We start from the raw sequence: 115,343 nt of genomic DNA, 5'->3' as shown, positions 1-115,343 counted from the left end.
CCTAATACAGCAACTTTCATTTGAATTCTCCATAATTTGAAGGTGGAATTGAGTGTGCAGTAAAGATAATGAAAAGCGCTGTTAAACACAAATTAATCATGGTTATTTTCGAGATTTTTTGACTAATGTCTTAAATAAAAGTGTAAAGATCGCGACACTTTGTACACTTATGCTTTACGACTGCCATTTTGGTCGCGCAAATTTGGGAATCTCGGCGGTTTTGTGTAGAATTTAAAGATTAGCCGTAAAAGAAGACAGACTATGCAGCCGCAAGAAAAACAAGAAGCACTGATCAAAGCATTTAAAGCCATTTTAAAAGAAGAAAACTTTGGCTCTCAAGGTGAAATTGTTGATGCTCTAAAACAACAAGGGTTTGACAACGTCAGTCAGAGCAAAGTGTCGCGCATGCTGAGCAAGTTTGGTGCTGTGCGTACACGTAATGCCAAGCAAGAAATGGTTTACTGCTTACCCGCTGAAATGAGCGTACCAACAGCAAAAAGCCCTTTACGTCAGTTAGTCGTTGATATTATGCACAACGAAATGATGATTATTATTCGAACCAGTCCCGGTGCTGCACAGTTAATTGCGAGACTACTTGACTCATTAGGCACCGCAGACGGCGTATTAGGTACCATCGCTGGCGATGACACGATTTTTATTGCCCCTGCCAAAGTATCTGAAATCGACGTTACTTTGGATAAAGTAAAAACCCTGTTCGATAACGTTTAGTCTATTATTTTTATCGGTGCTAACTCACAGGTTAGCACATACTCTGATACTCTAGCTTCTACGAACACGCTTCCCCACTATCACGATAAACAGAATAAATTGCTTATCTTTACAGCAAAAAACGTTTGACATAATATGTCTAATTGTGGCAACTTTAGAAACGCATGTGAGGTTTTCTCACCACGCATGGATGGTTTTTAAGCTGATTGATTAGCTTCTCGGATTTGTTTCCTACAGTGTCTCCGTCTTACCGGACACGAACGCTATTCGCTTCACTCAATCATCTCACATTCTATGATGCGGAACTCACCGCTTGATAAACACAAAGACACCTTGCGGCGCTGAGTGGACAATTCACTGACTTAACCGCTTAAAAGGAAATACAAGGAACTAGGATCAGCAATGGAATTTTTAAATACTGCATTTACGTTTCCCACTGTTATTTTTTCAACACTATTACTCATAGTGCTGTTGTTCTGGTTAATTGCTTTACTCGGTTTTGCTGATATCGATATCTTAGAAGGCGATGTTGATATTGAAGCCGAAGGCGCAAGCTCTGGTTCTTTTTGGGAAGTCGCTTTTGGCGGCGTCCCTGTGAGTATTTCATTGAGTTTAATCATCGCGCTGGGCTGGATTATCAGTATTTATGTGCAACAGTTTTTTGCTTACCTACTAGGCAATGGCATTTTTTACTACCTGATGGGCACGGTATTTATGCTTGCCAGCCTCATTGCAGCATTACCACTCACAGCCGTCATTGTAAGGCCATTACGGCGCTTTTTCGAAAGCCAAGAAACCACTTCTAAGCAAGCGCTGGTTGGGCTCGAATGCGTTATTGCAACATCAAGGGTTAGCAACACGTTCGGTCAAGCCAGAGTATTTATTCAAGGAACGGAGCAACTTATCGAAGTGCGCTCGGATGAAGATAACACTTTCACACTAGGAGACAGTGCTTTACTTATCGAACATGACACCCTTACACATAGCTACACGATTGTGGCTAAACCTTGGTAATAGTACGAAAAATAACGGAATTTAGGAACGAGTTGGCATAGCTAATACCAACTCAAACAACATAGCGCAACGCAGGAAAAAACATGGAATTTCTAAACAACCTCGGACCGGTGCTCGCAATCGTGGGCATATCCATCGTCATTATTTTTGCCATTCTACTTCTGATTGGAAAGTTCTACCGCAAGGTTGAACAAGGTCAGGCATTGATCATTAACAAGATGAAAAACGAGCCAGATGTCACGACAACGGGCGGCATTGTGCTGCCTGTGATCCATAAAATGGAAGTCATGGATATTTCAACTAACCGCATGGTATTGGAGCGTCGTGAAAATAGCGGCCTGATCTGTAAAGACAATATCCGTGCTGACATCGCCATCACTTTTTACATTCGCGTAAACGAAAACAAAGAAGACATCCTACGCGTTGCAAAACAAGTTGGCTGCGCCCGCGCATCGGCACCAGAAACCTTGCAAGCATTATTTGAGGCAAAATTCTCCGAAGCCTTAAAAACCGTTGGTAAGCGCATGAATTTTGAGGAACTATTTACACATCGTAATGAGTTCCGAGATTCTATTAAAGAAGTGATTGGACAAGATTTATCTGGCTATACGTTAGAGGATGTGGCAATTGATTATCTTGAACAAACCTCTATCGACAAGTTAGATCCAAATAACATTCTTGACGCTGAAGGTATTCGCCGTATTACCGAAAAAACCTCACGCCAAAACGTGGAAACTAACCAGCTTAAATGTGATGAAAAAGCGCAAATCGACAACCAAAACCAAGCTGCCTTTGAAAAAGCCGCAGAAGTCGAGCGCCAACGAGAAGATGCCAGCGCGAGACAACGCCGTGAAATCGAGTCGGTGCGCGCCCGCGAAGCCGCAGAAGCTGAACGTGTTAAGCATGAAGAGCGCTTAAAAGCCGAAGAAGCACGTCTCAAAGCGGACGAAGCGATCGCAATTGCAGAGCACAATAAACAGCGTGAAATCGATGTTGCAGAACAAAATCGCCTTCGCTTACTCGGCATCGAAGAAGAAAAAGTCACACGCTCTCGCCAGATTGAAATTATCGAACGTGAGCGTGAAACCGAAATTTTACGTATCCAAAAAGCCAAAGCGCTGGAAGTCGAGCAAAAAGAAATCGCCGATGTCCAACGCGAACGGGTTGCCGTTGAGAAAACCGTTGCCGAGGAACAAGAGCGCATCAAAGACGTGCAATGTATTGCTGAAGCCGAGCGTGAAAAACAAGCAAAAATTATTCTTGCTCAAGCTGAGGCCGAAGAAGCGTTGGTTAAAGATATTGAAGCGGCTAAAGCTAAAGAGCAAGCTGCCGAATTTAAAGCCCGTGAAATGGAAAAAATGGCCGCAGCAGAATTACGTATTGCGAACCAAACCGCAGAGTCGAAGAAAATTCTTGCCGAGGCAGCCCAAGTTGAAGCAGCAGCGCCTGGTCTTGCAGAAGCCGATATCATCAAGGCAAAAGCAGCAGCTAGTGCGATACAGGGTGAAACAGACGCTAAAGTGCTACAGCAAAAACTAGAGGCCGAAGCACAAGGTAAACGTGATATTGGCCGCGCCGAAGCCGAAGTACAAGCAGCAATGGCTGAGGCGACCAAGAAGCAAAGTGAAGCAGAAGCGCAAGGCAAACGTGAAATTGGTTTGGCAGAAGCTGAGGTTCAATCAGCAATGGCTGAGGCAATTGAAAAACAAGGTGAAGCAGAAGCTATCAACCTTGAACGTAAGATGTCAGCAGAAGCCAAAGGTCTTACAGAGAAGCTAGAAGCACTGAATAAGATGGATAAAGACGCCCGTGAATACGAAGGCTTCACGCTACAGTTAAACCAACAAAAAGAGCTGACGCTTGCGAGTATCGAGGCGAACAAGCAGGTTTCTGCGAGTCAGGCTGAAGTATTAGGTAAAGCACTGAGCGGTGCTGATATCAACTTTATGGGCGGCGACGGCCAGTTCTTTAACCAGTTTATGAATGCCATCACAGTGGGCAAGTCAATTGACGGCTTAGTCGGCGAAAGTAAGACAGTACAAACCGTATTTAAAGATCACCTAAACGGTGAGCGTAATTTGATGGACGACCTAAAAGGGGTACTGGCTGGTGCCAATGCGTCGTCGGAAACGCTAAAAAACATCAACATGAGTAAGTTCTTCCAACAGCTAAGCAATAGCTCAGATGCGGACAAACAGCAGCTACTCAAGTTACTTGGCGGCTCGTTAAATGGCAGTAAACAAAGCGAACCACTAGAGTAATTAACCCTGAGGAGTCAATCTTCTTGGCTCCTCTCCCCCATTTGCGACAGCGCACATAGGAAAGCAAAGAATGACGGAAGCAACGCAACAAGCGCCAGAGCGAACGCTCGAACAAGACTCTTATCAACTGATTAAACGCCGGCTTAGTAACTTTGGCAGTGAACTGAAAAGTCAGATAGATAAACTCAACCAACAGCGTGTTGACACTTTTGGCAGCACCGAGCTTAAAGTGAAAGGTCGAGCAAGAGTTCGTACTGAGCATAACTGCGTACCGCGCGACATCGTGCTGATCGGCGACAAGCTTATCTTTGCTTATAATGTCTTTATGGGGCTTAAACAAAATACCCAAGTCAGCGATGTATTCACCGTACAAAAGCTACACTTGCAAGAAGACCATTACGAAATAGAACCTTACCCGCAAGAAACCAAATTCCTCACAGACCAACGTTTCTTACGCGACTTTGACGAGCTATACACGTATTACAAAGACACCCGTCTACAACACCTGTTTGTTAAATCAAACAAGCTTTTTGCACTATTTCAGATTGGCGAAAAGCTCTCTGATGTCCGCGTGTTTCGCTGGCAAATCGCCAAAGACGAAACCTTAGATTATATTGATAACCGAGGAGAGCGTGATCTAGGCGAAGTGGAAAACTTTGACTTTGAATGGCAAAAAACCGATCGCGCCGATCACGTCGAAGGCCGTCACCCACACATTAATGTAAACGACAAAGTGTTTATTGAAGTATCGGGTGGCAAACTCACCGTAAAAATAGAAAACAATACCCAAAGCGGTGAAGGTATTTATCAAGAAGCCGTTGATGACACCAGTCAATCACTCGCAGATTGCGATTTACGTTTTGCCGAAGTTGGCGAAATGGTGTTGGTAAAGTTACTTCCCTACCGAGAAAAACAGTGGCGTTATTTTATTTATAATTGCCGTACCCAGCAGGTATTGCGCCAAGATGCTTTGGGTGGTGCCTGTGTTCAATTACCTGAGAACCAAGGAATTATTTTTCCTGGTGGCTATTATTTACAATCTGGGCAAACACGCTATTTTGACGACCAATTGGACGATTTAATATTCCATCGCCAGATAAAATCACCCAATGGTGAAGATGTACTGTATATCTTCTACGAACCAAACGAGGGTCGTTACGCACTTTTCTCTTACAATATTATTGAGAAAAACCTGCAAAATCCCATTTATTGTCATGGCTATGGTATTTATGACGATGGCTTAACGCTAACCTTTAAAGCAGAGCCTGAGCCTGAGCGCGTGCACCCTATTCAGCTCTGGCAGAGCCCATTTTGTGGCAGCGAGTTTGCCGCACAAGCCCCTCGCGCAACCGGCTTATTTGGCCGGATCGGCAACCCGGATTTAGTACGCGCAATCTCTGATTTATACAGTGTGTTCAAGGCCATTAACGAACAAAGCCCCACGGTCTTTCATTATGAAGATTTAATTGCCCTCACCCGCAGTATTTTAGACCGCTATCATTGGCTTGCTGAAGCGGACTTTGCGGATGTCACAGCAAAACTACATGAAATTTTTGAAACCTCAGAGCAGGTACTAGACGAATTTGAAAAGGTAAGCCAAATTGAGGCCGACGCTCGGCGCGCAGAAACCGAAATAGAGCAAGCCATGCAAGATGTGCTTCGCGAGGTGAGACCAGATAGCTTTAAAACAGCGGAGCAGTTTGTCCAGAGCTTAGAATCTCTCAAACGCTTAAAAGGCAAAGTGATAAGCCTTGAAGAAGTGAAGTATATCAATCTTGACGCGCTATCTTCCATGCAGCAGCAGATTGATGAGCAAACCCTGAGCTTAAGCCATAAAACCGCGGAGTTTTTGCAGCAAGATAGTGCTTTGGCGCCCTACTACGAGCAGCTAGACTCCTTAGAGCAAGCCAGAGCACAAACAGAGAGTGTCACCGAGCTTAACGGCTTTTTAGCGACCTTGGAAACCTTGAGCGCTGAACTTGATCTGCTCAACCATACCATGCTGGATCTCGACATTGACGATAGCCGCATTCGCACTAAAATTTTGGAAGATGTCAGCGCCATTTATGGTCAAGTAAACCGCGCCAAAGCAGCGTTAGAAATCCAGAAAAAGAGCGTGGGCAGTGTTGAAGCAAAAGCCGAATTCGCGGCTCGTTTTAAGCTTTTCAGCCAAAGTATTACCAGCGGTCTGAGCGCGGCCAAAACCCCTGAGCAATGTGACGACCAACTCTCTCGCTTACTCATTCAATTAGAAGAGCTCGAGTCTCAATTTAGTCAGTATGATGAGTTTTTAACGGAGATCTTGGCTAAACGTGATGACGTTTATGAAAGCTTTGAAGCGCACAAACAGCAGCTCATTGACGAAAGACAGCGCCGCGCACTGAGCCTAGCAAACGCAGCCGAGCGGATTTTACAGGGGGTGACGCGACGCTCGCAAAGTTTTAAAACCTTAGACGACATCAATAGCTATTTTGCCTCCGACCCTATGATTGGCAAGCTTCGCGATTTAACACAAGAGCTAAAAAGCCTAAGCGATGAAGTGAAGGCGGATGATATTCAAGCCAAACTCAAGGCCTGCAAAGATCAAGCGATCCGTGCTTTGCGAGACAAGCAAGATATTTACATTGATGGTGGCAATACCGTTAAAGTCGGCAAACATGCGTTTAGTTTCAATAAACAAATCCTTGATTTGACTTTGCTGCCTCGTGGTGAACAGCTGATGTTACACCTCACTGGCACAGAGTATTTTGATACTATTCCTGACGCTAAGGTCAATCAACAGCTCAATGACGCAAGCACATACTGGCAGCAAAGCCTGATCTCAGAAAATCGTCACTTGTATCGAGGCGAGTACCTTGCAGCTCAAGTATTAGCAGCTGCGGAGCAAGATGGCAACGACTTTAGCCAAGCGGATTTGGAACTTGCCGTTGATGAGGGAAGTTTACTGCCTATCGTACAAAAATTTGCAGAACCCAGATATCAAGAAGGCTATGAAAAAGGCATTCATGATCAAGATGCCAGCCTGATCTTAGCAAATTTACTAAAACAAAAACGACAGCTTGAGTTACTCGTCTACCCTGCCAGCTGTCGAATTGCGGCACAGCTATTTTATACTCAACAAAGCAAGGCTGAGCTAGCTGAATTGGCGTTTCAGGCCACACAAGCAGAGCTGATGGCAACGAAGTTAGATGACCATAGTTTTAGCCAACAGCTAAGCAAAGAATTAAGTGAAAAAATCGCAGCATTTTGCCAACAAAATTTATCGAGCTATTTAACCGAGCTACACCGCTTTTCAGGCGAGTTAAGCGCAACTTACTTAATTAAAGCCCTTGCCAAGCAAGTTAAGCCGAGACAATTTGACTTGGCTTCACCTGCAAAACACACCAGCGAGCAGTTTATCTCCATGGCAAAGGCCAAAGGCGTTTGGCAACAACTTGAGGACTCATTAACGCATTTGACCAAACTTGAGGACAAATGCCGCCTGTTAAGCAGCTGGCTGCGCGCCTATGGCAGTAAGCAAAATGAAAGTGCTGAAACCTTGCTTGAGGCCGCTAACTGCATTTTGCTTTCCACCCAGTTAGATATCACCTACCAAGTCAAAGAAGCCGAAATAAAAACCGAAATTTCAGGTTTGATGGGCCAACACCCACGTATCGAGAACCAAGTGCTACACCTAGATTACGCAGATTTTTTTGCCCGTAGTAACGAGTATCTCACGGTTCATGTTCCGGCCTACAAACAGTACCAACAGTTAAAAGCACAAGTGCTTGAGGCACAAAAGCAGCGCTTGCAATTGGATGAGTTTAAACCCAGACCGCTAAGCTCATTTGTACGTAACCAGCTGATTGACAAAGTCTACTTCCCTATTATTGGCGATAACTTAGCAAAACAAATAGGGGCTGCAGGAAACAATAAACGCACCGACTTAATGGGCATGTTGCTGCTTATCTCCCCACCGGGCTATGGTAAAACCACGTTAATAGAGTATGTGGCCAACCGCTTAGGACTCACCTTTGTTAAGGTCAACTGTCCATCCATTGGTCACGACCAAGTCTCTTTAGATCCTGCTCAAGCCGTCAACGCGACCGCCGCAAAAGAAATTGAGAAGATCAACCAAAGCTTTGAGATGGGCAATAATGTGATGCTCTACCTTGACGATATTCAGCATACCAACCCCGAGTTTTTACAAAAGTTCATCTCTTTATGTGACGGTTCAAGACGCATAGACGGGGTGTGGAATGGCCGCAGTAAGACCTATGATCTGAGAGGCAAAAAGTTTGCCGTTGTGATGGCAGGAAACCCATATACCGAATCCGGTGAATCTTTTAAGATCCCAGATATGCTTGCCAACCGTGCGGATATTTACAACCTCGGTGACACCCTCAGTGGCTGCGAACAAGAATTTGCCATGAGCTTTATTGAAAATACGCTCACTTCCAATGCTGTGCTTGCGCCACTTGCCAATCGTGGTATGGAAGACTTATACAAGCTAGTACGCATTGCCGACGGAGAAGACATCTCCATCAATGAATTGGAATTTAATTACTCTCAAGCGCAAGTGAATGAAATTGTCAGCGTACTGAAAAAGCTGCTCACCATTCGCAACACTGTGCTCAAAGTAAATGCCCAATATATAGCCTCCGCAGCGCAAGATGATAACTATCGAACCGAGCCGCCGTTTAAGCTACAAGGCAGTTACCGTAACATGAATAAGATGGCTGAAAAGGTGGTTGCTGCCATGAATGACAGTGAACTTGAAAATCTAATTCAAGATCACTATCGCGGTGAAGCACAAACGCTTAGCAAAGGCAGCGAAGAAAACTTACTGAAACTGGCTGAATTACGCGGTACCTTAACGGCTGAAGAAGCAACGCGCTGGCATGACATCAAGGCCGAATATGCCCGCCTGCACCGCAATAGCGATGAGGGAAGCCCAGCGCAGCTGGCAGTTGAACAACTAAGCTTTGTCAATAAATCCCTTTCGCAAATCGCCGCTAAACTCGATAAGGAGCAGCTTAGTTTTGATTACAGTGCGCTGTTGCAACAATTGGCTCAGGTGCTTAACGAGCAAGAGTTTGCCACGCAGTTAACTGAGCTACGTGAGGCCTTAACGCAGCAACCTTACGCAACACCGCTAAAGCAATTGATAGCTTCACAGCAACAAGTCGCAGAGGAAATTGCGGGGCTGCAAAACGCTATCAAACACGCGGCGAACAATGAGCAGCTACTCACTAACCTTGGCAAACTCAATGACTTGCTCAGCACCCAAGCGCAAATACAACAAGCATTAGGTCAACAAGGTCAGCAGCAAAATACGCTATTTGAAAACCTGTCTGAGCGCTTAGAAGCGGTGGCACAACCGCATATTCAAGTCGACAATCACATTGATGATAGCAGTGCAAAAGCGCTTGAAGCCGTCACCACTTTGCTGAAAAATACCCTAGCAAACTCAAGCGCTGAACAAGTCCAGCAGCAACAACTAAAAGACATTTTACAAAAGCTAGAGGATATTCAATCAAGACCTGTAGTTAGTAACGGTTCACCAGCGAAAAATCCGTATATGTTGTAACGGCAAAAAACGCTTGCGAAACAAGTCAAAGCCCATGCATGGATGGGCTTTGGAGATGTAAAGTGGCAGATAACTTACTCTGGCATTTTTGCCATCACTGCCAAAAACTCTAGTGAGGGTGCAAAAAACGCGGAACCCATATCGGCACTGGAATAATCCAATATGGGGTCGTATTCATCCCCTTCACCCAATCGGCTTCTAAGTACCTGCTCAAAAGCATCGCCCTTGGCACTGCAACTTAGCGACAAGCTTCCTTGTTCAAATACATCACCAAATGGCATGCTTTGGTTAAGCAGTAGCGCATTACCATTTAGGTCTTTCAATTCGGTTAATGCCGCATGATTACAGGGGTCGCAATCTTCAATTAGGTCATTGTCTAGACGTGTACGCCCCATCAATTGCTCTTGCTCAGCGAGCGGCAACGCCTGCCAGCGCAGTAAATCAAACTTCACCCGCTGTACGTGAATATAACTACCAAGGTGGTCGGCTGCATTCGGGTTGTGCACAAGTGCAACTTCCCGTTTGTTGCGCCCTCTAGGGGTGTCTGCGCCATAAATAAAGCCATTAAAATCACGACCATCTAAGAAACGAAATGCGCGTACATGTGCCACCATTTCGACTAGGCCATTTAGCATATGTAGCACACTTTGAGCAAAGATATGATTAACGTCTTCTCGGTCGGAGCGGATCACGTAAAGCAAGTCAAAAGGCTGAGTATGCACGGTGTGCTCAGCCTCAACAATATGTGGAAAGCTTTTCAGCTCTTTAGGAATAAACTCAGGATAAATGTGCGGCCAGTATTGCGCACCTACCGCGACAAAGCTCGATAACATAGACTCGGAGAATCTATCTTCTAACTCCTCTTGCAAGCGCCCACAATTGGCGAGCGCCGCTCTTAGCGCCTCGTCTTGTCCTTCAAGCACATTGAAGAACAAGTGTAAGCCGTGCAAATTGGCTTCAGCACACACACCTGATTGGGCAAGCGCCATGCTCTACTCCCTGCGTTTATTCATTTGCTATTAAGAAAAGAAATTTACAGCATGTGCCTTAATTTTTAAAGAGATTGGTTGATTTAAGTCGAGCGGTTCATGCGCTGGATGCGGTATTTCGAGCTCTTGTCCCTCTAATGCAACACGATAAATGTACTCTGTTCCCATAAAGCGTTGATTGAGTACTTTAACGCTGCCAAGCTCAGCGTTTTCTAACGTAATGTGCTGTGGCCTCACATACATTACACCTTTCGCGTCGATATTACCGAGCTCAACGAGAGACTTTACGGCACCAAATTGGGTTTCTACCGACGCGCCATTCACTCGCTGTGCAGGAATATAAATACCCTGACCCAAAAACTCGGCAACCATTTTGCTCTTTGGTCGTTGGAATAATGTTCTCGGCTCGCCCACTTGTGCGATTTTCCCTTTATCCATAATTGCCAACCGATCGGCAAAAGCAAAAGCTTCTTCTTTCGAGTGACTAACAAAAATCGCGGAAACTTGCTGATCTTTGATTATACGGCGAATATCGTTAATTAACTGAAACCGCACTTGAGCATCTATATTTGAAAATGGCTCATCAAGCAGCAACAAATTTGGCTTGTACGCCAGTGCTCGCGCAATTGCGACACGTTGTTGCTGGCCACCTGAAAGCTCGTGTGGAAAGCGGTCGCTATAGTCTTGCAGCTGCACCAAATGGAGCATTTCAGCTACTCGGTCTTGACGTTCACGCTTGCTTTTTGAGGTTAATCCAAACGCGACATTTTGCGCCACAGTGAGGTGTGGGAATAGCGCATAGTCTTGAAACATCATGCCAATATTGCGTTTCTGTGGAGGTACGAAAGTGCCATTACCATTCATGGCTTTGCCTAAAATACTCACAGAGCCTTGAAATGGTTCAATCAAGCCCGCTATCGCCTTCAGCGTGGTAGTTTTACCGCAGCCACTGGCACCAAGCAAACAAACAATCTCGTTTTGTTCTACGGTCAGATTTAGGCTATCCACAACGGCTTCACCGTCATAGCGATAAGAGAGATTTTCAAGCACTAAACTATGCATTAACTTCGCTGCTCCATAGAACGGTTTACAACATAAAGCGGAATTAAACCAACCAACACAATAAATAACGCAGAGACAGAAGCCAACTCCAGCTGCTCATCACTCACATATTGGAAAACGTGTGTTGCCAGTGTTTCATAATTAAAGGGTCGTAATAACAATGCCGCTGGAAGTTCTTTCATACACTCAATAAAAACCAGCAGCGCTGCGGTTAAAATGCCGCGACGCAGCAATGGCAAATGTATTGATAACATGGTTTTGAAACGATTGCGACCCAACGAAAAACTTGCCATATCTAGACTTGGGCTGATCCGCTGATAACTCGATTCGACCGCGCCTTGCGCAATCGCATAAAATCGTACAACGTAAGCGAAAACCAGCGCAAAAATCGTCCCGCTGAACAGCAAGCCAGGCTCAAATGAAGTACCTTCAAGCCAAGTATTTAGCTTGTCGTCTAATAAAGTGAGTGGAATAAGTACTGCAATTGCCAGTACGGTGCCCGGTAGCGCATATCCGGTACTTGCAAGCTTGCCCGGTAGCGTGACGCGTTTACCACTGCTAACTCGCTGGTTAAACACCACCAGCATGCTCATGATAATTAATACCACGCTCACCCAAAGCGCTATTTTTAAACTTTGCCACGCATACAAGAAAAAGTCGTCATTCCAAGCTTGTTCAAAATAGTCGATGGCGTAATCTGCAAGCACCCATGTAGGCACGATAAAAGCCGCAATAAGAATAAGCCAACAAAAAGCGCTAGCGAGCCAAGCCTGCGCGCCTTTAAGATGATAAAGCGTGGTACTGTTAACACTCGACTGGCGCTCATGCACCACCTGAGTTGGGCGGCTCACTCGCTCCAGTGTTAGGGCTAAAAATAAAAACAGTAACATGATGCCTGAAATTTTAGCCGCAGCAGTAAGTGAATAATAACCCAACCAAGTATCGTAAACGGCGGTGGTTAGTGTACTCACAGCAAAGTAATGTACGGTTGCAAAATCTGCCATGCTTTCCATGGCGATCAGTGCCAGCCCCGCCACAATCGCCCCTCGCGACAAGGGTAAACTTACCTTAAAGAAGCTCTGTGAAGGCGACTTGCCCATCAATTGGCTGGCTTGCACCAGCTTAAACGACTGCTCTCTTAGCGCCGTTCTAAAAATCAAAAACAAATAAGGATAAAGCACCAGTGCAATCATCACGATAGCACCTGACAAAGTGCGAATATCAAAAAACCAATAATCATCTGGAGATTGCCAACCAAACCACTCTCGCAGTGCTATTTGTACAGGCCCTGCATAATCTAGCAAATCGGTATACACGTATGCAATCAAATAGGTTGGCATCGCAAGCGGTAGCATCAACGACCATTCGAAAAAGCGCCGTCCAGGAAATTCACAATACGCGGTTAGCCAGCCAAGTGGTAGCGCGATTAAAGCGCAAAGGGTGCATACCCCCACAATCAGCAAAATCGTATTGCGGACATAATCCCACAGAACGGTATCCCAAAGGTGAGCAAAGACTTCGGAGTCAGGTTGTAGCGACTCAAAGATTAAAAACATCAGCGGGACTGATAGGCTAAGCCCTATCAGCCACGCAAAACTCTGCCATTTAGACAGTGAAAATGATAATTGCATTAAAGGTCAAATTTTACCTCATCGATTAGCTTAAGCGCTAACGGACGGTATTTACTGATCTCTGACAATGGTAGGCTGTCTTCCTTAAACTCACCCCAAGATGCCACAAGTTTCGATAACTCGACGCCAGGTTTAACCGGGTATTCCATATTCATCGACGCATACATATTTTGCGCCTTATTGTCGGTCATAAACTCAATGAGTTTCAAGGCATTTTCTGTATTTTTAGCGTGCTTGGTCAAGACAACACCAGAAACGTTAATATGTGAACCACGATCTTGTTGATTTGGGAAGTTGATATACACCGCTTCGGCCCAGGCTTTTTGTTTCTCATCTTCCATCATCTTACCGAAGTAATAGCTGTTTCCAATGGCCAAATCACACAGTCCTTCTTTTACTGCTTTGACTTGTGCGCGGTCGTTACCTTGAGGCTTACGAGCTAAATTTTTCTTCACGCCTTCAAGCCATTCTTTGGTTTTTGCTTCGCCATGATGGGCAATCATAGACGCCACTAAACCGAGGTTATAGGGGTGTTTACCTGAGCGCGTACATATTTTACCGCGGTATTGTTCATCCGCTAGCGCTTCATAAGTAAGCGCATCTAACTTGCCTACACGGTCTTTTGCAGAATATACATTGCGCACACGCTTAGTAAGCGCAACCCACTGACCTTCAGGATCTCTGAAGTTCGCTGGGATATTCTTAGTGACGGTTTCGCTGTTAATTGCTTGTGTTAGGTTTTCGTCTTCAAGTTGAATTAGCGCACTGAAGTTTGAAGTGAGTACAAGATCGGCACGGCTATGCTTGCCTTCACGCTTAACACGCTCGATTAAGCCTTTTTTTGCAAAAACCACATTGGTCTTGATACCGGTTTGCTTGGTGAAGTCATCCAAAATAGGTTGGATCAGAAAAGGTTGTCTAAACGAGTAGATATTAACTTCCTCTGCAGCCATTGCTGGTAGGCAAGTAAGCGTTGCCAGTATAGTAACAAGTGCTTTTTTCATAAAGACTCCATTAGGTAAACAATAATTATTATCAACTAATTCTACCTGTAATTGTGCCGTTTTACACCCTGAATATTTGAAACTACGCTCAAGATAAAATTAGCGTTGTAGAAAACGGGAGAATTACCTGTGAGATATATCTCACTTAGCTACCAGAAATTGAGTAAAGACGTGTTGAAATAACACTCGGAATTAAAGTAACCAATTAAAAAATATAAAGTTATTTATTATTACTAGAAAAAGACGAAAAAAAGATTGAATTTCACTGCTCCCGATTTTTTTTAGTCTGCTTATACTTAACAACATCTCAGGAAGAGAGATAAAGGATACACAGGATACGCTCAGGGCAGGACTTGCTAATGGATAAGCACCCACTTAAAGGAATATAGGGAAAAGCGAGCGAGATTGTATGTCACATGGTGTGATTACATTAAAGGACAGGGATTTAAGATTCATGATGAATCTAAGGATTGCTTCAGGGGAGAGGCTAAACGTTGAGGGATAACGTTACTGCATTGGATATGCAGGTGGTTAAGGATGAGGAAGGAAGGTACATCGGATGTACTGGTAAAATGTGGCTTAGGAGATGCCAATTGTTGCAATTAACAGCGCAACACCTAGCTTGAAGCAACACGTTCAGGCTACCAAGTGCCAAGGTAAAACAAGGTGATGATTGGCACTGCTATTTTGGAAAGTAGCAAATAGGGACAATTAGAACAAGGGCTTGTTCTTGGCAAGTGGATGGCAATGGATAAGACAGCGGACGTGTAAAAGGAAAATGGACACAGGGCTAGATGCCTTTATTCGCAAAACGAGAACACCAAGCGATGCCATGGAAGAGGAAAGATTCAGGACGTTGAACTACTCAACTTTGCAGGATGCATTTAGAAGATTCCGTAAGCGCGACTCAGCAATGGGTCGCGCGCTTCTTATTTTGTTCCTATCTATCGCGTGAGATTGCGTTTGTGTTGTCGAGATGTTTGTATTGTCGAGATAAATCTCGACCTACCAACATCTTGCTTGCTGTGCTGCGTAAACAATGGTTTTTTATCGAGATAAATCTCGACCTACCGGCATCTTGCTTGCCGTATTTCGTAAACAACTCAGTTTTTTGTCGAAATAAATTTCAACCTACCATCATCTTGTTGGCCGTACAGCGTAAACAATTCAGCTTTTTGTCGAGATAAATTTCGACCTACCAACATCTTGCTCGCTGTACCGCGTGAACAATACTGTTTTTGTCGAGGTACACCTCGACCTACAGTTAAGGCTCGGCCTACAGTTTGCTGCGCTTACCCTTTAGGTAAGCGTCTCTGAAGTCGATAAAATGCGCGGTTAATTTATCTGCCGCATCCTGCTCGCCGCATTCGGCAAACAATACACACGCAACTTCTGCCGTACCAAGCTGATGTTCATGCGGCGCGACTCGTAGCTTGTAATCCGAGAGCTTTTCAGGGGCGATGGATAATACAGGTAAATTATCTAGGTAGGGGCTCTTTCTGAACATTTTCTTAGCTTCACGCCATGTGCCATCCAAAAAGATAAATAGTGGTGTTTTATTTTCAGTGCGGGTCACCTTAGTAATTACCCGTTCAGGCTCCACGCCCAGCTCTGGGAAAACAACTATTGGTGCATACTGCTCATCCGAAAGAAGCGCTAATAACGCAGCGTCAGGCTCAGTTCTGTCCCAACGAAAGGCATGATTATCTGGGATCACATCGGCAATCAAGCGTCCGGTGTTAGAGGGCTTAAAGCTTTCATTATGATACATAAGCAAACACACAGCACAGTCTGCTTTGGCCACTTCGACTTTATCACAAATACATAGAGTCGTGGCTAATAAGCAGCATTCACAACGCGCAAGCTTTGATCCCCTTGCCTTATATTCGCGTTGAGCCGCAGCGATTTGACGCTGTCTAAGCGCTAGTACTGAATTATTCACTCTGTTCCCCCTCTAAAAATGCCGGCGTATTTTAGTAAAGCGCTCGGCTGGCGTCTACGCAAACTTATGCAACATATTTACTCATGACATAAGCTTTTGTACTCTAAAGTTTTATTGGGCTTCATTAGGAGTAAAAAATGCAAGTAAAGGATTCTGCAAGACTGAGTTATCGCCTACTCACCCCACAAGATGCACAGCTGCTCGCCGATCTTGATAGCGACCCTGAAGTAATGAAATACATCACAGGCGGTCAGACTAACTCACTTGAAGAAGTAAAAGCCGTATATATTCCACGTTTAACCGAGTATACGGACGAGATCAAAGGTTGGGGGCTTTGGGGCTGTTTCGAGCTGCAAAACAAGGCATTTATTGGTTGGATTTTGGTTCGCCCTGCTAACTTTTTTTCAGAACAAAGAAACGATCAGGATTTAGAACTCGGTTGGCGTTTTAAACAAGCTTCTTGGGGCAAAGGGTTTGCAACAGAGGCCGCACAACATCTTATTCCAGACCTAATAGCAGCAAATCCTACCTTGACGCACTTGAGCGCTATCGCTGAAGAAGAGAACCTTGGCTCCATCAATATTATGAAAAAACTTGGGATGAGTTATGTGAAAAAAGGGCTTCACAAAGATATTTTAGGAGATATGGAAGTCGTTTATTATCATAAAGTTCTTAATTAATCGAACAAAAGCGCAACCACTTAACACCACGGTTGCGCATGCTCACTACTATTAAATGCCTTTGCGACGCAGTGGTTCGGCATACATGCTCAACACCAATTGCTTCAGCTCTTCCGGTACAGACTCTAGTTTAGAGATAAAGTCCTCTTTATCTTCTGGACTCACTTGCGCATCATCGCCTGCTGCTAGATGATTGGTTGAATGCAGATAGTATAAATCTAAAATCTGTTTATCAATGACATTCGCCAGCTCATCTGGGTTTTCAACATCCGCAGTGATAGGGTCGCCAAATGCGATATGCACATGGCCTTTATCTGAACTAAAGCCCTCGACAATGCTAGCAATGTCTTCGCCTTGTGCTTTCACATATTGGCCAAACTGCTTTTTATGGTATAGCTCTTTAGCCTTAGCAACCGCACATGGCTCATATTGATAGGAGATAGCAACGGGCACAATTCTGAGCTGCTTTACATAATCTGAAAAATCTAGCTTCTGTTTGCGACCATTGAGCTGTAGCATTTTTAACAGTGCCGGATCGGTTTGATCCACCCCATCCTTCGCACGCCCCTCTTTTTGCGCAATCCAAATGGAGTTACCTTCACTTAATGAGTCAGAAATATAGGCTGAAAGCTGGGTTAATGCTTTTAGCATTTCTTTCGGCGCCTTTGCCGAACGTTTTACAATAAAACTCTTATTAAGACGCATAAGCTCAGTGATATAAGGTACTTGCAGTAAGTTATCACCAATAGCGATACGTACCGTACGCATATCTTGCTGATGCAAACCCCAGTTAACAAGTGCAGGGTCTAATACGATGTCACGGTGGTTTGAAATAAATAAATACGAGGTATTCGAGTCTAATGTTTCAAGGCCAGAATAAGTCACTTTAGACGTCGTTTTATTGATTAAAATTTGCAGATAGTACGCCACTTCATCTTGTACTTGTTCAATCGTACAAAAATCTCCCCACTTCTTTTTTAGTTTCATTCTTACGAGTGGGCGTGCAATTGCTGGCCAAGCATTCAACCAAGCTGGCAGGTTATATTTGGCGATCACATCAATAAATTGATCATCACCTAGTAGACGTGCCAGTGCTGGCACTACTTCATCATCATTATACGGTCTAATGTCAGCGTATTTATCCACTCTACTTCTCAAATTGTCGGATTAACGAATACTGGAACGCATTCTATCGTGTCAAATAAACAGACGCTAAGCATTTCATGTCTGACCACCAAGGCGATATACCAAGTTGGAACAATACATGCTTAAGCGTCATGCAATTGTAATACGGTAAAAAGTACCACAATAGTTTATCTTCTAACAACTTTACCTAATTTGAGTATAGCTAATCTTAGTAACAGTGCTGCTAATAATGCGCCCATCGATACTGTTAACCAATGTGGTAGCACTTCGTGCTCTTCACCTATCATTGGCGTTACCACAAAACCGTAAGTATTGACCAAGTAATCAGTTAAATAGCCAAAGATAAGTGCAACCCCAATGACGCCGCCCAAGTAGGCAAACACGGCACGACGCCCTAATTCTTTACCAACCACCCCAATTGTGGCGATGTTAGTTGCAGGGCCTGCGAGCATAAATACCAATACAGCACCGGGTGACACACCAGCCAGTAATAAACCCGCAGCGATTGGAGTTGAAGCGGTGGCACAAATATACATTGGGATACTAATAAGGATAACCACTAGCATGGCGATAATACCGTCGCCCCACTGAGATAAGAAAGACTCAGGCACAAAGGTTTGCACTAACGCTGCAAAGAATAAACCGATAAGAAGCCAAACTGCAGTGTCAGACAGTAATTGATTACAGCTGAACTTAACAGCTTCTACAATTTTACCAAAAACCCCTTGGTTTTCAGGTACAGGGGCAGGCTCACAACAACTTGTCGTGGCTGATGCGGAATCGCAACAACTGGTTACGGCAGGCTTCGTAGTATCACAACAAGACATATTCGCCCCTGCCATTGATAATTGCGGGCCTGCAGGCGCACAGCAGCTTGAGCTTACTTTTACGGTTTCCACTTTAGTACTGGCGCAACAGCTATCATGGCTGTGATGCTTTTCAGCAGGCTTTGGCTCTGGGTGATGATTAGCGTCACAACAACCGCTAGTCGCGTTTGTATCCCCTGAGATATTAAGGTGCTTTAGCGGCACAGGCTTATCATCTTTCTCACTGCCAACGAGCAACCCTGCCGCAATTGCGCTAACCACAGCTGCAATTGGCCTAATTATCGCCATAAAAGGACCAAGTAGCACATAAGAAACCGAGATAGAATCCACTCCAGTTTCAGGCGTTGAGACTAAAAATGCGGTTGTCGCACTTTTCGAGCCCCCCGCTCTTCTCAGTCCCACCGCAGCAGGAATAACGCCGCAAGAGCAAAGCGGCATAGGCGCCCCAATCAGCGCTGCCTTTATCGTCGTCCAAAACCCTTCTTTCCCTAAATGCTTTTGCAACAAATCTTTTGGAATAAATACATTAAGTAACCCGGCCAATATGAGGCCAAGCAGTAACCACGGGGCAGATACTAAAAATAGCTGCCAAAAATTTACTATCAGTTCATTCATCGATAGCCTCCAAGGCCGTTAAAATCGAGCAGCTCACTGCCGCTTCCTTACCGCCGCAGCATTGCTCTGCTAGCGTCGATAACGATTGTTCAAATTTTTGTAACTCAGCGATCCGCGCTCTCACTAAATCCCGTTTAGTGATAGTCAGCGTTTTCACTTCTTCACAACTGTGCTGATGCTTTTCAAACTTTATCTTCAGCAAGTCTTGCACTTCTTTGAGGCTGAACCCCACTTCCTTCGCGCGAAGAATAAAGCGCATTTGCTTTTCACTTTGCTCATCAAACAACCGATACCCGCCCTCGCTCCTTGTGCAAGGGTGTAGGAGATCGTTTGCTTCATAATACCTTAACGTGTCAGTTGATACGTTAAGCCGCTTTGCCAGCTCACCAATCTTTACCACTTTACACTCCCAAGTCCTGAAGATTATCCTAGTCGACATCACAAGTATAAACCTTAGAGTTAACTCCAAAGTCAAGAAAAGGATAAAAATAATGCAAATCGTGGTATTAGACGCTAAAACCCTTGCAGGAACCGATCTTTCTCCCATTGCCAAACTAGGCACATTAACGTCTTACGACACCACGCTCAGTGATGACATCATCACACGCTGTAAAGATGCAGCAGTCATCATCACCAATAAAGTACAGTTAACTGAACAAGCAATCGCGGCGTTACCACAATTACGCCTGATTTGTGTTGCGGCCACAGGCGTCAACAACATCGATTTGGCAGCCGCAAAAGCCCATCAAATTGCGGTGGCTAATGTGGCTGGTTATTCGACCCCTTCTGTAGTGCAGCACACCTTTACTATGCTTGGTAACTTAATGACAAATATTCATCGTTATCAGCAAGACTGCTATGCAGGGCTTTGGCAACAAAGTGACATGTTTTGTCGTTTGGATTACAGCATCAACGAAATTGCAGGCAAAAACTTTGTGATCGTAGGCCATGGAACGTTAGGAGAAGCCGTTGCAAAAGTCGCACAAGCATTTGGAGCTCAGGTAATTGTTGCCGAACGTAGGGGCGTAACTGAGGTTAGAGCAGGACGAATGGCTTTTGAAGAAGCACTGCAGATTGCGGATATTGTATCGATTCACTGCCCGCTTACCGCTGAAACAGAAAACCTGATTTCAAGTGCTGAATTCGCTCTACTTCCAAATCATGCCTATATTATCAACACCGCAAGAGGCGGAATAGTCAATGAGCAGGCGCTGGTGGATGCACTAACTAACAAACAAATAGCTGGTGCTGCTGTGGATGTCCTCACTCAAGAGCCGGCACAAGCAAGCAACCCTCTCGTTCAATACCAAGGGGAAAACTTGCTTTTGACACCGCATACGGCATGGGCAAGTAAAGAGGCCATCGAACGTTTAGTCGGCGAAATTGCCATTAATATTGAAAGTTTTGTGGCTGGGACAACGAGAAACCGAGTGGTCTAGATTATTGTTTTAGTGAGTGATATCGCTAAATGTTAGTGAAAACCATCAACTATAAACTGATTAAAAACCAACAACAAACTGATATTTATAAACTTTATTAATTGGCAAAGAGTTTGCAACTCTTGTGATAATTCAAGCAAAAACAAATGGCTGTTTGCATTATTTGCTCAGCAACAAAATTAAAAAGGAAAACAACAATGAAAAAATTAATGTTAGTGGCTGCGCTTAGCTCTACTCTATTATCAGGCTGTATCGTTGCTGTATCCGACGGTGAAGTAGAGCACGGTTGGGCTTCTGAATACAACTCGTCTAACTGGGAACATAAACAGCGTAAAAATCGTGAAAAGATTGCCAACCTTGAAATGGGCGCGTCTTACTCATCAGTAAAAGACATGTTTACAACCCCTGATTTTAGCGAGTTGGTGTCAAAAGACGGCGATAACTATCAAGTACTGTACTATGCAACCAACAGTAAACACTCAGACGGCAAAGTAACAAAAGATGAGTGCACGCCATTGGTATTCAAAAACAACCAACTGGTTGGCTTTGGCGACAACGCATTAAAGCAAATTCAGTAAGACTTTATCTCACCAAGGATGGTGAATAATCTGAGTAAACTGACGCACAGTTGTGTGTGTCCAACTCCTTATTTTCTTGTCATCTTAATAAGTTAAAAACAAAACAGAGCCAAACTTTAATAACCCAGCCTATTAAGCTGAACTGTCCTCTGATACCAGCTCATACCTATACTTCCATTCGAAATAGGCAAGCATGATGACAAACATAGCTTCACAAACAATAAAAGCAATACCAATTAGACTTGCAACGTTAAAATACTGAACAACCACTCCAGCGCAGACTAGCGCCCAAAAAAGATTGCCGAACACTAAAAGCTGCAAATGTTTTATGTTCTTCGCTTTTTGAATGGCAAGGCTAAAAGAGTACGCGCCATACAACAGATTTGATAATGCGATAAAGATAATGGTTTGTTCAGGTATATGATAGATCGCACCAATCATTGAGTGGAAAAGCAATACGATTAATCCCACGGATATAGCCGCAATACAATCCACCCAAATTATTTTACGCCGTATATCCATAGAATAAACCTAACACCACACCAAAAGGCACAACATACTCAGTTAAAGATCTATAAAGCATGAGCATAGCCAAGCTTTATGCGGTGCACTTATGGTCTGAATGCGAATATGCTTTCGCTCCTGCATATGGCTTTAGATATTTATAGTGCTTTAATAAATACCGTACTTTGCTGCTTTTGGGCAACTGCAAGGGCACTATCTGCCATTTTTATCAGCTCACTAAGCTCACTACTGCAGTGATTTTCAATATGAACTGCACCAATGCTAACGCTCACATGCGCACATATCGGTGAAGCAATATGGGGGATTTTTAACGCATTAACCGAGTCGTGCAGCGCTTCTGCTATCTCATTAATTACGTCGATATTATGCTGAGTTAGTACCAACGCAAAACGAGTACCATCAAAGCGGCCAATAAATAAAGAACGTCGGGTTGCGCCTTCTTCTAGCGCTTTGGCGACTTTAAATAAACAATCATCACCGTGCATGTAGCCATAATGCTCATTAAACGTTTTAAAATAGTCCACCTCAACCAGCATAACGGTAAAAGCACTGCCATCAGCTTTTGCGCTTTCTAATGCTGATTTCATCGCTTCATCTAGATATCTACGATTGGGCAACTCCGTTAAACCATCGATAGAGGCTAGCTTTTCTAGCAGATCATTTTTCTTTTTTATTGCTAAATGGTTTTTGATTCTGGCTTTTACAATCAAAGGGTTAAAGGGTTTAGTAATATAATCCACTGCCCCTAACTCCAAACCTCGTGCTTCATCTTTAAAGCTCACACTACCGGAGATCACGACAACGGGAATACCGTAAGTGCTCGCATCCTTTTTTAGGCACTCTAAAACAGAAAATCCAGCGCCGTCAGCCATTAACACATCTAAAATAATAAGGTCTGGTTTACTTGCTTTTAGTTCATCAATACATAACTTAGTGTCTGTGCTATGGGATAACCGATGGCCGTCACCTAATGTATTGCTTAGGACCATCTTATTTATTGGGTCATCATCAATAATAAAAATGTGCTCAGCTTGCTGCATCTTATGACGCTACCTTTTTAGCTCGATAAAGCACACCACCTGTGAAAGTGCATTTGTTAACACATCCAAGTCAGTGCGATTTGTTATTGTTGTGATCGTTTTGCTTTGCGTTTCAAGGTCTTTTGCAACTTTCGCTAGTCGCTTAAAGCCCAGACCTGCAGCAGCGCCCTTAATTCCGTGTGCTAACTCGAATAATGCTGAACCTTGCTCTATTTCAGCAACCTGTTCTAGGTAATCATGGCAAAGTTTAGCAAATTTATCTAACATTGTTTGCAAAAACGTTTCATTTTGCATCATTTGTGATAAAGCAAACTCATAATCAAAAAAGGCTTCTTCTGTTTTATCCGACTGGAAAATATTACTTGCCAATGCCTTGCACGCCTGTGTGCTATTAATTGGTTTTACCAAATAATCATTCATGCCAACGGCTGTGGCTTTCGCCCGCTCTTCTTTGCTTGCATTTGCGGTCAAGGCGATAACGGGAAGCTCAGTTTCAGACCACACGGCTCTGATCTGCTTGGTCGCTTGATAGCCATCAATATTTGGCATATGGATATCCATCAGGATGATATCGGGTTGCAGTGAGCGGCAAACTTCCTCAATATGTTCGGCGCTTTGGAGCCCTACGGTAGAAATACCATTCTGCTTCAACATATTTTCAGTAATATCTAAATTTAAGTTGTTATCGTCGACCACCAAGCAAAGTGCACCGGCAACCTGCATACACACGTTGTCGACGGTTTGCGTCATATGGGCAAATTCAGCAAGCCAAGTATAAGCTGATTGGTAAAACACACTTTGATTAAGCGCAATATGGTTACTTTGCTCAGGAAACTCCCCTTCACAATGCAGTAGTAATGCGGTATTTCCAGGTAGCGTATAAGCGGGGTCAAGTGCTGCTTCTGGTGGAATAACAACAATAGACTTGTCGAGCTGAGCATGCATCCCGTGCAATCGCTCAACAGATAAAGGTTCCGCAAGACCTGAAAAATAGCTTGGTAAGCTATGTGCTTCGGTGGTGAGACAGTAAACTTCTTTGTGACTATCCACAACTGGACAAGCGCCTTTATCTAGCACCAATTCGAAGAAAAAGCAGCTTCCTTCGTTCGGGGTTGAGTTAACCGCAATATCGCCACCTAAGAGTGCAACTTCTTGCTTCACAATCGCAAGCCCCAAACCAATGCCTTCGTGACGACGTGTGAAGCTTTCATCACCTTGGGTAAATGCATCAAAAAGGTGTTCAATTTCTTGCGATTTGATCCCAACGCCAGTGTCCCAAACAGCAAACTTGATGGTTTGTTTTGCAGCTCTATCATTAGTTAACGTTACTTTCAGACCCACCTTACCATGGTTGGTATACTTTACGGCGTTACCAAGTAGGTTTACTAAGATTTGCTTTACTTTATCTTCATCACTGTAAAGGTAAGGCCAGACTTGAGGGTCGACCTGTAACTCAAACTCCAAGCCTTTTTGTATACATAAAGGCTTAATCAGTGATTCTATCGTGGTAAATACATGGCAGGTTTGAAATGTCTCGTATTGAATTGTGCCTTGATGACTTTCTACTTTGGCAAACTCTAAAATACTGTTGAGCATGGTAAGCAGCTCGTTTGCAGCCCCAGAAAGCTGCTGCAATTTTTTACTCTGAACTCGAGTCAGCGCCTCACTTTTGATCATATCCGCCAGACCTAATATGGCATTAATTGGCGTTCTAATTTCATGGCTGATATTCGCGATAAAGCGGCTTTTGGCAAGCGTTGCGCGCTCAGCATCTTGCTTCGCTAACAGCAGACCAGTGATATTTTGAATATGGATCACGTAATACTTAGGGCGCTTATTTTTATCCCAAACTAAAGAAATACTCAATTGTAACCAGCGGTGCTTACCCGACTGTGAAATCATGTGCTCAACGACTTTCTTTTGCTCTTTTAATAGCCCAGCCAAGACAGGCTTCAGCTCTTGCCAGTTTTGTTCATCAAACAAGCGTTCCAGCTGCTTTTCTCCGGTATTCTTATCAAGTGATAAGTAACGTTTGGCAGCCTTGTTCATCTCCAAAATTTTACCGCTGATCGCAGCCAAAATAACGCCATTAGGTGCAAACTCAGTCGCTGCCCTAAAGTTTTCTTCAGAGTCTCTTAGGGCATTATATGCCTCTTGTGCGGCAGTAATATCTCTCGCAACCCCCAAACAACCGATGAGCTTTCCAGTTTCCGATTTCAATGGCGTGATAGTCAAAAAGTAGGTATTTGCCCCAAGGACAAAATTAGTTGCCACTTGTTCTTGCGAGCGCTCCATCGCCGCTTCTTGCTCAAGTAAAATGGTTAATCCAGATGTCACTTCAGGTTGTGTTTTCGCAACTAAATCCGACTTATCAACCCCCATAAACTCTTCAAACGCGCGATTACAGCCTATGAATGAACCGTCTATATTTTTGAAATAGATAATATCGGGCACAGAGTCAAGCACTGCATTTAGCAAAGCAGCTTGACGCTCTTTTGCCTCAAAGCTTTGCTTTAATGCCTGTTGTTTACGCTTAATTTCGTCGTCTAGTTCTTGATTATGTTGCTTAAGGGCATGCATTAAGCGCGATTTTTGCTCCACCACCTGTTTGATTTGTATAAACCAAGGTTGCCATTCTGAGGGGATGGGATAGTTTAAAGTGGCTTGTGGTGTATGCTCTTGCAAAGATAGATAATTCACAAAATGCTTTAGAGGTCGGACAAATATTTGTCCGCTTAACCATACAATAGTCACAAAGGTAAAAAGAATAAAAAACAGTAATAGTGCAAGTTCGAGCAAGATCTCCCGCTGTAGCGGAGCGGCAAACTGCTCATAGCTTTCATGATAGTTTAAACTAATAGGCTCTTTGGCGGGTTTTGCAATAAAGTGCAGTCCGTACTGCCAAGGTGCTGATGAGTTTACAAGCCCATCGTGGTCGTTATCATAGCGTTCCCCCGCGATAATCTCATCACTTTGGTTTTTAAATTCCATCGTACCGTCTAAGGAGCCGATGTTTAACAACCATCTATCAATAATATCGCTATCATAGATCATCAATACATGAGCGTTATCCACCGTTGATAGTTTCTTGCCGAGCGCAAACATTTGTCTATCGAAAAACTTCACGGGTGGACCAACGACTATATTGCCCAAGCTAAAGTCGGGTTCGAACTTACCTTGAACTAGCCGCGTGATAAAATGGCTACTTGAGGCTTCTCGACGCTTAACATACGCAAAGCCGTCATCTTCTATGTATGCGACCGCATACAATCCACCTTGCAACGCGAGCGCGGCATCAAAAGCGGTATTAAGCGACAATACGGTTTGCCATCGTTTAGTAGCAAAAAGCGCTTCACTGACTTGCCCACGACCAACAATCTCTCCACCATTGTTTGGTAACGCATGATAATAATGTTCAGGGTGTTGCTCTATATCTTCTAACCACTCTGGTGGCTTTTGAAAAGAAATGGGCTGCGCTAGGTTAACGGCGATACTATCAAGAACGACATGTGCAGCATAAAACTCTTGTTTCAGCTGCTGAGAAACATATTCATACTGACCAAAACGTACTTTGTACTGGCGTTCGAGTTTAATTTGATAGAGATGGTAAGCTAAGACGAGGACAAGTAGGATGGGTATTATTACCGCCACTAAAATTCCCTTTCGGTAACTTTTTAGTGGTAAAAATTCTTTTGTCGCATCCATTTACTGGCTCGTTCCCGTTTGCACACAGTGTTAGCAAAAGAGTAACGAGCCAGTCGGCTCAAGGCAAGTTATAAATTTTCTTCAGCAAAACTTGCCAAGCGGCTTCGTACTACACCGTTTAAGTTAATGGTAGCGCTACCTTCAAAGTCTTTAAAGCGCTCGACAATATAGGTTAACCCTGATGTCACAGGGGTGAGATAATTACTATCAATTTGGGCGAGGTTTCCCGTACAAATCAATTTAGTCCCTTCACCGCAGCGAGTGATGATGGTTTTTAACTGTGATGCCGTTAAGTTTTGGCTCTCATCTAAAATAACGACCGCATTTTGAATACTTCGGCCACGCATAAAATTCACCGATTTGAACTGAATGTTCGCCTTTTCCATAATGTAGTTACGGCTAGTCACGGGGCTTTCATCGTGTTTGTGGAGCACTTCTAAGGTATCTGTGATGGCCGCAAGCCAAGGGGCCATTTTCTCTTCTTCCGTACCCGGTAAAAAGCCGATGCTCTCCGCAATTTCAGGCGTATTTCGCGTCACAATTACCTTATCGTAAATCCCTTTTTCGATGATCATTTCAAGCGCACTGGCAAGCGCCAATAAGGTTTTTCCGCACCCTGCTGGCCCAGTTAGTATCACCAGTTCAATGTCAGTATCAAGTAATGCATCCAGCGCCATACCTTGGTTGATATTTTTCGGTTTCACTCCCCATGCTTGACGGTGCATCAAACGTTCAACGCCTAAGTCTTTTAATCGAATGTGTTCAGAGTCGTAACCCACAACCCGAGCCGCGAAGTGATTAGTATCGTCTATCAGATACTCATTACAGAACACATCAGGTACGAGTGATTTTGGCACATCATGAACCGTGTATCGCCCTTCCTGCTGCGTTTGACACTCACCAACATTTTGCCAAAAATCGCCTTCAACCTTTTTAAAGCCACTGGTTAACAGCGCAATGTCGTCAATCAGCTGATCGGTACGATAATCTTCAACATACTTGAGTCCAGCGCCCTTCGCTTTTAGTCGCATGTTGATGTCTTTGGTAACCAGCACCACTTTTTTGTCACTGTACTGAGTTTGCAAATGTACCGCACAATTAATAATGCGATGGTCATTTTCGTTGCCGGGTAACCCGGAGATGGAATCAGGAAACAGGTGATCGTTTACAATAATCAATTTACCTGAACTGGGCGTTCGGTGACTTTCAATCCTCAATGTTGGTAGCGCTACCCCCTCTAGCATTTGCTCTGGTGTTGCATCGCGAAGCACATCATCTAACCCACGAATGGCAACTCTTGCGTCTCGGCTCACGTCACTCTTTCGATCTTTAATGTGATCAAGTTCTTCAAGGACAGTCATGGGAATAACAACATCGTGTTCTTGGAAGGAAAGGTAAGCGAGTGGTTCATGGAGAAGTACGTTGGTGTCGAGCACGTACACTTTATGGTCTTTGTCTTGTTTTACCATAGCGCATTCCTGTTGTTTACAGATTATTATGCTATACCCAATACACAACGTAGTGACCGATTATGTTTTGGGTATAGTTCAAGTTTAGTCTATTTGTCACAAAAGTCGCTTTTATGACAGTAGAAAATCCAACTTGCATATTGATAAAAAACAACTAGTTGGCCATTGCCATGCCAACTAGATAGAAAAAGCGCCAGCACTTGATAAATAAAGGCCTGAGTCACTGTTGTGTATTGAACAAACCGACATGAATAGGTAACATAGCCGCCTTTTTTCTGCATAGACGAGATAACCATGAATTTTTCCTTAGGTCAGCGCTGGATCAGTGATACGGAATCAGATTTGGGATTGGGTACAATAGTGGCACTTGAGGGGCGTCAAGTGACTATTTTATTTCCCGCTAGCGGAGAAAACCGTGTTTACTCAGTACAGGAAGCACCTGTAACTCGAGTTGTATTCAACCCAGGCGATGTGATCCGCCATGTTGAAGAGTGGGAACTACGTGTTGACAGCGTGGAAGAGCAAAATGGACTATTTTGCTATCATGGTACTCGAGTTGATAATGAAGAAGAGACTTCATTCAAAGAGACCTTTCTTGATCACTTCCTCAAGTTCAATAAACCTCAAGATCGTCTATTTGCAGGCCAAATCGACCGTTTTGATCGCTACACGCTGCGCTATCAAACTTGGCAACACCAGTTTGATAAAGAACAATCTCACCTTAAAGGGTTGATAGGTCAGCGCGCTAGCCTTATTCCGCACCAGCTTTATATTGCCGATGAAGTCGGTAAGCGCTTTGCACCTCGCGTACTTTTGTCTGATGAAGTAGGCCTAGGTAAAACCATTGAAGCGGGCATGATTTTACACCAGCAAATTCTCTCAGGTCGTGCCAACCGTGTGTTGATCGTGGTTCCTGAGAACTTACAACACCAATGGCTTGTAGAAATGCTACGCCGCTTTAACCTGCACTTTTCGATTTTTGACGAAGAGCGTTGTAGCGAAGCTTATGCAGATGCACCGAATGTATTCGAAACAGAGCAACTGGTACTGGTTAGCCTAGAGTTTATTACCAAAAAGCGCCGCTGGTTTGAACAAGCCACACTCGCTGATTGGGATCTACTGATTGTCGATGAAGCGCACCACCTGACGGTCACAAAGGAAAAGCCAAGCACCGAATATCAACGTATTGCTGAGCTTTCTCAAGATATTCCTGGACTTATCTTATTGACTGCAACACCTGACCAACTGGGTCACCGCAGTCACTTTGCGCGTTTACAGCTACTCGATCCAGACCGCTTCTACGACTACGACGTGTTCGTTGAAGAAGAAAGTCATTATAAAGAAGTCGCAGAAGCCGCGAACAACCTACTGCAAGACAAAAAGTTAGACGCAAAAGAAGAGCAAACACTTTGTACACTGCTAAAAGAAACCGATATTTCTGAGCTACTTGCAAAGGCACAAAGTGGCGATAGCGACGCCAAAGCTGAAATCTTGTCTATGTTACTAGACCGTCATGGTACTGGCCGTATTCTATTTAGAAACAGCCGCAGTGGCATTGATGGCTACCCAAGTCGTTTGTTACATCAATACCCAGTACCTTTACCAAAGCAATACAAAACAGCAATGTCGGTAATGGGTAACATTGGTGGTATTCAAAGTCCTGAATTTAACGCGATGCGTGCTTTGTTCCCAGAAAAAATCTTCCAAGAGTTTGAAGGTGAAGGAAGCAGCTGGGCGCAGTTTGACCCGCGCGTTGAGTGGTTGATTGCTAAATTAAAAGAGTTAAAGCACGAAAAAGTACTGCTGATTTGTGCCAAAGCGGAAACCGCAATTAGCCTTGAACAAGTATTACGTGAGCGCGAAGCGATCAAAGCGGCGGTATTCCACGAAGGCATGTCTATCATCGAGCGCGACCGCGCAGCAGCGTTTTTTGCTGATGAATATGATAGCGCGCAAGTCTTGCTCTGCTCTGAAATTGGTTCTGAAGGTCGTAACTTCCAGTTCTCACATCACTTGGTGCTATTTGACCTACCGCTTAACCCTGACTTACTAGAGCAACGTATTGGCCGTCTTGACCGCATTGGTCAAAAGCACGACATTAATATTCACGTGCCTTACTTTGAAAGTACCGCACAAGAAGTATTACTACGTTGGTATCACGAGGGCTTAGATGCATTCGAAACCACCAGCACTACGGGGCAAATGCTGTATAAGTCTTTCTCTGATGATTTGTTAGCGCTGATCGCTGAACACAACTGTGACGAAGACGAATTAGATCCTCTATTGGAGCAAGCCGCAAAAGAAAACGCACAGCTGCGCACAAAGATGGAGCAAGGTCGAGACCGCCTACTTGAGCTTCACTCAAGTGGTCAAGGTAAAACAGATAATATCGTTGCTGAACTTGAAGCACTGGATAACGACGTAATTTTGCCTGCGTTTATGATTAATGTGTTTGATACTTTTGGTGTTAACCAAGAAGACAAAGGCGAGAATACGATTATTCTTAAACCAACCGAGCACATGCTAAATCCTTCTTTCCCTTGTTTGAAAGACGATGGCATCACAGTGACTTTTGACCGTAACACCTCACTGTCACAAGAAGACGCGCATTTCATCAGCTGGGATCACCCTATGGTCAGCGGCGTAATGGATATGATCTGTAACGATGACTTTGGTTGTGCATCAGTGGCACTGCTTAAAAACAACAAGTTACCTGTCGGTACTTTCTTTGTTGAAATGATCTTCGTTGCAGAAGCTTCTGCGCCTAAGTCTCTTCAAGTGGGCCGCTTTTTACCGCCAACGCCAATTCGCGTCCTAATGGATAAAGGTGGCAATGACTTAGCCCAAAACGTGGCGTTTGATGCATTCAATCAACAGCTTTCTGCCGTTGGCAGACAAACCGGCAGTAAGCTAGTTAATGCGCTACAAAGCGCTATTCACCCGCTTATTACTCAAGCTGGCGATATTGCACAAACTCAACTTGAAAGCATTCAAGCCAGCGCGATGGATAAAATGCAAAAGCAATTAGGTGATGAGCAAGGTCGTTTGCAAGCACTTAAGGCTATCAATCCGAACATCCGTGACGAAGAAGTTCAAGTATTTGATAAACAAAGAGCTGAGCTGAGCACACACATTGAAAAAGCGCAGCTTAAGTTGGATGCGATTCGTTTAATTGTGGTTGCCAACCAGTAAACCTCCCATACCGAAAGAGAGCCTCGGCTCTCTTTCTCGCTACCGCTCACTTAGCAACTCATATATAATACCCGGCTTCGTTCTGTTCATGCTGAGGCAGCTGGTGTTACTAAATTACGCTCCCCCCCTTTCTCCCTATCTTGATATTTTGTACCAAGATGAAGATATGTTGGTGATCAACAAACCAAGCGGGTTACTCACCGTACCAGGTAAAGATCCAAAGCATTGGGACAGCGCTATCGCCAGAGTGAATTTTGTCTACCCTACGGCAAGAATTGTGCATCGCCTTGATATGGCAACATCCGGCGTACTGTGCCTTGCGATGAATAAAGCAGCACATCGCCATCTAAGTATTCAATTTCAAGACAGGTTAACCCACAAACACTACATCGCCAGGGTTCATGGCAAATTACAACAGCAAACGGGTTCTGTTGATTTACCGCTGGTGTGTGATTGGCCTAACCGCCCTAAGCAAATGGTTTGTCATGAGACCGGAAAACCTTCATTAACGCATTTTGAAGTTATGGAATATGAAGCACAAGCAACACGCGTAAAGCTAACCCCCATCACAGGACGCTCTCATCAACTCAGAGTACATATGCTTTCGCTTGGACACGTTATCCTAGGTGATAGGCTATACGCTACGGGAGAGGCGTTAGCGGCGGCTTCACGTCTACAGTTGCATGCAGAGATGCTGCAAATTTCACATCCAACAACCACAGAGATGATGGCCTTTACTGCACCCGTTCCTTTCTAAGTAACCTGTTTACTCTGTTAGTTAGGAACGGTTTAGACACTGTGGCCTTCGAAAAATTAAGGAAATTTAGCGTTGCCAGCTAACGCTCAGATTAACGTTTGCTTAGTCACTAAACAAAGCGGGTAAAAAGCACGCGGTTAACACATAAATTGCATTACTATGGTTTCGTGATCGGCAGATGTTTTATATACTGTAATTGTTCCCTAGCTCGTAGGACAGCTGATTAAGTCCCTGAGCCGATAAATTTCGTTTAGGATAGCAGTTTGTTTACTATTGAGCATGCTCGGCATGTACCGAGAAGCCTACGGTAGGCTGTTGCTCTCCGCCTTGAACCTCAGGGTTCAAGGGCTGACATCGGCATCCGCGAAGCCGGGGAACAACCTTTCCCACTTGACGCATGTCATCGCCTCAAAGCTAACTCGCTTTTACGTATACTTAATAAATCACATGTTCAACTCCATACTAAAAACAGCTACACGGTTAACGTCGCAACGCAAAAGAAATTGCGAGATAAATGCTCGAAAAGAGTCGCGAGATAAACTCTAAAAAAGAGTCGCGAGATAAACTCGCTGCTACGAAAGATTATTAGCTACGCTCATATCTCGGTGTTTTTAATTACTATGAGTTAGTACCAACTCACCACAAGACATCTTTATATGAAAGGAAAAACCATTAAAAACTTTCATTTTTATTGATAACCTTTTGTTCTATTCCATAGTCAAAGAATATTTTAGCCCAATCAACAAAACCTCTATAGTAGCGCGTTATTTTCATATATTTCGAAAGGTATTCTGATGTCTTTTGCTGTTATCGCCGCACTGGCGGTTTTTATTGCCATACTTTTCGGTCTTTACCGCTTTCAACAGCGCTCCGAAACCCTGTCACGAACGGTATTATTAGGCTTAGTTGCGGGCAGCCTATTTGGACTCGCGCTGCAGTTTGTTTTCTCAGGTGACTTAACCACCAAACAGACTGTACTAGATTGGGTTGCGATTGTTGGTAGCGGCTATGTTAATCTTCTCAAAATGGTGATTATGCCATTGGTCTTGGTTTCTATGATCGCCGCGGTCGTAAAATTAGATAATCAAGGCTCTCTTGGAAAGATCTCGTTTGTCACTATCGCTATATTAGTGTTTACCACTGCCATTGCGGCACTCATTGGTATATTTATCACTCAAGCATTTGGACTAAGTGCAGCTGGCTTAGTAGAAGGCGCACGTGAGACTGCGAGAATAGCAGTACTAGAAGAACGTGCAACAACCGTTGCCGATTTAACCATTCCGCAAATGCTGCTTAGCTTTGTACCAACCAATCCATTTGCTGACTTAACTGGCGAGCGCTCGACCTCAATTATCGCCGTGGTGATTTTTGGTGTATTAACTGGTATTGCTGCTCGTAGAGCCATCATGGAAGAGTCAGATTTAAGTAACCCGATAAAAAATGCAGTTGAAGGCGCACAGGCTGTTGTGTTGAGATTAGTACGTATGATCATTGCCCTCACGCCTTATGGTGTAGCAGGTTTGATGACCAAAGTGATCGCCACATCAAGCATGGCTGACATTATTAGCTTACTCGGTTTTATTATTGCCTCTTACGTTGCCATTTTACTGATGTTTTTGGTGCATGGTTTGTTAGTTACTTTGGTTGGTGAAAACCCAAAGCATTTCTTCCAAAAAATTTGGCCTGTTTTAACTTTTGCTTTCACCTCAAGAAGCTCTGCGGCAACCATCCCATTGAATGTTGAAGCGCAGATCCACAAGCTTAATGTTCCCCCTGCGATTGCAAATCTTTCTGCATCATTTGGTGCGACAATCGGACAAAATGGCTGCGCTGGCATTTATCCTGCTATGCTTGCTGTAATGGTTGCGCCAACGGTAGGAATTGACCCGTTCGCACTCGACTTTATTGTCTCTTTAGTCGCTATGGTTGCAATTAGCTCGTTTGGTATTGCGGGTGTTGGAGGTGGTGCCACTTTCGCAGCGTTGGTAGTACTGCCTGCGATGGGACTACCAGTGACAATTGCAGCGCTGCTTATTTCTATTGAGCCATTAATTGATATGGCAAGAACGGCACTCAATGTATCGGGCTCAATGACCGCAGGTACAGTGACAAGTCGCTTGTTAAAGCAAAAGCATACTAACGAAGCAATATAGTGCTATGACAGCTTAAGGGCCAGCTAGTTATTCTGGCCCTTCACTTTTAATCAATCACGAGCTTTGCAGTGCCAAGCCAAAAAGTCAGCAAGGACTTCATTGAATCCACCAGCTCATGATATTGAGAAGGTTTGGTCATATAAGAATTTGCCCCAAGCAAGTAACACTGTTTTATATCTAACTCTGAGTCCGATGTGCTGAACATAATAACCGGAATATGCTTAAGGTTTGCAGCCCCACGCATCTCAGCCAATACATCTTTACCGCTTTTTCGTGGCATATTTAAGTCAAGAATAATAAGGCTAGGTAATAGCTCGGTGCTATTAAGTTTTTCAATCAACTCAACGCCGTCACTGACAAATTGTAGCTTAGCCTCCATCACGCCGTTGTCTTCAAATGCATCACGGATTAATTCTTGGTCGTCGAAATCATCATCTGCAACCAAGATATAGTTTACAGAGTGAAGCTGTTTAATTAAATCATGATGATGGACCATACACACTCTCTCCTTAAACTCGCAATAAACCTCGAGTTTGTATGCTGATATCAGAACCGCATCAATGGTTCTACAGCTAAGTTAAATCGCTTGCGCTGAAATCGGCAAGCTAAAATAGAAAGTAGAACCTTGCCCTACTTCCGTTTCGACCCATATGCGACCATGATGTCTTTCGACGATTTTTTTACAAATAGCAAGTCCAAGTCCAGTACCGGCATATGCGCTACGACCATGTAATCTTTCAAAAAGATTGAAGATCTGCTCACTAAATTCGGGATCAAAACCAATCCCGTTATCCTTAACGGCAACAATTAGTTCATTTGCTTTACGTTCGCTGCTAATCGAGACTCGTGGTGCTCTTTCAGGCGCACTAAATTTAATCCCATTATTGATTAAGTTTAGCAGCACGCGTTGCAACTGCCTGCGATCTCCAAATACATCACCAAGCCCTGTGGTATCCACTTGTGCATTTGACTCTTTAATCACTAACTCAAGATCCAGTAGAGTTTCAGCTAACGCATTATCGCCATCAAATGATTTAAATGACTCACCTTTACGATCAATTCGTGAAAAGCTTAGTAATCCTTTGATCAACTTTTGCATTCGCTCAGCAGAATCCATCATGCGCTTAAGATAAGAGGCATGTCTATCATTTAGTCCTTCAGCTGAACACTGGATCCGATCGCCGAACATTTGGATTTTTCTGAGCGGCTCTTGCAGATCATGGGACGCTAAAAAGGCAAAACGCTCCAGCTCTTGATTCGACTCATGTGCTTTCTCAAGTGCTATCGTCAGTAATTGCTCTGCAGTACGACGCGAAGTGATCTCATTTTCCAACGCTTCGGTACGCTTGGTAACTTTTTGCTCTAGAATTGCGTTAAGCTTTTTATATCGCTCAGATTTAGCTAGTACATAATTAACCAAGGTATTACGAAACTTCAATGCACAACTTACTTCGGCTTCCGTCCAAGGGTGAGATTTGCACTTCACATTCTCGACCCACAACTTAAACGAACTGCGCGGCATTAAACGGTGGCTACCATCATCCAAAAACTCAATGGATTTTTCAGGCTTCCCTCCCCAATTTTTGGTTTGAATAACTTCCTTTCTAAACCACATGATGAAGTGATTAGCATCCGCTGAAAGTGGCATCAATAGCACCCCACTCGCGGTTTTCGCAAAGGCTTTAAATGCTTCGTTAAGCTCACCTAAATTATGGCAATAAAAAATGGAGTCATCCCCAAGTTGATGCTCTGCAAGCCAACGGTAAATACTCTCAATATCCGCCTTTGCGGGAGTTTGCCCGTAGCACTCCAAATCATTCTCAACGCGCCACGCGACACCTGTAGCTTTCATCATCTCTTGTAATGCCGCGGACTCGTAACGTAGGCCATCAACAAAAAAGATTTCTTTTGCCATGCGCTCTGTGACGGAAGAGCTCAATGTCAGTGCATTGGCTTCTGCCATTGCTTCTAAGGATGAGGTTTTGAGAGAGATAAGATAAGACAACATCAACCCCATATACTGGGCGACTTCACGAATGTTAAATGGGACTATGTGCTTTTCGTAGTGGTGGCAGGCAATCAATCCCCATAATTTACCAGCAACAATAATACTGATAGACATGGTTGCCTGAACACCCATATTGCGCAAATACTGGCAATGAATAGGTGATACACTACGTAAAATACAGGCGCTTAAATCAATCGCCCTGTCTTGCGGATAAAGCGGTGAATTTTCACCATCAACATCGGCAAGCAAGCGGATCGGATTTCTTAGATAAAGTGCTCTTGCTTGTTTTGGAATATCAGACTCGGGAAAATGCTGATGTAAAAAGGAGTTAAGTCCACTGCGCTTAGCTTCTGCAACCACCTCACCATTATATTCATGGTCAAATTTATACAGCATCACTCTGTCAAACCGTGTTAATTCTCTAATTTCTTCCACGGCCATCTCGTACGAAGCCTGTAATGACTGAGAATCCACCATACTAGACAACGAATGCTTCATAAGGTGTTGCATTGAATGATTGATTTCAACGCCATGCGCCGTGTTTTGCTCAAGCTCTAATATGAGCCCAGCTTCGTTTTGACTAGCGACTACAGAGAATTCAACGCATGTTGAGTCCTTGGTTTTTATGCTGGCTGTCATCGGATTCAAACGATGGATATCAGAGGAGTTACAGTTGCTGGCAAGCAACTCAGAAAATGGAGACGCAAAAATCGTTTCAGCATGAGTATTGACCAAAGCACTAGGCTCAAGTCCTACAAGCGCAGCAAAGTTTTCGCTAAAATAGCGTAGTGTTAATGTGTTGGTGTCGAATAGCAATAAATAGCCATGTGGCTGAATTGAACCTGGAATATGAATTGGCTCTTTATGACAGTTGTCTAACGTTGCTTCGAACTTCTCCACCTTTTGTACACCTTTTTCCTTAGTTTACCTCGCAATCTCATCCTATCATGGATCCCTACCTTGTATGCAAGCTGCTCGAAGTCGATAAGCACTCGGTTCACAAAGCAATTAAATACGATTAGACTTATGCAATTAGGAAGTAAAAAGTAAGTGTATGATGACAACCACAGTAAAGTGTCCAACCTGCCAACAGGCTGTTGAATGGTCTGATAAAAGCCCATTTCGCCCGTTTTGCTCAAAACGCTGTCAATTAATTGATTTAGGTGATTGGTCTGACGAATCCAATACGATTTCAACGCCGATGAAAAGCGGTGAGCTCACGCCTCAAGATGCGGAAAGTTTGATTGAAGATATAGAAGCAATGCTGGCAAAAAACGACGACAGCTTTTTTAAAGAATAAACCTGTGGGCCGATTTCTTCGGCCTTTCCCTCTCATTAGCAACTTGTTTGGCAAGACAAACAATTCAAACTCGGCAGCTTGTGCTAGCACTCTGTTTCCGTTTGATCTTGTTCCTTCTTTTGCTCTGTGTTGCTCACCTCATTTTGATAGGTTTTAGCTATATGCCCCGCCCCTTCCAAAATATCACTTAATTGGATCCGGCAAATTTCCGACAATTTAATCAAGGTACCTAAGCGAAATGAGCTTGTTCCGTTAAGATAGTCGTCTAGTGTGGTGAGACCTATTCCGAGCTTTTGGCTAATGGTTTTTTTAGTATAGCCTTTACGCTTTTTGAGTTCTTTTAGCAGTTCTCGGATCCTAAGTGTCACCTCGTATTCTTCAGGTGTCTGCATGTCTCCCTCAGTGATACCTAGTAACAAACAGCCAACAACAAAGAATACCCTTAGTTACTCTGAAGAAAACAAAAGTTATTGGAAAGTTTGTGCGCGTAAATTAAGAATTTTTCAATTCAACACTATTTCAAAGAGTTGTCCGCAGACTTGCAAGATGTACTCTTAATCGAAAAATATCACAACGCAAACATGTTATCAACATGTAACTTAAACCAGTACAAGCAGTCGTAATATTTTGTACATTAATCGCAATTGGCCAGTACTCTTTGTCAATTTGGAGTACCAGCTCTCATTATTCAAAAGTGATTGGCAAGAAATGATAAAGCCCTTACCAGAAAGGTCAGGGCTAAGTTGGAGAAAAACATTGAGACTTAATCTGCTTTTTTATGACCTTTGTGACTACGACGTGATTTAAGTGCTTGGAGCTTATCGCGCTGCTCTTCATTCAATACATGGAATACTTTGTGGCGAGTTTCCATTGAAAGTAGCGCCCACGCTTGCTTTTTATCTTGGCCTTTTTCCAGTAAAAGTTGCGCTTGAACCTTATCAAAGGTTGGCGCTGCCATAAGTGCTTTCATTTCTTCACGATAAGCTGAATGTGCTTCTTTCCCGCTTTCTTTTAGCGTTTTTTTGGCAGTTTTGTAATCCGCATAAATTGTCTTTAGTTGGCCTTGCTGCGCTTCTGTCAACTCTAATAACTTCTGGCCTTTATCTGATAGTAGCAACCTTGCTGAGTGCTCAAGCTGCCCGCCCATCGGGCCCGCGTTTGCAGTGAAGCTGAAAGTCGATACGCCAAGTGCTGTAACTAATGCTAAAGTAGATAGTAATTTCATGGTATTGGCTCCTTGTTCGCCATTGCTTTGTCACTTCCAAATTTAGCAAGCACAAAGAAAAGGAACGTCAGACAGAGGTAAAGTTTTGTCAGTGCTTTGCAAAAAAAAGCAAAGGCAATTTACATAAGGCGTTGAAGTAAGGTGTAATATGCTAGAGCCGAACTATTCAGGCCAACGCCAATCAACAATGCTGGACTAAGTATGACAATGAAACATTCCATTTTACTTATTGATGACGACCAAGAACTTTGCAGCCTGTTAAAAGAATACTTTACTGCAGAAGGTTTTGAAGTGGCGATGGCCCACACAGGAACAGAAGGTCTACAGCTGGCATTAAAGCAAAATTTCGACCTGATATTATTAGACGTAATGCTTCCCGAAATGGATGGCTTTGAAGTATTAAAAGCGTTACGTGTCCAGAAGATGACACCCGTTATTATGCTAACGGCAAAAGGTGATGACTTTGACCGCATCTTTGGTTTGGAGCTAGGTGCTGACGATTATATTCCAAAACCGTTTAACCACCGCGAGCTACTCGCGCGCGTTAAAGCCATTACGCGTCGCGTCGATCATTATAAACAACACAGCTCGAACGATACCTTTACTATCCACCAGTTGCGTTTAGATGTAGCTTCAAGAAGTGCTACTGTTAATGGCGAGGTGCTGTCACTGACGGGCACCGAATACGAGGTGCTACTCTTGCTGGTCAGAACCGCAGGAGAAGTGGTCGACAAGCAGACTATTTCACGACAAGTACTAGGCCGGCCACTTGTGCCTTATGATCGCTCTATCGATATGCATGTCTCTAACGTTCGCAAGAAAATTGCCGCATTAAGTGAACACACTTATATCAAAACGATCCGCGGCGCCGGCTATATTTTTCTAAAGGCGTAATGAATGAAGCGGTACTTACTTGTTAAAGTTTTTGCGTGGTTTTGGCTTACTATCATTGCCACTATGTTGTTGTTGCTTGGGATCAGTATGCTACAACCTGATGTTGTAGAGACTCACCGCATCTCAAAACCCATGCTGCAAAATCTAAAACAATTAGAACAAGCGTTAATACGCGCAAGCGAGCGCCCCAACTTTGAACTGAATAAGGTCGCCAAACTGCGTAAAAGAAAGGCGCGAAATATCTACTTGAGCCATCGCGATGCCGAAAAAAGTGTTGCCGCCGATCCTAATATAAAAACGCTGAATTTAGAGTTACTCAGCTTTACCGAAGATGCTAAACCAGCCGCTATTTTTACTCCTGAGTACAAGGCTTTTGGCCCCCTAGAGCTCACACTTCAAGGTGAAAGTTATCGTCTTTATTTAATTTTTGAAAACCATACCCCAAGTGCGCTCATCAAATTAAGAACTCTGCCGCTTTGGGTAAAAATCGCGGTCGTGCTAGGCGCAAGCTTATTACTGTGTTTTTGGTTTACTCGAGATCTATTGTCGCCAATTAAAGAGCTACAAAAAGCCGCTGCAAAACTTTCTCGTGGAGAATTGTCGAGCAGAGCCGATATAAACACCAAACGCCAAGACGAGCTCGGCCAACTGGGTCATGATTTTAACTTGATGGCTGATAAGTTAGAGTCTCTGGTCAACAATCAAAAACGCTTACTTGCTGATATATCCCACGAACTACGCTCACCGCTCACCCGCTTGCAAATGGCCACGGGCCTCGCTGCCGGTCATGCCACAGCGCAAAGCCAAAGTTATATCGAGCGCATTGAGCGTGAAGCTCAGTTAGTTGAAAATATGCTCAGCGATATTTTGCATTTATCTAAGCTCGAAGCGGATCAAGTACCAATCGATAAGCAGATAATTAAGCTCAATGAACTGCTCGACCCGATATTGGAAGATGCACTGTTTGAGGCACAGCAATTAGGGAAGAGCCTAGTCGTCACAGCATTACCCGAGGCAACACTTTATGGCGATCCAATGCTACTTAACCGCGCATTCGAAAACATTATACGTAACGCGATCAAGTATGCGACTAGCCGTATTAATGTCGATATTGAGAGTGATGGTGATCTGTTGCTATGCACTATCAGTGATGATGGTAAAGGCGTTAGTGAAGACATGCTCGACAAGCTTTGTATTCCATTTTTCAGAGTGTCGAGCGCACGCACGCCAAGCAAAAATCAAATGGGCGGGTTTGGACTGGGTCTTGCCATTGCGCAGCATGCGTTAAAAGTACATGACGCCCATATCGAATTTAGTAATAATGTTGGTTTGCAAGTCAGTATTCGAATTCCATTACACAGGTAGCCATGTTTTATAGCCAAAGTCAGCAACTTGAATCACATCTTCCTGAAATTGATAAGCACTGGCAAGGCTGCCAAAAAGGCTTTTTTGATACCCCACATGGTAGGCTATTTTATGCCTACCACATTCCAAAAAAGGCAACGTTCAGTCTTATATTGGTTAATGGCCGTATTGAATCTGCTCATAAATACAGAGAGTTGCTGTGGGAGTTTGCGCAAAACAACATAGCGGTATTTACCTATGACCATCCAGGACAAGGCTACTCGCCGCGATTACTTAAAGATAAGCAAATCGGCTATGTTAGGCGCTTTGAAGATTATGCCGCAACGCTGCACTGCTTTATGGAACAAATCGTTGCCAAGCAAAATACCTTGCCACTTTTTGTATTGGCGCATTCAATGGGTGGCGCCATTACCTGCGACTATTTATCGCTTTTTCGGCCTCACAACATAGAGGGAGTCTATTTATCAGCCCCGATGCTTGGGATCAATACGACTCCCTACCCGGCTTGGTTTGCCGAGGGACTGGCGGGCACAGCTTGTTTATTTGGGCTAGGTAAGCATTATGCATTGGGACAGGTGCACTATCATAATAAGCCTTTTCAAGATAATGACCTAACTGATTGTCCAATTAGATATGCGCTATTTAGAGGTTTGTACGATCAATTTCCCGAGCTACAACTCGGTGGTGTCAGCTTTGCTTGGTTATACACAGCGCTACATAAATGCCGATCGTTTCAAGATATTAAGCTAGATCTGCCAATCCGTATCGCGACAGCCAGTGAAGACAGCATTGTTGATAATCAGGCCCAAAGTCAGTTTGCCGCACACAGAGACAATGTGACAGTTACAGAGTTTATCGGGAAACATGAACTACTTTGCGAGCAAGATAATACCCGCAAAGCTGTGCTAGATGATTTTTATGCGTTTACAGCCGGGCTACTTAGCGCTAAAGAAACAGGGTCTTGATGGATAAGCACGTCCATCTCACAATCAAACTCTTCTTTAATGCTAGCAACCACCTCATCCGCAACTTGATGCGCTCGCATTAGCGGCATATCGTCATCAAGCTCTAGATGCAGTTGAATAAATTTGATTTTGCCACCTTGTCTGGTACGCAAATCATGTACTCCGTAAACATCCTCATGACTCGACGCGATAAGTATGATCTGTGCTTTTTCTTCGTCTGGCAGCTCTTTATCCATCAAGTGCGCAGCACTTTCCTTGGCAATATCCCAACTGTTATAAAGTAAATACATCGCCACCAAAATACCAAAAATCGGGTCGGCGTAACCTACACCATAAAAGTTAAGCAATACCGCTAGGAGCACCGCGAGGTTTAATAAAATATCGCCCTTATAATGTAACGAGTCGGCCTTAATGGCGATGGACTGCGTGCGTTTAACGACTTGATACTGCACCGCAACCACCAACAAAGTACACACTATCGCAAATAAACTCACCCACACACCAAACAATGAATGTGGAATGTGGGTTGGATTGATAATGCGCTCTACACCATGAAAAGCCAATAAACTCGCAGAGCCCGCGATAAAGGCTGCTTGTCCAAGCCCAGCTAATGCTTCAGCCTTTCCATGACCAAATCGATGATCATCGTCCGCAGGACGCAGTGCGTAGCTCAGTACAAAGAAATTCATTAAAGAGGCGCTAATATCAAGCAGTGAATCAGTTAAAGAGCCGAGCATAGCGGCACTACCTGAAGACAGCCAAGCCCAACACTTAGCTGCGATCATCAATCCCACCATTATGATGGTAAAGACACTCGAAAACCTAACCCAAAATTCATAGCTGCGATCCACTGGCACCTCATTTTTTCATGTTATTTAATCTGACGTTTGGCTAACTGAAATGATTAGTCGTCAAACCACTCGCAAAATGCCATGGCATCGCGATGCTGTTATATTACAGGGTAATGCTTTGAAATGAAAAACAGATTACGGTTGTATAGTTTTTCACAACAGTCGTACTTTAAAAACTGGGTAATACCTTTCACTCTATCAAGCGCAGCACATATAAATATCGACAAGTATCAGCTATACTGCCGGGCAAAATTTAATTGAGGCCTATCATGTTAGATATCGTTTTATACCAACCCGAGATCCCGCCTAATACAGGCAATATTATTCGTTTGTGTGCCAATACAGGATATTCACTACACCTGATAGAGCCGCTAGGATTTGAATGGGATGATAAACGAGTAAGACGTGCTGGCCTTGATTATCATGAATTTAGCGAAGTAGAGCGCCACCCAAACTTTGAAGCATACTTAGCAAAACGAAACCCAAAGCGAGTATTTGCTTGCACGACAAAAGGTACCAAGTACCATCATGAAGTTGCCTATGAAGCTGGTGACTGTCTACTGTTTGGCCCTGAAACTCGTGGTTTGCCAGAAGACATTATTTTTTCACTGCCTGAGCCGCAACGAGTTCGTATTCCAATGCGCCCAGATAGCCGCAGTATGAACCTCTCTAATGCTGTTTCCGTTTTTGTTTATGAGTCTTGGAGACAACTTGGGTTTGCTGGCGCAAAATAATAATACCAATTAGCCTCAATACTTGCTCAATTTGAAGGAGCAAATCTGACGCTAACTACGTTAAAAATTTCTCATTTAGAACACTAATTGGTATATCTAAAAATAGCTCCTATCCTCTACTGCATAGGAGCGAACTTGAGACACAAAAAAGGCGCCTTACGACGCCTTGCTAACTTTAATTTACATTAACTATAGGGATTCTTTTAAATTTCTGCGTGGTGCAATATCGTACCAACAATGTCACTGAATTTATTTGCCGGTTTCATTGAATTTACTGCACGTCCACAGGCCTTCATCATATCGATCAGGTCAAAATAACCAACTGGATGCTGAGTCACTTCATCAATAACAAGTAAAAACTCAAAGCCACCTTCTTCCATTGTTTTTAGCACATTGCCAACCACTGTTTGGCTAGTTTGTTTTAAGGTGATTTGACGAAGATCTGATAGTGGGATCATGACATCATTGACGTTTAAATCACGTCTTGTACAACCACGTCTTTCTGCAATGCTCAATACGTAGCGACTGCCAATTCTTGCATTAGATATCATACCAACAAGTTTTTCTTTGCTATCAACGACAAAGCTTGCTCTGCGGTGTGTTTTGTCCAGCACTAACGTAGCTTCATCTATGCTACTGTTTTCATCAATATGTTGCATTGGTGCCAAATGTAAATTGTGCATTAGGCAATGTGCTGGTGCTTGCTCTAGGTTGTCAGTGTTACAAGCTGGGAAGTTATTTTCAGCAAGTTCATAATTTGCAACAGGTTGAGTTTTCAATACTGTGTAAGTGTTCATAGATCACCTCTATCTTTAAAATTAATTAAGCACGGAAAAGGACTAAATTAATTTGCGACAGGTGGTGCTCTAATAGACTCGCATACTGAGTTTGAATAAGAATAGGTGGGTTGTGATTGCGCTATGACAAAGCTACTAGCAACCACGAAACGATGAGTTATTGATACAACGCAATCATCTAAGTCAGGGCTGGAGTTAGAATTGTCTAGGTCGACAACGATAGGCGCGATTGAAAGCGTGGTATCACATTTAGCAGCATCGGCCGTTGACACTGTCAACAGACTCAACATACAAAATGTAATCATCCAACGAACTAACCGCATAGTATTCTCACTTCTACTGCCTTACTTTGAGTGTATGGGCAGTTTCTTGCGTTTACAAGTATTATTTCTAATCTATTTACTAAGCATCTAAATATACTAAGGTTAATTTTCATACGCACACTCAGGCACTGTGTGAGCTGAGATGAATTGTTACTAATCTCCTATTTGTAGCGCGTCGTTTAGCGTTATACTAACGCCAACATTTTGGTATGAGCCTTAAATCAAAAGAATTAAAGCATACCAATTTGCTTAATTAAGTGCTCTATTTTGAGGCGAGAAAATCTTGTCGATAACCAGGCGAAGATTTTGCTATTTATTCGTTCTAAATGAGAAATTTTTAACGCAGTTAGCGTCAGATGTGCTCCTTCAAATTGAGCAAGTATTAAGACAAGTTGGTATCACAACACGAGGTGTACAGTGCAACTATCACGCGGTATCGAGTACTTTATTGCTGGTTTTTCTTTAATCACCCAAAAAGGATTAAAACGTTTTGTATTTATTCCTTTAACAATCAATGTACTGTTATTTGGTGCATCACTCTTTTTTCTTTATGACTGGCTGACTCAAGGATTTACTTATCTCAACGGATTATTACCAGATTGGCTCAGTTGGCTGGAATGGCTAATGTGGCCAATTGCTATCTTAGTGATACTTTTCAGTTATAGTATGATTTTCACGGTGATAACCAACTTTATTGCTGCGCCTTTCAATGGCTTACTCTCCGAAAAAGTGGAACTTTACCTAACCAACCAACACATCAATGATGATAAGCTAATTGATACCATAAAAGATGTGCCGCGAATGTTGGGTAGAGAATGGACCAAACTCTGCTATTACCTCCCACGTGCATTTGGCTTTTTCATCTTACTTTGGATACTGCCTATCGTTGGGCAAATTTTATGGATTATGTTTACGTGTTGGATGTACAGCGTACAATATAATGATTATCCGTTTGATAACCATAAAATTCATTTCAAGCAAATGAAAGATGATTTGAAGAGTAAACAAGGGCTGTCTTATGGCTTTGGCTTTGCGGTGTTTGTACTGACCTCAATCCCATTTGTTAACCTCATCGTGATGCCCGTTGCCGTTTGTGGCGCCACTAAATTATGGGTAGAGAACTATCGTCAGCAATATCGCTAAGACGCTCGTATGACTGACATCTAGCTGTCAAAAACTCATGCTTTACTTACTTTTTTGCAAGTATTCAGCGGAGTCGCTATGCGCCTAACATTAGGCCTTATCTGGTTAACGGTATTTTTAACGGGGTGCCAGGCAACAAAACAGTTTGATGTCGGTACACGGCCTCAATTTTTAGTCTCGCAACTTCCAGATGGTGAGCTTAAAGAAAAGCTTGCAAGCTGTTTAGATAAACCAATCAAGCGCACACATTTTTCCATAGGACATCGCGGTGCGCCACTTTTATACCCTGAGCACACCAAAGAATCATATATAGCCGCCGCAAAAATGGGAGCAGGCACGCTCGAATGTGATGTTACTTTTACGAAAGACAAGACTCTCGTTTGCCGCCATGCGCAATGTGACCTTCATGCAACAACCGATATCTTGTTACAGCCTAAGCCTGCTAGGAAGTGTAGACAACCCTTCAGCCCAGCGGATCCAGACTCCGGTAAACTTGCGTCTGCTCAATGCTGCACCTCAGACATTACCTTAGCAGAATTCAAGCAACTAAAAGGAAAAATGGATGGTGTGAATACTCAAGCAACCACAGTAGCGGAGTTTGTCAAAGGCACTCCCAATTGGCGTACAGATCTTTATGCCAGTTCTGGAACCTTAATGACCCACAGCGAAAGCATTACTTTATTTAAGCAGCTGGGTGTAAATATGACACCTGAGTTAAAAGCGCCAGAAGTGCCAATGCCCTTTAATGGGTTAAGCCAAAGTCAGCTCGCGCAAAAAATGTTGGACGAATATACTGAGCACAATGTCCCCCCATCTCAAGTTTTTCCACAATCCTTTTCGTACCAAGATATTCAGTACTGGATAAAACATGCGCCAGAGTTTGCAAACCATGCCGTATTTCTTGATGGTAGAGAAGCTGGCGAACATTTTGATATTAACAAACCAAGTACTTGGCAACCGTCAATGGAAGACTTAGCCAAAAATAAGGTAAAAATTATCGCCCCACCAATTTGGATGCTCATTAGCGAAGATAAAAACGGCGATATCATTTCGTCGCAATACGCCCTCGCCGCTAAACGTGCGGGATTAAAGATAGTTGCTTGGTCTTTAGAGCGCTCAGGCCCTTTAGCGAACGGCGGCGGTTGGTATTATCAATCTGTAAAAAACGCAGTTAAGCATGATGGCGATATACTTAGGGTGTTGGACATATTGGCAAAACAGGTTGGCGTAGTTGCTGTATTTAGTGACTGGCCTGCGACTACCAGCTTTTACGCCAGCTGCATGGGAATTGAGTGATAGGCCAGTAAGAGTTTTAGCTTAGTATGGGTAGAATCCCGTAGTGTAAGTAGAACCCCGCACTAAGTTACGATTTGTAAATGCCATAAAGCAAAAAGCCTCGCGATAGCGAGGCTTTTTAAAGTATGGTGCCCAGAGGCGGAATCGAACCACCGACACGAGGATTTTCAACCCTTAACGCTTGTGCATCTAACATACTGTTTTTACTACACAAACCCACAAAATATTTCCTATAACTTTCGTCTAGTTTAATATTTATGGTTAATTTAGCTAAAATTACTTTGTTTTTAATAGCTTAGAGATTTTAGCTAAACATACAATTCTTAATTTAAAAATAATGCCTTTTTTATGACTACTTTTCAATGCTTTGTTTTTTCTTATCATCTGGCAACTTAGGCGTGACCGGTGTTACTTGTGAGTAACCTCGCCGATAAACACGTTTTGTTGTTGCCACACTTGAGTGGCCCAATAACTCAAATGCCTGAGTGATTGTCTCACACTCACTTGCTGTTTTAGCTCGTAAGTCACGATCCTGAAAGCGCTGCTCTGGTTGTAACCCACCACTTTCGATTGCTGCACGCATCGCTTTGTTCCACGCAGTTCTAAAACCGTCGGGGGTCAATGCTTGTTCCTTTCGTGCATTAGCGCTTGATGCAAAGAAATACCAATGCAATAACGGCGTTCTGTGCTTTCTAGTGGTACGGTAACCATTAATTTGTTTAAGCTCGCTGATGATAAAGCTAAGGTGATCCACCGCTTCGAACTGCAACCGACTACCTGTTTTTGAAGCTTGAACTTTTAGTCCTTTTTCATCATCCCAATCTTTGCTGCTAAGTTTAAGCATATCGGTTTGCCTTAAGCCGGTTGCCAGCTTTAGCGCCACATATAATTGCAGCCATCGAGGGCAATACTTAACAAACACTGCCAATTCATCATCTGTGACTAGCCGATCTCTTGGCTGTTCTGGGTTACGTATAATTCCATGAAATGGTGTGTCGTCAATTACGCCCCAACGCACAGCATGAGACATAATGGTGCTCAGTAACGCAAACTCACGATTGCCTCTTACCGGTGCCCCCTCTCGATTTCTAAGATCGAGATATTGATAGGCATGCCTGGCTCTAAGCACTCTTGGGTTCATATGACCAAAACGCTTCATCAAATGCTTTGACGCACTAATATTACTCTTGTGTGTCGATTCTGCCTTAGTGGGTGAAATCTCTTTGAGATATCGGTCAATCAAGTCATGCATCGTTTGGCACTCAAAATTAATCGATGCGTAAGCGTAGTAATTACGAAAAGCTTCACTCAGCGTTTTACCAAGGCGGATATCTTTCTGACCACTTGCCCTTAAGTAATAGGTATTCCCTTTTTTATTAAAGATCATGCCTCTGGGCAGGTTTGCATTTTCTGCAGAACGTTTTCTTCCCATGACCGCTTACCCCGTGTACAGCTCGTCATCACTAAGCGTAGCCCCATCACGCTTAATTTGACAGCTATCACCAGCGCCAAGCTCTGTTTCAATCGTTTTACGCAAAACTTTAGGCCAGCCAAAGGCATCGAGAGTAAATGGAAGCTGTAATTGGATCAGCTGCTCAACTTGTCTTTTCTTTTGCTTTCGGCCTGTAAGCTCATTCATCTCCTGCTTATTCAAAAATAGTAAGCTATTCATTAAAAAAACCTCAAACTAAGGAAATAATGTAGAACTTATTGTAAGCATTTAAATTTTGTAGGAATAAAAAGCCGCGAATGCGGCCATGGCTTTTTATAGTTGACAATAGGTAAAAAATTTGATCGAATAAGGTATCTAATCCTATTCAGACGTACGAGCTGTACCGTTTAGATAAGAGCTTTGATGTCACTAAAATGGTTCAAATGCTATGCGAAATAAACTACTGACATCAAAGCCCACTCCATAAAGCTTTTACCAAGGAGCACTTGATGCTAAGTGTGTTGAAAAAAACAGTACGAGCTCTTTTCTTGTTTTCAATAACGCTGCTTTCTCTAATTATTCAAGCAGTATTTAAAGCTTTGTTTAACCCAAGTTCAATCGATAAAACTCAACCAATGCGTTCTGACATACATTACGATTATCAAGAAAAAAAAGTATCATCATACGATGATAGCTCAGGGCGTTTCACTAAGTTGTAAGTGCAAAACCTTAGAGTTATATTTTTACATTTGTTTTGGACTTTGAAGAAGCTGCATTTGATATAACCTGATCTTGAACTTGGCTAGCTTGCTTTCCTGAACCCTCAGCAGTACTTCCTCCACTTTTACTCATACCACTACTTCCTATGTCTCCTATCATTGAAGCAACATCGTTTGCCTTTTGTAGCATTAGCCCAATAAGCAATGGAACTGCCAAATAAAGCACTGCAACAATACTGTTCCACAAAAAAATGGTAGTAGATTGCTGTGTTCCCGTCGATATTGGTTGAAAAGCAGCACTCCAAACACCTCCCACCCCCATCAAGTCTAGCACCTTGTTATCTACAAATGAGATAAAAGCCCACCAAACCGTAAGCATCTTAATAAAACAGAGCGCGATGATCGGAACCATAGCTTTGTCTAGCGCGAAACAAGATACCAATCCGTACACTGGCAGCATAATTATTAGGATCATAATAAGTAACGCCTGAATTATAGGGAGGGCTTGTTTTACAACCTGCATTGTAGTTTTTGCTTCGAGCAGCTTTTTACCCGAGCCAAACATACCTAAAATATTGCGAAGTGAGTTCGTCACCCCTTTTTCTGAGTCAAGAAAAGCTGCTGGTGCCGAAACAGAGTCTAACGTGTTCCGCAGGAAATGTCTCAAAGCAGCATCCTCAGCTTCACGGCCTATTTCATCAACACCGAAAATCTTCATCTTGGCCATTATACTGCCCACATGGTCTTTCATTGCACTAAACCAGTCTTCAGCAGTGCAGCTGCCACCATCAAAATCCCTACCTTGCGAGTTTGTTCCATGGCACTTGCGGGTTTCTCTTATGTATTCAATCAGCCTGCTTCTGAGTCCTGTATCAAGATTATCAGTCCCACCTATCCACCATTCATTACAGTAGGGATGACCTTGATTATCCCTAAAGATAGCGTCTCTATTAGGGTTGTATGTAAATTGCTTTACAGGGTGTACAGCTTGAAAGCCGTGGGAGCCATCACCACATGAATTGGCATTTTCGCATTTGGCATACAGGCCCTGAGTCGACAAAAATACTTTTGAGCCTATCCAATTCATATCAGATGGATTCTTTTCTAAAATATTTGTTATAAAACTTGGAACGTCTCCGCTCATACTTTGCTCATATAATCTGCTGTACTTTGATTTTGCAGGCATGAAACATTCATTGGTAAAGCGCCGTACTTCAGCATATAGAGCTGGATCTTGAATAGACGCTGAGTACAAAAGGCTTTCAAACTCTCGGAGATCTTGAACTTCCCTTTTAAGTCCATTTACGCCTTCCACTCCAGCATGCATGATCCCGTTGCTTAGGCTGTAAAAAAAGCTAAAAAGAATAGGTACATCAATGTGGGCTCCTACTATTAACTCTTTGATATCTTTTTGAAAAGCTTCTTCTTTATTGCTTTTCTGGTTTTGCTTTACTTCACTGCTAGGGGCTACAATTTTAAATTGGTTAATACCAACCTTTACAAACGGTGTGTAAAATAAAATCATCACACTAAAGGCTACAATTACCTCTATTGCCGTTCTCCTCCTTGATGCTATAGCAATACTTCCTCCATTTTTTTTGTATTGGTTCAACCAGCTATCCCAAAAAATAACTAAAAATGGTACCGCTATCAATCCAGTACTAACAAGAATGGACCAAAGCATGCTATAAAATTGGAAGCTGATGATGATAAGAAATAACTCTTGTATACTCTGAACGACCATGTACTTACCCCCAAAATGCCAGCAGTACTTCGTTCAAGAAATATATAGAAATTATTTGCTGTCTCAGCGGCTTACATTGTTTTTCGATGGCTTCTTTTGAAATCAGTGGGTTGTGTTGTCTGAGCTGTTCACAAACTTTGTTAGGTAAGTATACAAAGCAATATATCCAAACTAGAAAAGCTCGTAGCACAAAAAATAGTAATGAGTATTCCCTGAAAAAATTTAGCATTGCCGACTGGAGTGAAAGGACATCTGTGTTTAATAATTTGGCGGCTAAGAATAACAAGCACCCAATCATTAGGAATGAAACACCGATAAAAACGACTAAATTTATTGAAAACTTCAAAGAAGTTACTTTGTTTTGCATCTTGTGCACCTTTTGTAGGAATGATGCATTATGCTAACTGTCAAAATTGAGGATAATAAAAAAAGCCGTGGAGGCGTCCAACGGCTTTTCTTTCTAGTTAGGTTTTGAGCTCTATTCAGCAACTCAAACATTTGAAGGTAACTCATCGACCTGGCCAGATCGATTTGCCGACGCCACTTTACGCCATTAGTGACTTGAGTTTTTCGGCTCTGCAGAGATTGAAATGGAGGCCAAGAAACCTTAACCTCCGTAGGCAAGGGTGCGAATCTATGCCTTTAATGACATAGTATCCGAAATGTAATATCGTCTTCAATCTAAATTGATCAAATAAAATAACCAATTACTTCGATTAACCTAACCTAGGCCCCAAAAATGCACATTCCTGCAGAACAAATATACAAAGAAATTAAATCAGAAGATGCTGGCGTTTGGATAGTCCCTGCGAGTAATCAAGAAACCGCTATTCTAATTAAACTTCCAACTAGTGCTGCAAAGTCTTTGATTGCTGGTTCAGAACTAGAATTGTTCGCAGGAATAATCGACAACTATTTGTGTGGTGGGGTAAAGATATTCGATGTGCCCGACGCACCTTTATTCATTTGCAAACCTCAACATCACAAGCAAGCACTTGAAAGTTTAATTAAAATTACAAGTCTAAAAAAATCACCTCTGTTCTTATACAACGAGATGGATATTTGTATAGCTTCGAGTGAAATAAGTTTCCACCATAAAGCCAAGGAGCAGTTAAACGATTATCTAGATTTGAAATACGAATTATCTTTAAGTAAAGATATTCAAAATGCAAATGCTATATCGGATCGGTTTTTAACAAAAATGCAGAACCAAAATGGTAGCATTCTGAGGTTCGAGGTAACTTGTGACCAGTGGGAAAGCTCACCAACCTCTTTTTATGGAGTAAAAAACACATATACTATTTCAATAGATGAACTAAACGAAGGAGAGGTCTTTGAGCGTGCTATATGGGCTTCTCTTGAATCAGTGTTTCCTCTAACATTAACAAAATCACCACAAGTACAAGAAGGTAAAAAAAAACGAGAGTTGACAGATATTGTAGCTTCACATCAATATGGAACATTCCTAATTGAATCCAAAGATCTGTCTGTATTTCAGGCCGGAATGAATAGAACGAGAGAAAGAAGACTAAAAGGAACTCAAAAACAAGCATTGAGAGCGATATCTCAACTTACAGGCGCATCAAAAATGGTTCGAAACGTTAGAAATATAACATCTCTGGATAATTGTAGTGTACCGTTAGTATTGAATCAACCAATGCACTGTATTGCTTTAATAACAGAGATAATGCATGAAGGCGATTGGAGTAAAGTTGTGCAAGCCCTTATTAAAGCGAATAGAGAAACTGGTGAGTTTTTTCACCTGCTGGACTTCAAAGAGTTAATAAACCTGCTCAAATTAAGCAATGGTGATTCGAGATTGTTTGATTATAATTTAATGTTAAGATTTGAAAAGCTAATAAAGCTGAAGTCAATCCACATATCTGCTTGCGCCGATTCAAAAGATCTCACAGAAGATACAATTAAAGCTTGATCACCTACCTCAATTCAAATATTTTATTAGTGTATTTACGCAATTTTGCGTAAACCCTTAACCGACGCAACTAAAGCTCGGTCCCTTGCCTAAGTTACAAGATTTTTCCGGCGTAACTATCTTCAAAATATCACTCTCATGCTTGTAGCATCGAGAGCCAAACTGATTAGCTCAGCCGCCCTTTATTATGTAACAGGGTTTATGAGTCGCCGTCTCTTTTTTCTACTGAAAAAGAGACGGCCGACAAAAACCTGCTACAGCCCTTTATTTATAGGCTATGCCAACTAAATCAGTATTCACGAAATCGCACGAAATTAGCGCTGCGACTCTTTGAAATATGAGCCTGGCTCAAATACCAGCCTTGAATGGGGCTAGGTAAGCGAACGAGTTCCCTTCTCCAAGGCAGTATTTCAAATAACTAACAAACTCCCGTGGGTAACGGTTTATCTACCCTTTGCGCTGGCAAGAACCAGTTCCGATCAAAAGCAAGCAAAGCTTTTAAAAAATTGCGTAACACTTACCAAGTTAAAAAGGGTTGATCGGAGTGAATAAACTGATTGGAGATATATTTTGAGACACGAACGGCAAAACCCAAATTCAAGGAATTTTGGGCTAAGGTCGAGAGACATAAGCAAAGCAGGCCTCAATGCGCTTAAAGAAGATATTAAGTCATTTTCTTCTATATCGACTATGCATGGTCGCTGGAACCGCTTTTGTTCTTGGCTCAAGACTGAACATCAAATAAAAGATATGCGAGATATAACACACGAGCATTTACAGGAATACTCATCTCATCTGAGTGAACGATGCAACCAGCAAAACTTATCAGCTTCAACCGCGCAGAACTACATGAGCGCTGTAAATCGAGTGATGGAAATAGCTCGAGGTGATAGAACAGTCCACGTTGCGCCAGTTGCAGAAGGTAATCTTCCTAAAAGATCGGGGATTGCAAAAACCAATAAAAGCGTTTCTCACGATGTTCATGCAAAGTCGCTGAGTGCTCTAACCCCAAGAACCGCAGCCTTGTTAGAGTTACAACGAGAGCTAGGTTTACGGTTTGAAGAATCTGCGAAGCTAGATGCTCAAAAAGCGCTGCATGAAGCCTTGCAGCTTGGATATATAAACATAAAAGATGGCACTAAAGGCGGAAGGCTGCGAACGGTACCAGTTCAAAATGATGCTCAATTTAAAGCGTTAAGACTTGCTACAACATTTCAAAATGGAAGAAGTATGATCGCACCAGGTCAAAGCTATAAACAATTCAAGCAAGACGCATACAACGAATTAAAATCACTTGATATAACATTCCATGCAGAACGCCATCACTATGCACAAACGCGTTATCATACATTGAGCAATATTGCTTGCCCTGCCGCTAGCGGCATTAAGCACGGCTTTGAACACTACCGCTACATAGCTAACACTCTAAACATTTCTCTCAAAGAAGCCAAAGATTTAGACCATCATGCAAGAATGCAGGTATCGCAAGAGCTTGGCCACGGTCGTATCGATGTAACAAACAGCTACCTAGGTTAAGTTATGAGTCAAATGAAAAAGTGGATAAAAGAAAGAACCCATGTCTACGTTCGACACGGCGGCAAAACCGCACGGCGAGCAATGGTGAAAAGGTTAATCAACATCCTTGAAAATATCGCGCAAAACGAAAAAGGTGTTAAATCTCCGCCTCAAGTCGGCCGAGCACATATTCATCGATATTATGCTAGGCACTCCCATCTAAGCTCAACGACACTGCGCGATCACCGGCTGGCAGTAGAACTGCTTTGGGAGCTGCTGAATAGAACCAACAAACCACCTTTCCCTCTTATCTAGAACGGAATAGTCACCATTGAGCTCGAGCGTAGCTAAAAAGTTGCTTGTTAGACTGGTTGGTTTATCAGGGGGCTAGCAGCATTATCGGTATTACTATCGATATGTGTCAGCCCAAGCTTATTGCGCTATAGCACCATTGTTGAAAGGGCTAACCATCAAGGGGCTCACCCCTTAATAATCCCATTGTTTATTCAATCACACCGTTCCATCTTGATTGCGGAGTCAAAATACTCGTTTTTCTATCTACAAACTCATTTTAAGCTTAACAAATAAAAATATTTATTAAGGCGGAGCCAACTCTCAACCAACTCATATGCAAATATAGCGATTGTGTGGCAACGTGGGGGCAGCTTGCGTCCCCAGTTGTCTACATGAGCGTACTCAAACGTTCAATTACAAGTCACTTTCTTCAGCTCGCTTCTGTGCTAGCTCTAGTACATCATCATATGAGTAAGCTGAGGTATAAAAAGCGTGCTCCCAATGAGGTGGAACTTCATTCATGAAAATCTCGTATCCATGCTCTTCTAACAATGTAAGCAAATGCCCTCTTTGGCTTCTGGAAATTGACCCATTCCAGTAGATCCCATTCTCTTCAATATCGTTAATCGCCGCGTCTAATAGATGTTTTCTCGCATTTTCTTTTAAATTCATAACAGCCTCGCTATAAAGTGATTTGTGTTTAACTTAATTACATGCAGGTACAAACAGCCAAATTCAAGGCATAAAAGTGCCCTAAATCAGATGAACTAATTTGTGAAGTAAAAAGCCCGAAAGCTTGGTTTCTAGTTGTGAGTAGATCTCACTGGCATGACAAAGCCAAAGGTTTTGTTTGATGACGCGATGACCGATGTCTCGCTTTTGCTGGAATCGTTTTTAGAGTGTCATAACACACAGAACGTCAACAATTGATTCTCCCCTCTTTGCTTCGTGGAATGACGTGGTTTATCAGGTACTTTTCAAGCATATTTTTTCTTTGTGCTAGATAAGAAATATGCAAAAATCAAATATATATAAATGTTCAAATCGCGATAGGGTAGATGACAAACTTAAACAAATGGGGTGAGTTATACGACATTTATAAGGAAACACACCGTTCAAGAATTGTAAAATCTCTTTATAGACACAAACCGATAAGCAAGACATGGCCATACTTTCTTGCATTTTTCATGTACCTTACAGTCTCTGTGGGCGCTTTTTTCTTAGGGAGAGACTCTAATTGGTCGCTATTTTTGGTCGCTTTAGCTGCTATTATCCTCTATGTTTGGTTAGAGCTTAGAATTCAGAATGAATACAAGAATTATTATGTTACCCATAATCTAAAGTCTCACCCTTTTATCTTGAGGACGAGATATTTAAGATATATCCTTTTTGCTGAACAACTTACTAAAAGAAAAACTTTTACTCCAGCATCTGTAGAAAAGCTCATCGAGTGGGAGGGGGTACGTAAAGAAAAATTAGAAACTAACGGCATATTCAACGCTCCAATTTTATTAATATTTTTCACTACTTTGGCAAGCTTAACAGTAGAGTACTTAAAGCAGGAAAAGCTTGTATCTTCCCAACTTATATATATAGTAGTTTTTTCTGTGGCATTCGTCGTTTGGTTTTTATGGACACTATCAGACTTATTACAAAGCCATAAGAAGAAATGCCTGGAGATTTGCCGATTTTTGAAGTGGTGGAAATTAGATTGTTAATTGATATTTGCTTATGGGCTCAGTAATGGTTGTCCTCTCACCAGTCATAAAAGAGTGACAACCCTAGAATACCCACAACAAAATAATCAAAAGGCACTCAAAAAACATAACATTTTATAGTTTTTTGGACTAATACTATTTGTTTTAACAATTTATAAAAACTTGAAAAGTCGATAGCATTTTTCTTGGCTTGTACGATATGCTTCGAGAAAGTATCTTTACTAAGATCTACATTCTAGAGCGTAATTGTCACGATTGAGCCGGAGCGAAGCCGAAAAATTGCTTGTTAGATTAATTGGTTTATCAGAGGCTGGCAGCAGCATTACTATAAATACGTGCGAGCCCAAATTTATAGCGCTATAGCACCACCGCTGAAAGGGTTAATCATCAAGGGGCACAACCCATAATAATTCCTCAATATTAGCCATGATCACAATATGATTTTTCTAGAGATTCTCTAAGTATATCAAGAGTGAAGGTACTGTTTGATGTTTTCAATCTGCAAACTCCGGTTTTCGTAATTTCTCCAGAAACAATTAAACTATCAAAACATGCTTCAAACTTAATGCTATCTACTAAATAGCGCTTATCTCTTACCAAACTAGAAAATGCCTCTTTAACATCTTTAGTTCCCGTAACAGACACCTTTGCTGTTGAGTTTTGCGATGTTCTAATGCCATATGAAGATATCTGCAGTAATTTGACATCTGTGGCACTTTCTTCAATAAGAGTAAGCCATTTTTCTAGGGATATATTTAACTCCGATATAACCAAACCGAGACCTGTAATCTCATGAAGTTTATTGATAAATTTTCTGAGGGAGCGCGGAGGATCTAAGATTACTAAATAGTTAGAATCGGAATGCCAATTGAAGTGACAAGTATAGTAACTAATTGATTCAACTTCTGCGGTACCGCCAAAAGGATCTTCAATAACAGTCTTTTGGATAATTCTTTCAATATACTTACCAACTAATTTGGTAGAAGTAGAAGCTGATAGCAAGTAGCCATTCCCCAAGTTTTCACTATATTGATTTTCCTTCATTTTTTTTGCGAGCAGGCCAATAGGTATCGGAAGCTCTGAATATAACCACTTTGCCTTTATCATTTTTAAACTCCGTATTTGCTTACCGCAAATTTAACAGCGTTCTCAGATGTATCCCTCAGCTTCATATTATACTTTTCATTTTCATGCGGCGTTGCTGCTTTCCTAGTGACATTATAATCTTGAGTTCGACTGTTGTACGGGTAAGTTCCCCTTACTGTGTACATAAAATCTTTGCATATTTTTGGATTGCCAAACTGGGCTTCAAATTCGACTTTAGCTCCCTCAAAAGCAGTATCTATAGCCGTCCAAATAATTCTATATATGTAAAAGCCTTTTTTATGCAGTTGTTTGAATTCACTTGACTCTAATACTCCTGCCCCAGCTAACGCTGCTTTGTTAATGTATGAAGCCAGCCTTGCTTCCGAGTCCCCATCATCATTTAACTCGTCTAGTTTGTCCTGTTCTAAGTGGTACACGTCTACATTTGTGACTGTATCAAAATTAAAACCAGGGACATTCCTTATCAAATAATCAAAGAAGCCACTTCTTACTTCAGCATCCGTTAGCGCCTCGAGAGATATAACAAGTTCTTCAAGTTCAGTGCCAGTATCTTTATTTACCTGTTCTGCCAACGCTTTCTTCAGCTGTCCAGTAATCTCCTTCGCCTTCTTCGTCGATGGATATTTCATGACAACCCCATCAGCTCCTTGCTCAATTTGAATTTCACATGTCTTTACTGTGCGTTGGCGCAACTCTGTTTTCGTGAAATCATGATCCACATATGTAACTTTCAGCGTTGTCGTGTTTCCCAACTTTGTGACTTTGACCGAATCGTCACTACCCGATGTAACTTGAGCCTTTACAGCATCACAAGCAATTTTTATCTGGGGAAGCTCCACATCCCCTTTAAGCTTAGAGTGAGTTGTCTTATCCTTTTTATTAGGGTTTTCCAACAACTTTCCAATCCATTTAAAGTCTTCATAGCCCATTGTTAAAGAACATATTTTTTCAATAAGCTGCTGTTTTGGCGCATTGTTTGACACTAATACTCCACGCTTACGTAGAAAACTAACCAACTCACACTGGGTGACCTTTTTATGTTTTAAAGCGTCATAAATATTCTTATCTGTGGGGATATAAATAGATGGGCCTGCAGTTTTAGACATCTTCGCGCATTCCTATTTCCATAGGGTTAAAAGTCGTTGTGAAATTAGTTATTTGCTCCGCTTGAATACTTTCCATTTGTTCCCTTCTTCCTTCATCATTTCCCCACATTTTCAGGTATTCATGCTTAGCCTTTTCAAAGTTAGTTGGGGCATGAGTACTTGCACCAGTAAACCGAATTCTTATCGTGTAATCTCCACTAAACATCTGATAATGAGACATAGCGTCAATAAGATAAATAAATTCCTCTACAGACTCACCAGATTGATGGTAGTAGATAACAAAGCCACTTTTAAAATCATCATTACCTCGATGCTTTACAATAAGCCAAGGCGAAGTGAGGGCCTCAATCGTTGCTGGCTTACCCCATTCATCGCCACACCGACGAGAACGGATTAAATCCGGATAAAAAAATGTATAATCTTTAGGGCCGGGGAATGAATCGTCAGCCTTGAGCATCTTCATATCGCTAACGACATCACACAACCTCTGAATTAAATTCGGACCCATTATTATCAGCTCATTTTCCTCAGCAATAGTGATTTCTTTGTACTCAACACTTTCTACCAATTCATGGAAATCTTTATCATATTTAGAATCATGGTTATAAATGAATAACAGCCCTGATACATCACCAAACCCAACATCGTCTAATAAAAATTTATCTTGCCAGCTCGCACTTATATTTGCGCACTCTACAGATAAAGCGAGACTTTTTAGTGCTTTAGTTAAACTTGGCCTGGATATACTCCCAGCTGCATAGCTCTTTAGATCGGTGTTTAAATATTTGGTATATCCGGAGTAAGGATCGTCATAATGAAATACGACGTCTGAAGGGTGAGTCTTTTTACAATGATGGTCTGATTCGCAACTCCAGTCCACATCTTTTGGTTTACAGGTGTCCCATTTAAACCATTTGAAAATGTCGTTAGATACAATTTTTGCAAGTTTCTCTATATTACCAGTTTCAGACATACCCCCCCCTATTCCATATCCTTATGTTCGATAATCAAGCATCGAACGCACTCTTTTTATACTATTTCAGGCTACCCCTTTACACAAGTAAAATATAATACGCTGATATTGATAGTATTTCTGTCAAGGGGTTGGTGCGGCCCGCAGGCGCTTGCGCCGAGGACTCGGCCCCTTGATAGAAAAGAAAAGTACATAAGCTTGAACAAAGGAGCTTGGTTAAGGACGAAGTCCTGCCACGCTCCTGACGTCAGAGGGCGACTCGTTCCCCCTAGAAGGGGGCGGAGGGGGTTGATACTGGCCCCTGCTGAAAGCAGGAATTGGCCAGACACTATATACACAGCTTGCTGTGTGTAATAAGTAATATTTGTATATATTAGAACAAAGATAATATTGCACTTTAACAAGCCTACTTGGCACTTTATAAAAAAAAGCCTTGCACTTTATATGTATAACTATGTTGCCACTCTAAATTCACGAGTATATCTTATTTGAATTCCTTTATTTCTTACTAGGCAACCAGCTTAAAAGGAGTCTTGTGTGAGCCCTCTCACGCGTTCAAAGACGACAAAAACCGAACACATGCTCGGGGGAAGATAAAAGTGAAAAGCCTATTAAAGTCAATGAGGGGGGGCTATAACGCCAGAGAATTTACGCAGCATTGCGATTTCTCTATTTACAAGCTCTTTAAAGTCAGAAGGAGTTATAAATTGAGTCTCAGGGCCTAGACTAGCAAGCACGCGTTGTTGAGCAATAGAGCGTTGTTCATGCCTAGATTTACCAGTCAATTGCCTCGTTATTTTTTTCTTGGATACCTCTAATTGTCGACGTTCAAATGCTTTCCGTCTCCACATCTGACGGCGTTCGATACGTAATTTGGTGATCGACATTCGACCAACTTCTTCCGGTGTTTTACCCGCTAGTAATGCATCATGTTTATAACGGCCAAGACGTTTAGCTTGTTCCTTCTCAACAGTTTCATTAGTAACGCCAGCTGCATTAAAAAACAACGTTGTCGCTTCAAAATATTTATCAATCCACTGACCCGATTCATTATCCCAAACTTGCCACGCTCTATCCGCTTTGATCCAATTCATATCAACCATATCTTTAAGTGCTCTACTGGCTCTCGATATAGACACTTTTGGAGTGTACGAGGGATCTTCTTTTATTTTTCTAAGCTCTGCATCTGAAATAGTAGTGAGGCCAGCGGCATCCGAAGCATTTCTAAGGGAGATTTCGATTTGGTGAGTAGCAAGGTTTACATGCTCACAAAATACTGCATGTAAGGCATTGATTGCATTAACACGATCTTGATAAAAATGTTTCCTACGCCCATTCCAGGAGCGGGCAAGCATAGCAACATCTGAACGAGTCACATCACGGGCTTGTGATTGGTCAACCAGTCTTTTTATAAAAACCAAGCGGTTAACGTGCGACTTGGGCACATCATATGAAGGGGCTTTGTTTTTACATCGAGTACTGTGAAGCCCACGACCGCGCTTTGATTCAAGTTTATTATCTTGAGTACCAAATAAATTTTCTCTACTCAACTCATTTTCGACAGGAACGTCGTCAGCAAATTTTTAACTACCTACTAGACACAGGATTACCCTACAGCTAAGATAGCCATATAAACACGTTCAATGTTTATTAAAGCCGCGTTAGAAACTTAAGTCGCCAAACTTAATCGAGTTTCTGTATCGCGGTTTTTTGCTTTCTGGCGTTCGCTAAATCGCCTCCGTCATGCGCGACGAAGCTATAGATTTTGTAGGAAATGGGTGTTTTTGTAGGAAACGGTAATTCTAAAATGCGCTGTAAGCGAGAGGGGATGGTGCCCAGAGGCGGAATCGAACCACCGACACGAGGATTTTCAATCCTCTGCTCTACCGACTGAGCTATCTGGGCAAATTTTTTCTAGTATCTAAATCCTTAAAAGGATTTTCAATAAAACTCCAAACGGCTCTACCGACTGAGCTATTTGGGCAAATTTTTCAGTATCTAAATAACTAAGCTATCTAGAAAACACAGGCTAACGCCTAAATAAAGTGGTGCCGACTATCCGAGTCGAACGGATGACCTACTGATTACAAGTCAGTTGCTCTACCAACTGAGCTAAGTCGGCACACTAAATTATTGGTGCCCAGAGGCGGAATCGAACCACCGACACGAGGATTTTCAATCCTCTGCTCTACCGACTGAGCTATCTGGGCAAATCTTTTTTAATGTCTAGGAAACTCTTCTTACTAAGCTAACTAGAAATTATTGGCTGACGCCTAAATTAAATGGTGCCGACTATCCGAGTCGAACGGATGACCTACTGATTACAAGTCAGTTGCTCTACCAACTGAGCTAAGTCGGCACACTAATTCGTGTACCATGCAGTTTCTGCATGCACCACATTGCTAATGCAATGATTTTAATCTGGTGCCCAGAGGCGGAATCGAACCACCGACACGAGGATTTTCAATCCTCTGCTCTACCGACTGAGCTATCTGGGCGTGCGGCGTATTAAACGGGTTTTGCGGTTCTAAGTCAACCCTTTTTTTAAATACATTTATCGTTTGCACAGTTTTCAGACAAAGCGGTTAAAATACCGCTTTTCCGATGAAAAAACACCCGACTAGCCATGTTTTACTGTATTTATCGACTTATATCTATGAATACCGCAAACCGCTCTAGGCCAACAACAAAGAAAAAGGTGTCACTTAAGAGAAATATGTGCTTAAAGGAATAAAATAGAATGGAGATACATATTCTATCTCATTCCTAAAGCGAAGCTCGGCAACAAGGTTTATCAATCCTGTTTAGAGATTGTCTTTATGTTGCGCTTCAAATCTTTGTTGCATGACCAGTATCGCTTTTTCTACCGCTTGTTTTGCATTACTTGTATCGCCGTTTGTTACCGCTAATATCGCTATGTTCTTTTCTGGCAACACTAAGTTGTCTAAATAGAAGGTCCCAGTAAAGCCATTGTGATGAAAGCTATTGTTGTTTGGAGTAAGGATCCAGCCTAAGCCATATTCTGGGCTAACCGGTGTGAGCAGTCGCGTATATGAATTAGCACCAATCAAATTATCACCACCTCTGGCACCCGCGAGATAAGCACGTAAATAGTATGACAGATCGGTCAAGGTCGTACTGACTAACCCAGCAGGTCCAACAACGTTTGGTAGATCGACCCTATCGGCCGGTGTTATTGGATGCCACTGCCCTTCTCGCATCTGATGCCCACTCGGCTGTCCTTCTGGATCTCCATAGCTAGCAGGCCCAAATCCAATATTTTCCATTCCAAGAGGAATGAATACTTCTTGCTTCACTAACGCTTCCCATGATTGCCCCGTCACACGCTCCAACATATGGCCTGCAACAACATAACCTGCATTGCTATATAGATAGGTTCCGTGAGTCACTTCTGGTTGCGTCGATAACACCTCTTGAGTCCAGGCATATCTTTGCTCGACCATGCCACGTTGATCTAAATGCCACTTACCAGAATACATGGAGTCAAGATCACGCTTTAAGCCCGAAGTCATCGAAAGCAGTGCAGTTAATGTAACAGACTCAAATTCAGGGTTAATTTTTCCGATTAACTCAGGAAAAACATCACTCACCCGACTGTCAAATCGAATTAACCCCTGCTCAACCAAGCGAGCAGCGACGGTTGCTGTCATGGACTTACTGAACGAACCAATCGACCACTTATCAAGTTTGGTGACCAGAGCTTGCCCTGTGCTCACTCGCACACCAGCTACATCAAGCTCAATCAACTCATCCCCATAAACGATAAACCCGCCAAGTGCGGGCATAGCAAACTCAGCTCGGATTGCTTCCAGTTGTTCGTTGAGTAGCCCGTCTCCCACCTTGCCATAGCGCGGCGGAGTGACGGCTATGTCTTCGCTAGCACTCTTTTCAATAACAATAGAATTGTCACTGTTATTACAGCCAGTTAGTAAGGCCCAGCCCAGCAGTGTAATAAGCCAACCAAACGCCAGCCGACTTTGACGTAGAAACATGAGATATCCTTATAAGTATTAGGTTGAACGAATACTACTTTATAAAAACGTTACGTAAAATTTAATTTTTATTAAAGTTTAATGCTTTATACATCGCAGGCGTAGTTACAATTATCGAGATAACAACCTGATTATTTTAAGATTTAAAACAATCAGGTGATCTCAGTGGATTGCCACTATTGATTGAAAAACGAGAGGTAAAAACTTGCCGAAGGTGGTAGGATTGCTACAACTAATAAGTATAAATAATTCTTTCGGGATTAAGCATGCCAAATAGCGCGAATACCAATGCAAATGGACGGATACTTTTTTTATTTATCGCAATACTGACTGTTGGACTATGTAGCGCCGCAGGTGCTTACCTACTGCCAAAGCAAGCTGACGTCCCTGCCGCACCAACCGTGAACCTACAACAACAAGCAACAACAGTTGCAACTCCCCTTGCTAAGGTGGTCACACAACACGGTTTTGACAGTGCCAAACAGATTGTATCCGCATTATTAGCATCTAACGAACACTTGGGCGCCTATTTGTACGTCAATACGGGGATGGGGCAACCAAATCTAGTATTTCAACAAAGTGCAGGTGAGCAAATCATTGCTCTGAATCGCGAAGAGTCTTATAACAAAGACACAATGCAGGTTTACCACATGCCACTGCGACTAGATGAGCAAAACGTTGGTGAACTCATTTTGACTTATACACCACCCGTTGTAACTACATCATCAGGCGATCCATTCATTGCCTATATACTGCTCGCTGCCGCTATTATTAGCGCCTTGATGATTGTTGTGATTGCGGCTCGTCGGCTTTCTGGCGCATCAAGTAACGATACTGAAGAGCTTATCTCTGAAATCAATCATCTAACGATGGATAAAAACTACAAGTCGACGGTGGGTACTTATTATAGTGGCGGTCTGGCTGAGGTTGCTGAAGCGATAAATGCGCTGTTAAAGCAAGTACAATCATCCATAGAGTCCGATCAAGCAACGCAAAATGAGTTAAAGCAGCTTCAAGAAAGTCTCGAAACTGAAGTTCAAGCCCGCACGCTGGCACTAGAAAAAGCGATTTTAAATGCGGAGCGTGCTAGTGATGCTAAAACCACTTTCTTAGCCACCATGAGCCATGAGATCCGCACGCCAATGAACGGCGTCATTGGTACTATTGATTTACTGCGTCAAACCGATCTTGACGGTGCTCAACATCGCCTCACCACGATTATTCGCGACTCGGCTTTCTCTTTACTTGGTATTCTCGATGATATTCTCGACTTTTCTAAGATTGAGGCTGGTAAATTACGCATAGACAATAGTGCTTTCTCGGTGGCTGAAACCACAGAGGAAGTCGCACGTGTGCTTTCATCAGTAGCGAAAAAACGTAAGTTAGACTTACAACTGTTTATTGCTCCTGACATTCCAACGAATTTAGTTGGTGACACCGTGCGCGTTAGGCAAGTACTTTATAACCTGTGCAGTAATGCCATTAAATTCACGACTACAGATGACTCAACCCAAGGTTATGTAAAAATCTCCGTTGAAGTTGCACAAAACACCTCGGAGCATTACACCTTACGCTTTACCGTCACTGACAATGGTAAAGGCATGACAAAAGCTCAGTTGAGAGAAATTTTTAATCCGTTTATTCAAGCTGAGGGCTCTATCACCCGCGAATTTGGCGGTACAGGACTTGGCCTTTCTATTTGTAAAAGTTTAATCGAACTCATGCTAGGTAGTATCCATGTTAACTCGGATATTGGCATGGGAAGCGAGTTTGTCGTGGAATTGCCATTTAGTGTGGATGGCAAAGTTAATTACGCGAATAAGCAATTGTTAAACGGCCGCACTGTTGCCCTACTCACCCCAAATAATGAAAGACGCACTATTTTAAATCGCTACCTTTCATTCATGGGCGCGAGTGTGATTGCTATCGATGAAAGCGAAATAACCGAACACCAGCACGAAGATAAACTTATTTGGGTGCTAGATGGTTTAGACGGCATGGACAAGGTCAATGAAGAGCTAAGAACCGTCGTTTACTCGCTTGAGAAAAACGAACAGCAAGTTGTTGTCCTAAGTAAAATGGACGAAGCCGCCCTTAATCACAAAAATATTTTCTATCTCAATGCATCACCGTTATGTAAGTCTAGCTTTATGACGGCTATCTTGGTTGCTGCCGGTTTGCATAAACCAAAGGAAATTAAACCATCACGCACTATCAACGACTTTTTAAGCGTTGATGAAGCAAGAGCAACCAACAAACTGGTGTTGTTAGTTGAAGATAACGTATTAAATCAGCAAGTGCTGACCGACCAATTACACCTGTTAGGCTATGGTGTCGAGGTTGCGGAAAATGGTGAGGAAGGCCTAGAGCTATGGAAAAAAGAGCACTTTCCAATCGTACTGACCGATTTACATATGCCGAAGATGTCGGGCTACGACATGGTCAAACATATTAGAGACTATGTAGAAACCGCAACAGATACCATTGAACAACCATACATCATTGCCGTGACAGCCAATGCGCTCAAAGGTGAAAGAGAACGTTGTGAGGCTGGTGGCATGAATGACTATATCACCAAACCTGTAGAGTTAAATGTATTAGAGGCGACGCTTAATAAGTGTATAGAAAGCTTACCAAAAGCACAGCAACCGAAACCAAGTGCTGAGCCATCAGCTGCTGTACCAGCAGCCGCTAGCCAAGTACAGCCGGGATCAGAGCAAGAAACAGAGCTGGAGCCTGAAGTTGATGAAGTTATGGTTGCAGAGCCTGAAGCTTTTGAAGCTGAGGCCAGCGAACCCGCGCCAGCTATCAATATGGACATGCTCAACAAGTATGTAAATCATGATGAAGCGAAACGAAATCGCTTTTTCCGAATGTACTTAGAGCAAAGCAGCCAGTTAACACGTGATGTAAATGGTGCGGTGATCACGATGAGCCAAGAAGAAATCATTGAAGCTTGTCATCAACTTAAGTCCATCTCTAAAACTATCGGTGCCGAAAAAGTAGCTGAAACAGCCATAGAGTTTGAGACTTTATGTAAGGAAGGCACGCTTACCACCGATCAGCTGATCCAGATGCGTGATAAATTGGAGCAGGACTTTTTAGCCGCAACCGAGTTTATCCAACAATATTTGAGTCAAGAAGCCTAATGATGTGGGGGTCGCAGCTCCCACAAATCCTGTCACCACTAGGGGGCAGGCACTGTCTCAGTAAGGTAAAGATAAATGGATCGCAGGGCCGACTTGCTCCTACACCTGCAATGAGTGGTAAATATCAACGATATTAATGCTTACGCCATTCATTTAGATATCACCGCCACCTAAAAGAATGATCCTTCCCTGAATCACTGACCGCATTTTATGCGCTTTCTGACTCCAAACACTTCCCCTATTAATTCTCACTGAGTATACTGACGCACTTTTTTAAATTAGTTAGTCGTTACATACAACAAACGCTAGTTGAAATAGGTACTGGTCACCCGTTCAAAAAAAGTACAGGCATGTCTGAGTTCATACAAGCAAATATCTGATTAAGATTTTTACTCGGTGACTCGATGAGCAATGCCAATCTGCATTGAAAAGTGTTCTATTTACCGCACGTCGCTTCAAACGTTGCACGCTAAGTACATGGCTCATTATTCAGTGTTGATTGAAAAACATTAGATGCAATAATGCATCCTTTATAAAAATGACCAGATACAACACATTGATTAGATTAGGAAGTACATATGAATTCAGTTCCGAAGGCCGGAGAATTTCTGGGTCACCCTAAAGGCCTCTTCTTATTATTTGGTACCGAAATGTGGGAGCGCTTTGGCTACTACGGTATGCGTGCCATCTTAGTTCTTTATCTTGTAGCACAAGTTCAAAATGGTGGCTTCGGTTGGAGTAATGCCGACGCACTAAGTCTTTACGGCACATTTACGATGGCCGTTTATCTCACCCCACTGTTTGGTGGTTGGCTTGCAGATAACGTATTAGGTCAGCGCAAAGCCATCATTATTGGTGGTATTTTAATGGCTGCCGGCCATTTTATTATGGGTATTCCTCACAGCGTTGTGGCAGGACAAGAAGTAAACGTCTTCTACCTTGGCTTGGCATTGCTTTGTTTAGGTAATGGTTTATTCAAGCCAAATATCTCAACGATGGTTGGCGATTTATACCAAGAAGGTGACAAGCGCCGTGACGGTGCATTCACTATCTTCTATATGGGTATCAACTTAGGTGGTGCATTAGGTCCACTTGTTGCGGGTTATGTAGCAGCGGTCGTGAACTGGCAGGCAGGCTTTATCGCAGCAGGTATTGGTATGATCATTTCTGTGGTTATGCAGCTTATCTTAAGCCAGAAATACCTTGGCAATATCGGTAAAGTACCTTCAGCTAAACTTTCTCAACAGATGTCTGACTCACAGACTAAAGAACCGCTTACGAAGAAAGAAAAAGATCGTATCCGTGTTATTTTCACCATGAGTGTTTTCTCAATTATCTTCTGGATGGGTTTCGAGCAGGCTGGTGGTTTGATGAACCTATTCGCAAACGACTATACCAACCGTATGTTTATGGGCTTTGAGATCCCGGCTTCTTGGTTCCAGTCGCTTAACTCTATCTTCATCATTGTATTTGCGCCATTAGTAGCGATGATCTGGTTAAAGCTAGATAACAAAGAACCGAACTCTCCAGTAAAGTTTGCAATTGGTCTAGTGTTCTTAGCACTTGGTTTCTTAACCATGATGCTTGCGCTTGCAACAGAAGGTGGTGAAGCCGGTGGCACACTTCAGATCAGCATGATTTGGTTAGTATTGTTCTACATGTTCCACACCCTTGGTGAGCTATGTTTATCACCGATCGGTCTTTCTATGGTAAGTAAACTGGCGCCGCTGCGCTTAGCATCACTGCTAATGGGTATTTGGTTCCTATGTACAGCTGTTGCAAACAAGCTTGCTGGCCTTGTTGGCTCTTTCATCGGTGAAGGCCAAGAAGCAATGGAAAACGCGATGAGCATCTTCATTGGTTTAGGCGGCGTTGCCTTGCTATCTGCTGTGTTAATGTATCTATTAAGCAACAAGCTTGTAGATTGGATGCACGGCGCTGAGGGCAAGCACGAACCTCATACGCAAGAACATTACCTTGCGGAAGAGCTAGAAGTATCCGCTGAGAAGCAATAATATTTGCTGTAAACCACGCTAATTTAGCGTGGTTTACCTCTCCCACAATAGCCATACGTAAAGATTTAAATACACTTAGCGCCATTTTCCCTCTCAATGTAGTCGTGTGATAAAAATCCCCTCTCTCATATAGTCCATCAACTAAAAACATAAAAACCAAATAAAATCATAGCAATATAAAAATAAAGTTACAAAATACCCCGCAAAGCACCTTGCTGTTTTTAGTCAAAATTTAAGCAAAAATAATTATCGTCACGCCTGTGTCAATTTTGTGTCTTTTACATGGCAATTGTGCAACTAAATTTACAAAGTCTCCTACTGCTATTTACTGCCTCTAACTTCCCCTTTGCAGTAATTTGATTAATCATCCAGTCATAAATACTAACAAGTCACCCAGTGCTTAATACGGGAGTAAAACAATGAGTGAAGTAAATAATCCACTAGGCCTAGTCGGCATCGAGTTTACAGAATATGCAACACCAGACGCTGATTACATGGATAAAGTATTCACTGACTTTGGATTCTCAAAACTAAAGAAATTTAAAGACAAAGATATCGTTTACTACAACCAGCACGATATTCACTTCCTGTTGAATAACGAGCGTGAAGGCTTCTCAGCACAGTTTGCTAAAAGCCACGGCCCGGCAATTTGCTCTATGGGCTGGCGTGTAGAAAATGCGCAAAAGGCGTTTGATACTGCGGTTGAGCGTGGTGCAAAACCTGCGACTGACTCAACACACAAAGACTTACCATACCCAGCGATTTACGGTATCGGCGATAGCCTTATCTATTTCATCGAAAACTTTGGTGATAAAGGGTCAATCTACGAGCAAGACTTCGTTGACCTAGAAGAGCAAAAGATTGTTGAAGACAAAGGCTTTAAGCGCATCGACCACCTAACAAACAATGTTTACAAAGGGACGATGGAAACTTGGGCTAACTTCTATAAAGACGTATTTGGCTTTACTGAAGTTCGTTACTTTGACATCAAAGGTCAAAAAACGGCACTGCTTTCTTATGCACTTAAGTCACCATGTGGCACCTTCTCTATTCCAATCAACGAAGGTAAAGACGACAACAACAACCAAATCGATGAGTACTTAGATGAGTACAATGGTCCAGGTGTACAGCATTTAGCATTTTTGACTGACGACTTGGTTAGCTCACTAGATAAACTAGACAAGAGCACCATTGCCACCTTAGATATCGTAGATCACTACTACGACACTATCTTTGACCGTGTGCCTTGGGTTAAAGAAGATAAAGAAAAGATCAGACAGCACCAAATCCTAGTAGATAGCCAAAGCGAAGACTGCTACCTACTACAGATCTTCACTAAAAACCTGTTTGGCCCAATCTTCATCGAAATGATCCAACGTGTTGACGATGGCGGCTTTGGTGAAGGTAACTTCCAAGCGTTATTCGAGTCAATTGAGCGCGACCAAGAGCGCCGTGGTGTAATCTAAACACACATATCAAATTAATAAAAAAGCAGCTAGTGATAGCTGCTTTTTGTGGTTTATCAAATTGCTATTACGACTTGAGTTTTTCACTTTTGACCATAACTCAAGTTGAAAGCCAAAATTAAAGGAAAGGCAATGTCTCAAATTAATGAAACACACGACATCCAATTAACAAGTTGGGTAGCTAGTGCGAATGCGACTGGAACTGATTTCCCTATTCAAAACTTACCTTTTGCAGTATTTCGTCGTAAGAACAGTAATGAAGAGTTTCGCGGCGGTGTTGCGATTGGCGATCAAGTACTAGACCTTGGCGCTGTTGTTGACGCTAACCTATTTACAGGCGATGCAGCTGAGGCCGCCGAAGCTGCAAATGCCCCAGCATTAAATGAATTTATGGGTATGGGCCAGCAGTACTGGTCAGCACTTCGACTTGCCCTGTCTCGCGCATTACGTGAAGGTTCTGAGCTGCAATCAAGCCTTGAAGGCGCATTGGTTGCACAAGATGACGTGGAATATGCTTTGCCTTGTCACATTGGCGATTACACCGACTTTTATACCTCTATCTATCACGCAACAGCGGTAGGTAGCCTGTTCCGTCCTGATAACCCACTGCTACCAAACTACAAGTGGGTACCAATCGGTTATCATGGCCGTGCATCGTCAATTGGTGTTTCAGGTCAAACGTTCCCTCGCCCTAAAGGCCAGACCAAAGCACCAGATGCAGATACGCCGTCATTCGGTCCTTGTAAGCGTCTAGACTACGAATTAGAGCTAGGTATTTACCTAGGTAAAGGTAATGAACTTGGCGACTCTATCGCAATTAAAGACGCTGAAGATCACGTTTTTGGTTTTTGTTTATTCAATGACTGGTCTGCACGTGACTTGCAAGCTTGGGAATATCAACCATTAGGTCCATTCCTTGCGAAAAACTTTGCTTCAACGGTTTCTCCTTGGGTTGTAACCACCGAAGCACTTGCACCATATCGTACTCAATGGCACCGTGATGAAAACGATCCACAACCACTAGAATACTTAGAATCAACGCAAAACCGCGAGTCTGGTGCTATTGATATTCGCATGGATGTCTTACTAGAGACTGAAAAAATGCGTAGCGAAGGCGCTAAACCAAGCAAACTGTCTGAATCCAGCTTCAAGCACAGCTATTGGACAGTTGCGCAAATGGTTACACACCACACTGTGAATGGCTGTAACTTCTTACCGGGTGATATGCTAGGTTCAGGCACGCAATCAGGCCCTGAGCATGTAGAAGCGGGTTCATTACTCGAACTATCGCGCGGCGGTAAAGAAACTATCACGCTTGCAAACGGCGAAGAGCGTAAGTTCCTAGAAGATGGCGATAAAGTAATTATGCGCGGTTGGTGTGAAGCCCAAGGCTACAACCGTATCGGCTTTGGCTGTGTTGAAGGCACTGTACTTCCAGCAAAATAATCGCAATTATTCGTGCGTTAATCGCAATTTTATTTACTTTTAAATCAAAGGCATGATGATTTCATGCCTTTTTTTAGTTCTAAAAACTGGAAATTTGACTAAAAATTGTTAGAGTGTAGCGCTGATTTAAATCCGAGGTTGAATGTTGCAAGTACTCAAGCACCTATATCTAAAGCTGTTTAAGCCGACTCAATTAATTGTTCGTCAAGACGCAACTGTCAAGATGCTGAAACTGCCATCTTGGGTTCAAGCTTGCTCGATTTTGATTTTGCTTGCTGTCGCCATTTGGATAGCCAATGCCTCACTCAAATTACAAGAAAACGGTGACCAGCTCACTAAAGAGCAACAAAACTTAGCGCAGCTGCAAGCCAAGTGGCAAAAAGAAAAATCACAGCTTCAAGCACAATTAGCACAGCAAAAAGGCATGCTTGACCAACTGTCACAGCAGCACAGTGTGCTTGAATCATTGGTTGATTCGACTCAAACAACTGACGACAACGTAGTGGAAGGCGAGCTAGAAGAAACACCGACAGACCTTAACAGCTCACAACCAAGTACCACAACCGAATTTGCTCCCCAAGCCAGTCACCTACTCATCCAGCAACGACAGCTCAGCGAACAACTTGGGCAATCGTTCAGCGCTGAAATTGCAGCGATGCAAGAATCCATCGACAGTGCAGGGTTACAATTATCATCTGACTTCTCAGAAGCACAAGGTGGTCCCTACTTCCAAGCCGACTTAGAATTGGTAGAAGCCAGCTTTATTAATGCCATTGACCAATACGCTGTTTATGCGCAGTTAGCGACGATGATTGGTCAACTGCCAGATACATTGCCTGTCGCTCAGGAAAAATATTATGTCTCCAGTGCTTTTGGTTTTCGTAAAGACCCGATCACTGGTCGCCGTGCCTATCATAAAGGTATCGATCTCGCAGGTTGGCACAAGACACAGATCGTAGCTCCAGCTTCTGGCACCGTTAAACGAGCGGGGAAAAATGGCGGCTATGGCAACTTTATCGAAATTGAGCACGCCAACGATATCACCACACGCTATGGTCATCTTCACACCATCAAAGTAAAAGCGGGTCAACAAATCAATAAAGGTGATGTAATTGCATTAATGGGTAGCACAGGAAGAAGTACGGCGACACACTTGCACTATGAAGTGATTCAAGGTAAAAAACACCTAAACCCAATTAAAATCGCTCGCGCATTCAATAAGTAACATATAATTGCAATTGCGCTGCGGTAGCGAGGCACTCGTGTTTAACTCTTTTAAAAATCAACGAAACGACGTCCCGGCCATTATTGCTCAAAGCACTAAAGTCACGGGCGATATTGTCTGCGAAGGTGAACTGCAATTAGATGGTACCGTCCATGGTAACCTCGACATCGAAAAACTAATCATCGGCAATAAAGGTTTAGTACAAGGTAATATCCAAGCCAATGAACTGACGATATTAGGTAAGGTCGAAGGTGATATTCAGGCCAAACAAGTTACGCTGCTTCCTAGCGCTCAAGTATTTGGCAATATCGAACACGAGACCTTAACGATTGAAGCCGGTGCGCATGTCGATGGTAAACTGACGCACCGTAACGAGCGGGCCAATAACGTCACGGCAATTGACTCTGCTGACGATCAAATCATAAACAATTAAGATCTTTTCGCGCTGATATACATGTTAATGTCGGCGTGAAACACTTTCTCTCCCGCAGTATTAAAAACTTCCACCGGTACAACTAGCTCTTCTTTATCTTGCCATGTTCGCGGATATTCTATTTGCGCCACGGCATGTAGATCGGTCTCGGCTTTAGCTAGGTATTGCACTGACATCCCCTTTGGGATCCAGCGATGGGTTTTATGGTCGATGGTCGCGTCTGTCATGACTCCAGCACACAACTCCGCAAGATTACACTGAGCAATAGCGTGAACCGTACCTATGTGGTTATGAATGGCTTTACGGTTACGAATTGTGGCCCTACAAACGCCGGGCTTCAATTGTGTGATTTTAGGCTTAATGGTGCCAAAGTAAGGTGCCTTACGACATACCGCCTTACTGAACATCCATTTACCAAATGGCAACCAACTCATCCTTTTATAAATTTTTAAAAGTGGTGCAGACATAAGATTTTTCTAAAATGATTTTGCTTAAAATTAACACATCTGACCAGTTAATCAACCGTCTACAATTATCAGCGAATAAAATATCTTAAAAATTTGCTAAATCGGCGCTTTGTCCTGTCTTTTCTCATTCTCCACAATACAATAACGGCCAAAAGGAGACGCCATGACCCAATCAAATTCAAAAGCACTGATTTTTATTCTCGCTTTACTTGTTATCTTTTGCCCTTTAGGTATCGATCTCTATCTACCTGCGTTTGTGGACATGCAGTCCAGCCTTCAAGTATCAGAAAGCCAAATTCAGCAAACTGTGAGTATTTATATGTTAGCTGTGGGTCTTGGACAATTGATTGCAGGTCCGCTTGCGGATAAATATGGCCGTAAGCCAGTCGCACTGGTTGGAATCGTGTTGTTTGCACTTGGCGCCGTGATGGCAAGCACAGTCTCCACTTGGCCACTTATGATGGTAGCTCGAGTGCTACAAGGCCTGGGCGCTTGCGCCACTTTCGTCAGCGCTTTTGCTATTGTTCGTGATAGCTTTGGACACAAAGGCAGTGGCCAAATGATCACTTACCTCAACGGTATTGTATGTTTTATCCCAGCATTAGCCCCTATTTTAGGTGCATGGCTCACCGTCGAATTTGGCTGGCAAAGTAATTTTAGCTTTTTGTTTGGCTTTGCCGTTGTTGGCCTCATCTTGGTTTCTCTTATCTATAAAGAGACTCGCCCCGAAGATACACATTACAGCGGTCATATCCTTGATTTGAGACGTTTTAAGCCGATGCTCAGTAGCACGACTTTCATTTACAATGCCGCCTTAGCGATGCTTGGTATGGCTGCAATGCTGGTATTTGTGATTTCGGCTCCGGGGTGGATCATGGCAAAAATGGGCGGCAGTGTTTCCGACTTCACGTTTTGGTTTACTGGCAATGCGGCGCTGAGTATTGTCGCAAGTTTTATTGCTCCCCACTTCATCAAGCGCAATAGCCAGAAGTCACTCACCTTTGGCCTTGCCGTTTTTAGCTTTAGCGGCCTGTTGTTACTGGCTTTGCCACAAACTGAAATAGCGCATTTTGTATTGCCTATGTATATGGCGTCAGTCGGCTTTGCATTTACAATTGGAGCAGCGGCAGGTAAAGCATTATCTGGGTTTGCGAAACAAGCTGGGACGGCTTCAGCGTTGATTGGGGTACTACAGATGAGTGGCGCAGGGGTGCTTGCAACCATGACGCAACCACTAGCATTGGATGCCCCTATTCAACTCGCGTTGCACTTACTACTCGCACTACCTTTCCTGCTATTGCTGGCTACAAAGCACCGTCATCAGCTTCACAGTGCTGCTTAATTAGAATTGATATAATAGCAATTATCAGTACAGTTCCTTTATTAATAACTACGATGTATGGTTAGACGTCCTATCATAACCATACATTATATTAAAGTAATTAAATATTCTTATTAATTCCACAAATCTGCATAATTTACTCTTTACGAGTTCTTGTTATTGGTTATATGCTAACCACTGTTAAGAAGTTGTTAGTTTTTATTAACAACAATATTCACGCAATGTAACTGAGAAAATAACAATGAAATTAAACAAGTTAACTGGGGCACTAATCATCGCTGGCGCTTGCGCTATGTCACAAGCACAGGCATCTGACGATCGATACATCATTCAGGTCGATAATTCGAAAAAAGGCGTCGTAAAAGCACTTGCTAAAAAGCTTGGCGCTGAGCTGCACGTTGATGGCGATGGCTTCTTCGCTGCAACTTTTACTGGCAAAGATCTTAGTCAAGTAAAAGGCTTATTAAACAACCCACACATCAAACTCGTTGAAGCAGACCAAAAGCGTTACCCACTGGGGATTTATAACGACGACGCAGGTAACCCAATGCAGCAACAGGTTACGCCTTATGCTGTGTACCAATCACAAGCTGATCAACTTACTTTCGATGCGAATGCAGGCATGAAAGTATGTGTGATTGACTCAGGTCTTGACCAATCAAACACTGATTTCATTTGGGGTAATATCACCGGTGATAATGACAGCGGCACAGGTAATTGGTATGAAAATGGTGGTCCACACGGCACACACGTAGCCGGTACTATCGGTGCTACTGACAATAATATTGGTGTTATCGGCATGGCACCTGGCGTGCCAATGCACATTATTAAAGTATTTAACGCAGAAGGCTGGGGCTACTCTTCTGATCTTGCTCACGCAGCAAACCTATGCTCACAAGCAGGTGCAAACATCATCAATATGAGTTTGGGCGGCGGTGGCTCAAACAATACAGAATCAAACGCATTTGAAAACTTCCGTAATGCTGGTGGCTTAGTGGTTGCGGCAGCTGGTAACGATGGCAACAATGTTCGTTCATATCCTGCAGGCTATCCTTCAGTAATGATGATCGGTGCAAACGATGCAGATAATCAAATTGCAGACTTTTCTCAGTATCCAAGCTGTACTTCTGGCCGTGGAAAACGCGCGACTAACGACGAGCATATTTGTGTAGAGGTAACTGCAGGCGGTGTTGATACACTTTCAACTTACCCAGCAGACATGGCGACTTCTTCAAGCATGACCGCTGACGGTGCGGCGTTTGCAAGTTCAGCAATGGAAAACAGTGGTAACGCTTCAGGCTCGCTTTACTTTATGGGCACCGCTGAAGCAACTGATGGCGCTGCAAACGGTAAGGTGTGCCTAATTGACCGTGGTAATATTTCATTCCACGATAAAGTAGCAAACTGTGAAGCATCTGGTGGTATCGGTGCGATTATCGTAAATAATGAAGCTGGCATGCTATACGGCACTTTAGGTGATACTAACAGCACATCAATCCCAGCGGTTGGCGCTGCATTTGAAGATCGCACTGCGTTGATGGCCGCTACAAACGCGAACATCAGCATTGGTACGAGTGATTATGGCTTAATGAGCGGCACGTCAATGGCGACTCCTGCTGTTGCAGGTCTTGCAGCATTGGTATGGTCTAACCACCCAGAGTGTACTGGTGAAGAAATCCGTAGTGCATTAAAAGCAACCGCAGCAGATGCGGGCGCTGCAGGTAAAGATGTGTACTTTGGTTACGGTATCGTTAAAGCAGCAGATGCGAGCGCTTACTTAACCGCTAATGGTTGTGCTGGCGGTGGTACAGGCTCAGGTGACGGTGATAACACAACGAGCGTTGAGCTTTCAGCTTCGGGTTATAAGCAAAAAGGTAACAGTTATGTTGACTTAAGCTGGAACGGCGCAAGCACGTCACAAGTCGATATTTATCGTAACGGTAGTAAAATTGTCACAACTAGCAATGATAATAGTCATACAGACAGCATCAGTGTTAAAGGCGGCGGTACATACGGCTACCAAGTGTGCGAACAAGGTAGCACTGCGGCCTGTTCAGCAACACAAACTGTTGTGTTTTAACTCCCAACCAATTCAAGAATGCCGGTCTTTTGATCGGCATTTTTTTATTCTACTACTCTTCCCATCTTTTGTTGATAGCTTGTTCATATCCCTCTCTTAAGATCTGGACACAACGAGTAAGCCTGTATCCACAAAGATTTGTTCATTTCCATTTCACTTCTACACTCTATAATGGATTTGGACAGTCACAGAAGGAGTTCATGAAATGAGTACATCGGGTTATACCCCACCTAAAGTTTGGCAGTGGCCATGGCAAAGTGGCGATGGTAGTAAGTTTGCAAATATCAACCGCCCTACTGCAGGCGCAAGATTCGAAAAGTCCCTACCGCAAGGCAAACACCCGTTACAACTCTACTCCCTCGCGACCCCAAACGGCGTGAAAGTGACTATCTTGCTAGAAGAGCTTTTAGCTGCCGGGGTAAAAGAAGCAGAATACGATGCCTTTTTAATTAATATCATGGAAGGTGAGCAATTTAGCTCAGGATTTGTTGCACTTAATCCAAATTCTAAGATCCCCGCGTTATTAGATACCAGCACCAAGGAACCTACCAAAATCTTTGAATCTGGCTCCATTTTGCTTTATTTAGCTGAAAAATTCCAAAAGTTCATTCCTCAAGATCCCACAAAACGCACCGAGTGCCTCAACTGGTTATTTTGGCAAATGGGGGCTGCACCACTACTTGGTGGTGGATTTGGTCACTTCTATGCCTACGCACCCGAGCACTACGAATATCCAATCAACCACTACACGATGGAAGTAAAGCGCCAACTGGACTTACTAAATCAACACCTAGCCACAAGAGAGTATATTTGTGGCGATGAATACACTATCGCTGATATGGCAATCTGGCCGTGGTATGGCGTGCTAGCCCAAGGACACCTATATGATGCGGCAGAGTTTTTAGACGTCAATGGCTATGAACACGTGATCCGCTGGGCTGGACTCATCGCCTCAAGAGAAGCGGTCAAACGCGGAAAAATGGTAAATAAAACATGGGGAGAGCCTCATGAGCAGCTTCATGAAAGACACGACGCCAGCGACTTTGATACCAGCACCCAAGACAAACTAGAACCATAACCTTATCTTGGTTTAATTCTTGGTTTAACAGGGGTTAGCTCTATCTATCAGGTTTGATTAATCAGATTTAATCAAACCCGATTGTCTGTGTATCAGAAAAGAATAGTGTTAGCACCTTGCTAGAAGCGTAAAACGCTTTGGTGGTATTCTTCAACGGATTTGTAGCACTTTAGCCAGCACTTTCTTATTAGAGCGTCGAACACATCTGCATTAGTGTTTACCCAAAGATATGAAATCCACTTTGTAATCTTCCGACGATCGCGACTAAACCGCTTCCCATTATCACACCTATAAGAAGCGTTCCGAAAATAAGACATACATAGAGTAATGTCCAAGCACTGGAAGATTTTGCTCCCCCCTGCCCCTCTGAAGTATTGTCGGAACATCGGTAGATTCTACGCAGGCTTCTTTCCACCCCAAAAACAGTGCCACCGATCAAGCCAAAAAGCAGTGCGACCGCGAAAGTAATAGCCCGATACTCCGCATTATCAAAACCATCCCATAAAAGAATAGCCCCGTTGATCCAAGCTAAACCAGTACAACCCCACGAGGCAAATAGATAGATTATCAGCATGCGTTTCATTGATTACCTACTTTCGGTAAAACGACTATTGAAAATAGTCTATCAGCGCTAATGATTGATGTTCAGTTTTATATGCTTCAATATCGTAAAACTTAACCACGTTTTCGTCGGAAAAATAGCTAACAAAGCAAGACTGTTATCTCTTGATAGCTTATTAAGAATTAACCGAGATATTTCTAATTCTGGAAATTGCACTTAAATTCTCTTTGAATTAACGCCCGCAGAAGACGCGCCGTATTTTGGCGTCGCTCTTGCTGCGATTGTTATATGGTTTATTATTCAGGTCTAAGTGTCTCAAAAAACTGCGCATCCACCCAATATACATCGGAATCTTCTGAGCTAATCTTTCTATTAAAGAAAAAATATTTTCCGTCTGGCGATACGACTCCTCCAGTGTCCGGACCTTCTGTGTTTATCTTATCCCCTAAGTTAATGGCGGCCCCCCATGAACCATCTCGCTGTCGAAAACTTATATACAAATCCGAATCGCCGTACCCGCCTTCTCGTTCGCTGTCCCAAATTAAATAACTTTCATCTGGGGCAATGAAGGGGTGAGCTGTCCATTTTCCTGCGTTGATTTCTTTGCCAAATGCTTTTGGTGCTTCCCTATTTCCATCTATCAACCTGGAATACCGAATGGTGCCAATCTCTGTTCGTTCATCAAAAACGTAGGTGCCATTAGCGGAAGCTGTAAGGACCATGATAGGGATGCCCTCAAACGGGGGACCAAGACTTTTTAACTCTGACCAACCTTTATCGGTGCGCTCCCTATACTTATTTCCAGAGTGCATCGTTTTACCATCAGGCGAGATAGATCCACCCATCCGGGGGCCCAATACTGTCTCGTGCCATTGATTATTCTCGAATTTAAAAACAAGCGTCGTACTTTTTCTACTTTTTTTATTGTTCCTAGTAAAATAATACTCTTTCATGTCGGGTGAGAAGCGCCCGGTCCAATCACGATGCTCTTTCGATACAATACCAGGGGCGAAAACTTCAGGCATTAAGCCAGGAGGATGTTGCCCAAGATAAGGGCCCTCTAACACTGAAAAGTCATCCTGAGCATGACTTCCACTACTCATTATCAACACAGGAAGTAGCAGAAATACGAAACGGTAATTAGATTTCATGATTTTTGTCCTTATTTTATAATCAGCAAATTATTTCACATCGATTAAATTTGATAAAATTAGCTGTCAAATTAACCAAACTGACTTTTAAATACTTGACGTCCTAATGACTTTTAAATGATTTTGTTCTGACGGCGATAATCAACTTATTGAGTTACATATAACGCCCCGCTTAACGGCGAGCGTTAGCGAGTCCGGTGGAGGCCACGTTTTTTTGTAGCCGCAACGAATTTGAGCGGCTTGTTAGGCATTTTTATAGCGACTTAAATATACTTACTAATGAACTTAATGGGGTTGAATTATCAAATTCATGCATGGTATTCCCTTGGGTGCTACCCTCACGCATTTCAATTTTTTCAGAATCATGATTGTATGAAAACGCGTACTTTGTACCACTGATAGTTACCCAGAGAACGTTTTTTGTGGCGTTTCCGTGAGCCATTACTTTTATATTGGCATCATCTTTTCGCCATAGTATGGCACCTGCCAAAGCTAACGATATTTCTTCAACATTCCCCGCATGATGATCTGCACGAGACATCACCCCTGAAATATACTCAGAAAGTAGATTTACATCTTTAACGGTCAATGCCATGTCTAAACTTCCTTATGCCTAACGCCTTAATAACCGGCGCAGCTTTGCTGCGTCCGGCACCGAAGGTGCGAAGTTAATTAATTTGTTATAACTTACCATTCAGCCTAAAAAGTTCTGTCAAATCACTCCATCCAGCCATTTCTATTACACTTCCAGCTTGAACAAGAATGATTTCAAATATAATGTAAATTGATAAAGCATAAATACAAGTAGTTAAGAGTGCCGCGACTAGGTTTCGACCAGCCCAGAACAGGTATTCCGCTCTCGCTCCCCTTTCAATAATGGTCATGTTCTTTTGTTTTTCTAAATCGCTGCCACCAAGTTTTTCACTGTTTATCTCGTAGGCTTGTTTTACTAAGTCTAATATTTCAAAGGAATTATGTGCTATAAGTAATAGATTGCACATAAATCATACAGACAATTAGACATGGCACTTAGTTCAAATTCATTAATTCACTTTACAAATACGAAGAAAGCACTTCTTGGAATATTAACATCAGGATTTAGAGTAAGTTATTGTAAAGAAACTGTTTTCTTGAATAATAAAGAATATGTAATGTACGTGCCAATGGTAAGCTTTTGCGACATTCCATTATCGCAAATTAAAGATCATGTCAAAAAGTATGGCAAATACGGTATAGGATTAACAAAAACTTGGGCTGAACAAGCAAAACTCAATCCAGTATTGTACATAGAAAAGCAATCTAATATTGGTCAGTGTTTAGACCTAGCTTACGACAAGTTTGTACATGAAATTGAAGGTGATATCGACCATTTACCAAAAGCAAATCGCTGTTTCTACGATGTTTTCAGATACATCAAGAACTATGAGGCCGATTTAATTCGAAAGAGCACTGTTTATGAAAACTATAGATTTTATGATGAGAGAGAGTGGAGGTTTGTGCCTGATACTTGTGCAGATTGTCTAATGGTTATGGGAGAAGAAATTTTTAATAGTTCAGAAAATGATCCTTTGCGATCAATCGCAATGCAAAAAATTAAAAACCAAGTATTAAAATTTGATATCAGCCATATCAAGTACCTGATTGTTAAAGACGAATCAGACATTAAAACTCTTGTTCACCATCTCAAACAAACAAACGGAAACATTCCTTATGACGATATGGATAAACTACTAACGCGAGTTCTTACAGCTGAGCAGATACACACGGACTTGTAACTTGAGGTTGCACATAACGCCTCGCTTAACCGGCGCAAAATAGCAGGCTAAAATTAGCGACGAAGGAGCGCAAGCCTGCTGTTTTGCGTCCTTTTTGGTTAAAGCGTTTGTTAGGAGTTGATAATTCTCCTCCCAATGAACTGTATTGAAAAGAGAGTAAAACCTAATATTCCAACAATACCTGTATGCGTTTTCACCTGCACCCAAACTAGTGCTTTTATTGAGTTTTCTAGAGACCAAACTAAAAATTGGTAAGGTAGGAAACCTACAAAAAGAGGCAAAATTAATGCAGCGACCAATGAAAGGAACCAATAAATCGGCGCAGCGTTTAGTAACCAATTCATGAAATTAAAATCAAATTTATAAAATACTAAAAATATTAATGCAATGCCTATTAGATAAAACCCTAAAAAGAATAAGTGAACAGCATTCCTTTCAATGAATGTAAGTTTTTCGCTCTCGCCATCTCCAACCCATTTTATTTTAGGGTTAACATGAGATAACAATGGTCTTATAACCCTTTCAACAAATGCATTTAAATTGTTGAGTTTTATTGCTTCTACTGCCAGTAGGAATACAGCCAAGAATTCCACGATATCAAAGAACAAAGACAATTCTAAATAAACTCCTAACGCCTCAGTTAAAAGGCAAAATTTGGTTGGCTATAATGTGAAGCAGAGCGAAAACAGCCAACCGAATTTTGTCCGCTTTTAAACTGTTTGTTATACGTATCTTACACCTATTTCTCGCGGCTTAATTGTTCAAGGTAACTTTTTAATCTTACAAAATCTTCAAGCCCACGTTTATGTGTTTGATATTCTGGCTCCCAATATGCTACGGCAGTGTATTGATACAAAGAGCTTTCTAGCATCCAAGTATCTCCATCCATTCCTAGAGTTTTATCTTTCGGAAACACCAGTGCTTTCTCTAACTTACTAACTAACTTTGAGTACTGTTCTTCTGTTAATTCAATACGTTTCTTTGATTTAATACCTTTCCAGTCATAACCACCAGCGCCCTCATAAGTTGTAGTTATTAACTGATAGGGTTTGTGCCTAGTAACCTCATAGATAACAGGGTTCGAAAAAGTAGGTACTACTTTCATTTTTAAGACTGGTTGAAGATAAAAACCAGGGTCAGTGTATTCGATGGTATTTCGAGTAGATTTACAGCCAACAATTGAAAGTAGAATCAAAAAAATTGAAAAGTATTTCATATTACTACACCGATCCTTCGATACGTATAACATTTTAGTATTTATGCGACACGTAGTTTGTGTTGCATAATCGCTTGTTGGACTGAGCTGCTACCTGCTCGGTGTGACAGAGTTGGTGTTGTTTATGCTGTAGGAATTTGCTTTTTAGAGGCTCTCACTTTCCTAGCTAGTGTAATCAGTTTAGCTAGTGTAATCAGTTTAGCTAGTGTAATCAGTTTAGCTAGTGTTATGTAAGCTTTCCCTGCATTGCTCAGCGCTTATTATGTATTCATTACACCTAAATTTGCCTTAATAAGCAATTATATTTTTTATGCACACATAGGCCGCTAGCCTGAGCAATTAAGCAGGTTAACTAATTGATTTTACGCAGCTATCTAGCAGCTAACTCGTTCGGTCTACTTTGGTCGGTGTTGCATCTAACTTGAATACGCCAATTAGCCGCAAGATACCTACCTTACAATGCTGACAAGGCCAATTCGGTATCAATGTCACGTTTTCTCCTGTCTTTGGCCTCTTTGCTCTGCATGTGCATGACGCCTGCGACCTTATCAGCGCTAACTTTCGCTTGCGACATGCATTGGCTAAAAAACCGTAATGCCGAATACGCATAAATCCTTTCGGTAGTACATGCTGCAAATAACGCCGTAAGAATTCGTCATTACTCAGTGTCATCACTTTATCAAGATTATCATCTGCGTAATCTCGGTATTTGAAGCTCACCGACTGTGCATTTGCTGATACTAAACGTGATTCAGACATCACCCCTTTTCGGGTATACCGTGCTAGGTAACTTACTAGCTTTTCACTGTAAGCTAAACAGGCTTTGCTATACACGCACCATTTTGCCGGCGTGTTTATCTTCACGAATGAAGTATTAAACTCATTAAGCGCCGCTAGCATTTTTCCTCTAAAGACCGTTGATAACGCTTTAACGGGATATAAATACCCTTTTTCTATCTCATTCCATTGGAGCTTATTGAGCGTACCTGCTGGGATTAAACAGTGTAAGTGAATATGCTGACTTAAATTTTGCCCCCAAGTATGCAAGACGCTAGTCATTCCTAATTGGCCATGCCCTTTTCGGTTAGCAAATTTACTCAGGGTTTGCCATGCGGCCTTGAATAAACACTGATATAAGGTACTTGGATTATAGTGAGCAATGACATTAAGTTCATGAGGAAGCGTAAAAACAAGGTGAAAATAGCGACATGGCAATAAGTTTTCTTGCTGCTTTTGTATCCACCTTGTCGTTGCCATTCCTTGACATCGTGGACAATGCCGATCTCGGCAACTACACCCAATCTGCTGTGACTCACCGCAGTTATCACATTGCCATGTTTGATAACCGAGCTGACCTGTTCTGCATGATTGAAGGTGCTGACAAACACGCAATTGTTGGTAGCTCACTGTATGATTTTGGCGGTAATTACTAAGACTTGAATTTAAAATATCCGCGAGATGTAAAGTGCTCATGGTTTAACCCAACTTGCGAGTAAATCAACACCGCCATGCCCCAATTCGGGTAACCAATGTAAGTAGCTTTGCGTGGTTTTAATATCACTGTGTCCAAGCTGATGTTGAAGTTGGTGCAATGGCATGCCTGATTCAAGTTGATGTGTTGCATAAGCATGGCGTAATGCATGTGGATTACAGTGAGTTAAACCGCAATGTTGTGCATGCTCACGTAATGGTCTCCTAAAGCTTGATGCTGACATGGGTTTATCCATTAACCATCGTGAGTAAAACATCCACTTTGTTGGGTGATACATTTTCCAGTAACTGCGTAATTGGTTGAGTACGCTATCGGAGGCCACTACATAGCGTGACTTATCTCCTTTACCTTGCTCAATCAAAATGGTTTTTCGCTTTCCATCAATGTCTTGCACTTTAATATGTAAAAGCTCACCAATGCGTAAGCCACAACCATAGCAAACCACAATTAACGTTTTTAATCGCATATCCGTACAGTTTTCTATCAGCCGCCGAATATCATCTCGAGATAAATAGGTTGGTGCGCGAGTCTTTGCTTTTGGTAATGCGATATCTAGGTTCAGCGGTCGATGTAAAATATGTTTAAACAAAAACCAAATACTATTTATTTGTACTTTTTGGCTTGCTCTAGAGAGCTTACGAATTGCCGGATCGTTAAAAAAGATATTCAGTTCGTCATCAGTAATGGAATCGAGTGGTTTATTGAAATAGTGACTCAGTTTAAGTAGATGCTCACAGTAACTTTTGCATGTACGTTGCGAATACCCTCGGTAGGCTATTTCTGTTTTGACTTGTTCTATGAGTGGATTCATGACTTACCTCCAAGTTATGGGATAACCTCAAGGTAAGTGTGGCTCAGTTGGTGAGAGTAGGATCTCCGCGTAGCGGCTTAGTTCAACAATTTAATAGTGCGCAAATCGCGCATATTTCTGATTTGCAATCGCGCACTTTTATGATTGATTTAGTTTTAACAAAATTGATAACTCATTGCCAACATTATTAAAAGTTCAAGTTACGATTTTTTGAGAAAGATAAAAATGCGCAACTTGCGCATTTTCTTGAATATGGGGGAAATAGCTCTGCTTGTTAATTCTGGTTTTATCTCCTGAAGCAGCAAATTTGCCTGCAAGCACCAAACAAAACTGTCAGCACCGTTCTCCTCCCTCATCACACCCGAAAGTAAAGTGCCAATGAGTCATTTCAACGCATGGATGCGTGAAAAGCTGTGACAGGGCCAAGGATGTCCCTTACACAGCGGTGACGTTCATATTGGCAATTTACTTGAGGAGACAGTGTGATGTTGGGAGTGCCCTTTCTTTTGCTTACTTGTTCTTTGGGCATCAAAGAAAAGTAAGTCGTAGCCCATGGATGGGCGTCGAAACCAGTCAGGAGGACGGGCTGATTTTACTCATCGTATCGAGTCTTTTGGAAAAATCACCTTCCATGGTACGTATCAAAGCGCATCCATGCGCTCCTCGTTCATTCTTTTGAAACGACGCAAAAGAACGAACCAAGAAAACGTCGCCCCAGCATCACACTCAATCCTCAAACCCTAAGCCGATAGAATGCAACCGCCTTGTAAGGCACCTCCCTGTGCCTGACAAGACTTGGCCGACATCCTGTCGGCACATTGCATATCGGCTTATGCTTTTCGGGTGTGATGGAGGGGAAATAAGTCGCCTGTGGAATTTCCACTTTCTTATTAGCGATAGAGTAGTTTACAAGCTCAAAAAATTGCGGCTCCGATCTCACAGTACAAATAGTTTTGTGGGAGATGGTTCACCCGCCGAGAAGTTATGCTTTTCTGGTGTAATATTGACCGTGCGTTCTAGTTTTTCTCCAAAAGCAACAAATTTGCCAGTAAGCACCAAAAAATCTCTCAGCACCGTTTTCCTCCCTCATCACACCCGAAAGTAAAGTGCCAATGAGTCATTTCAACGCATGGATGCGTGAAAAGCTGTGACAGGGCCAAGGATGTCCCTTACACAGCGGTGACGTTCATATTGGCAATTTACCTGAGGAGTCAGTGTGATGTTGGGAGTGCCCTTTCTTTTGCGCAACGATTCTTTGGGCATCAAAGAAAAGGTTGTCGTAGCCCATGGATGGGCGTCGAAACTAGTCAGGAGGACATATTAGCCTTACCCTCCTTGGCTTATATCAAAGCGCATCCATGCGCTCCTCGTTCATTCTTTTGAAACGACGCGATCGAGCGAACCAAGAAAACGTCGCCCCAGCATCACACTCAATCCTCAAATCCTAAGCCGATATAGTGCAACCGTCTTGTAAGGCACGTCCTTGTGCCTGACAAGACTTGGCCGACATCCTGTCGGCACATTGCATATCGGCTTATGCTTTTCGGGTGTGATGGAGGGGAAATCGCGCTGTCTGTTAGTTCTGGTTTTATCTCCTGAAGCAGCTAAGTCGCTTACAAGCACCACAAGAATTTATCAGCGCCTTGTGTCTCCCTCATCACACCCGAAAGTAAAGTGCCAATGAGTCATTTCAACGCATGGATGCGTGAAAAGCGGTGACAGGGACAGGGATGTCCCTTACACAGCGGTGACGTTCATATTGGCAATTTACTTGAGGAGTCAGTGTGATGTTGGGAGTGCCCTTTCTTTTGCTATCTTTTCTTTGGGCAAGCAAAGAAAAGATAGTCGTAGCCCATGGATGGGCGTCGAAACCAGTCAGGAGGACAATAAAACAACACAGCGGTGACGTTCATATTGGCAATTTACTTGAAGAGTCAGTGTGATGTCGGAAGTGCCCTTTCTTTTGCGCAACGATTCTTTGGGCATCAAAGAAAAGTAAGTCGTAGCCCATGGATGGGCGTCGAAACCAGTCAGGAGGACAACAAACCAACACAGCAAGATTCAATACCTCCCAAAACAAAATCTTAACAATTCAGTGATGTAGATTTCGCCAGAACCCTGTATTATAAGCCTGTTAAAAGCTTAGGAACGGGTGCACCTGTACGCTAAGCGAATGGATACTAAAATCAATAACTGTGCTTATGGAACTTTTTGCGCGAATGGAATGATATTATGATCAAGAAAACCGCCATCATCATTGCAATATTGGCTGCTATTAGCGGCTGTAAATCGCTAGTTTATAAAGGTAATAAACTTTACGAAGCGGGAATGTACCGCCAAGCTGCTGAATATTATTCACAAGCACTCGCGGAGGACCCAGAAGATCTTGAAGCGAAACAAGGCTTAACACTGGCGCGAGATAAGCTTATAGATAAAGGTCTTATCGATGTACGTATGCTGCGCTTAGCAAATAACTACACCGCTGCTGCAACTAGGCTAGAAGAAATCGTAGAGAACCAAGCACAATGGCAAATGAAGCCGACCGGCGCGATGGCAAATACCCAAAGAGAAGAACTAGATTATGCGAGGCAATGGCTACTCGACGAAGCCCGTTCACTCTCAAATACGCCCTACCCCGATAAGTTTAAGCTGTTTGAACATAACTATCGCCATCTGATCAGTAATGCGCAATTAGCAAGCGCCATGAGCACCCACTATGACACGCTAAGAACGCAAGCGCAGAAAAAGTGTGATGAACTTGCAGGACAGGTCAGTGGGCAGCGTTTCTATTTAAAAAGTTTCACGGAAAAATACTGTTTAGCGTGGCAAACTCCAAAACGTTTACGTGTAGATAACCAAGATAAAAGTCGTTATTTTGCGATGAACATACGAGATCGTGTCGATATTGGCTTGCGCTTTGGCAACTCAATCAGAGGACAATATGGCGCATTTATCTCAAGCCTAAATACGGTATTTAATAATAGCCTGTGGTTTGATAGTGATGGCAGTCAACAGCTTTCATTAGAGTTATATGCAGATGCAGATTATTACCGCACTAGCAATCAATATATCCAGCGTAAGCATTATCAACAGGAAGTTGAACGACCAGACCCAAATAACTCAGATAAGACGCACACCGTAGAAGTCACAAGAGAGTTCACTTACCCGGTGACCATCTACGATGAGAAATTTGATATCAACGTTAATTATGAGGCGAGTTTAGCCCATCGTTATATCAAAGGCAGTGCAAGCGATAGTAAGCATAATAAAACCCGTGCACATCAGGCTGATTTTGAACAACTTGATATCACCCCGCTGTCTCCAGACTTTCTTAATCTTTCACAAATAACAGAAAAGACCTTTGACGAATTACTCAAAAAATTCTCTCAAGATCTTACGCTAACTTGGAAGCAAAATTACTGTGGGCAGGCACTTGGCACCAATAAAGGTGAAAATATTCTACGCTGTGCCAAGCTTGAACCTGAACATGACTATATCAACCGTTGGTTTGACCAGCACTTTGGGATCAAGTACTCAGAAATGACGACTTTATACGGTATTTGAGGCTCAGAATGAGTTTTGAAACTCGCCAAAAAGCCGAAAAATGATTATATTGTGCCAACTTTATTTGTATTAGGAATTAAGCTATGCCAAAGGCAAGTGAAATAAAAAAACATGCCGCGATCGAGTATAACGGCCGCGTAATGATTGTTCGTGACATTGAGCGCTCAGTACCACAAGGTCGCGCTGGTGGTAGCCTATACCGTATGCGTATGTACGATGTAGTAGATAACTCTAAAGTAGATGAAACTTTTAAAGCGGAAGAAATGCTGACACTTGCAGATCTTAACCGCCGCCCTGCAATGCTTTCATATGTAGATGGTGATGAATATGTGTTTATGGATGATGAAGATTACACGCCATACCACCTAAATAAAGAGTCTATTGCTGAGCAATTGTTATTTATCGATGAATCAACGAAAGGTTTATCTATCGTCGTGGTTCAGGGCATGCCTGTTTCTATCGACTTGCCTTCAAGCGTAGAGCTTGTGATTGAAGATACTTCACCTTCAATCAAGGGCGCATCTGCTAGCGCTAGAACAAAGCCTGCGACATTAACGACAGGCCTTGTTGTTCAAGTTCCTGAGCATATTTCAAGCGGTGACAAAATTAAGATCAACACTGCTGAATCTAAGTTCATGGGCCGTGCAGAATAAGTCCATTGCACTTTTGATAGCGAGCCGTAGTGCTCGCTATAGTCTAAAAACCCCCAAGTTTTCTTTGCAGCAGTAGTGCCATTCTATAACTTTGGCCTTACTCTTAAAAATCGCGCGAAACGCGGTTTACCAAACTTAGTATATCCTTGATATCGATAGGTAATTTGACTACCAATCGGTGGTGGTGATGCGCGCTCTTCGTCGCTAAACCCCGACCCAACTTTAAACTCCATACCTTGTTCATCTCTCACCAATAGCGATCCCATCATCCCTTGGTACTTTCCCTTGCCGGGTAAATGCTTAATCACGATGGCTTCGTCATCAAGGTACGGCTTGTATTTTAATACATTGGTTGTTCTTCCATCTTCGTGTTTGGCATTTTTAGCATGCAAAATAACCCCTTCACCGCCTCGCTTTAAGACATCATGATAATAGTCGTTTAGCTCATCAACGGAGCCAAATGATAGCTGCTTGACGGGTTTGATGTGTGATAACTCAATATGGCTTAGTAGGCTTAAGTAACGCTCATGACGCTGGGAGAATATTTCTGTAGAATTTGGCGCATCAAATACATAATAAGTCACTTGACGCCAGTGCTCATTATTAGGCGAGTGGCGTCTTGCAATCGCGCTCACAAAAGCAAAGTTATTGTACCCAGCCCACAACTCGCCGTCTAACCATGTATCAGGTAGCCCTTGCGTAAACCAGTCTGGCGCCTTAATTAAGTGACCACCACGCGTACGCAGTTGCGAGCCATCCCAAATGGCCCTAACACCATCGAATTTTTCACTAACAAGATAATTAGAAATATCTTCGTCGCCTTGATATAGCGAAGCAAGCTGGATTTTTGTGTGGGTTTCACTTCCATAAAGGAGATTGGAAAAACCTAATAATAGACAGAATAAGAATGGTACATATCGCATAGCATAATCCTTTGCAGTGGATAGTTAATACCAGCGAATTGGTGCATTGTTTGCGTTCGCCGATATTAAAAATTAACAAATTTCACACTTAAAGATTACACAAGAATCGACGTTTGTAAAATCGAACAGCTTTGACTAACAGTCCCCTGTTTATACCAATTGCTATTACCTTTCAGGGCAAAGCCAGTCAAAAACCGCTTCTAGATCGGTAAATGAATGATCGGCAAGACTCAAATCTTGTTTATTAGAGTGCATATTTGGCACGACAACCGCAGTTAACCCAGCTTCCTTGGCTGAAGTTAATCCTGTGCTGGTGTCTTCTATTGCTACGGCTTCGTGTGGCGCAATATTTAGCGCAGCAAGCGCCTTACGATAAGGTTCTGGATGAGGCTTCGGCTGTTCTACATCGTCTTTGCACACAATGACAGAAAATAACTCTAATAACCGGTAGTGTTGTAAAACAGGAAGCGCTTCTGCTTTGCTACTTCCTGTCACGAGTGCGATTGGACAACGCGTTGAGGTTAATTCAACAACTTGCTTTGCAAAATGCATTAACTTAGGGAGTACTTCCGCAGCAGTTGCGACAAAGACGACATTTTTTTCATCACATAAATCGCGGGCAGAAGGCGCAAGTTGGTGTCTTTCTTTGAGTATATGCGCGGCTTTAAGCGTTGGTACACCCGAAAACTCATCACAAAAGTCATGCTCCGTATAAGTAACCTGATACGGGGCTAACACCTTCATCCAACTTTGGTAATGGAGTGTTTCTGAATCAACTAATGTACCGTCAAAATCAAATAAAACTGCCTGAAAACGCATTTACACTCCTTAATTTGGTTGTATTAATTAACCGTTGATCCCTGCTGGTGGCTCAGCAGTTGCTTCTTCACCGCTATCAACTTCAACTAATGTATAGCCTCGTGGCTGTCTAATCACTTTTAGAATTGGCTTATCGAAAGCTGACTTCAGTCTATCTGCATCCGCTTGCAACTCTTCCATCGAACGACCAAAGGGTGCTGCACCCGTTTCAGACCAATTCGTTACCTTACCATTTAAGTTATATTCCACTTCATGGATTTGATATAAAGCCGCTTCGTCTTTTGTTGCTTCACAATATATCACTCGATAATTCCAAAAACCTGACATATCCACTCCTAACATAAAAATTTCATTAAAAAGCCCGCTTAATGCGGGCTTTAGTTACTCTATTATAATCACTGTAGCGTGAATTAGAAGAATTTCACTTTGAATTCAGCACCAATGAAGCGCGCTTCATTTAGCATACCGGTGTTGTTATTGAAATCTACACCACCGATAACCACTTGCTCGTCAAATAGGTTACGAACAAAGGCTGACACTTCATATTCATTATCGCCTTCAGACCACATATAACCAGTACGAAGACCTGTTTCAAATAACGCTTCGCCTTCAAATTCTACTGATTTGTATAAGAAGAAGTCTACTTCACTACGGTAAGACATATCACCATATACAAAGAACTCGCCGCCTTCTAACTCTTTCGTGTAGCGAAGTGTTGCGTTTGCGATCCACTCAGGAGCGTGAGGCAAGCTGTTACCATCCAAAATTGCTCGAGCTTCTGGACCGTTCGCACCCTCAACCATATAGGTCGGATCCGTCACGGTACACTGCGCGCAAACCGCTACTGCTAAGTTTTTATCTTCCAACTCAGTTTTGTTATAGCTTAGGTTAAAGGTTGCATTTAGCTCATCCGTTAACACCCATTCGGTATCAAGTTCGAAACCATAACCGGTTGTTTTATCAGCATTCACTAAGCGGTTGAAGTTTGAGCCGCCACCTACAGCCGTTAGCTGTTGGTCATCCATCTGATAGTAGAATACTGTCGCGTTTACACGACCTTGGCCATCAAGTACGTCTGACTTAATACCTGCTTCAATTGAGTTGGTAGTTTCTGACTTAGCAACAGTCACTTCATCACCGAACAAAATACGGCCTTGAACACTTGGAGCACGGAAACCGTTAGCTACGCGACCAAACAAGTTTACGTCATCAGTTAGCTTATAAGTAGCACTTAAGTCCCAGCTTACGTGGCTATCGCTTGGGTTAGCGGTACCATCAAGTACGTCTGGAGAGCCGTTCCAAGGTGTTGGGTTTTTAGTACGCTTGGCGTAAAACTCTTTCTCATCGTCAGAATAACGCAAACCAGCTGTTACTTTTAAATCATCAGATACGGTGTAATCAAAAGAGCCGAATACCGCCCATGCTGATGTATCTTGATCTTGGTAAGCATAACCATTTTGTGCACCGTACTGACCAAGGCCAGCATCAAATGCAAATGTATCAAAGCTGTAGCTTTCAATCATGAGATCTTCTTCAAATAAGAAGATACCTACCTGATAGTTGTAATCGCCAGAGAAGTTGCTAGATAAACGAAGCTCTTGCGTGTACTGATTATGCTCAGGAATAACGTCAGCTGTTTCAGAAGCAAATGGAATGATACCTGGGCCTTGGAAACCAAGGAAGTCAGCACCGTAACCACCGTCAACGTCTGCACGAGAATAGATTTCAGCACTTTCCCAAGCAGTAATTGACGTTACAGTATGCTCAGGTAAGTCCCATTCAAGCTTTAGACTCAAACCTTGAGTTTCAACCTGTTGCGTCGAACGAGAGGCCGCATCGTGGTATACCACATCGTTGTCATACAGTGGGTTAATGTTATTTGTGCCTTTTTCGATTAGATTCGCACGAAATGCAATTGGGCGACCATCTAAATCACGGTAGTGGTAGTTAAGTAGGCCGTTAAAATCATCGCCTTCATATAGGAATTGAACACGAACGGCTTGCTCGCTGTAACCACCTAGAGAGTCTTCTTTCTCGAAGCCTGGCGCTTTTACATCGATATAGTCTTCTTGTTCCTGCCACAATGCAGAAATACGCGTTGATACACGCTCAGTTACTGAGCCGCCTACTGCGCCTTCAAAGTCTACCGCGCCGCGGCTACCATAAGAAACAGCAGCATAGCCATCAAACTCTTGGCTTGGTCTAACGGTGTCAAATTTAACAAGACCTGCTGGCGTGTTACGACCGAATAGCGTGCCCTGAGGACCACGTAATACTTCAATACGTGCAATATCGAATACAGGGAAGCCTTTTAGAATAGGGTTTTCTTGAACCACTTCATCAACAACCAAAGATACAGGTTGAGAAGCATTTAGATCGAAGTCTGTGTTACCTAATCCACGTACGTAAAAACGTGGGAAAGTACGACCAAACGAAGATTCTACCGATAAACTTGGGATCTTCGCATTCATAAAGCGAATGTCCATACCCGCTGAGCTGTAAGCGTTCAAGTTATCACCTTGAAGCGCTGAAACAGACACAGGTACTTCCTGCGCGTTTTCAACACGTTTACGTGCGGTAATTTGAATAACTTCTAGTTGATTTTTTTTGGCTTGCTCTTCTTCAGCAAGTGCAGAAAATGAAGTACCTGCCACAGCAGAGAACAACGTAGCATTAATAAGGGTAGCTAACGTAGATCTTTTCATTGCTTTCATGTTGGTTTTCGACCTTTTAGTGCACTCTTTGTTCAACGGTTTAAAATTTGGGCGCCGTTTCACTTGGCGTGAACGTTCAATTTTTCGCGATTTGAATACAATAACGCGGACCTTACAGTCGAGAGTGCGATACAACTTTGTAAGGCTGAACGAGACGGCGGTAATTATAGCAGGTAATTTCTACTTTGCTTTATAAACCGAACTAAAAAATCAATTTTTTTGCAACTTTCAGCGACGTTAGCTGACAGTTTACAACATTTAGCAACAAAAAACACAAAAAAGCGGACAATTGTCCTTTAAACTTAATGGTATATAAGTTCCAAAAAACCATCTTTACCGATAACAGAACCATAACACAGTGGTCGAAACTGTGCCGGTTACCTAAACAATACAAATTTGCGCCCAAACAAACGTATTGGCCATATCGGAAACCATGATTGCAATGCCAATGATATGACACCGGCGTAATGATAAAGTTCAAACAAAATTAAAAAGAGGACATTAGACCGATTAAAGGGAAGTTTTAGCCTTTCTATGCCAATTATGAATAAAAGGCTTAAGGTAACTGCATCGATGTGAATTCGGCACGGCCAGTCTGTTCATTGTATTCAATTATAGCTACCGCGGCAGTCGAGAAGATAGGCATTGTATCCGGGCACAAACGGTCTACCAAGTAACTAACTATTGGCATATGTGCGACTAAAATCCAGGTTTGGTATGTTGGATACATAGAGATAAGTGTTTCTAAATAATCGATAGCTGTGTGTGCTGATCCACTCGGTACTATATCTGAACAGGTTTCAACAAATTTAGGAGTTTGAAGTGCAAGCACTTGCTCCGCGGTTTGTTGTGCTCTGACGAAGGGACTCACAAGTGCTGCGTCTATCTCAAAATATTGTTTCAACCATTCACCTACATCCTTGGCTTGTTGTAATCCTTGTTCGGTTAAATTTCTGCTTGCATCGTCGGCTTGCATGGGTTCAGCTTCACCATGACGCATTATCAAGATAGTCTTCATACTGTTCAGCACCTTCTGTTTAAATCACCCTACGTATATGCGGACTTATGCGTGATGAGATCCACGTTTAACCTATTGTCGCTAATGGCCTTTCCCTTCTACGCCACTCACACTCGGGATCTTATACTTGCTGACTACTCACATATGCAGCTTGGTATTATTTTCTTCTAAACCGGTAGCTATCTCACTGGTTTGTTCGCTATATTAAAACAAATGAAGGATTAACATGAAATGAAATTCTAATTACCTTCAGTTATCTTTTAACTAATTTATCGGCAGCAGCATATTGAAACTGAGTAATAATGATAGTCGGCAGTACCAATTACTAACACTGGACAATGGTCTTAGAGTCTTGTTGATCAATGACGATTCAACTGCTAAATGCGCCGTATCATTAACAGTTAATGTCGGCCACTTTGACGACCCCGAAACGCGTCAAGGGATGGCGCACTTTTTGGAGCATATGCTATTCCTTGGTACGGCAGAGCACCCTGACTCAGGTGGCTTTTCGCAATTTATTAGTCAGTATGGTGGCCAGAGCAATGCGTGGACTGGTACCGAGCACTCGAGCTATTACTTTGACTGCGACGCCGAACAACTAGACGAAGCATTAGAACGCTTTAGCCAATTTTTTGTGTCTCCACTGCTGAGCGAGAACGATACTGAAAAAGAGCGTGAAGCCATCGATGCCGAGTTTAAAATGAAAATCAAAGATGATGGCCGTCGCATCTATCAAGTTCATAAAGAAACCATCAACCCTCAGCATCCTTTTGCCAAGTTCTCTGTTGGTACCAGAGACACGCTCGCAGATCGTAATGGTAATATTGCCAGTGAATTACGAGCGTTTTTCAATCAATACTATCAGGCCCAGTGGATGACTTTGGTGATAGCTGCACCACAACCGCTGGCTACACTTGCGACCTTTTGCTCACCTTTTACAAAAATTGTTGGCAGCAATACACAAAAGCCAGCGATCCAAGCCCCTATGTACCGAGAGCAAGATCTGCAGCTAGAACTGCAAATAAAGCCTAGAAAACATATGCAAAAACTTATTGTCAGTTTTGCTATGCCCAACCCTACAGATTTATACCGCCATAAAAGTGTGAGCTTTTTAGCACATTTGTTAGGGTATGAAGGTAAAGGCTCACTGTATTCTATCCTCAAGTCACAAGGTTGGATCAATGCACTATCGGCTGGTGGTGGGATCACGGGTAGTAATTTCAGAGATTTTAATATCAGCTTTGCACTTACCGATGAAGGGATTGAATACTATGAAGACATAGTGGAAATGCTGTTCGAGTACATAGCATTAATTAAGCAAAATACCGCCGCACTACCACGCCTTTATCAAGACAAAAGCACTTTACTAGATATCGCGTTCGATAACCAAGAAGTCGGCCGCATGTTAGACTGGGTAAATTCAATCAGCGTGAATATGCACCACTATGAGGAAGAAGATTTTCTCTATGGTGATTATCGCATGGATGGCTTTTCTCAAGAGCAGCACGAAAAACTACTGATGCATTTGTGCCCTACCAATATGCGCCTTGTGCTTATCCACCCTCATGTGGAAGTAAATAAAAAGGCCAAGTGGTACAACACGCCATATAGTGTCTCGCCAATAGCCAAAGATTGGATTGAATCGCTCTATAATGTGCATATGCCTTTGCCACAAATGTCGCTGCCACTAATTAATCCATATCTTAGCGCGAAGAATCCACTTCATGATGTAGAGAGAGAACAGGATACGCCGATCCGTCTAGCTGATCAGCCTGGATTTGAATTTTGGTTTAAGCAGGATTTGACTTTTAGAGTCACCAAAGGGCATTTTTATCTCGAAATAGATTCCGCCCCATCCGTCACCTGTCACAAGCATATGGCACTCTCTCGCCTGTTTGCCGATCTCTTTATGGATGCGGTCGCTGAGCGTTTTTATAGCGCAGAATTAGCCGGCCTTAGTTATCATATTAATTCCCATCAAGGTGGCTTAACACTTCACACCGCAGGGCTTACTGGTAATCAAATCACCTTGGTTTTAGAGCTAGTCGAGGCGCTACTGAATCAACCAATCCATGCAGCTCGCTTTGCGGAATATAAAAAGCAACTTATCCGCCATTGGAAGAATCACAATAAGAATAAGCCTGTTAGCGAACTGTTTAGCCGACTTGGTGCCCATTTGATGCCCTGGAACCCAAGTCCTGAAGACTTAGCCAGCGCACTTAAAAGTGCTAGTTTTAACGAATTTCAACTATTTCGAAAGCAGTTTTTTTCAGCCATTCATGTCAAAGCTTTCATGCATGGCAACTGGCAACTAAAACATGCTGAAAAATTAAAAACATCCGTGCACGGGCTATTTTCAAGTAGCGAAATTTTAGAAGATTTGAAACGTCCCTTAAACGAGTTGACGAAATTAACGGAACAACATATCGAACGCAAAGGCAGTGATTATGCCTTCATTGAATATTTTCAATCACGTACCGATTCCGTTAAAGAAAAAGTCACCATGATGGCGATTAATAATCTCATTAATCAAGATTATTTTGAGCAATTAAGAACAAAGGAACAACTTGGTTATTTAGTTGGCGCAGGGTATGCACCATTCAATACACGTGCAGGTATCGCTTTTTATATTCAATCTCCCAACTTTGATAGTGAACACCTACTTGCACGGCACAATCAATTTCTTAAGCAGTTTGCCAAACAATTACATCAGCTCGATGAAGTGAGTTGGCAACGTTCGAAAGAAAGCTTGTTACTACATATATCGGAGCAAGACAAAAATCTAAGGCTAAGGGCGCAGCGTTTGTGGATTTCAATTACCAATGACTTCCACCAGTTTGATATGCAACAAAGATTAATCCAAGCTTTGGCCGACTTGGAATTAGAAGACATCCTTACTTATATAGATAAGATGTTAGAGCCAAATGCTCCACGACTGATTTTAAAGTGTAATTAGTGTTTTAGTGTAAGCAAGGAGTGCTTATCAAACTTTTGAATTACTAATAAGACTTTTCTCACCTAGTCCATTAATTTGAGAGCTAATAAAAGTTCAAAAAATACGCAGCCATACTCGTTAGAACAATGAATTTCATCTGAAACTTTGTTTCGCTGTTGTGAAAAACCGCAATTAACCTGAATTTCCCCTTAATCAACGTTTTCCTTTTGACTACTACAATGGCTTGATTTAGATTAGAGATTGCAGTTATGAATTACGCATTATATGAGCCTAAAAATAAAAACAATAACAATCAATGCACTACTTTTATCACTGACTCCGCATGTAATTTACGCCAGTGACGCAAGTGTATTAACAGGTGCCCAGTTAGCTTGGCTCGTACCATGCGTGATTGCTCTGCTCAGCATTCCCTACTTAGTTTGGTCAAATCACCAACTCAAAAAGTCCACTCTTCAACTTAAGCATTCAGAACAACGATTTAAAAGTACCATTGAAGGCAGTGGCGATACACTATGGGACTGGAATATTCAATCAGGTGAGATTGTTCGGATCAACGATAAATACGGCATGAACTCTGCGAAGCCTGGCAGCGTCATCCCCAACCAGCATAGGATCCATCCACAAGACCTATTAATCGTTGAAAAGCTGATGAAACAGCACTTCGCAGAAAAGACACCATTCTTTGAAGCAAGCTATCGTATTAAAGATGAACTAGGCCAGTATCACTGGGTGTTAGACCGAGGCAAAATTATCGAGAAAGATGCCAACCTTAACCCTCTAAGAATGACAGGTACGGTTCGCGACATTAGTCACTTCAAGAGTACCGAGGAAAGGCTAAATCTGTTTGCAAAATGTGTTGAATCTCTTACTGACGCGATCGCAATTTATGACCGACACTATAATTTGGTCGATCTCAATCCGAGTTACCTTAAATTATTTGGTGGCCAACGAGAACATTATCTAAATAAACATTTTAGCTTACCAGGCTATGACAATAAGTTTGTTGCTCAGGTAAAGGCTCAGCTTAAACAAACAGAGCATTGGCAAGAAGAACTTAAACTTCGTAATGCGGCAGACGTACTCTTACCAATCGAAATTACGATTGATGAAATTAAAAATAACCACGGTCAGATAAGTAACTATGTGGTTGTTTACTCTGATTTAACTGAGCGTAAAAAAGCAGAGTCTCAACTCCATAATTTATCTAATCGCGATCGTACAACAGGTCTTCCCAATCGCAACTTGTTCTTTACCAATTTACAAAAGTTGTCATTACAAGGGACACACCATGCGCTACTTGTCTTTGACTTAGATAACTTTAAAAAGATCAACGATTCGCTAGGCCACCAGTTAGGTGATACGCTACTTGCGAAACTGGCAATGCGGCTAAATAAATTAGCTCGCCAACAAGATACCTTCTACCGACTAGGTGGTGACGAATTTGCGCTGGTGATTTCAGGCACCAATGATATTCACACGATTACACGCACAGCAAAACAGTTTCTAGCGGCGATTGCGACTCCTTTTAAAATTGCTAATCACGAGTTAGTGATCACCTCTTCTGTTGGAATTGTACTGTGCCCTGAAGATGGTAAGTCTCCTGAAAGTCTGCTGAAAAACGCGGATACGGCTATGTATCATGCCAAGCAAAAGGGTAACCATTATTTATTCTTTAATGATTCCATGAACGAGCAAGCGGTTAAGCGTCTGCAAATTGAAAACTTAATGCGCTATGGTCTCAAAGAAGATCACTTTGTTGTCTACTATCAGCCAAAAATGAATATTAAAACCGGTGAACTGGTTGGCATGGAAGCGCTAGTCCGTTTCATTACCCCAAAAAAGGGGGTGATAAGTCCTGGTGTATTCATCCCTATCGCAGAAGAAACCGGACAGATCATCGAAATTGGTGAAGTCGTTTTAGACAAAGCATGCCGTGATGTAAAGCGCTGGATTGATAAAGGACTGTTCAATGGCAGAGTTGCGGTTAATTTATCAGCAAAACAGTTTAGCTTGCCGGATCTAACCACTCGTATCGACATTATCTTGCAAAAAAATCAACTTCCTTCTTATTTTCTTGAGTTAGAAATCACAGAAGGAACGGTGATGGACGATCCAAAAGAAGCAATTTCGATAATGCGCTCACTTAGTGCTAGAGGGATACATTTAGCCATGGATGACTTTGGTACTGGCTATTCGTCACTGGCTTATCTCAAGCAATTTCCGCTAAATACACTCAAGGTCGATAAAGCATTTATCGATGATATGGGTAACGAGCGCGGTAGAAACATGGTTGACTCTATTGTCACTATCGCGCATAACTTAGATCTTCACGTTGTTGCGGAAGGGGTTGAAAATGAAGAACAACTCAATATTTTAGAGCAGCTAAACTGCCAAACAGTTCAGGGCTATTACTATTCAAAACCGCTTTCAAGCAGTGAATTTGAACAATTTTTAAAGCAACACACCCCGAGTGAAAAGCCAAACCTACAGCTGGTGCAATAGTCTAACTTCATTTGACCTAACCACTTTACGCTTTCCAACTAACTAAATTTGCGCAGCGACGCATCCACGCTCTGCGATAGTGCACTCGAAACAGAATTAACGCCGCGGGGCCTGTTACTACGGCCAAACTTAACCAGCGTTTTCTTGGCATTCCAGTCCATAGAGTTTGAAGATACATTACCATCGCACATAAAGCTGAAATTATTCCAAAAGCCACTGATACTCCTCGGTTTTTTAATTCAATAAGAAAACTAAAACATTCTTTATTAGGAAAGAAACATCACATTTCGATGCTATTTACTAATGCGGCAGATGAGTCTACACAACGTTTAATATTTAATCAATGAAGAAATTATTGTTGCATATTTTTGTATTATTTAATTTAATAGCGGACTGTTTAGAGGTATAGCATTGCACAAGGGATGTTATGCCGTAACTTTTCCTAATTTGGGAAACAGAGACAAGTGGGAAATTTTTTACGGTCAACTGGCAATGATTTCCTAGCTTAGTCCACTTAGGTTATGAGTGTATTTTTAGCATAATTTGTGAAGCCAACTTAGTCCTTAACTGGAAATTAAAAGTTAGCTTTTCTAATATTGTAGACGACTGAAATTTTAGTGCTTTTACACACTGTACTTATTTTAATCGTCAACTGTGAGTTAAACCGATATAAAACGGTCAGTTATTCAATAATTGTCTGCGTTATAACGCCATAGTATAGACTTTCTGATAGTTTTTACTGATAGACGATTACAGTATTATCACAAGAGCTGCTAAACTTACTCTCATGTAGTATTAACTGTTACTTCAAGGACACGGGCTATGGATCAGAAAAGCGTACATGAATATTTGCAGGCCAAGCCTGCAACCTTTATCACTAAGCCTTTTGCGCAAGACGTAGATGTGTACAAAGTTCAGCATAAAATGTTTGCAACTCTAACTGAGGGGAAAGAGGGGCAAGTAGATGAAAATGGTGAACCTGTTTGGTGGTTAAATGTAAAATGCGACCCTGACGAAGCATTATTGCTTAGAGACAAGTATTCGTCTGTTGTGCCTGGTTATCACATGAATAAGCGTCTTTGGAACACAGTCATCTTAGATGGCACTATTCCAGAAGACGAAATAAAGAAAATGATCGATGATTCTTATCAAATCGTCGTAGATAACCTACCGACCGCACAACGTGAAGAACTTGCTAGCAAAGTCACGCAACGTTAATTAAAACGGCATTTAGGTAGACCTAAATGCCGTTTTACCTTTCTATATCCTCGCATTTAATCTCTATCTTTAATGTCGATCAACTTGTCTTCAAATCACTCTGGTAGTATACAAAAAGAATAACCTAGCAATAATAGAGTGGCGACATGACGAAAAGGATAGCAGTACTGACAAGTGGCGGCGATGCGCCCGGTATGAACTCAGCGATTAGGGCTATCACGTTAAGTGCCTTGAGATCTGGATTTCAGTGCTTTGGCTTTTTTCATGGTTACAATGGTCTAATTAATCAAGAGTACACCGAGCTAAGTGCGGTTTCCGTCACCGATATCACCCAACTTGGTGGCACAATTCTAAAAAGTGCCCGCTGCCCTGCGATGCTAGAACCCGCTGGCGTGCTGCAAGCAGCAAATGCTCTGAGAAAGCTCCATATTGACGTACTTATTGTGATTGGTGGTGACGGCTCGTTTAGGGGAATGCAGGCGCTGGCAGCTCACTGGCAAGGTCAGCTAATTGGTATTCCCGGTACTATAGATAACGACCTTTCAGGGTGTGACAACACCATTGGTTTTTCCACTGCCATCAATACTGCCACTTCTGCAATAGATAAAATCCGTGATACCGCAAATGCCTTTGAGCGAGTTTTTATCACCGAGGTGATGGGTCGTCATAACGGGCATATTGCTTACCATGTAGGTATTGCGACAGGTGCTGAGGCTATCATTTCATTTGAAAATTGCACGGCAGAGCATACCTCTCAGGTCTTAGCTCATCTCAAAAATGCCATAGAGCAGCAACATCAACACGGTAGCTTTTTGATTATACTGGCCGAAAATTTATGGCCTGGCGGCGCTCAAGCGCTTAAAACAGAGTTAAATAGCAATGCCGATATCAATTGCGCACTTTGCGTGTTAGGGCATATTCAACGCGGTGGGGCACCATCTGTTGAAGATAGAATGCTCGCCACGGAATTAGGGGTAGCGGCTGTGGAAGTGGTCAGTGGCAGCATCAAAGCAAACACTGAAGTTGCGACGCCTATTATGGTAGGAAAAATACATGGTGCAATTGTAATTACTGAAGTCGAGAAAGTGCTGAATATGGATAAACCAGTATCACAGGAATGGGTGCAACGATATCAGCACTACCTCGCCGAGCAATAAATACAGTGAGAGTGAAGCACATATTGATTATTCACTCTCACTACAGCTTGTGTAAGCGCTAGCCAAACACGCTAAAAGCAGATTCGTTAAGCCACAGGTGACATAAAATACTTGCGATATAACCAAGCAAAATCACGGGTGCCCATTTTAAGTGCCCCATAAAAGTATAATAGCCTCTAGCTTGCCCCATGAGCGCAACACCTGCCGCCGAGCCAATAGAAAGTAAACTCCCCCCTACCCCAGCCGTAAGCGTGATCAACAACCAATGGCCATGTGACATTTCAGGTTGCATCGACAGCACCGCAAACATCACAGGAATGTTATCGATGACCGCGGAAATAATCCCTAAGAATACGTTGGCATAGGTTGCAGACCATTCACCATATAATATCTCTGACATTAAACTTAAATAACCGAGAAACCCAAGACCACCAACACACATAACAATACCGTAGAAGAATAATAAGGTATCCCACTCAGCGCGTGAAACTTTGCTAAAGACATCAAATGGCACAACACTTCCTAACTTCTCGAGACGCTCTTGATCCCCTTCTCTTTCCGCCATCGCTCGCTTGCGTGCTAACGACCCAGGCAATGTCATTCTTAGGAAGTAACCAAAAAACTGTAGGTAGCCCAGCCCCATCATCATGCCAAGAACCGGTGGTAAATGCAGCAAGCTGTGTGAAAGCACAGCGGTTGCGACAGTCAGTAGGAACAAAGTTAAAATTCTTAAAGCGCCGCGTTTAAGCTCTACTCTTTCGTAAACTGCACTCGGCTTTCTATCCGCCACAAAATAACTCATTACGAGTGCAGGTACGATGTAATTGACCAGTGAAGGAACAAATAGCGCTAAAAATTCACTGAAATGTACCATACCGGCTTGCCATACCATCAAAGTGGTAATGTCACCAAAGGGACTGAATGCACCGCCAGCATTGGCTGCTATCACGATATTGATACAGCTTAGATTGATAAACTCTTTGTCACCATCAGCCACCTTCATCACCACGGCACACATTAGTAAGGCTGTTGTTAGGTTATCTGCAATTGGAGAGATAAAAAAGGATAAGAACCCAGTGATCCAAAATAGATTCTTATAGCTAAAACCCTTTTGGATCATCCACGCTCGTAGTGCATCAAAAAGGCGGCGCTCCTCTAGCGCGTTGATATAAGTCATCGCAACGAGCAAGAACAACATCAACTCCGCAAATTCTAACAAATTATGCCGAAACGCATGCTCGGTAACATCGGGTTGTCCCTGATTAACATAATACGCCCCAATCATGAGCCAAATGATGCCTGCCGCTACAAGCACTGGCTTTGATTTTCGCATATGGAGTTTTTCTTCGAGCATTACAAGTGCGTATGCTAAAACGAAGACAACAATACAAACCAAGCCGAGTGTCGAGCTGGTAAGATCTAAGGTGCCTTGAGCCGCCAAGGCTGGTGATGGGATCACGGATATGACCCATGCGCAACAGAATAGCAGTAGTCCATTGATTTTCATTTTTTTGCCTATCGATGAGTGCAGAGGGATGGCATTTCAGCCAAACTCACTTTAGCATAGATAAAAAGTAATCAGCATTGGACTGAAGTCTAAGGCATCCTGTTTACAGTATTACAAACAGGCCCATACATCAGCAGTAGGTATATATGCTTCAACTTTCGCAGCAACAACAAATTGAATTACAGCAAAAATTGAGCAACGATGGCTTTGCACGGATTGAAAATATTCTAGACGATACAAACGCTCAACAACTACATGAGTGTCTCTGTAACCTAGACTACCAGCTCGCACTGTTTCATAACGGGGCAGCAAAATCAGTCAAAGACAGTGATATTCTTGCCTTAACACCGCAAGAGCAGCAAGCCTTGCTTGAAGATATACATAGCTATGCATCACGTGGGGTTGGTTTTATGTATGGCCGCCACTCCATAGAATCGACGAGCCCTGAGGCTCTGAAAAAACTCTACAATAACCTCAATAGTAGCGCTGTACAGTCCTGCTTTTCCGCTATCTCTGGACAGAACATAATCCGTACCTCTGCCCAAGCAACACGATTTATTGGTGGTCAGTATTTAACTCGACATAATGACATTGTTGAAGCTGAGGGCCGGGTTTATGCCTATGTACTCAGCCTAAGCAAAAGTTGGCACCCTGACTGGGGCGGGCTACTGCAGTTTTTTGAACGTGATGGCACACCCACTAAAAGTTATGCACCTAAGTTCAATTCACTGGTGGTGTTTGATGTAAGTAAAATTCATTCTGTGACTTACGTCGCACCATTTGCAAAAGCGCCGCGACTTTCTGTAACGGGGTGGTTTAGAACAATAGACACGTAAGCTCAACCCGTGTCTATTGTTCTAGGTGTCTATTTTATTAATATTTTTCGCTTATCTTTTCAATGGTTAAGATCAGCGCAAGGCCTGCAATGGCAAGCGCAATACATGCCAGCGTATTTGGGTCTTGACCGTATAGCGTACTATATTGCGCTGGCAAAATATTGGCCTGACTCAATGGCTTTTCGATACCACTGGAATTCACGTAAGTCGTAAGCACTTGTTTCCAAGGCCACAATAAATTAAGCGAGCCAAGTAAAAAGCCAGCTAGTAGCGAAAACGTTACTTGTTGATAGTGCGCCAATAGCCAGCTGAGTAGGCGCGAAAACGACATTAACCCCACAATACAACCTAGTAAGAATAGACTCACTAAGCCAAGTTCAAGCTGGTTCACCGCACTGAGTACATGGCCATACATACCCAATAACAGTAGAATAAAGCTCCCTGAGATCCCAGGTAAGATCATCGCGCAAATGGCAATAGCACCGGAGATAAAAAACATCCAATGAGATGCTTGTGCTTCAGCTGGTGAAAGGGAAGTAATAGCAAAGGCCACGACAGCACCAACTGCGCAGGCAATAATATTTTGGCCGTTCCAATGAGAGACCTGTTTTGCAACATAAATAAAAGAAGCGACGATAAGACCAAAGAAAAATGACCATACCAGTGTTTGGTGTGCTTCCAATAAATAAGTGATCACCTTCGCCAAAGACGCTGCACTGATGAGCAAACCAGAAAATACCGCCAGTAAAAAGCTACCATCAATGTACTGCCAAGTTGCTTTTAGGCCGTCACGGCGCAGTGTACTCAAAGCCTGTAAGTTCACACTTTTAATGGCATTTAAAAAACGTGCATAGATACCGGTAATAAAAGCAATGGTGCCGCCGGAAACGCCAGGGACAACATCCGCAGCCCCCATTCCGGCACCTTTTAAAAACATAAAGAGATAGTCTCGTTTGCTATCTTTATACTGCACAAATTTCTCCTTTCATTTCCACTGCCGAGCAGTTTAACTTAAAACGCTAAAAAATAGCGACAGCTAAAGCTTTCGCTTAACTGGTCGATAACCAATTATGATATTTTACGCGCTTGTACCATGATCATCAGAACGCTTTTATTACTTGTTACGGCTTTACCCGCGACGACTTTTGCAGCAGAACATATTGATGCAGCACCGCTTGGTTCTCTTTATCAGCAAGACGCTAATCGCTTCTACGAGCCATCGCAACTGATAAAGCTGGAAAGCGAAAACAAAAGCTTTTATGTATTTCATCAAGAATATATGGCAGCTGCTCGTGAAGGCATCGTGATCTTATTACCAGACATGCAAACTCCGCCCCTCAATAACAGCGGCATAAGCTTTCTTGCAAAACGCTTAAGCGATGATGGCTACGACACCTATACCCTTACTCCGCCAGACCTTTCTTATGCACCGAGTCTACTAGAGCAAGACATCGCGCTCCCCGATGCTGAAAAACCGGCTCAGCAAACGCTTGCCCCCATTTCAGAATCTAATCTCGACGAATATAAAATGGCCTTGATCAGCCGCTTTGAGGTGCTTTATAACACCCTGTCCATGACTCAAACAGAAAAGTTGGTGGTTGTCGCATTTGGTAATAGCGCAGGTTTATTCGGTGAGCACTTAGCCACCCTACCCAATCTACGTATCGATGCCTTTGCCGTTGTAAGCCCACAACTACCTAATGCAACGCGGCAAAAGCACTTGGCATCCAACCTTTCTTTGATAAGCCCTGCTTTACTGGATGTTTACTACAGTTTTGACAATCCTATTGTGGTCGACAATACGCCAGACAGAGCCCGCTGGGCGAGAAAAAACAGTAAATTTGATTATCGCCAACGGGAGCTTTTTGGAGAAAAAACCGATCCACTCCAACATCAAAGGCTCAGAAAGGAGTTACTCGGTTTTTTACGCGTCTTATAGTGTTTCAAGTTAGCTCTTTTTTAAATATTCATAGGCAGACTGAATATCTTGGCTTTTGCGCTTTGCCACTTCCATCATATGCTTAGGTAATCCCTGAGACACCAATTTGTCAGGGTGATGCTGCGACATTAGTTTGCGGTAAGCTTTTTTGATTTCACGCTCATTCGCCCCTTCACTCAATCCCAGTACAGCCAATGCTTTAGCACGGTTTAAACCGTTATCTTGTGGTGCTGGTTGACGGCCGCCCTGTTGCTGGTGTTGATGTTGCGATCTCCCCGACGCCTGAGAGCGACGAAACTCAAATTCTGCTTGGTAGCGCTTTAGCAGGAACAAAAAGTGTGTTTCTGCGAAACCTAAATACTTGCTCACCTGTTTAAGTAAGGCCTTCTCCGCATCAGACACATGACCATCACAAAATGCCATTTGAATTTGAATCTCTAAAAACAGCTGCCTCAAGTCATAGCGTCTAGCAAAAGCTTCTTTAAAATCGGTAACCGCTTCTTTTATCGAAAAGTCGCTGCTTTTTCCCGCAGTAAACGCATGTTGCGCTTCTTTTCGCTCTTCACCCTGCAAGCCCATTTCGCTCATAAACGCAGACGCAGCTTGAATGTGGATTTCACTGACTCGACCATTAGACTTGGCGATATGTCCCATCACAGAAAAACAGCTGGAAAAGAACAAGGCTTGGCGCTCATGCAGATCTTCACCTTTCATGAAACCTTGAAAGCCACCGACTTTATCAAAATCCTGACGCAAACTTTTATCAAATAAATGGCCGAGATAAAAACCTAAAATAGCGCCTAACCAACGACCAAATAAAAAGCCGAAAATTGTGCCTAATAATTTACCCCACATCGCTATACCCTAACTTTTCGTTGATCATTTTTAGTCGCTCTGGCGTGCCAATGTCGTCCCATGCGCCCAAATACAGTTCAGTAGAAACTTTATGCTGCTCAAGCCCACTGCGCAGCAACGGCCCTAGCTTTATAAAGCCAGCCCCAAGCTCGGCAAAAAAACTTTGGTGATATTTACCAATGCCGGACAAGGTATACTTTTGCTGATTGAGCGGCTGATGGGCAAGGCAAAAATCGCCTTCAGGATTATGCTTGGGATTTTCTACCAACACAATGTGCGCCTCGCAATGGCCCTCAGCTATGCTGCCGAGCTGTAACTGCATTAGGCTGCTGACATCATAGTCCGTAAAAATATCGCCATTGAGTACAATAAAGCTGTCATCCTGTTCACATAACATCGGCAATGCTTGAATTATTCCACCTGCAGTTTCTAATCCGCCTTCAGGCTCATCGCTGTACTCAATATTGACACCGAAGTGAATGCCATTGCCGAAATAGTCTTTTATCACCTGACCTTGCCATGCAAGATTTATCACAATATCGCAGATCCCAGCCGCTTTTAAACGCTCGATATGATGCTCAAGTAGTGGTTTTCCTGCGACGTTAAGCATAGGTTTTGGTTGGTTCGCGGTCAGTGGCATCATGCGTTTACCACGACCAGCAGATAAAATTATCGCTTTCATTGTTACTTCTATTTAGTGCCTAATTTGGCCTGCGCTTGAGGCATTATGTCATTCTCCAGCCAGCTTGCAAGCCACTGAAATTCTTTATACTTATTCGCCACTTCAACAAGATAGCGTAAGGTTGGCAAAATATTTTCTAAGTACCCGCCTTTGCCGTCTCGCTGCAATAGGCGAGTAAAAATCCCGGCAGCTTTAAGGTGCCTTTGCATCCCCGTTAAGTCAAAGTAATGTTGGTAGGTGCTAAAATCCATATCGCCTAATAAATTTGCCGCTTTTAAGCAATCAAAGCTATGTTGCTGAAGCTCAGTAAACTCATGTGCATCAAGGCGAGTATAACAATCCCGCAACAAAGAAACCGCATCATAGGTGACAGGTCCTTGTACCGCATCCTGATAATCAATGAGATACCACTGAGACTGATGACATATCAGGTTGCGACTATGAAAGTCTCGATGCATCGTAACCTGCGGCTGGCAAGTCATCGCATCAACGAGTTTCAACTTCACATTATGCCACTGCACTTGTTGATATTCGGTGGGTGTTAAACCAAGCCATTTTGTTACAAGCCACTCGTAAAAGATATTAAGTTCCATATCAACGAAATCAGCATCATAGGGCTTCATCCATTCACTCTTTGGTGTTTTGGCTATTTCTGGAATAAGCGCTATCAGCGCACGATAGTCCTCTAGCCGAGAAGGCAATGCCAACCTATCGGCCAAATGCTCAGAACCCAAGTCTTGTAACAGTAACAGCCCTTGCTCTTCATTACTCGCAAGGATTTGTGGCACATTGAGGCCTTGCTCTGCAAACACCGTATTTAAACCGATAAAAGGGGCATTATCGAGTTTATCGACTGGTGTTTCCATTAAGATCCACGACATCGTTTGTCGCTTAACGCGATAATAACGGCGGAAACTGGCATCCGAGGTGATAGCCTCACACGTAAAATCGTCGCTATGTATTGCTTGCTGTATAAACTCGACGCGCTGGTTTTGACTATTCATGGATTAACTATTACACCTTCTACTTGTAAATATTTAAATGCTACTGTATTTCCGACAGTTTTCATTTATCATGATGAGCTTATTATTAAATGCTCAGCTAATAGGTTATTAAATGCGCAAAATTTGGGGCTTGGCTGTATTATCCGCGATTCACTCTACAGCTTTTGCTAATACGAACATTGTCGCCGCACAATGTAAAGACTATATGCAGCCAGAAAACTGGAAGCCGTTAGCCTCGCTGCCCAAAAATGCCATTGATATCGTTGCCGATGACTTAGAACTACAAGGTACTGATAGCGCTGAGTTTTCGGGTAATGTGGTGATTAACACTGAAACCATGAGCTTAGAAGCTAGACGTGCGCTAATCGATAAAAAAGAAGGCCTGCTCAGCGCTTCTGGACCACTACTCTATCGTGACCAATTTACCAAAGTTCACAGCAATGGGCTATTCGCGGATTTAAATGCTAACACCGTGAGCTTGCTTGGTGCTGAATATGAATTAACAGACCAGCAGGGCCGCGGTGGTGCAGAGAAATTGCATGCCTCTGGCAGCAAAATTTCACTCGACAACTCCAGCTTTACCACGTGTCCTGCTGATGACCCATTTTGGAGTATCGAGGCAAGCAGCATTGTACTTTCTCGAGAAGACGGTTGGGGTGAGACCTATAATACGGTGTTCAAAATTATGGACACGCCCATTATCTATTTACCCTATTTTACATTTCCAATCGACGATAGACGAAAATCTGGCCTGCTGACGCCGACAATTTCCAGCTCAAATAAATTTGGCTTGGAGCTGATCACCCCTTATTATCTCAATCTAGCCCCCAACTACGACGCGACCTTAACGCCAAGATATATGGCCAATAAAGGATTTCAGCTTATTACCGAGTTCAGGTATTTAACTGAACAACATCAAGGTAAAATTGGGGTGGAATATCTCAGTAAGGATGATTCCGAGCCGCAGCTAGACGATCGCTATCTTGTGCATTGGCAACAAAAAAGCTATTTAAGTGATAAATGGCGCGCATTTGTTGATGTCACAAATGTCAGTGACGATAACTATCTCACTGACTTAACATCCGAATACGCCAATGAAACTGACACTCAGTTATATCGCACCGGCAGTCTAAGTTACCTTGGTGAAGACTGGTTAGTCGACTTAAAGTTGCAAGATTTTGAAGTGTTGGGCGATCACAGAGAATCCTACACTGCACTACCGCAAATTAGCTTCCGTACACGTGACAGTTATGAACTTGTCGGCCTTGATTGGGACTTTGAAGGTGAGTTTGCCTATTTTCAAAATGATGCTTTGCCAATCTCAGAGGCGTCGCGATTACACCTAGAACCTCGCGTGTCTTTTTCACGCAGCGACTACGCTTGGTCATTTACTTCAGAAGCACGCCTACTTCACACGCGTTATGAACAAAATATCGATGTGCCTGATACAGAGTATGAGGAGTCTGTCACGCGTACATTGCCAAGTTTACGGGTACATGGACAACTGAATTTTGAACGCAGTACCGAGTTCTTTTTTGAACAAGGTACACAAACGCTTGAGCCACAAATTCAGTACCTTTACACACCACACAGAGAGCAAAGCCAAATTGGCTGGTACGATACGGCTAAGTTACAAGATGACTTTATTGGTCTGTTTAGAGCACGCCGTTACTCAGGTTATGACCGTATTGCAGAAGCCAATCAATTCACCGTGGGTGCAACCACGCGTGTATTCGATAGCAGTAATGTCGAACGCTTTAACTTCAGTGCAGGTCAGATCATTTATCTTGAGTCATCTGTAAAGCCTTCTGAACAGCTATTTACTGATGATACCAACTATAATGCACTATTTGCCGCTGAATCCATGTTACATTGGCATAAGCGCTGGTACCTCTCAGGTGGGGTGCAATACGATGTGGATAGCAAAGAGTTAGTGCAGTCTCACTTTACCTTGGACTATAAAGGAGACGACAAGCAGTTAGTGCAATTGAACCATCGTTATGTTAATGATGTCTCAGACTATGAAATTGACCAAGTCGGTCTCTTTACAAGTTTACCAATTGACGATAACTGGCAATTTGTAGCAAGCTATCACCGAGATATGACGGCAAATAGAAGTGTTGAATCCTTTGTTGGTGTTCAATACCAGTCTTGTTGTTGGGCTATTCAGGTGACTGCGAATCGTCAAATTGAAACAAACTTAAACCAAACACTTACAAATGATGAAGCAGTGTTTGATTCTGGCTTCAGCCTGAAATTTGTCCTTACAGGGCTTGGAAGCCAAAGCAGTGGTGATGCGAGTAAACTCCTTCAACAGGGTATTTTTGGTTACCGTAGACCGTATTTTTTGAATAAATAGAATTTAGAAAGCCGTATGAATTTAAAAAAGTTGTTATTAGTGGCCTCATTAAGTGCAGGCCTGTTTACTCAAGCACATGCTGAGCGTGTAAAGCTAGATACTGTTGTTGCCACGGTTAATGATGGTGTAATTTTACAAAGCGAAGTCGATCAAATAATAAATCGTGTTAAAGAACAGGCTGAGCAGCAAGGCACAGAGCTTCCTAGCGATAAAACATTACGCTTACAAGCCATCGATAAACTCATTGAGCAATCTTTAATGTTGCAACTGGGTGATCGCATGGGTATGCAAATTTCCGATGCTCAATTGGATCAGACCATTGCAAATATTGCCCAAGATCAAGGCGGTACTATCGCTGACCTACGTCGCTCAGTTGAAGCGAGTGGCGAAAGCTTTCAGGCATATCGAGAAGAGATCCGTAAAGAAATAACCACAAGCCAAGTGCGCCGTGCCAGTGTTGATCGCCGTATTTATATTAGCCCTCAAGAGGTGACCAACCTGCAAAAAATCTTGAGTGAGCAAACGGGTAACTCGGAAGAGTATGATATCGGCCATATCTTGATTAAGATCCCAAACAAAGCAACGCCAGAAGAAATTGAAGACGCTCGTGAGCGCGCTGATAACGTGATTAAGTTTTTGAACGAAGGTAAAGAGTTCAAGCGCATCGCAATTGCCTCTTCGAGCGGCTCAAAAGCACTAGATGGTGGTCAATTAGGCTGGATGGGCATTAACGAAATGCCAACCTTGTTCGCTGAGGCCATTAAAGGTGCGAAAAAAGACGACATCGTTGGTCCACTGCGCTCAGGTGCAGGTTTCCACATTCTAAAAGTACAAGATATTCGTGGTCGTGAAGTCGTTGAAACCGTTGAGGTACGTTCACGCCATATTTTAATCAAACCGTCTATTATCCTAAGTGAAGAAAAAGCCCGCTCAATGCTAACAGGTTTTGTTAAAGACTTGCGCGCAGGAACCGCTGACTTTGCTGCGCTAGCTAAAGAATATTCTGAAGATCCGGGCTCTGCACTTAAAGGCGGTGAGTACGATTGGACAGATCCAACTACATACGTACCAGCGTTTAGAGACACTCTGTTGTCGCTAGAAAAAGATCAGATCAGTGAACCATTTAGAAGTACATTTGGCTGGCACATTGTACAACTGCTAGATAAACGCGTGGCCGATAAAACAGAACAAGCCAAGTTAAATCGCGCACACCGTCTGCTGTTTAACCGTAAATTTAAAGAAGAAAGCTTTAAATGGATTAAAGAAATGCGTGACCAAGCGCATATTGAAATTATCGAAGCGGAATAACGGCTATGACACTCAGAATCGCAATTACACCGGGTGAGCCTGCAGGTATTGGCCCAGATCTTGTTATCAAACTGGCTCAGCATGCATGGCCTGCTCAGTTAGTTGCGGTGGCTGATAAAAGTATTCTAGAAAAGCGCGCCAAAGAACTTGGTGAGCAAATCAAGTTATTGCCGTTTGACAGCGATGCTGCGCCTGAAGCGGCACCTGCTGGTGCTATTTACTACCTTCAAGTAGACAAAGGTGCTGAAGTGGTCGCTGGTCAATTAGATGAAGCCAATGGCCATTATGTGCTCGAAACCTTGCGCATTGCCTCTGAAAAGAATATGGATGGGACATTCGCAGCGGTAGTCACGGGTCCTGTTCATAAAGGCATTATTAACCAAGCTGGGATCTCGTTTAGCGGCCATACTGAGTACTTTGCACAGCAGTCTGATACCGCTGATGTCGTTATGCTACTCGCAACCGAAGGGCTGCGTGTAGCGCTAGTTACTACGCATATCCCACTGGCGTATGTATCAAAGGCGATTACGCCTGAGCGTCTCAGCAAAGTCATTCATATTTTACATCACGACCTACAAACCAAGTTTGGTATTGAACAACCCAGAGTATTAGTTTGTGGATTAAATCCGCATGCTGGAGAAAGTGGTCACCTTGGTCGTGAAGAAATAGAAACCATTGAACCAACACTGGAAATGCTGAATAAACAAGGTATGAACTTGGTTGGACCGCTGCCAGCTGACACCCTTTTCCAAGCTAAATATTTAGATAATGCTGATGCTGTGCTCGCAATGTATCACGATCAGGGCTTACCTGTGTTAAAATATAAAGGTTTTGGAAACTCAGTAAACATCACCCTAGGATTACCCTTTGTTCGCACATCGGTTGATCACGGTACAGCGCTTGATTTAGCTGGCTCTGGTGATGTTGAAGTGGGTAGTTTTGAATTAGCGATCCGCGAAGCAATTAAGCTCGCAACCAAAAAAGCACAGAATGCATGACAGATAAAGTACATCTCGGACACAGAGCGCGTAAACGCTTTGGTCAAAACTTCTTAAATGACAACAATATTATCGACAAGATAGTAACCGCTATCGACCCAAAACCTGAAGACAATCTGGTTGAAATTGGTCCTGGTTTAGGTGCTATCACTGAGCCTGTTTGTGATTTAAGTGGTCACCTAACCGTTGTAGAACTCGATAAAGATCTTGCCGAGCGCTTGATCCATCATCCATTCTTGGGACCTAAATTAACGGTTCACCAAGGTGACGCGATGAAGTTTGATTTCTCTTCTTTAATCAAAGAAGGGGAAAAACTGAAGATCTTTGGTAACTTACCTTACAACGTATCAACCCCTTTGCTATTTCACTTATTTGAATTTGCCGATCAGGTCGAGCATATGCACTTTATGCTGCAAAAAGAAGTGGTTAACCGTATGGTTGCAGGCCCTGGCAGCAAGGCCTTTGGTCGCTTGAGCGTAATGACGCAGTACTATTGTCACGCTATTCCCGTGATTGAAGTACCACCACATTGCTTTAAACCGGCACCAAAAGTTGACTCGGCAGTTGTTCGATTGATCCCAAAAGATCCGTCACAACGTACAGCTAAAAGCACTAAACTTTTGAATACTGTTTGCTTAGAAGCGTTCAACCAACGCCGTAAGACACTAAGAAATAGCTTATCGAACCTGTTAACCGAAGAGCAGCTGCGAAACTTGGGTATTGACCCTACGCTTCGTGCTGAAAACCTGTCGCTTAACCAGTTTATTGAAATTGCAAATTGGATATATGACAACTCAAACTAATATTGGCTCACCGATCAAGGTATCGGTAGAGACCTTTT

At 42.7% G+C, this 115,343-nt stretch carries 97 protein-coding genes, 5 tRNA genes and 1 other RNA gene (2 of these 103 running past the window's edge); 47 read left to right on the top strand and 56 right to left on the bottom strand.

Annotated features, from left to right (window positions below; all coding sequences use genetic code 11):
* Window positions 1–20, bottom strand: the beginning of a protein-coding gene (gene mdh, locus EXT47_RS03025; RefSeq protein ID WP_010372282.1) for a malate dehydrogenase. The gene continues 913 nt to the left of window position 1, outside the view; the window shows 20 of its 933 coding nt (coding positions 1–20); it begins with the start codon at window positions 18–20; its stop codon lies off the left edge, out of view.
* 241 nt (window positions 21–261) lie between these two features.
* Here mdh and argR point away from each other — a divergent pair, with 241 nt between their 5' ends.
* From argR to EXT47_RS03005, 4 genes are all read left to right on the top strand, one after another.
* Entirely contained in the window at window positions 262–729 is a 468-nt protein-coding gene (argR, locus tag EXT47_RS03020; protein WP_010372285.1) for a transcriptional regulator ArgR, read from the top strand.
* A 402-nt stretch (window positions 730–1,131) separates the two neighbouring features.
* Entirely contained in the window at window positions 1,132–1,743 is a 612-nt protein-coding gene (locus EXT47_RS03015) for an OB-fold-containig protein (protein ID WP_039493778.1), read from the top strand.
* A gap of 83 nt (window positions 1,744–1,826) precedes the next feature.
* Entirely contained in the window at window positions 1,827–4,004 is a 2,178-nt protein-coding gene (locus EXT47_RS03010) for an SPFH domain-containing protein (RefSeq protein WP_017216416.1), read from the top strand.
* 70 nt (window positions 4,005–4,074) lie between these two features.
* Complete coding sequence (locus tag EXT47_RS03005; protein WP_130125860.1) at window positions 4,075–9,573, top strand: DNA repair ATPase; 5,499 nt, start codon at window positions 4,075–4,077, stop codon at window positions 9,571–9,573.
* 74 nt (window positions 9,574–9,647) lie between these two features.
* Here EXT47_RS03005 and EXT47_RS03000 read toward each other — a convergent pair whose 3' ends face one another.
* The 4 genes from EXT47_RS03000 to EXT47_RS02985 are packed head-to-tail and all read right to left on the bottom strand — an operon-like array spanning window position 9,648 to window position 14,208.
* A complete protein-coding gene (locus EXT47_RS03000; protein ID WP_069023031.1) occupies window positions 9,648–10,562 on the bottom strand; it encodes a Dyp-type peroxidase in 915 nt (304 codons plus the stop codon).
* Window positions 10,563–10,592: 30 nt separating this feature from the next.
* Window positions 10,593–11,624, bottom strand: coding sequence for an ABC transporter ATP-binding protein (locus EXT47_RS02995; RefSeq protein WP_130125859.1), 1,032 nt, complete (start codon window positions 11,622–11,624; stop codon window positions 10,593–10,595).
* The gene (locus EXT47_RS02990) at window positions 11,624–13,255 is read right to left on the bottom strand and encodes an iron ABC transporter permease (protein ID WP_130125858.1); all 1,632 of its coding nucleotides are present in this window, start codon (window positions 13,253–13,255) and stop codon (window positions 11,624–11,626) included. Before EXT47_RS02990 ends, EXT47_RS02995 begins: the two co-directional genes overlap by 1 nt.
* The gene (locus tag EXT47_RS02985; protein WP_223193682.1) at window positions 13,255–14,208 is read right to left on the bottom strand and encodes a Fe(3+) ABC transporter substrate-binding protein; all 954 of its coding nucleotides are present in this window, start codon (window positions 14,206–14,208) and stop codon (window positions 13,255–13,257) included. Before EXT47_RS02985 ends, EXT47_RS02990 begins: the two co-directional genes overlap by 1 nt.
* A gap of 829 nt (window positions 14,209–15,037) precedes the next feature.
* Between EXT47_RS02985 and EXT47_RS23800 the strand changes: the two genes are divergently transcribed.
* Entirely contained in the window at window positions 15,038–15,214 is a 177-nt protein-coding gene (locus EXT47_RS23800; RefSeq protein WP_165383789.1) for a hypothetical protein, read from the top strand.
* A 321-nt stretch (window positions 15,215–15,535) separates the two neighbouring features.
* Here EXT47_RS23800 and EXT47_RS02980 read toward each other — a convergent pair whose 3' ends face one another.
* Complete coding sequence (locus EXT47_RS02980) at window positions 15,536–16,201, bottom strand: tRNA-uridine aminocarboxypropyltransferase (protein WP_130125857.1); 666 nt, start codon at window positions 16,199–16,201, stop codon at window positions 15,536–15,538.
* A 137-nt stretch (window positions 16,202–16,338) separates the two neighbouring features.
* On the opposite strand from EXT47_RS02980, the gene EXT47_RS02975 reads away from it, so the two are divergent.
* Window positions 16,339–16,881 (top strand): GNAT family N-acetyltransferase, encoded by a 543-nt coding sequence (locus tag EXT47_RS02975; RefSeq protein ID WP_039493795.1) that lies wholly within the window; start codon window positions 16,339–16,341, stop codon window positions 16,879–16,881.
* Window positions 16,882–16,932: 51 nt separating this feature from the next.
* On the opposite strand, the gene EXT47_RS02970 is transcribed toward EXT47_RS02975, so the two are convergent.
* The 3 genes from EXT47_RS02970 to zntR form a co-directional block, all read right to left on the bottom strand.
* Window positions 16,933–18,027 carry a 1-acyl-sn-glycerol-3-phosphate acyltransferase gene (locus EXT47_RS02970; RefSeq protein ID WP_039493796.1) on the bottom strand — a complete coding sequence of 365 codons (1,095 nt, stop codon included), beginning with the start codon at window positions 18,025–18,027 and terminating at the stop codon, window positions 16,933–16,935.
* 167 nt (window positions 18,028–18,194) lie between these two features.
* Complete coding sequence (locus EXT47_RS02965) at window positions 18,195–19,469, bottom strand: SO_0444 family Cu/Zn efflux transporter (RefSeq protein WP_130125856.1); 1,275 nt, start codon at window positions 19,467–19,469, stop codon at window positions 18,195–18,197.
* Window positions 19,462–19,869, bottom strand: coding sequence for a Zn(2+)-responsive transcriptional regulator (gene zntR / locus EXT47_RS02960; protein WP_010606066.1), 408 nt, complete (start codon window positions 19,867–19,869; stop codon window positions 19,462–19,464). Before zntR ends, EXT47_RS02965 begins: the two co-directional genes overlap by 8 nt.
* A gap of 91 nt (window positions 19,870–19,960) precedes the next feature.
* Here zntR and EXT47_RS02955 point away from each other — a divergent pair, with 91 nt between their 5' ends.
* Both EXT47_RS02955 and EXT47_RS02950 read left to right on the top strand, forming a co-directional pair.
* Window positions 19,961–20,908, top strand: a complete 948-nt coding sequence (locus tag EXT47_RS02955) for a D-2-hydroxyacid dehydrogenase (protein WP_130125855.1) — start codon at window positions 19,961–19,963, stop codon at window positions 20,906–20,908.
* A gap of 197 nt (window positions 20,909–21,105) precedes the next feature.
* Window positions 21,106–21,486 (top strand): DUF3192 domain-containing protein, encoded by a 381-nt coding sequence (locus EXT47_RS02950; RefSeq protein WP_010372325.1) that lies wholly within the window; start codon window positions 21,106–21,108, stop codon window positions 21,484–21,486.
* A gap of 132 nt (window positions 21,487–21,618) precedes the next feature.
* Here the strand turns inward: EXT47_RS02950 and EXT47_RS02945 are convergent, their stop codons facing one another.
* The 5 genes from EXT47_RS02945 to EXT47_RS02925 form a co-directional block, all read right to left on the bottom strand.
* The gene (locus EXT47_RS02945) at window positions 21,619–22,008 is read right to left on the bottom strand and encodes a hypothetical protein (protein ID WP_017216428.1); all 390 of its coding nucleotides are present in this window, start codon (window positions 22,006–22,008) and stop codon (window positions 21,619–21,621) included.
* A 140-nt stretch (window positions 22,009–22,148) separates the two neighbouring features.
* Complete coding sequence (locus tag EXT47_RS02940) at window positions 22,149–23,051, bottom strand: diguanylate cyclase (RefSeq protein ID WP_039493801.1); 903 nt, start codon at window positions 23,049–23,051, stop codon at window positions 22,149–22,151.
* Window positions 23,052–23,060: 9 nt separating this feature from the next.
* Complete coding sequence (locus EXT47_RS02935; RefSeq protein WP_240701583.1) at window positions 23,061–26,702, bottom strand: response regulator; 3,642 nt, start codon at window positions 26,700–26,702, stop codon at window positions 23,061–23,063.
* Window positions 26,703–26,824: 122 nt separating this feature from the next.
* Window positions 26,825–28,225: a PhoH family protein gene (locus EXT47_RS02930; RefSeq protein ID WP_010372335.1), complete on the bottom strand. Its 1,401-nt coding sequence runs from the start codon at window positions 28,223–28,225 to the stop codon at window positions 26,825–26,827.
* A gap of 89 nt (window positions 28,226–28,314) precedes the next feature.
* Complete coding sequence (locus EXT47_RS02925; RefSeq protein WP_130125853.1) at window positions 28,315–28,521, bottom strand: hypothetical protein; 207 nt, start codon at window positions 28,519–28,521, stop codon at window positions 28,315–28,317.
* On the opposite strand from EXT47_RS02925, the gene rapA reads away from it, so the two are divergent.
* The 4 genes from rapA (at window position 28,520) to EXT47_RS02905 (ending at window position 34,327) form a co-directional block, all read left to right on the top strand.
* Window positions 28,520–31,417: an RNA polymerase-associated protein RapA gene (gene rapA, locus EXT47_RS02920; RefSeq protein WP_039493809.1), complete on the top strand. Its 2,898-nt coding sequence runs from the start codon at window positions 28,520–28,522 to the stop codon at window positions 31,415–31,417. The genes EXT47_RS02925 and rapA overlap by 2 nt on opposite strands.
* A gap of 103 nt (window positions 31,418–31,520) precedes the next feature.
* Window positions 31,521–32,174 carry a bifunctional tRNA pseudouridine(32) synthase/23S rRNA pseudouridine(746) synthase RluA gene (gene rluA, locus EXT47_RS02915; RefSeq protein WP_188249487.1) on the top strand — a complete coding sequence of 218 codons (654 nt, stop codon included), beginning with the start codon at window positions 31,521–31,523 and terminating at the stop codon, window positions 32,172–32,174.
* 197 nt (window positions 32,175–32,371) lie between these two features.
* A non-coding RNA gene (gene ssrS, locus EXT47_RS02910) (6S RNA) lies at window positions 32,372–32,554 on the top strand.
* A 414-nt stretch (window positions 32,555–32,968) separates the two neighbouring features.
* Window positions 32,969–34,327, top strand: a complete 1,359-nt coding sequence (locus EXT47_RS02905) for an L-cystine transporter (protein WP_039493813.1) — start codon at window positions 32,969–32,971, stop codon at window positions 34,325–34,327.
* A 46-nt stretch (window positions 34,328–34,373) separates the two neighbouring features.
* On the opposite strand, the gene EXT47_RS02900 is transcribed toward EXT47_RS02905, so the two are convergent.
* Both EXT47_RS02900 and EXT47_RS02895 read right to left on the bottom strand, forming a co-directional pair.
* The gene (locus EXT47_RS02900; protein WP_039493814.1) at window positions 34,374–34,823 is read right to left on the bottom strand and encodes a response regulator; all 450 of its coding nucleotides are present in this window, start codon (window positions 34,821–34,823) and stop codon (window positions 34,374–34,376) included.
* Between the two features lie 81 nt (window positions 34,824–34,904).
* Window positions 34,905–37,235 (bottom strand): ATP-binding protein, encoded by a 2,331-nt coding sequence (locus tag EXT47_RS02895; protein ID WP_130125852.1) that lies wholly within the window; start codon window positions 37,233–37,235, stop codon window positions 34,905–34,907.
* Window positions 37,236–37,392: 157 nt separating this feature from the next.
* Here EXT47_RS02895 and yacG point away from each other — a divergent pair, with 157 nt between their 5' ends.
* Window positions 37,393–37,635 carry a DNA gyrase inhibitor YacG gene (yacG, locus tag EXT47_RS02890; RefSeq protein ID WP_026000869.1) on the top strand — a complete coding sequence of 81 codons (243 nt, stop codon included), beginning with the start codon at window positions 37,393–37,395 and terminating at the stop codon, window positions 37,633–37,635.
* An 83-nt stretch (window positions 37,636–37,718) separates the two neighbouring features.
* On the opposite strand, the gene EXT47_RS02885 is transcribed toward yacG, so the two are convergent.
* Both EXT47_RS02885 and EXT47_RS02880 read right to left on the bottom strand, forming a co-directional pair.
* Window positions 37,719–38,027 (bottom strand): helix-turn-helix transcriptional regulator, encoded by a 309-nt coding sequence (locus tag EXT47_RS02885; RefSeq protein WP_039493817.1) that lies wholly within the window; start codon window positions 38,025–38,027, stop codon window positions 37,719–37,721.
* A 371-nt stretch (window positions 38,028–38,398) separates the two neighbouring features.
* On the bottom strand, window positions 38,399–38,860 hold the full coding sequence (locus tag EXT47_RS02880; RefSeq protein WP_039493819.1) for a Spy/CpxP family protein refolding chaperone: 462 nt from the start codon (window positions 38,858–38,860) through the stop codon (window positions 38,399–38,401).
* Window positions 38,861–39,067: 207 nt separating this feature from the next.
* Here EXT47_RS02880 and EXT47_RS02875 point away from each other — a divergent pair, with 207 nt between their 5' ends.
* The 3 genes from EXT47_RS02875 to EXT47_RS02865 are packed head-to-tail and all read left to right on the top strand — an operon-like array spanning window position 39,068 to window position 42,084.
* Entirely contained in the window at window positions 39,068–39,754 is a 687-nt protein-coding gene (locus tag EXT47_RS02875; RefSeq protein ID WP_039493820.1) for a response regulator, read from the top strand.
* A gap of 3 nt (window positions 39,755–39,757) precedes the next feature.
* Window positions 39,758–41,119 (top strand): ATP-binding protein, encoded by a 1,362-nt coding sequence (locus tag EXT47_RS02870; RefSeq protein WP_039493821.1) that lies wholly within the window; start codon window positions 39,758–39,760, stop codon window positions 41,117–41,119.
* Window positions 41,120–41,121: 2 nt separating this feature from the next.
* Window positions 41,122–42,084, top strand: coding sequence for an alpha/beta fold hydrolase (locus tag EXT47_RS02865; protein ID WP_039493822.1), 963 nt, complete (start codon window positions 41,122–41,124; stop codon window positions 42,082–42,084).
* Here EXT47_RS02865 and EXT47_RS02860 read toward each other — a convergent pair.
* Window positions 42,036–42,881 (bottom strand): cation diffusion facilitator family transporter, encoded by an 846-nt coding sequence (locus EXT47_RS02860; RefSeq protein WP_084204226.1) that lies wholly within the window; start codon window positions 42,879–42,881, stop codon window positions 42,036–42,038. The genes EXT47_RS02865 and EXT47_RS02860 overlap by 49 nt on opposite strands.
* Window positions 42,882–43,204: 323 nt before the next feature.
* Between EXT47_RS02860 and trmL the strand changes: the two genes are divergently transcribed.
* Window positions 43,205–43,669, top strand: coding sequence for a tRNA (uridine(34)/cytosine(34)/5-carboxymethylaminomethyluridine(34)-2'-O)-methyltransferase TrmL (gene trmL / locus EXT47_RS02855; protein WP_017216443.1), 465 nt, complete (start codon window positions 43,205–43,207; stop codon window positions 43,667–43,669).
* A gap of 203 nt (window positions 43,670–43,872) precedes the next feature.
* Here the strand turns inward: trmL and EXT47_RS02850 are convergent, their stop codons facing one another.
* Window positions 43,873–44,466: a CBS domain-containing protein gene (locus EXT47_RS02850; protein WP_010606047.1), complete on the bottom strand. Its 594-nt coding sequence runs from the start codon at window positions 44,464–44,466 to the stop codon at window positions 43,873–43,875.
* A 47-nt stretch (window positions 44,467–44,513) separates the two neighbouring features.
* A complete protein-coding gene (locus EXT47_RS02845; protein ID WP_084204220.1) occupies window positions 44,514–44,789 on the bottom strand; it encodes a hypothetical protein in 276 nt (91 codons plus the stop codon).
* Between the two features lie 417 nt (window positions 44,790–45,206).
* Here EXT47_RS02845 and cysZ point away from each other — a divergent pair, with 417 nt between their 5' ends.
* Both cysZ and EXT47_RS02830 read left to right on the top strand, forming a co-directional pair.
* Window positions 45,207–45,932, top strand: a complete 726-nt coding sequence (gene cysZ, locus EXT47_RS02835) for a sulfate transporter CysZ (RefSeq protein WP_039493825.1) — start codon at window positions 45,207–45,209, stop codon at window positions 45,930–45,932.
* Between the two features lie 78 nt (window positions 45,933–46,010).
* Entirely contained in the window at window positions 46,011–47,228 is a 1,218-nt protein-coding gene (locus tag EXT47_RS02830; RefSeq protein ID WP_130125850.1) for a glycerophosphodiester phosphodiesterase family protein, read from the top strand.
* A gap of 352 nt (window positions 47,229–47,580) precedes the next feature.
* On the opposite strand, the gene EXT47_RS02825 is transcribed toward EXT47_RS02830, so the two are convergent.
* Together EXT47_RS02825 and EXT47_RS02820 are read right to left on the bottom strand one after the other, a co-directional pair.
* A complete protein-coding gene (locus EXT47_RS02825) occupies window positions 47,581–48,660 on the bottom strand; it encodes a tyrosine-type recombinase/integrase (protein WP_130125849.1) in 1,080 nt (359 codons plus the stop codon).
* A 6-nt stretch (window positions 48,661–48,666) separates the two neighbouring features.
* The gene (locus tag EXT47_RS02820) at window positions 48,667–48,900 is read right to left on the bottom strand and encodes a DUF4224 domain-containing protein (protein ID WP_130125848.1); all 234 of its coding nucleotides are present in this window, start codon (window positions 48,898–48,900) and stop codon (window positions 48,667–48,669) included.
* Window positions 48,901–49,169: 269 nt separating this feature from the next.
* Here EXT47_RS02820 and EXT47_RS02815 point away from each other — a divergent pair, with 269 nt between their 5' ends.
* Window positions 49,170–49,379, top strand: a complete 210-nt coding sequence (locus EXT47_RS02815; RefSeq protein WP_130125847.1) for a hypothetical protein — start codon at window positions 49,170–49,172, stop codon at window positions 49,377–49,379.
* A 16-nt stretch (window positions 49,380–49,395) separates the two neighbouring features.
* Here the strand turns inward: EXT47_RS02815 and EXT47_RS02810 are convergent, their stop codons facing one another.
* Together EXT47_RS02810 and EXT47_RS02805 are read right to left on the bottom strand one after the other, a co-directional pair.
* Window positions 49,396–51,123, bottom strand: coding sequence for a conjugal transfer protein TraG N-terminal domain-containing protein (locus EXT47_RS02810; RefSeq protein ID WP_130125846.1), 1,728 nt, complete (start codon window positions 51,121–51,123; stop codon window positions 49,396–49,398).
* Between the two features lie 4 nt (window positions 51,124–51,127).
* Entirely contained in the window at window positions 51,128–51,490 is a 363-nt protein-coding gene (locus EXT47_RS02805) for a hypothetical protein (RefSeq protein ID WP_130125845.1), read from the bottom strand.
* 372 nt (window positions 51,491–51,862) lie between these two features.
* Between EXT47_RS02805 and EXT47_RS02800 the strand changes: the two genes are divergently transcribed.
* The 3 genes from EXT47_RS02800 to EXT47_RS02790 all read left to right on the top strand — a co-directional run bounded on the left by EXT47_RS02800 (window position 51,863) and on the right by EXT47_RS02790 (window position 54,886).
* Window positions 51,863–53,056, top strand: a complete 1,194-nt coding sequence (locus tag EXT47_RS02800) for a hypothetical protein (RefSeq protein WP_130125844.1) — start codon at window positions 51,863–51,865, stop codon at window positions 53,054–53,056.
* A gap of 570 nt (window positions 53,057–53,626) precedes the next feature.
* The gene (locus EXT47_RS02795; RefSeq protein ID WP_205991246.1) at window positions 53,627–54,592 is read left to right on the top strand and encodes an integrase domain-containing protein; all 966 of its coding nucleotides are present in this window, start codon (window positions 53,627–53,629) and stop codon (window positions 54,590–54,592) included.
* Window positions 54,593–54,595: 3 nt separating this feature from the next.
* Window positions 54,596–54,886, top strand: coding sequence for a hypothetical protein (locus EXT47_RS02790; RefSeq protein WP_130125843.1), 291 nt, complete (start codon window positions 54,596–54,598; stop codon window positions 54,884–54,886).
* Window positions 54,887–55,279: 393 nt separating this feature from the next.
* Here EXT47_RS02790 and EXT47_RS02785 read toward each other — a convergent pair whose 3' ends face one another.
* Window positions 55,280–55,537 carry a hypothetical protein gene (locus tag EXT47_RS02785; protein WP_130125842.1) on the bottom strand — a complete coding sequence of 86 codons (258 nt, stop codon included), beginning with the start codon at window positions 55,535–55,537 and terminating at the stop codon, window positions 55,280–55,282.
* A 386-nt stretch (window positions 55,538–55,923) separates the two neighbouring features.
* On the opposite strand from EXT47_RS02785, the gene EXT47_RS02780 reads away from it, so the two are divergent.
* Window positions 55,924–56,583 carry a hypothetical protein gene (locus tag EXT47_RS02780; protein WP_130125841.1) on the top strand — a complete coding sequence of 220 codons (660 nt, stop codon included), beginning with the start codon at window positions 55,924–55,926 and terminating at the stop codon, window positions 56,581–56,583.
* Window positions 56,584–57,003: 420 nt separating this feature from the next.
* Here EXT47_RS02780 and EXT47_RS02775 read toward each other — a convergent pair whose 3' ends face one another.
* The 10 genes from EXT47_RS02775 to EXT47_RS02730 form a co-directional block, all read right to left on the bottom strand.
* Entirely contained in the window at window positions 57,004–57,690 is a 687-nt protein-coding gene (locus EXT47_RS02775) for a hypothetical protein (RefSeq protein WP_130125840.1), read from the bottom strand.
* Window positions 57,691–57,692: 2 nt separating this feature from the next.
* Window positions 57,693–58,796 (bottom strand): hypothetical protein, encoded by a 1,104-nt coding sequence (locus tag EXT47_RS02770; RefSeq protein ID WP_130125839.1) that lies wholly within the window; start codon window positions 58,794–58,796, stop codon window positions 57,693–57,695.
* A complete protein-coding gene (locus EXT47_RS02765) occupies window positions 58,789–59,769 on the bottom strand; it encodes a hypothetical protein (protein ID WP_130125838.1) in 981 nt (326 codons plus the stop codon). Before EXT47_RS02765 ends, EXT47_RS02770 begins: the two co-directional genes overlap by 8 nt.
* 617 nt (window positions 59,770–60,386) lie before the next feature.
* A complete protein-coding gene (gene repA, locus EXT47_RS02760) occupies window positions 60,387–61,319 on the bottom strand; it encodes a plasmid replication initiator RepA (protein WP_130125837.1) in 933 nt (310 codons plus the stop codon).
* A gap of 279 nt (window positions 61,320–61,598) precedes the next feature.
* Window positions 61,599–61,674, bottom strand: a tRNA-Phe gene (locus EXT47_RS02755).
* A 141-nt stretch (window positions 61,675–61,815) separates the two neighbouring features.
* Window positions 61,816–61,891: transfer RNA gene (locus EXT47_RS02750), tRNA-Thr, on the bottom strand.
* A gap of 12 nt (window positions 61,892–61,903) precedes the next feature.
* Window positions 61,904–61,979 (bottom strand) — tRNA-Phe (locus EXT47_RS02745).
* A 73-nt stretch (window positions 61,980–62,052) separates the two neighbouring features.
* Window positions 62,053–62,128: transfer RNA gene (locus EXT47_RS02740), tRNA-Thr, on the bottom strand.
* Window positions 62,129–62,191: 63 nt separating this feature from the next.
* Window positions 62,192–62,267: transfer RNA gene (locus tag EXT47_RS02735), tRNA-Phe, on the bottom strand.
* A 306-nt stretch (window positions 62,268–62,573) separates the two neighbouring features.
* Window positions 62,574–63,782 (bottom strand): serine hydrolase, encoded by a 1,209-nt coding sequence (locus EXT47_RS02730; protein WP_130125836.1) that lies wholly within the window; start codon window positions 63,780–63,782, stop codon window positions 62,574–62,576.
* Window positions 63,783–64,048: 266 nt separating this feature from the next.
* Between EXT47_RS02730 and EXT47_RS02725 the strand changes: the two genes are divergently transcribed.
* The 6 genes from EXT47_RS02725 to EXT47_RS02700 all read left to right on the top strand — a co-directional run bounded on the left by EXT47_RS02725 (window position 64,049) and on the right by EXT47_RS02700 (window position 73,516).
* Window positions 64,049–66,931 carry an ATP-binding protein gene (locus EXT47_RS02725; protein WP_130125835.1) on the top strand — a complete coding sequence of 961 codons (2,883 nt, stop codon included), beginning with the start codon at window positions 64,049–64,051 and terminating at the stop codon, window positions 66,929–66,931.
* Window positions 66,932–67,509: 578 nt separating this feature from the next.
* On the top strand, window positions 67,510–68,946 hold the full coding sequence (locus tag EXT47_RS02720) for a peptide MFS transporter (protein ID WP_130125834.1): 1,437 nt from the start codon (window positions 67,510–67,512) through the stop codon (window positions 68,944–68,946).
* A 419-nt stretch (window positions 68,947–69,365) separates the two neighbouring features.
* The gene (gene hppD, locus EXT47_RS02715) at window positions 69,366–70,412 is read left to right on the top strand and encodes a 4-hydroxyphenylpyruvate dioxygenase (protein ID WP_130125833.1); all 1,047 of its coding nucleotides are present in this window, start codon (window positions 69,366–69,368) and stop codon (window positions 70,410–70,412) included.
* A gap of 132 nt (window positions 70,413–70,544) precedes the next feature.
* On the top strand, window positions 70,545–71,858 hold the full coding sequence (gene fahA / locus EXT47_RS02710; RefSeq protein ID WP_130125832.1) for a fumarylacetoacetase: 1,314 nt from the start codon (window positions 70,545–70,547) through the stop codon (window positions 71,856–71,858).
* A 142-nt stretch (window positions 71,859–72,000) separates the two neighbouring features.
* A complete protein-coding gene (locus EXT47_RS02705; protein WP_130125831.1) occupies window positions 72,001–73,083 on the top strand; it encodes a M23 family metallopeptidase in 1,083 nt (360 codons plus the stop codon).
* 37 nt (window positions 73,084–73,120) lie between these two features.
* Entirely contained in the window at window positions 73,121–73,516 is a 396-nt protein-coding gene (locus EXT47_RS02700; RefSeq protein WP_130125830.1) for a polymer-forming cytoskeletal protein, read from the top strand.
* On the opposite strand, the gene EXT47_RS02695 is transcribed toward EXT47_RS02700, so the two are convergent.
* Complete coding sequence (locus EXT47_RS02695; protein WP_039493837.1) at window positions 73,513–73,983, bottom strand: hotdog fold domain-containing protein; 471 nt, start codon at window positions 73,981–73,983, stop codon at window positions 73,513–73,515. The two genes, EXT47_RS02700 and EXT47_RS02695, sit on opposite strands and share 4 nt — an antisense overlap.
* 163 nt (window positions 73,984–74,146) lie before the next feature.
* Between EXT47_RS02695 and EXT47_RS02690 the strand changes: the two genes are divergently transcribed.
* From EXT47_RS02690 to yghU, 3 genes are all read left to right on the top strand, one after another.
* Window positions 74,147–75,325, top strand: coding sequence for a multidrug effflux MFS transporter (locus EXT47_RS02690; RefSeq protein WP_010606035.1), 1,179 nt, complete (start codon window positions 74,147–74,149; stop codon window positions 75,323–75,325).
* A 241-nt stretch (window positions 75,326–75,566) separates the two neighbouring features.
* Window positions 75,567–77,405, top strand: a complete 1,839-nt coding sequence (locus tag EXT47_RS02685) for a S8 family serine peptidase (RefSeq protein ID WP_130125829.1) — start codon at window positions 75,567–75,569, stop codon at window positions 77,403–77,405.
* Between the two features lie 205 nt (window positions 77,406–77,610).
* Window positions 77,611–78,483, top strand: coding sequence for a glutathione-dependent disulfide-bond oxidoreductase (gene yghU / locus EXT47_RS02680; RefSeq protein ID WP_130125828.1), 873 nt, complete (start codon window positions 77,611–77,613; stop codon window positions 78,481–78,483).
* Between the two features lie 217 nt (window positions 78,484–78,700).
* Here the strand turns inward: yghU and EXT47_RS02675 are convergent, their stop codons facing one another.
* The 4 genes from EXT47_RS02675 to EXT47_RS02660 all read right to left on the bottom strand — a co-directional run bounded on the left by EXT47_RS02675 (window position 78,701) and on the right by EXT47_RS02660 (window position 81,197).
* Entirely contained in the window at window positions 78,701–79,066 is a 366-nt protein-coding gene (locus EXT47_RS02675) for a hypothetical protein (protein ID WP_130125827.1), read from the bottom strand.
* 275 nt (window positions 79,067–79,341) lie between these two features.
* Entirely contained in the window at window positions 79,342–80,196 is an 855-nt protein-coding gene (locus EXT47_RS02670; protein WP_039493847.1) for a PD40 domain-containing protein, read from the bottom strand.
* A gap of 253 nt (window positions 80,197–80,449) precedes the next feature.
* A complete protein-coding gene (locus EXT47_RS02665) occupies window positions 80,450–80,791 on the bottom strand; it encodes a hypothetical protein (protein ID WP_039493850.1) in 342 nt (113 codons plus the stop codon).
* 85 nt (window positions 80,792–80,876) lie between these two features.
* Complete coding sequence (locus EXT47_RS02660; RefSeq protein ID WP_039493852.1) at window positions 80,877–81,197, bottom strand: hypothetical protein; 321 nt, start codon at window positions 81,195–81,197, stop codon at window positions 80,877–80,879.
* A 21-nt stretch (window positions 81,198–81,218) separates the two neighbouring features.
* Here EXT47_RS02660 and EXT47_RS02655 point away from each other — a divergent pair, with 21 nt between their 5' ends.
* Entirely contained in the window at window positions 81,219–81,971 is a 753-nt protein-coding gene (locus EXT47_RS02655; RefSeq protein WP_084204224.1) for an abortive infection system antitoxin AbiGi family protein, read from the top strand.
* Window positions 81,972–82,081: 110 nt separating this feature from the next.
* Here EXT47_RS02655 and EXT47_RS02650 read toward each other — a convergent pair whose 3' ends face one another.
* From EXT47_RS02650 to EXT47_RS23790, 5 genes are all read right to left on the bottom strand, one after another.
* Complete coding sequence (locus EXT47_RS02650) at window positions 82,082–82,585, bottom strand: hypothetical protein (protein WP_165383787.1); 504 nt, start codon at window positions 82,583–82,585, stop codon at window positions 82,082–82,084.
* 125 nt (window positions 82,586–82,710) lie between these two features.
* Window positions 82,711–83,187: a hypothetical protein gene (locus EXT47_RS02645; protein WP_039493857.1), complete on the bottom strand. Its 477-nt coding sequence runs from the start codon at window positions 83,185–83,187 to the stop codon at window positions 82,711–82,713.
* Between the two features lie 381 nt (window positions 83,188–83,568).
* Window positions 83,569–84,660 (bottom strand): IS91 family transposase, encoded by a 1,092-nt coding sequence (locus EXT47_RS02640; RefSeq protein WP_039493859.1) that lies wholly within the window; start codon window positions 84,658–84,660, stop codon window positions 83,569–83,571.
* Window positions 84,657–85,490 (bottom strand): tyrosine-type recombinase/integrase, encoded by an 834-nt coding sequence (locus tag EXT47_RS02635; RefSeq protein WP_010605914.1) that lies wholly within the window; start codon window positions 85,488–85,490, stop codon window positions 84,657–84,659. The genes EXT47_RS02640 and EXT47_RS02635 overlap by 4 nt, the downstream gene beginning before the upstream one ends.
* Before the next feature lie 936 nt (window positions 85,491–86,426).
* Window positions 86,427–86,564: a hypothetical protein gene (locus EXT47_RS23790; RefSeq protein WP_165383786.1), complete on the bottom strand. Its 138-nt coding sequence runs from the start codon at window positions 86,562–86,564 to the stop codon at window positions 86,427–86,429.
* Between the two features lie 1,158 nt (window positions 86,565–87,722).
* On the opposite strand from EXT47_RS23790, the gene EXT47_RS02630 reads away from it, so the two are divergent.
* Both EXT47_RS02630 and yeiP read left to right on the top strand, forming a co-directional pair.
* Window positions 87,723–89,054 carry a tetratricopeptide repeat protein gene (locus EXT47_RS02630; RefSeq protein ID WP_130125825.1) on the top strand — a complete coding sequence of 444 codons (1,332 nt, stop codon included), beginning with the start codon at window positions 87,723–87,725 and terminating at the stop codon, window positions 89,052–89,054.
* A gap of 83 nt (window positions 89,055–89,137) precedes the next feature.
* On the top strand, window positions 89,138–89,707 hold the full coding sequence (yeiP, locus tag EXT47_RS02625; RefSeq protein WP_010606026.1) for an elongation factor P-like protein YeiP: 570 nt from the start codon (window positions 89,138–89,140) through the stop codon (window positions 89,705–89,707).
* An 83-nt stretch (window positions 89,708–89,790) separates the two neighbouring features.
* Here yeiP and EXT47_RS02620 read toward each other — a convergent pair whose 3' ends face one another.
* The 5 genes from EXT47_RS02620 to sixA all read right to left on the bottom strand — a co-directional run bounded on the left by EXT47_RS02620 (window position 89,791) and on the right by sixA (window position 95,181).
* On the bottom strand, window positions 89,791–90,630 hold the full coding sequence (locus EXT47_RS02620) for a DNA ligase (RefSeq protein ID WP_130125824.1): 840 nt from the start codon (window positions 90,628–90,630) through the stop codon (window positions 89,791–89,793).
* Window positions 90,631–90,795: 165 nt separating this feature from the next.
* Entirely contained in the window at window positions 90,796–91,449 is a 654-nt protein-coding gene (locus EXT47_RS02615; RefSeq protein WP_130125823.1) for an HAD family phosphatase, read from the bottom strand.
* Window positions 91,450–91,476: 27 nt separating this feature from the next.
* Window positions 91,477–91,776: a hypothetical protein gene (locus tag EXT47_RS02610; protein ID WP_010374748.1), complete on the bottom strand. Its 300-nt coding sequence runs from the start codon at window positions 91,774–91,776 to the stop codon at window positions 91,477–91,479.
* Between the two features lie 83 nt (window positions 91,777–91,859).
* Window positions 91,860–94,163: a TonB-dependent receptor gene (locus EXT47_RS02605; RefSeq protein WP_130125822.1), complete on the bottom strand. Its 2,304-nt coding sequence runs from the start codon at window positions 94,161–94,163 to the stop codon at window positions 91,860–91,862.
* Window positions 94,164–94,719: 556 nt separating this feature from the next.
* Window positions 94,720–95,181: a phosphohistidine phosphatase SixA gene (sixA, locus tag EXT47_RS02600; RefSeq protein ID WP_045987736.1), complete on the bottom strand. Its 462-nt coding sequence runs from the start codon at window positions 95,179–95,181 to the stop codon at window positions 94,720–94,722.
* 286 nt (window positions 95,182–95,467) lie between these two features.
* Between sixA and EXT47_RS02595 the strand changes: the two genes are divergently transcribed.
* From EXT47_RS02595 to EXT47_RS02575, 4 genes are all read left to right on the top strand, one after another.
* Complete coding sequence (locus EXT47_RS02595; RefSeq protein WP_130125821.1) at window positions 95,468–98,137, top strand: insulinase family protein; 2,670 nt, start codon at window positions 95,468–95,470, stop codon at window positions 98,135–98,137.
* 264 nt (window positions 98,138–98,401) lie between these two features.
* Window positions 98,402–100,639 carry a bifunctional diguanylate cyclase/phosphodiesterase gene (locus tag EXT47_RS02590; protein ID WP_039493874.1) on the top strand — a complete coding sequence of 746 codons (2,238 nt, stop codon included), beginning with the start codon at window positions 98,402–98,404 and terminating at the stop codon, window positions 100,637–100,639.
* 822 nt (window positions 100,640–101,461) lie between these two features.
* Entirely contained in the window at window positions 101,462–101,857 is a 396-nt protein-coding gene (locus EXT47_RS02580) for an MmcQ/YjbR family DNA-binding protein (RefSeq protein ID WP_010374742.1), read from the top strand.
* A 146-nt stretch (window positions 101,858–102,003) separates the two neighbouring features.
* On the top strand, window positions 102,004–103,014 hold the full coding sequence (locus EXT47_RS02575) for an ATP-dependent 6-phosphofructokinase (protein ID WP_130125820.1): 1,011 nt from the start codon (window positions 102,004–102,006) through the stop codon (window positions 103,012–103,014).
* Between the two features lie 58 nt (window positions 103,015–103,072).
* On the opposite strand, the gene nhaD is transcribed toward EXT47_RS02575, so the two are convergent.
* Complete coding sequence (gene nhaD, locus EXT47_RS02570; protein ID WP_039493878.1) at window positions 103,073–104,521, bottom strand: sodium:proton antiporter NhaD; 1,449 nt, start codon at window positions 104,519–104,521, stop codon at window positions 103,073–103,075.
* Between the two features lie 146 nt (window positions 104,522–104,667).
* Between nhaD and EXT47_RS02565 the strand changes: the two genes are divergently transcribed.
* Complete coding sequence (locus tag EXT47_RS02565; protein ID WP_039493880.1) at window positions 104,668–105,357, top strand: 2OG-Fe(II) oxygenase family protein; 690 nt, start codon at window positions 104,668–104,670, stop codon at window positions 105,355–105,357.
* A 37-nt stretch (window positions 105,358–105,394) separates the two neighbouring features.
* Here EXT47_RS02565 and EXT47_RS02560 read toward each other — a convergent pair whose 3' ends face one another.
* Complete coding sequence (locus EXT47_RS02560) at window positions 105,395–106,330, bottom strand: DUF368 domain-containing protein (protein WP_039493885.1); 936 nt, start codon at window positions 106,328–106,330, stop codon at window positions 105,395–105,397.
* A 120-nt stretch (window positions 106,331–106,450) separates the two neighbouring features.
* Here EXT47_RS02560 and EXT47_RS02555 point away from each other — a divergent pair, with 120 nt between their 5' ends.
* Window positions 106,451–107,296 carry a DUF3530 family protein gene (locus tag EXT47_RS02555; RefSeq protein WP_039493887.1) on the top strand — a complete coding sequence of 282 codons (846 nt, stop codon included), beginning with the start codon at window positions 106,451–106,453 and terminating at the stop codon, window positions 107,294–107,296.
* A 9-nt stretch (window positions 107,297–107,305) separates the two neighbouring features.
* On the opposite strand, the gene djlA is transcribed toward EXT47_RS02555, so the two are convergent.
* The 3 genes from djlA to EXT47_RS02540 are packed head-to-tail and all read right to left on the bottom strand — an operon-like array spanning window position 107,306 to window position 109,837.
* The gene (gene djlA, locus EXT47_RS02550; protein ID WP_069023565.1) at window positions 107,306–108,151 is read right to left on the bottom strand and encodes a co-chaperone DjlA; all 846 of its coding nucleotides are present in this window, start codon (window positions 108,149–108,151) and stop codon (window positions 107,306–107,308) included.
* Window positions 108,141–108,833 carry an N-acetylmuramate alpha-1-phosphate uridylyltransferase MurU gene (gene murU / locus EXT47_RS02545; RefSeq protein ID WP_039493892.1) on the bottom strand — a complete coding sequence of 231 codons (693 nt, stop codon included), beginning with the start codon at window positions 108,831–108,833 and terminating at the stop codon, window positions 108,141–108,143. Before murU ends, djlA begins: the two co-directional genes overlap by 11 nt.
* An 8-nt stretch (window positions 108,834–108,841) precedes the next feature.
* Window positions 108,842–109,837 carry an aminoglycoside phosphotransferase family protein gene (locus EXT47_RS02540; RefSeq protein ID WP_039493894.1) on the bottom strand — a complete coding sequence of 332 codons (996 nt, stop codon included), beginning with the start codon at window positions 109,835–109,837 and terminating at the stop codon, window positions 108,842–108,844.
* Between the two features lie 112 nt (window positions 109,838–109,949).
* On the opposite strand from EXT47_RS02540, the gene lptD reads away from it, so the two are divergent.
* The 5 genes in view from lptD to apaG are tightly spaced (at most 15 nt apart) and all read left to right on the top strand, a layout consistent with a single transcriptional unit that may run on beyond the window.
* Window positions 109,950–112,196 (top strand): LPS assembly protein LptD, encoded by a 2,247-nt coding sequence (lptD, locus tag EXT47_RS02535; RefSeq protein ID WP_039493896.1) that lies wholly within the window; start codon window positions 109,950–109,952, stop codon window positions 112,194–112,196.
* 15 nt (window positions 112,197–112,211) lie between these two features.
* Window positions 112,212–113,504 carry a peptidylprolyl isomerase SurA gene (gene surA / locus EXT47_RS02530; protein WP_017216475.1) on the top strand — a complete coding sequence of 431 codons (1,293 nt, stop codon included), beginning with the start codon at window positions 112,212–112,214 and terminating at the stop codon, window positions 113,502–113,504.
* Between the two features lie 5 nt (window positions 113,505–113,509).
* Entirely contained in the window at window positions 113,510–114,502 is a 993-nt protein-coding gene (pdxA, locus tag EXT47_RS02525; RefSeq protein ID WP_010374725.1) for a 4-hydroxythreonine-4-phosphate dehydrogenase PdxA, read from the top strand.
* A complete protein-coding gene (gene rsmA, locus EXT47_RS02520) occupies window positions 114,499–115,305 on the top strand; it encodes a 16S rRNA (adenine(1518)-N(6)/adenine(1519)-N(6))-dimethyltransferase RsmA (protein WP_010606006.1) in 807 nt (268 codons plus the stop codon). The genes pdxA and rsmA overlap by 4 nt, the downstream gene beginning before the upstream one ends.
* A protein-coding gene (apaG, locus tag EXT47_RS02515; RefSeq protein WP_010374721.1) for a Co2+/Mg2+ efflux protein ApaG crosses the window boundary here: on the top strand, window positions 115,289–115,343 show its beginning. Its footprint extends 335 nt past the window's final position; the window shows 55 of its 390 coding nt (coding positions 1–55); it begins with the start codon at window positions 115,289–115,291; its stop codon lies off the right edge, out of view. The genes rsmA and apaG overlap by 17 nt, the downstream gene beginning before the upstream one ends.

Source organism: Pseudoalteromonas sp. CO342X (assembly GCF_004208915.1).
GTDB classification, from domain to species: Bacteria; Pseudomonadota; Gammaproteobacteria; order Enterobacterales; family Alteromonadaceae; genus Pseudoalteromonas; species Pseudoalteromonas maricaloris.
Note: the sequence above shows the minus strand (reverse complement) of the source record. Positions and strands in the feature narration are given on the sequence as shown.

Coding starts and splice junctions, on each gene's coding strand:
- argR (WP_010372285.1), top strand. CDS start 262: ATGCAGCCGCAAGAAAAACAAGAAGCACTGATCAAAGCATTTAAAGCC.
- EXT47_RS03015 (WP_039493778.1), top strand. CDS start 1,132: ATGGAATTTTTAAATACTGCATTTACGTTTCCCACTGTTATTTTTTCA.
- EXT47_RS03010 (WP_017216416.1), top strand. CDS start 1,827: ATGGAATTTCTAAACAACCTCGGACCGGTGCTCGCAATCGTGGGCATA.
- EXT47_RS03005 (WP_130125860.1), top strand. CDS start 4,075: ATGACGGAAGCAACGCAACAAGCGCCAGAGCGAACGCTCGAACAAGAC.
- EXT47_RS03000 (WP_069023031.1), bottom strand. CDS start 10,562: ATGGCGCTTGCCCAATCAGGTGTGTGTGCTGAAGCCAATTTGCACGGC.
- EXT47_RS02995 (WP_130125859.1), bottom strand. CDS start 11,624: ATGCATAGTTTAGTGCTTGAAAATCTCTCTTATCGCTATGACGGTGAA.
- EXT47_RS02990 (WP_130125858.1), bottom strand. CDS start 13,255: ATGCAATTATCATTTTCACTGTCTAAATGGCAGAGTTTTGCGTGGCTG.
- EXT47_RS02985 (WP_223193682.1), bottom strand. CDS start 14,208: ATGGCTGCAGAGGAAGTTAATATCTACTCGTTTAGACAACCTTTTCTG.
- EXT47_RS23800 (WP_165383789.1), top strand. CDS start 15,038: ATGGACACAGGGCTAGATGCCTTTATTCGCAAAACGAGAACACCAAGC.
- EXT47_RS02975 (WP_039493795.1), top strand. CDS start 16,339: ATGCAAGTAAAGGATTCTGCAAGACTGAGTTATCGCCTACTCACCCCA.
- EXT47_RS02965 (WP_130125856.1), bottom strand. CDS start 19,469: ATGAATGAACTGATAGTAAATTTTTGGCAGCTATTTTTAGTATCTGCC.
- EXT47_RS02955 (WP_130125855.1), top strand. CDS start 19,961: ATGCAAATCGTGGTATTAGACGCTAAAACCCTTGCAGGAACCGATCTT.
- EXT47_RS02950 (WP_010372325.1), top strand. CDS start 21,106: ATGAAAAAATTAATGTTAGTGGCTGCGCTTAGCTCTACTCTATTATCA.
- EXT47_RS02945 (WP_017216428.1), bottom strand. CDS start 22,008: ATGGATATACGGCGTAAAATAATTTGGGTGGATTGTATTGCGGCTATA.
- EXT47_RS02940 (WP_039493801.1), bottom strand. CDS start 23,051: ATGCAGCAAGCTGAGCACATTTTTATTATTGATGATGACCCAATAAAT.
- EXT47_RS02930 (WP_010372335.1), bottom strand. CDS start 28,225: ATGGTAAAACAAGACAAAGACCATAAAGTGTACGTGCTCGACACCAAC.
- rapA (WP_039493809.1), top strand. CDS start 28,520: ATGAATTTTTCCTTAGGTCAGCGCTGGATCAGTGATACGGAATCAGAT.
- EXT47_RS02925 (WP_130125853.1), bottom strand. CDS start 28,521: ATGGTTATCTCGTCTATGCAGAAAAAAGGCGGCTATGTTACCTATTCA.
- EXT47_RS02905 (WP_039493813.1), top strand. CDS start 32,969: ATGTCTTTTGCTGTTATCGCCGCACTGGCGGTTTTTATTGCCATACTT.
- EXT47_RS02900 (WP_039493814.1), bottom strand. CDS start 34,823: ATGGTCCATCATCATGATTTAATTAAACAGCTTCACTCTGTAAACTAT.
- yacG (WP_026000869.1), top strand. CDS start 37,393: ATGACAACCACAGTAAAGTGTCCAACCTGCCAACAGGCTGTTGAATGG.
- EXT47_RS02885 (WP_039493817.1), bottom strand. CDS start 38,027: ATGCAGACACCTGAAGAATACGAGGTGACACTTAGGATCCGAGAACTG.
- EXT47_RS02880 (WP_039493819.1), bottom strand. CDS start 38,860: ATGAAATTACTATCTACTTTAGCATTAGTTACAGCACTTGGCGTATCG.
- EXT47_RS02875 (WP_039493820.1), top strand. CDS start 39,068: ATGAAACATTCCATTTTACTTATTGATGACGACCAAGAACTTTGCAGC.
- EXT47_RS02870 (WP_039493821.1), top strand. CDS start 39,758: ATGAAGCGGTACTTACTTGTTAAAGTTTTTGCGTGGTTTTGGCTTACT.
- EXT47_RS02865 (WP_039493822.1), top strand. CDS start 41,122: ATGTTTTATAGCCAAAGTCAGCAACTTGAATCACATCTTCCTGAAATT.
- EXT47_RS02860 (WP_084204226.1), bottom strand. CDS start 42,881: ATGGTGGGATTGATGATCGCAGCTAAGTGTTGGGCTTGGCTGTCTTCA.
- trmL (WP_017216443.1), top strand. CDS start 43,205: ATGTTAGATATCGTTTTATACCAACCCGAGATCCCGCCTAATACAGGC.
- EXT47_RS02850 (WP_010606047.1), bottom strand. CDS start 44,466: ATGAACACTTACACAGTATTGAAAACTCAACCTGTTGCAAATTATGAA.
- EXT47_RS02845 (WP_084204220.1), bottom strand. CDS start 44,789: ATGCGGTTAGTTCGTTGGATGATTACATTTTGTATGTTGAGTCTGTTG.
- EXT47_RS02830 (WP_130125850.1), top strand. CDS start 46,011: ATGCGCCTAACATTAGGCCTTATCTGGTTAACGGTATTTTTAACGGGG.
- EXT47_RS02825 (WP_130125849.1), bottom strand. CDS start 48,660: ATGGGAAGAAAACGTTCTGCAGAAAATGCAAACCTGCCCAGAGGCATG.
- EXT47_RS02820 (WP_130125848.1), bottom strand. CDS start 48,900: ATGAATAGCTTACTATTTTTGAATAAGCAGGAGATGAATGAGCTTACA.
- EXT47_RS02815 (WP_130125847.1), top strand. CDS start 49,170: ATGCTAAGTGTGTTGAAAAAAACAGTACGAGCTCTTTTCTTGTTTTCA.
- EXT47_RS02810 (WP_130125846.1), bottom strand. CDS start 51,123: ATGGTCGTTCAGAGTATACAAGAGTTATTTCTTATCATCATCAGCTTC.
- EXT47_RS02805 (WP_130125845.1), bottom strand. CDS start 51,490: ATGCAAAACAAAGTAACTTCTTTGAAGTTTTCAATAAATTTAGTCGTT.
- EXT47_RS02800 (WP_130125844.1), top strand. CDS start 51,863: ATGCACATTCCTGCAGAACAAATATACAAAGAAATTAAATCAGAAGAT.
- EXT47_RS02790 (WP_130125843.1), top strand. CDS start 54,596: ATGAGTCAAATGAAAAAGTGGATAAAAGAAAGAACCCATGTCTACGTT.
- EXT47_RS02785 (WP_130125842.1), bottom strand. CDS start 55,537: ATGAATTTAAAAGAAAATGCGAGAAAACATCTATTAGACGCGGCGATT.
- EXT47_RS02780 (WP_130125841.1), top strand. CDS start 55,924: ATGACAAACTTAAACAAATGGGGTGAGTTATACGACATTTATAAGGAA.
- EXT47_RS02775 (WP_130125840.1), bottom strand. CDS start 57,690: ATGATAAAGGCAAAGTGGTTATATTCAGAGCTTCCGATACCTATTGGC.
- EXT47_RS02770 (WP_130125839.1), bottom strand. CDS start 58,796: ATGTCTAAAACTGCAGGCCCATCTATTTATATCCCCACAGATAAGAAT.
- EXT47_RS02765 (WP_130125838.1), bottom strand. CDS start 59,769: ATGTCTGAAACTGGTAATATAGAGAAACTTGCAAAAATTGTATCTAAC.
- EXT47_RS02730 (WP_130125836.1), bottom strand. CDS start 63,782: ATGTTTCTACGTCAAAGTCGGCTGGCGTTTGGTTGGCTTATTACACTG.
- EXT47_RS02725 (WP_130125835.1), top strand. CDS start 64,049: ATGCCAAATAGCGCGAATACCAATGCAAATGGACGGATACTTTTTTTA.
- EXT47_RS02720 (WP_130125834.1), top strand. CDS start 67,510: ATGAATTCAGTTCCGAAGGCCGGAGAATTTCTGGGTCACCCTAAAGGC.
- hppD (WP_130125833.1), top strand. CDS start 69,366: ATGAGTGAAGTAAATAATCCACTAGGCCTAGTCGGCATCGAGTTTACA.
- fahA (WP_130125832.1), top strand. CDS start 70,545: ATGTCTCAAATTAATGAAACACACGACATCCAATTAACAAGTTGGGTA.
- EXT47_RS02705 (WP_130125831.1), top strand. CDS start 72,001: ATGTTGCAAGTACTCAAGCACCTATATCTAAAGCTGTTTAAGCCGACT.
- EXT47_RS02695 (WP_039493837.1), bottom strand. CDS start 73,983: ATGTCTGCACCACTTTTAAAAATTTATAAAAGGATGAGTTGGTTGCCA.
- EXT47_RS02690 (WP_010606035.1), top strand. CDS start 74,147: ATGACCCAATCAAATTCAAAAGCACTGATTTTTATTCTCGCTTTACTT.
- EXT47_RS02685 (WP_130125829.1), top strand. CDS start 75,567: ATGAAATTAAACAAGTTAACTGGGGCACTAATCATCGCTGGCGCTTGC.
- yghU (WP_130125828.1), top strand. CDS start 77,611: ATGAGTACATCGGGTTATACCCCACCTAAAGTTTGGCAGTGGCCATGG.
- EXT47_RS02675 (WP_130125827.1), bottom strand. CDS start 79,066: ATGAAACGCATGCTGATAATCTATCTATTTGCCTCGTGGGGTTGTACT.
- EXT47_RS02670 (WP_039493847.1), bottom strand. CDS start 80,196: ATGAAATCTAATTACCGTTTCGTATTTCTGCTACTTCCTGTGTTGATA.
- EXT47_RS02665 (WP_039493850.1), bottom strand. CDS start 80,791: ATGGCATTGACCGTTAAAGATGTAAATCTACTTTCTGAGTATATTTCA.
- EXT47_RS02660 (WP_039493852.1), bottom strand. CDS start 81,197: ATGTGCAATCTATTACTTATAGCACATAATTCCTTTGAAATATTAGAC.
- EXT47_RS02655 (WP_084204224.1), top strand. CDS start 81,219: ATGGCACTTAGTTCAAATTCATTAATTCACTTTACAAATACGAAGAAA.
- EXT47_RS02645 (WP_039493857.1), bottom strand. CDS start 83,187: ATGAAATACTTTTCAATTTTTTTGATTCTACTTTCAATTGTTGGCTGT.
- EXT47_RS02640 (WP_039493859.1), bottom strand. CDS start 84,660: ATGAGCACTTTACATCTCGCGGATATTTTAAATTCAAGTCTTAGTAAT.
- EXT47_RS02635 (WP_010605914.1), bottom strand. CDS start 85,490: ATGAATCCACTCATAGAACAAGTCAAAACAGAAATAGCCTACCGAGGG.
- EXT47_RS02630 (WP_130125825.1), top strand. CDS start 87,723: ATGATCAAGAAAACCGCCATCATCATTGCAATATTGGCTGCTATTAGC.
- yeiP (WP_010606026.1), top strand. CDS start 89,138: ATGCCAAAGGCAAGTGAAATAAAAAAACATGCCGCGATCGAGTATAAC.
- EXT47_RS02620 (WP_130125824.1), bottom strand. CDS start 90,630: ATGCGATATGTACCATTCTTATTCTGTCTATTATTAGGTTTTTCCAAT.
- EXT47_RS02615 (WP_130125823.1), bottom strand. CDS start 91,449: ATGCGTTTTCAGGCAGTTTTATTTGATTTTGACGGTACATTAGTTGAT.
- EXT47_RS02610 (WP_010374748.1), bottom strand. CDS start 91,776: ATGTCAGGTTTTTGGAATTATCGAGTGATATATTGTGAAGCAACAAAA.
- EXT47_RS02605 (WP_130125822.1), bottom strand. CDS start 94,163: ATGAAAGCAATGAAAAGATCTACGTTAGCTACCCTTATTAATGCTACG.
- sixA (WP_045987736.1), bottom strand. CDS start 95,181: ATGAAGACTATCTTGATAATGCGTCATGGTGAAGCTGAACCCATGCAA.
- EXT47_RS02590 (WP_039493874.1), top strand. CDS start 98,402: ATGAGCCTAAAAATAAAAACAATAACAATCAATGCACTACTTTTATCA.
- EXT47_RS02580 (WP_010374742.1), top strand. CDS start 101,462: ATGGATCAGAAAAGCGTACATGAATATTTGCAGGCCAAGCCTGCAACC.
- EXT47_RS02575 (WP_130125820.1), top strand. CDS start 102,004: ATGACGAAAAGGATAGCAGTACTGACAAGTGGCGGCGATGCGCCCGGT.
- nhaD (WP_039493878.1), bottom strand. CDS start 104,521: ATGAAAATCAATGGACTACTGCTATTCTGTTGCGCATGGGTCATATCC.
- EXT47_RS02565 (WP_039493880.1), top strand. CDS start 104,668: ATGCTTCAACTTTCGCAGCAACAACAAATTGAATTACAGCAAAAATTG.
- EXT47_RS02555 (WP_039493887.1), top strand. CDS start 106,451: ATGATCATCAGAACGCTTTTATTACTTGTTACGGCTTTACCCGCGACG.
- djlA (WP_069023565.1), bottom strand. CDS start 108,151: ATGTGGGGTAAATTATTAGGCACAATTTTCGGCTTTTTATTTGGTCGT.
- murU (WP_039493892.1), bottom strand. CDS start 108,833: ATGAAAGCGATAATTTTATCTGCTGGTCGTGGTAAACGCATGATGCCA.
- EXT47_RS02540 (WP_039493894.1), bottom strand. CDS start 109,837: ATGAATAGTCAAAACCAGCGCGTCGAGTTTATACAGCAAGCAATACAT.
- lptD (WP_039493896.1), top strand. CDS start 109,950: ATGCGCAAAATTTGGGGCTTGGCTGTATTATCCGCGATTCACTCTACA.
- surA (WP_017216475.1), top strand. CDS start 112,212: ATGAATTTAAAAAAGTTGTTATTAGTGGCCTCATTAAGTGCAGGCCTG.
- pdxA (WP_010374725.1), top strand. CDS start 113,510: ATGACACTCAGAATCGCAATTACACCGGGTGAGCCTGCAGGTATTGGC.
- rsmA (WP_010606006.1), top strand. CDS start 114,499: ATGACAGATAAAGTACATCTCGGACACAGAGCGCGTAAACGCTTTGGT.